This is a genomic window from Archangium sp. (assembly GCF_045802675.1).
Lineage (GTDB): Bacteria > Myxococcota > Myxococcia > Myxococcales > Myxococcaceae > Archangium.
Genome location: NZ_JBJMQO010000129.1, coordinates 111,652 through 203,579, shown reverse-complemented (window position 1 = coordinate 203,579; position 91,928 = coordinate 111,652). Strand labels below are relative to the sequence as shown.

Annotated in this window: 80 protein-coding genes; 39 read left to right on the top strand and 41 right to left on the bottom strand. The window is 70.9% G+C overall.

The window, feature by feature from the left end; all coding sequences use genetic code 11:
• From ACJ8AN_RS36285 to ACJ8AN_RS36250, 8 genes are all read right to left on the bottom strand, one after another.
• Positions 1-612 (bottom strand): cache domain-containing protein (locus ACJ8AN_RS36285; RefSeq protein WP_407760163.1); only part of this gene is annotated, 612 nt, incomplete at its 3' end.
• A gap of 81 nt (positions 613-693) precedes the next feature.
• Positions 694-990 carry a hypothetical protein gene (locus ACJ8AN_RS36280; protein ID WP_407760162.1) on the bottom strand — a complete coding sequence of 99 codons (297 nt, stop codon included), beginning with the start codon at positions 988-990 and terminating at the stop codon, positions 694-696.
• Between the two features lie 341 nt (positions 991-1,331).
• Positions 1,332-1,961 (bottom strand): hypothetical protein, encoded by a 630-nt coding sequence (locus ACJ8AN_RS36275; RefSeq protein ID WP_407760161.1) that lies wholly within the window; start codon positions 1,959-1,961, stop codon positions 1,332-1,334.
• Positions 1,962-1,973: 12 nt separating this feature from the next.
• On the bottom strand, positions 1,974-3,650 hold the full coding sequence (locus tag ACJ8AN_RS36270) for a hypothetical protein (RefSeq protein WP_407760160.1): 1,677 nt from the start codon (positions 3,648-3,650) through the stop codon (positions 1,974-1,976).
• A 231-nt stretch (positions 3,651-3,881) separates the two neighbouring features.
• Positions 3,882-5,420, bottom strand: a complete 1,539-nt coding sequence (locus ACJ8AN_RS36265; protein WP_407760159.1) for a response regulator — start codon at positions 5,418-5,420, stop codon at positions 3,882-3,884.
• Positions 5,413-7,449, bottom strand: coding sequence for an ATP-binding protein (locus tag ACJ8AN_RS36260; RefSeq protein ID WP_407760158.1), 2,037 nt, complete (start codon positions 7,447-7,449; stop codon positions 5,413-5,415). The genes ACJ8AN_RS36265 and ACJ8AN_RS36260 overlap by 8 nt, the downstream gene beginning before the upstream one ends.
• A complete protein-coding gene (locus tag ACJ8AN_RS36255; RefSeq protein ID WP_407760157.1) occupies positions 7,446-8,165 on the bottom strand; it encodes a hypothetical protein in 720 nt (239 codons plus the stop codon). Before ACJ8AN_RS36255 ends, ACJ8AN_RS36260 begins: the two co-directional genes overlap by 4 nt.
• Before the next feature lie 2 nt (positions 8,166-8,167).
• The gene (locus tag ACJ8AN_RS36250) at positions 8,168-8,821 is read right to left on the bottom strand and encodes a B12-binding domain-containing protein (protein WP_407760156.1); all 654 of its coding nucleotides are present in this window, start codon (positions 8,819-8,821) and stop codon (positions 8,168-8,170) included.
• Positions 8,822-9,083: 262 nt separating this feature from the next.
• Between ACJ8AN_RS36250 and ACJ8AN_RS36245 the strand changes: the two genes are divergently transcribed.
• Together ACJ8AN_RS36245 and ACJ8AN_RS36240 are read left to right on the top strand one after the other, a co-directional pair.
• The gene (locus tag ACJ8AN_RS36245; RefSeq protein ID WP_407760155.1) at positions 9,084-9,875 is read left to right on the top strand and encodes an ActD-like protein; all 792 of its coding nucleotides are present in this window, start codon (positions 9,084-9,086) and stop codon (positions 9,873-9,875) included.
• Positions 9,872-12,253: a caspase family protein gene (locus tag ACJ8AN_RS36240; protein ID WP_407760154.1), complete on the top strand. Its 2,382-nt coding sequence runs from the start codon at positions 9,872-9,874 to the stop codon at positions 12,251-12,253. Before ACJ8AN_RS36245 ends, ACJ8AN_RS36240 begins: the two co-directional genes overlap by 4 nt.
• Before the next feature lie 67 nt (positions 12,254-12,320).
• On the opposite strand, the gene ACJ8AN_RS36235 is transcribed toward ACJ8AN_RS36240, so the two are convergent.
• Positions 12,321-12,695 (bottom strand): VOC family protein, encoded by a 375-nt coding sequence (locus ACJ8AN_RS36235; RefSeq protein ID WP_407760153.1) that lies wholly within the window; start codon positions 12,693-12,695, stop codon positions 12,321-12,323.
• 235 nt (positions 12,696-12,930) lie between these two features.
• Here ACJ8AN_RS36235 and ACJ8AN_RS36230 point away from each other — a divergent pair, with 235 nt between their 5' ends.
• The gene (locus tag ACJ8AN_RS36230) at positions 12,931-13,446 is read left to right on the top strand and encodes a DUF1993 family protein (protein ID WP_407760152.1); all 516 of its coding nucleotides are present in this window, start codon (positions 12,931-12,933) and stop codon (positions 13,444-13,446) included.
• Positions 13,447-13,531: 85 nt separating this feature from the next.
• On the opposite strand, the gene ACJ8AN_RS36225 is transcribed toward ACJ8AN_RS36230, so the two are convergent.
• Positions 13,532-14,386, bottom strand: coding sequence for an alpha/beta fold hydrolase (locus tag ACJ8AN_RS36225; protein ID WP_407760151.1), 855 nt, complete (start codon positions 14,384-14,386; stop codon positions 13,532-13,534).
• Positions 14,387-14,567: 181 nt separating this feature from the next.
• On the opposite strand from ACJ8AN_RS36225, the gene ACJ8AN_RS36220 reads away from it, so the two are divergent.
• Genes ACJ8AN_RS36220 through ACJ8AN_RS36210 form a run of 3 tightly spaced genes read left to right on the top strand, consistent with a single transcriptional unit; the run spans position 14,568 to position 17,861 of the window.
• Positions 14,568-16,337 (top strand): M48 family metalloprotease, encoded by a 1,770-nt coding sequence (locus tag ACJ8AN_RS36220; RefSeq protein WP_407760150.1) that lies wholly within the window; start codon positions 14,568-14,570, stop codon positions 16,335-16,337.
• Between the two features lie 3 nt (positions 16,338-16,340).
• A complete protein-coding gene (locus ACJ8AN_RS36215; RefSeq protein ID WP_407760149.1) occupies positions 16,341-16,736 on the top strand; it encodes a hypothetical protein in 396 nt (131 codons plus the stop codon).
• Between the two features lie 21 nt (positions 16,737-16,757).
• A complete protein-coding gene (locus ACJ8AN_RS36210) occupies positions 16,758-17,861 on the top strand; it encodes a tetratricopeptide repeat protein (RefSeq protein ID WP_407760148.1) in 1,104 nt (367 codons plus the stop codon).
• A gap of 56 nt (positions 17,862-17,917) precedes the next feature.
• Here ACJ8AN_RS36210 and ACJ8AN_RS36205 read toward each other — a convergent pair whose 3' ends face one another.
• From ACJ8AN_RS36205 to msrB, 5 genes are all read right to left on the bottom strand, one after another.
• On the bottom strand, positions 17,918-19,246 hold the full coding sequence (locus ACJ8AN_RS36205) for a di-heme oxidoredictase family protein (RefSeq protein ID WP_407760147.1): 1,329 nt from the start codon (positions 19,244-19,246) through the stop codon (positions 17,918-17,920).
• Between the two features lie 14 nt (positions 19,247-19,260).
• On the bottom strand, positions 19,261-20,259 hold the full coding sequence (locus ACJ8AN_RS36200; RefSeq protein WP_407760146.1) for a hypothetical protein: 999 nt from the start codon (positions 20,257-20,259) through the stop codon (positions 19,261-19,263).
• Between the two features lie 138 nt (positions 20,260-20,397).
• On the bottom strand, positions 20,398-22,275 hold the full coding sequence (locus ACJ8AN_RS36195; RefSeq protein WP_407760145.1) for an ATP-binding protein: 1,878 nt from the start codon (positions 22,273-22,275) through the stop codon (positions 20,398-20,400).
• 81 nt (positions 22,276-22,356) lie between these two features.
• Positions 22,357-22,857, bottom strand: coding sequence for a hypothetical protein (locus ACJ8AN_RS36190; protein WP_407760144.1), 501 nt, complete (start codon positions 22,855-22,857; stop codon positions 22,357-22,359).
• A 106-nt stretch (positions 22,858-22,963) separates the two neighbouring features.
• On the bottom strand, positions 22,964-23,401 hold the full coding sequence (gene msrB / locus ACJ8AN_RS36185) for a peptide-methionine (R)-S-oxide reductase MsrB (RefSeq protein ID WP_407760143.1): 438 nt from the start codon (positions 23,399-23,401) through the stop codon (positions 22,964-22,966).
• 273 nt (positions 23,402-23,674) lie between these two features.
• Here msrB and dnaN point away from each other — a divergent pair, with 273 nt between their 5' ends.
• From dnaN to ACJ8AN_RS36170, 3 genes are all read left to right on the top strand, one after another.
• Entirely contained in the window at positions 23,675-24,781 is a 1,107-nt protein-coding gene (dnaN, locus tag ACJ8AN_RS36180) for a DNA polymerase III subunit beta (RefSeq protein ID WP_407760142.1), read from the top strand.
• Positions 24,782-24,815: 34 nt separating this feature from the next.
• A complete protein-coding gene (locus ACJ8AN_RS36175; protein ID WP_407760141.1) occupies positions 24,816-25,955 on the top strand; it encodes an acyltransferase family protein in 1,140 nt (379 codons plus the stop codon).
• 83 nt (positions 25,956-26,038) lie between these two features.
• Positions 26,039-29,176 carry an ATP-binding protein gene (locus ACJ8AN_RS36170; RefSeq protein WP_407760140.1) on the top strand — a complete coding sequence of 1,046 codons (3,138 nt, stop codon included), beginning with the start codon at positions 26,039-26,041 and terminating at the stop codon, positions 29,174-29,176.
• Between the two features lie 11 nt (positions 29,177-29,187).
• Here ACJ8AN_RS36170 and ACJ8AN_RS36165 read toward each other — a convergent pair whose 3' ends face one another.
• From ACJ8AN_RS36165 to ACJ8AN_RS36115, 11 genes are all read right to left on the bottom strand, one after another.
• Positions 29,188-30,159 carry an ADYC domain-containing protein gene (locus ACJ8AN_RS36165; RefSeq protein WP_407760139.1) on the bottom strand — a complete coding sequence of 324 codons (972 nt, stop codon included), beginning with the start codon at positions 30,157-30,159 and terminating at the stop codon, positions 29,188-29,190.
• Positions 30,160-30,304: 145 nt separating this feature from the next.
• Positions 30,305-34,120: a protein kinase domain-containing protein gene (locus ACJ8AN_RS36160; protein WP_407760138.1), complete on the bottom strand. Its 3,816-nt coding sequence runs from the start codon at positions 34,118-34,120 to the stop codon at positions 30,305-30,307.
• The gene (locus ACJ8AN_RS36155) at positions 34,117-34,575 is read right to left on the bottom strand and encodes a response regulator (protein ID WP_407760137.1); all 459 of its coding nucleotides are present in this window, start codon (positions 34,573-34,575) and stop codon (positions 34,117-34,119) included. The genes ACJ8AN_RS36160 and ACJ8AN_RS36155 overlap by 4 nt, the downstream gene beginning before the upstream one ends.
• A 122-nt stretch (positions 34,576-34,697) precedes the next feature.
• Positions 34,698-35,504, bottom strand: coding sequence for a hypothetical protein (locus ACJ8AN_RS36150; RefSeq protein WP_407760136.1), 807 nt, complete (start codon positions 35,502-35,504; stop codon positions 34,698-34,700).
• Positions 35,505-35,577: 73 nt separating this feature from the next.
• On the bottom strand, positions 35,578-36,321 hold the full coding sequence (locus ACJ8AN_RS36145; RefSeq protein ID WP_407760135.1) for a hypothetical protein: 744 nt from the start codon (positions 36,319-36,321) through the stop codon (positions 35,578-35,580).
• A 5-nt stretch (positions 36,322-36,326) separates the two neighbouring features.
• Complete coding sequence (locus ACJ8AN_RS36140; RefSeq protein ID WP_407760134.1) at positions 36,327-37,391, bottom strand: cysteine synthase A; 1,065 nt, start codon at positions 37,389-37,391, stop codon at positions 36,327-36,329.
• 44 nt (positions 37,392-37,435) lie between these two features.
• Positions 37,436-38,167 carry a QsdR family transcriptional regulator gene (locus ACJ8AN_RS36135; protein ID WP_407760133.1) on the bottom strand — a complete coding sequence of 244 codons (732 nt, stop codon included), beginning with the start codon at positions 38,165-38,167 and terminating at the stop codon, positions 37,436-37,438.
• Entirely contained in the window at positions 38,164-39,015 is an 852-nt protein-coding gene (locus tag ACJ8AN_RS36130; protein ID WP_407760132.1) for an SDR family NAD(P)-dependent oxidoreductase, read from the bottom strand. Before ACJ8AN_RS36130 ends, ACJ8AN_RS36135 begins: the two co-directional genes overlap by 4 nt.
• 254 nt (positions 39,016-39,269) lie before the next feature.
• The gene (locus tag ACJ8AN_RS36125) at positions 39,270-40,841 is read right to left on the bottom strand and encodes an aromatic amino acid hydroxylase (RefSeq protein ID WP_407760131.1); all 1,572 of its coding nucleotides are present in this window, start codon (positions 40,839-40,841) and stop codon (positions 39,270-39,272) included.
• Between the two features lie 79 nt (positions 40,842-40,920).
• Entirely contained in the window at positions 40,921-41,850 is a 930-nt protein-coding gene (locus ACJ8AN_RS36120; protein WP_407760130.1) for a LysR substrate-binding domain-containing protein, read from the bottom strand.
• Positions 41,850-42,401 carry a Uma2 family endonuclease gene (locus ACJ8AN_RS36115; protein ID WP_407760129.1) on the bottom strand — a complete coding sequence of 184 codons (552 nt, stop codon included), beginning with the start codon at positions 42,399-42,401 and terminating at the stop codon, positions 41,850-41,852. The genes ACJ8AN_RS36120 and ACJ8AN_RS36115 overlap by 1 nt, the downstream gene beginning before the upstream one ends.
• 221 nt (positions 42,402-42,622) lie before the next feature.
• Between ACJ8AN_RS36115 and ACJ8AN_RS36110 the strand changes: the two genes are divergently transcribed.
• Entirely contained in the window at positions 42,623-43,840 is a 1,218-nt protein-coding gene (locus tag ACJ8AN_RS36110) for a hypothetical protein (RefSeq protein ID WP_407760128.1), read from the top strand.
• Between the two features lie 47 nt (positions 43,841-43,887).
• Entirely contained in the window at positions 43,888-45,036 is a 1,149-nt protein-coding gene (recF, locus tag ACJ8AN_RS36105) for a DNA replication/repair protein RecF (protein ID WP_407760127.1), read from the top strand.
• A gap of 20 nt (positions 45,037-45,056) precedes the next feature.
• On the opposite strand, the gene ACJ8AN_RS36100 is transcribed toward recF, so the two are convergent.
• From ACJ8AN_RS36100 to ACJ8AN_RS36090, 3 genes are read right to left on the bottom strand one after another with little or no spacing between them, the layout of a single operon-like run.
• Positions 45,057-45,791 carry a hypothetical protein gene (locus ACJ8AN_RS36100; protein ID WP_407760126.1) on the bottom strand — a complete coding sequence of 245 codons (735 nt, stop codon included), beginning with the start codon at positions 45,789-45,791 and terminating at the stop codon, positions 45,057-45,059.
• Between the two features lie 3 nt (positions 45,792-45,794).
• Positions 45,795-47,363: an AAA family ATPase gene (locus tag ACJ8AN_RS36095; RefSeq protein WP_407760125.1), complete on the bottom strand. Its 1,569-nt coding sequence runs from the start codon at positions 47,361-47,363 to the stop codon at positions 45,795-45,797.
• A gap of 53 nt (positions 47,364-47,416) precedes the next feature.
• Complete coding sequence (locus ACJ8AN_RS36090; RefSeq protein WP_407760124.1) at positions 47,417-47,713, bottom strand: YiaA/YiaB family inner membrane protein; 297 nt, start codon at positions 47,711-47,713, stop codon at positions 47,417-47,419.
• Here ACJ8AN_RS36090 and ACJ8AN_RS36085 point away from each other — a divergent pair.
• Both ACJ8AN_RS36085 and ACJ8AN_RS36080 read left to right on the top strand, forming a co-directional pair.
• On the top strand, positions 47,712-48,710 hold the full coding sequence (locus tag ACJ8AN_RS36085) for a LysR family transcriptional regulator (protein ID WP_407760123.1): 999 nt from the start codon (positions 47,712-47,714) through the stop codon (positions 48,708-48,710). The two genes, ACJ8AN_RS36090 and ACJ8AN_RS36085, sit on opposite strands and share 2 nt — an antisense overlap.
• A gap of 136 nt (positions 48,711-48,846) precedes the next feature.
• Entirely contained in the window at positions 48,847-49,206 is a 360-nt protein-coding gene (locus ACJ8AN_RS36080) for a hypothetical protein (RefSeq protein WP_407760122.1), read from the top strand.
• Between the two features lie 75 nt (positions 49,207-49,281).
• Here the strand turns inward: ACJ8AN_RS36080 and ACJ8AN_RS36075 are convergent, their stop codons facing one another.
• A complete protein-coding gene (locus tag ACJ8AN_RS36075) occupies positions 49,282-49,653 on the bottom strand; it encodes a hypothetical protein (RefSeq protein ID WP_407760121.1) in 372 nt (123 codons plus the stop codon).
• 197 nt (positions 49,654-49,850) lie between these two features.
• On the opposite strand from ACJ8AN_RS36075, the gene ACJ8AN_RS36070 reads away from it, so the two are divergent.
• The 4 genes from ACJ8AN_RS36070 to ACJ8AN_RS36055 all read left to right on the top strand — a co-directional run bounded on the left by ACJ8AN_RS36070 (position 49,851) and on the right by ACJ8AN_RS36055 (position 53,275).
• Positions 49,851-50,366: a hypothetical protein gene (locus tag ACJ8AN_RS36070; protein ID WP_407760120.1), complete on the top strand. Its 516-nt coding sequence runs from the start codon at positions 49,851-49,853 to the stop codon at positions 50,364-50,366.
• A gap of 98 nt (positions 50,367-50,464) precedes the next feature.
• Positions 50,465-51,208, top strand: coding sequence for an MlaE family ABC transporter permease (locus ACJ8AN_RS36065; protein WP_407760165.1), 744 nt, complete (start codon positions 50,465-50,467; stop codon positions 51,206-51,208).
• A gap of 1 nt (position 51,209) precedes the next feature.
• Positions 51,210-52,031 (top strand): ABC transporter ATP-binding protein, encoded by an 822-nt coding sequence (locus ACJ8AN_RS36060; RefSeq protein WP_407760119.1) that lies wholly within the window; start codon positions 51,210-51,212, stop codon positions 52,029-52,031.
• Positions 52,028-53,275, top strand: a complete 1,248-nt coding sequence (locus ACJ8AN_RS36055; protein ID WP_407760118.1) for an MlaD family protein — start codon at positions 52,028-52,030, stop codon at positions 53,273-53,275. Before ACJ8AN_RS36060 ends, ACJ8AN_RS36055 begins: the two co-directional genes overlap by 4 nt.
• Before the next feature lie 10 nt (positions 53,276-53,285).
• Here the strand turns inward: ACJ8AN_RS36055 and ACJ8AN_RS36050 are convergent, their stop codons facing one another.
• From ACJ8AN_RS36050 to ACJ8AN_RS36040, 3 genes are all read right to left on the bottom strand, one after another.
• Positions 53,286-53,543: a hypothetical protein gene (locus ACJ8AN_RS36050; protein ID WP_407760117.1), complete on the bottom strand. Its 258-nt coding sequence runs from the start codon at positions 53,541-53,543 to the stop codon at positions 53,286-53,288.
• Positions 53,544-53,614: 71 nt separating this feature from the next.
• Positions 53,615-53,935 carry a hypothetical protein gene (locus ACJ8AN_RS36045; RefSeq protein WP_407760116.1) on the bottom strand — a complete coding sequence of 107 codons (321 nt, stop codon included), beginning with the start codon at positions 53,933-53,935 and terminating at the stop codon, positions 53,615-53,617.
• 114 nt (positions 53,936-54,049) lie between these two features.
• On the bottom strand, positions 54,050-54,556 hold the full coding sequence (locus tag ACJ8AN_RS36040) for a hypothetical protein (RefSeq protein WP_407760115.1): 507 nt from the start codon (positions 54,554-54,556) through the stop codon (positions 54,050-54,052).
• Between the two features lie 32 nt (positions 54,557-54,588).
• Between ACJ8AN_RS36040 and ACJ8AN_RS36035 the strand changes: the two genes are divergently transcribed.
• From ACJ8AN_RS36035 to ACJ8AN_RS36025, 3 genes are all read left to right on the top strand, one after another.
• Positions 54,589-55,359, top strand: coding sequence for an SDR family NAD(P)-dependent oxidoreductase (locus tag ACJ8AN_RS36035; RefSeq protein WP_407760114.1), 771 nt, complete (start codon positions 54,589-54,591; stop codon positions 55,357-55,359).
• Positions 55,360-55,389: 30 nt separating this feature from the next.
• The gene (locus ACJ8AN_RS36030; RefSeq protein ID WP_407760113.1) at positions 55,390-55,920 is read left to right on the top strand and encodes a hypothetical protein; all 531 of its coding nucleotides are present in this window, start codon (positions 55,390-55,392) and stop codon (positions 55,918-55,920) included.
• 161 nt (positions 55,921-56,081) lie between these two features.
• Positions 56,082-56,504 carry a hypothetical protein gene (locus ACJ8AN_RS36025; protein WP_407760112.1) on the top strand — a complete coding sequence of 141 codons (423 nt, stop codon included), beginning with the start codon at positions 56,082-56,084 and terminating at the stop codon, positions 56,502-56,504.
• A gap of 18 nt (positions 56,505-56,522) precedes the next feature.
• Here ACJ8AN_RS36025 and ACJ8AN_RS36020 read toward each other — a convergent pair whose 3' ends face one another.
• The 3 genes from ACJ8AN_RS36020 to ACJ8AN_RS36010 are packed head-to-tail and all read right to left on the bottom strand — an operon-like array spanning position 56,523 to position 59,869.
• Entirely contained in the window at positions 56,523-57,269 is a 747-nt protein-coding gene (locus ACJ8AN_RS36020; protein ID WP_407760111.1) for a double-CXXCG motif protein, read from the bottom strand.
• A 23-nt stretch (positions 57,270-57,292) separates the two neighbouring features.
• Positions 57,293-58,015, bottom strand: a complete 723-nt coding sequence (locus ACJ8AN_RS36015) for a TIGR02269 family lipoprotein (protein WP_407760110.1) — start codon at positions 58,013-58,015, stop codon at positions 57,293-57,295.
• 45 nt (positions 58,016-58,060) lie between these two features.
• Complete coding sequence (locus tag ACJ8AN_RS36010; protein WP_407760109.1) at positions 58,061-59,869, bottom strand: glycoside hydrolase family 15 protein; 1,809 nt, start codon at positions 59,867-59,869, stop codon at positions 58,061-58,063.
• Positions 59,870-60,097: 228 nt separating this feature from the next.
• Between ACJ8AN_RS36010 and gnd the strand changes: the two genes are divergently transcribed.
• The 5 genes from gnd to ACJ8AN_RS35985 all read left to right on the top strand — a co-directional run bounded on the left by gnd (position 60,098) and on the right by ACJ8AN_RS35985 (position 67,998).
• Positions 60,098-61,123 carry a phosphogluconate dehydrogenase (NAD(+)-dependent, decarboxylating) gene (gnd, locus tag ACJ8AN_RS36005; protein ID WP_407760108.1) on the top strand — a complete coding sequence of 342 codons (1,026 nt, stop codon included), beginning with the start codon at positions 60,098-60,100 and terminating at the stop codon, positions 61,121-61,123.
• Positions 61,124-61,126: 3 nt separating this feature from the next.
• Positions 61,127-62,563 carry a glucose-6-phosphate dehydrogenase gene (gene zwf, locus ACJ8AN_RS36000; RefSeq protein WP_407760107.1) on the top strand — a complete coding sequence of 479 codons (1,437 nt, stop codon included), beginning with the start codon at positions 61,127-61,129 and terminating at the stop codon, positions 62,561-62,563.
• A gap of 422 nt (positions 62,564-62,985) precedes the next feature.
• Positions 62,986-63,582, top strand: coding sequence for an HdeD family acid-resistance protein (locus tag ACJ8AN_RS35995; protein WP_407760106.1), 597 nt, complete (start codon positions 62,986-62,988; stop codon positions 63,580-63,582).
• A 123-nt stretch (positions 63,583-63,705) separates the two neighbouring features.
• Entirely contained in the window at positions 63,706-64,455 is a 750-nt protein-coding gene (locus ACJ8AN_RS35990) for an SAM-dependent methyltransferase (RefSeq protein WP_407760105.1), read from the top strand.
• A gap of 408 nt (positions 64,456-64,863) precedes the next feature.
• The gene (locus ACJ8AN_RS35985) at positions 64,864-67,998 is read left to right on the top strand and encodes an ATP-binding protein (protein WP_407760104.1); all 3,135 of its coding nucleotides are present in this window, start codon (positions 64,864-64,866) and stop codon (positions 67,996-67,998) included.
• Positions 67,999-68,014: 16 nt separating this feature from the next.
• On the opposite strand, the gene ACJ8AN_RS35980 is transcribed toward ACJ8AN_RS35985, so the two are convergent.
• On the bottom strand, positions 68,015-70,738 hold the full coding sequence (locus ACJ8AN_RS35980; protein ID WP_407760103.1) for an ERAP1-like C-terminal domain-containing protein: 2,724 nt from the start codon (positions 70,736-70,738) through the stop codon (positions 68,015-68,017).
• Between the two features lie 383 nt (positions 70,739-71,121).
• Positions 71,122-72,138: a ChaN family lipoprotein gene (locus ACJ8AN_RS35975; RefSeq protein ID WP_407760102.1), complete on the bottom strand. Its 1,017-nt coding sequence runs from the start codon at positions 72,136-72,138 to the stop codon at positions 71,122-71,124.
• 157 nt (positions 72,139-72,295) lie between these two features.
• On the opposite strand from ACJ8AN_RS35975, the gene ACJ8AN_RS35970 reads away from it, so the two are divergent.
• The 7 genes from ACJ8AN_RS35970 (at position 72,296) to ACJ8AN_RS35940 (ending at position 79,092) form a co-directional block, all read left to right on the top strand.
• Complete coding sequence (locus tag ACJ8AN_RS35970; RefSeq protein WP_407760101.1) at positions 72,296-73,465, top strand: pyridoxal-phosphate-dependent aminotransferase family protein; 1,170 nt, start codon at positions 72,296-72,298, stop codon at positions 73,463-73,465.
• Between the two features lie 55 nt (positions 73,466-73,520).
• Positions 73,521-74,249, top strand: coding sequence for a TIGR02269 family lipoprotein (locus ACJ8AN_RS35965; protein ID WP_407760100.1), 729 nt, complete (start codon positions 73,521-73,523; stop codon positions 74,247-74,249).
• 25 nt (positions 74,250-74,274) lie between these two features.
• A complete protein-coding gene (locus tag ACJ8AN_RS35960; protein WP_407760099.1) occupies positions 74,275-74,991 on the top strand; it encodes a double-CXXCG motif protein in 717 nt (238 codons plus the stop codon).
• A gap of 216 nt (positions 74,992-75,207) precedes the next feature.
• Positions 75,208-76,632 (top strand): sensor histidine kinase, encoded by a 1,425-nt coding sequence (locus ACJ8AN_RS35955; protein WP_407760098.1) that lies wholly within the window; start codon positions 75,208-75,210, stop codon positions 76,630-76,632.
• Positions 76,629-77,081, top strand: a complete 453-nt coding sequence (locus tag ACJ8AN_RS35950; RefSeq protein ID WP_407760097.1) for a response regulator — start codon at positions 76,629-76,631, stop codon at positions 77,079-77,081. Before ACJ8AN_RS35955 ends, ACJ8AN_RS35950 begins: the two co-directional genes overlap by 4 nt.
• Positions 77,078-78,724 (top strand): ATP-binding protein, encoded by a 1,647-nt coding sequence (locus ACJ8AN_RS35945; RefSeq protein WP_407760096.1) that lies wholly within the window; start codon positions 77,078-77,080, stop codon positions 78,722-78,724. The genes ACJ8AN_RS35950 and ACJ8AN_RS35945 overlap by 4 nt, the downstream gene beginning before the upstream one ends.
• The gene (locus ACJ8AN_RS35940) at positions 78,721-79,092 is read left to right on the top strand and encodes a response regulator (protein WP_407760095.1); all 372 of its coding nucleotides are present in this window, start codon (positions 78,721-78,723) and stop codon (positions 79,090-79,092) included. Before ACJ8AN_RS35945 ends, ACJ8AN_RS35940 begins: the two co-directional genes overlap by 4 nt.
• A gap of 12 nt (positions 79,093-79,104) precedes the next feature.
• Here ACJ8AN_RS35940 and ACJ8AN_RS35935 read toward each other — a convergent pair whose 3' ends face one another.
• Positions 79,105-79,860: a GNAT family N-acetyltransferase gene (locus ACJ8AN_RS35935; RefSeq protein ID WP_407760094.1), complete on the bottom strand. Its 756-nt coding sequence runs from the start codon at positions 79,858-79,860 to the stop codon at positions 79,105-79,107.
• A gap of 99 nt (positions 79,861-79,959) precedes the next feature.
• On the opposite strand from ACJ8AN_RS35935, the gene ACJ8AN_RS35930 reads away from it, so the two are divergent.
• From ACJ8AN_RS35930 to ACJ8AN_RS35915, 4 genes are all read left to right on the top strand, one after another.
• The gene (locus ACJ8AN_RS35930) at positions 79,960-80,418 is read left to right on the top strand and encodes a hypothetical protein (protein ID WP_407760093.1); all 459 of its coding nucleotides are present in this window, start codon (positions 79,960-79,962) and stop codon (positions 80,416-80,418) included.
• Between the two features lie 126 nt (positions 80,419-80,544).
• Entirely contained in the window at positions 80,545-82,998 is a 2,454-nt protein-coding gene (gene gyrB / locus ACJ8AN_RS35925) for a DNA topoisomerase (ATP-hydrolyzing) subunit B (RefSeq protein ID WP_407760092.1), read from the top strand.
• Positions 82,999-83,084: 86 nt separating this feature from the next.
• Positions 83,085-84,149 carry an AAA family ATPase gene (locus ACJ8AN_RS35920; RefSeq protein ID WP_407760091.1) on the top strand — a complete coding sequence of 355 codons (1,065 nt, stop codon included), beginning with the start codon at positions 83,085-83,087 and terminating at the stop codon, positions 84,147-84,149.
• Positions 84,146-84,745: a hypothetical protein gene (locus ACJ8AN_RS35915; RefSeq protein WP_407760090.1), complete on the top strand. Its 600-nt coding sequence runs from the start codon at positions 84,146-84,148 to the stop codon at positions 84,743-84,745. Before ACJ8AN_RS35920 ends, ACJ8AN_RS35915 begins: the two co-directional genes overlap by 4 nt.
• Here the strand turns inward: ACJ8AN_RS35915 and ACJ8AN_RS35910 are convergent.
• Positions 84,729-85,271: a hypothetical protein gene (locus ACJ8AN_RS35910; protein WP_407760089.1), complete on the bottom strand. Its 543-nt coding sequence runs from the start codon at positions 85,269-85,271 to the stop codon at positions 84,729-84,731. The genes ACJ8AN_RS35915 and ACJ8AN_RS35910 overlap by 17 nt on opposite strands.
• Positions 85,272-85,425: 154 nt before the next feature.
• Between ACJ8AN_RS35910 and ACJ8AN_RS35905 the strand changes: the two genes are divergently transcribed.
• Entirely contained in the window at positions 85,426-86,433 is a 1,008-nt protein-coding gene (locus ACJ8AN_RS35905; protein ID WP_407760088.1) for an NAD(P)-dependent alcohol dehydrogenase, read from the top strand.
• Between the two features lie 371 nt (positions 86,434-86,804).
• Here ACJ8AN_RS35905 and ACJ8AN_RS35900 read toward each other — a convergent pair whose 3' ends face one another.
• Positions 86,805-89,471, bottom strand: a complete 2,667-nt coding sequence (locus ACJ8AN_RS35900; RefSeq protein ID WP_407760087.1) for a protein kinase domain-containing protein — start codon at positions 89,469-89,471, stop codon at positions 86,805-86,807.
• Between the two features lie 169 nt (positions 89,472-89,640).
• Between ACJ8AN_RS35900 and ACJ8AN_RS35895 the strand changes: the two genes are divergently transcribed.
• Both ACJ8AN_RS35895 and ACJ8AN_RS35890 read left to right on the top strand, forming a co-directional pair.
• Entirely contained in the window at positions 89,641-90,792 is a 1,152-nt protein-coding gene (locus ACJ8AN_RS35895) for a hypothetical protein (RefSeq protein WP_407760086.1), read from the top strand.
• A 65-nt stretch (positions 90,793-90,857) separates the two neighbouring features.
• Complete coding sequence (locus tag ACJ8AN_RS35890; RefSeq protein WP_407760085.1) at positions 90,858-91,904, top strand: metallophosphoesterase family protein; 1,047 nt, start codon at positions 90,858-90,860, stop codon at positions 91,902-91,904.
• The last annotated feature ends 24 nt before the right edge of the window (positions 91,905-91,928 follow it).

Genomic DNA, 91,928 nt, shown 5'->3' with positions numbered 1-91,928 from the left:
CACCCCCGCCAGCAGCGCCACCCACAGCTTGCGCTGCACCGCCGCCACCTCCTCCTCGATGTCCTCCACGTACACGCCCGTGCCCAGCACCCAGCCCCAGGGCGCGAAGAGCTTCACGTAGGACACCTTCGGAATGGGCTCGGGCGCGTGCGGGCGCGTGGCCAGGTACTCCACCGCGCCCTCGCCCCGCTGGCGCGCCAGCTCGACAATGTCCACGAACACCCGCTTGCCCGTCGCGTCCTGGTACCCCTTCATGTCCTCGCCGATGCGCCCCGGCAGGTAGGGGTGCATCACCAGGCGCGTGTCCAGGTCGTTGAGCCAGTAGTACTCGCTCCGGGAGTAGCGCAGGCCCTCCAGCAGCTTCGCGGCCGCCTGGTGCGCCTGCTCGGGGGTGAGCTCGCCCGCGCGCACCCGCGCCTCGTAGGACTCGAGGATTCCATGGCCCGCCTCCACCAGCTGGCGCACCGCGCGGATGCGGTCCTCGCGCAATTGCTGGCGGATGGCCGGCAACACGTACCACTGCTGCAACAAGAGCAGCGGCAGCACGGCGATCAGCAGTGCCACGTAGAACTTCGTCAGCAGGCTGCGCCGTCGTCCAAACCCGAACGCCATCACCGCCCAGCCTAGGTCAAACCCGGGCGGATGTTCAGGAACCCACGCTCCGCACGTGCATTCCCCCGGCTGGCCGCGGGCTCAGCACCGGGGCAGGGTGGCGTCGGGCGGGCAGTTCCACTCGGCGTGGCAACACTCGCCGCCCTCGCGGGCGCAGGGCAGCTGGCACGTCTCCACCCAGTCGCACGGGTGGTGGTCCGAGCCCGAGGCCTGGGGCGTGGCGTCGTCCAGGTGCCGCTCCGGCGCCCCGCAGTCCCTCGCGCCCGGCTCGCACAGGGCCCCCGGCCGTGCCTTCTCGCTGGAGAGCGACGCCACCACTCCCACCGGTGCCCCGGTGAGCATGCCCGCCACCACCAGACTGACCATCGTCGCCTTCACGACCACACCCCCGCGCTGATCGCGCTTCCGCGGCCTCTGATGTGTCCATGGCGCGGCGCGGTGCGAAGGGGCCTGACCGGGGAATTCACGATCTCGTCGCCGAACAGGCGAAGCGGCTGTCCGGCCGGTGGCACTCACCCGGGCCGCCAGGGTGGGGCGGGCGGCGGCGGGGGTGGGGCGGCGGTGCAGGGCGAGCACCTGGCGTGGGCACCGGGCACTCCCCCTCCCGCGAGGCGCCACAGGATTTCCCGGTGCAGGTGAGCATCCGGAAGAGCTCGTCCGCCATGCGCCGGCCATGCCGCGCCAGGTTCGGCTCCGTGCCGGAGAGAATCTCGCCTGCCTCAATAGACGATGCCGTCGAACTGCTCGATGACGGCCCGGAGTTCTTCCTCGGTGGTCTCGCGGCGTTTGGCGACGGTCGGGGCGTAGAACGTGACGGCCCTCGTGGAGGGAGGATCCCTGTAGCGCCCCTCCACATAGACTGGGCGAAAGCCTCCCGGCCACTGGACGCTGTTGAGCTCGCGGCTTCTGCGGATGGGGTCCAGGATGGTGAAGCAGGGCCACCTGGGAAAGCGAAGGGTGGCGGGGTCACACCCCATGATGCGGCAGCCATCCAGACGGGCCTCGGTGAAGTCGCAGTCCTCGATGGAGCCCAGTTGGTACTCCGGGTCGCTGCCGTACTCGGGCCAGTAGCCGAAATCGCATCCCCACAGCCGCCCCTTGAACCGGCAGCCCTTGAGCGAAGCACCTATCCATTGCTGGTAGTTCTTCAGCTCCTGCTTCACCTCGAAGGTGCAGTCGATGAAGCGGACACCGTGGATGAACAACTGCCGGGCGGGCACCTTCAGCACGAGGGTGCAGTTCTTCAGTGTCAGGTTGTGGCCCAGGAAGTACATGGAGCCCTTGTCCGTCAGCTCCAGCCGCTCGTTTTCGAGTTGCTGGTCTTCGTAGAAGACCTTCTTGGCGAGCATCCGTCGGTCCTTTCAGAAGGTGAGCATGCGGAAGAACTCGCCCGCCATGCGCCGACCATGACGTGCCAGGTTCGACTCCGTTCCGGAGAGAATCTCGTACTTGTAGCCGGTTGCCGGGTCAATCACGTCGACGCCCTTGTTCAGGTTGAAGTCGTAGAGATGCTTGAATTGTTGGCTCACCCTTTGTTGCACGAAGCGCCCCCGGGCCTCGCGCTCCAACAGGCGCGCCAGCCAATACTCGCCCTCATCCAGAGCCTTCTGGATGGCTTCCGTCTCCTGCTTCGAGAGCCTATCGGGCCCCCACTCCTCAGCGGCCCGGGTGACGGCCTCCTGGAGCGTGTCCCCGACCTTGTCCTCGGCGGGGATGTCCGCGAGCGATTGGCCCCGGCGCAGATGCCAGCGCTGGTGGTCGCTGAGCTCCACCTGCTGGTTGCCGCCCCGGTGGCGGAGGACGGTGCGGGCCGTGCGGCCTCCCGGAGCCTGTGCCGTTGCACCGCCCGTCTTCTTGAGCATCACCACGGCCAGGGGGCCCTGGGGAGATGTCGCCACCGTCTCCGCCGCCGCCACCGCCCGGGCCAACGCTGGCTCCTGCGCCAGGGCCGTCTCCTCCACCACCTCGGGCGCCAGCGCCGCGGCTCCACCCTGCGCCTCCCACTGCAGCTCGGCGAGGCGGAAACCCGGCAGCGACTTCACCTTCGCCGCCACCTCGCCCAACGTACGCCCGGCCAGTGTTGAGACGGCCAGAATCATGGCGCGCGCCGCGTCATCGCCCAGCACCCGGCCAAACTCCTCGCCCGCCGTGCGCAGCTCCTCGAAGGTGGTGGCCTCTCCGGCCGCAATCACCAGGCGGGCCCAGCCGTCCATCAATCCATACACCGTCTCCAATCCCAGCCAGCTCATCAGAATGACTGTCAGGCTGGCGGCCACCAGCTTCGTCGTCGGCTCGGGTACCACCCACAGCATGCAGTACAAGGCCACCGTCCAGACGACCATGGACACGAGCGCCTGTGCGTTGAGCTGGCGGCCCAGCGCTGCCTGCGTCTCCTCCAGCACCCGGCCAAAGGCCAGGGCCAGGGCAAAGGTGCGCCGATCATCCGTGCGCAGGGAGGGCCCATCGTCCAGCAAACCCAGACAGTCGCTCCCGCCCTGGGGCTCGCACCAGTGCAGGTATTGCTGCTCGAGCGTTTCCTCCGCCTCGGGGGTGAGGACTACCGGGCCCGTCTGTCGCTCGGGCACCAGCGTGTAGCCCCGGCCCGCGTACGTCTCCAGGTTCCACTCGCCCGCGCTCTCCACCGTCTCCACCACCGGCGCCTGCCGCTGGCTCAGACGCAGCAGCTCCATCGCGGCCTGGCGTGGCGTGCGGCGTCCCAGGCGCACGTCCTGGCTGAGTCGTTGGAAGGACCGCTGGAACTCCGCCGTGCGGATGGGCACTGGCCGGGTGGCGACCCCCTGGGGCTCCACGAAGCCCACCTCGTACATGGTGGCCGCCCCGAGGCCCGGCTCCCCCGTGCGCTCCCGGGGCGCCGGTGGCGGCGTGAGTGAGGCGTAGCGGTAGCCCGCCGTGAGGCTGCCCCACGGAGCCCTCGTGGCACAGGCCGCCTGGGTGAAGAAGAAGAGCAGCACCCAGGCGCCCAGCGGATGGCGCCACCGTGCCCAGAAGAGGCGTACGCGGGGAAGGCAGGGGGGCACGACGCACCTCCAGCGGCCAGCCGGAACGAAAACGGGATTTCGAAAATGTACAGGAATCGCTCGGGGGGGCCCAAACGTCAGGTAGGCCCGCCATCAGGGGACCCATCAGGCAACGCGAGAGTGCACGAGCACCAGGGCAGGTGCTACGTACCCTTCTTCAGCGCGTAGTCGGCGCCCCCGCAATTGCTCGAGCAGTAAGTGGCGCGGGGCTCCTCGCTCGGGGCCCCGGGCTCACAGCTCCGACAGGAGGCGGCTGAGCTCGTCTGGCTTCACCGGCTTGACGAGGTGCAGGTCGAAGCCCGCCTGGCGCGCGCGGCCCGGGTCCTCCGAGCCGTCGTGGCCCGTGAGCGCCACCAGCCGGATGCCGTGGCCCATCCTCGCCCGCAGCTGCTCGGCCACGCGGTAGCCGTCGAGCCCCGGCAGCCCGAGGTCCACCAGCGCCAGCTCCGGCGTGCGCTGCACCGCCAGCTCCAGCCCGCGCAGCCCGTCCGCCGCCACCTCCACCTTGTGGCCCCACGTCTCCAGCAGCACCTGGAGCGCCTGCCGCGCGTCCGCGTTGTCCTCCACCAGCAGGATGTGCCGCCGCCGCTTCACCAGCTCCGGCAGCACCACGTCCTGCTCGGACTCGGGCACCTGCGGCAGCAGCGGCAGCCACACCACGAACTCGCTGCCCCGGCCCGGGCCGTCGCTGTGCGCCTCCACCCGGCCCTCGTGCATCTCCACCAGGTTGCGCACCAGCGTCAGGCCAATCCCCAGGCCCCCGCGCGCGCGCTCCAGCGACTCGTCCGCCTGCGCGAACAGGTCGAACACCGAGGGCAGCACCTCCGCCCGGATGCCGATGCCCGTGTCCTTCACCCGCACCACCGCCCCCGGCCGGCCGTCGTCCGCCGGGTGGGGCTCCACGCGCACCCAGATGGATCCGTCCGCGTCCGTGTACTTCATCGCGTTGTCCAGCAGGTTGGTGAAGACCTGCTCCAGCCGTGTCGTGTCCGCCTCCATCCACAGCGGCAGCGGCGTCAGGCGCGACTCCAGCTTCAGCCCGCGGCTCTGCGCCTGCGGACGCAGCGCCGTCAGCACCTGCTCCACCACGCCCCGCACGTCCACCCGCCCCTGGCGCAGGCTCACCTTGCCGCGCGTGAGCCGGCTCACGTCCAGCAGGTCATCCACCAGCCGCGCCAGGTGGTTCGTCTGGCGCTGGATGATGGCCACCATCTTCCCGTCCTTGGGGTCCACCGACGCGCGGCGCTCGAGGATGCCCACCGCGGTGGTGATGGCGGCCAGGGGGTTGCGCAGCTCGTGGGCGAGCATCGCCAGGAACAAGTCCTTGCGCCGGTCCGCTTCCGTGAGCTGCTCGGCACGGCGGCGCAGCTCCTGCTCGGCGCGGCGCATGCGCAGGAGCGAGCGCACCGTGGCGATGAGCTCCTCGCGCTCGAAGGGCTCGGTGAGGTAGGCGTCCGCGCCGCCCTCCAGGCCGCGCACCTTCTTGTCCGGCGTCACGTAGGTGGCCGAGGTGTGCATCACCGCGATGGAGGCCGTCTCCGGCCGGGCGCGCAATCGCTTGCAGACCTCGTAGCCGTTGAGGTCCGGCAGCTTCACGTCGAGCACCACCACGTCGGGCCGCGCCTGCTCGGCCAGCCGCAGCGCCTCGTGGCCCGTGGAGGCCTCCAGCACCTGGTAGCCCGCCAGCTTCAGCGTGCGCGTGGTGAGGTAGCGCGTGGCCTCGTCGTCGTTGACGTTGAGGATGGTCGCGGAAACGGTGAGCTCAGCCACGGCGGCCCTCCACCTTGTCGGTGCCAATGCCCGTCTTGTGCAGGGCGTCGCGGATGCGGGTGATGGCGACCTCGCGGCTGAGCGTGTGCTTGGCCAGGATGGTCGCGGTCTCCTTCGCCAGGCGCTGGCGCTCCTCGTCCTGGAGCTGGCGCGAGGTGTGGAGGATGACGGGGATGTCGCGCGTGCGCGGATCCGCCTTGAGCGCGTCCAGCACGTCGAAGGCCGTCATGTCCGGCAGGACGAAGTCCAGGAAGATGAGGTCCGGCGCCGTGTCGCGCGCCAGGCGGAGGCCGTCGGGCCCGTTGGCCGCCTCCTCCAGCACGTAGGGCGTGTCCCGGAGCAGCTGGCGCAGCAGGTAGCGGTGCACGTCGTCGTCGTCGATGATGAGCAGCTTCTGCACCGGGCCGGCGCGCGCCATGGAGGCGAGCTTGCGCAAGAGCTGATCCTCGGCCACCGGCTTGAGCCAGAACTCGTCGGCGCCCAGGGCGCGCGCCTTCTGCTCGCGGTCCATGAGCGTCACCACCATGATGGGGATGTCGCGCGTGGCCTCGTTCGTCTTGAGCTCGGAGAGGAAGCTCCAGCTCGTCTCGCCTTCCAGCATGACGTCCATCACCACCGCGGCCGGACGCACCCGCTGCAGGGTGCGCCGCGCCTCGTCCACCGTGCGCACCGGCAGCACCTGGAAGCCCGAGCGCGACAGGTACTTCTCGTAGAGGAAGAGCGTCTGCCGGTCGTCCTCGAGCACCAGCACCGGCGCGCGGCCCGGCTCCAGGTGCTGGCTGCGCGCGCTGAGGTCCACCATCTCCCGCACCTCGGGGTGCACCCGGGGAAGGGAGAACGTGAAGGTGGAGCCCCGGCCCGGCACGCTGTGCACCGTGAGGCCGCCGCCGAGGAACTCCGCCAGCCGCCGCGACAGTGCCAGCCCCAGGCCCGTGCCCTTCACCTTCTTCTGAAGCGGGCTCTCCACCTGGGTGAACTCCTCGAAGATGCGCTCGTGGTGCTCCGGGGGGATGCCGATGCCCGTGTCGCGCACCCGGAAGCACACCGTGCCCTCGGGGCCGTGCCCGGCGGACACCACCACCTCGCCCTTCTCGGTGAACTTCAGCGCGTTGGACACCAGGTTGCGCAGCACCTGGCTCACCTTGGCCTCGTCCGTCTCCAGCGAGAGGTCCGCCGGCGGCTCCTCGAAGCGCAGCTCCACCTGCGAGTCCGCCGTCACCAGCGGCCGCATCATCCCGCGCAGCGCTCCCAGGATGTCCGGGGCGCCAAAGCGCGTGGGCCGCAGCGTCGTCTTGCCGGACTCCATCTTGGACAGGTCGAGCAGGTCGTTCACCAGCTCGAAGAGCGCCTCGGCCGAGGTGCGCACGAACTGCACCTGCTTCTGCTGCTCGCTGGAGAGGGGGCCGTTGGCGGGGTTGAGCAGCAGCCGGGCCAGGCCGAGGATGGAGTGCAGGGGCGTGCGGAACTCGTGGCTCACGTTGGCCACCACGCGGCTCTTGATTTCCGCCGCGCGCACCAGGCTCTCCGTCTTCTCGTCCAGCTCGGCGTGCAGGGTGATCACGCCGCGGTTGGACTCCTCCAGCTCGCGGTTGAGGCGCAGGAGCTCGTCCGCGCGGCGCTTGAGCTCGCGCTGGTGACGCTCCGCCTCGCGGTGCATGGCGGCCAGCTCGCTCATCGTCTCGCTCACCTGCGAGAGCGACTCGGCGTAGTCCGCGGGCACGAGGCTGCCCACCAGGGCCACGCTCCCCTCGAGCGGGGCGCCCCGGAAGGCGAAGGTGCGCGGTATGCCGCCCACGCACAGGATGACCTCCCAGCGCTCCACCCGCTCGTCGCGCGCCAGGGCGATGAGCCGGTCCACCTTGTCCTCGGTGCCCTGGGCCGCCAGCGCTCGCAGCGCCTGCCCCGGTACCGCCTCCAGCATCCGCCCCGCCCGGTCATCCGCCCAGGTGAGCGTGCCAGACGCATCGCATACCAGCGCCACCTCGCGGCTCAGGAAGTGCCACAGGGACGCCGGTACGGGCGTCGTCATGACTGCTCCTTTTCCAGGGCGGTGAGCCCTGTGGCCACCGTCACGCGGGGCAGCTCCGACACGGAGGGGTTGCGCGCCAGGGCCGCTTCCAGCGCCCGCAGCAGCCCGCGGTAGCTGTACCGCGAGTCGCGCTTCGGCCAGAAGCCCGCGTACCAGCGCGCCTGCTCCGGGAAGAGCCCCGGCCGCTTCGCCCCCAGCGCGTCCATCAAGTAGGACAGTTGCAACAGCAACTCGTCTTTCAGTCGGATTTCCTGCCCAGGCGTGGGGGCGCCCTCGCGCTCGGACAGCTCGCGCAGGGCCTCGCGCACCAGCTCGCTCTGGAGGGCGTGCACGGCGCGCGCGGGCTCGTCGGGCCATTGCAGGGCGGCCTCGGCCGCGCGCAGGTACTCGAGCGCCAGGGGCGGCTGGGTGAGGCCCTCGCGCACCAGCGCGTCGTACAGCCCCTGGAAGTGCGCGGCGATGTGGCGCGAGCTCATGCCTCGCGGCACCAGCAGCCCCTGCAGCCAGCGCGCGTAGCGCTCCATCACGCCCGCGTCCTTCGCGTCCAGCGCCTGCACCAGGTAGCGCACGTGGAAGACGGCGTCCTCGCCGCCGAAGCGCCGCGCCCGCTCCTCGCCATAGCGGGCGAACCAGAAGGGATCGTCGTAGAGGTGCGCGACGGACGCCTCGGCCAGGCGCTGGGTGCGGCCCTCCACCTCTCTCGCCAGGGACCGCATGCCTAGACCTCGAACATCCTGCAGGCCGCCGCCACCAGCTCGCGCGCGTCCTTGCCGAAGAAGGGGACTCCCAGATCCGCCTCCAGCCCGGGCATCCAGGTGAAGGCCAACCCCCCTACGACCATGGGCAGCAGCGGCAACGTCTCGCGCACCGCCACCACCGCCTTGCGCAACGCGGGCACGTGGTACGTCATGGTGACCGAGAGCGCCAGCAAATCAGGCCTCGTCCCCACCACCTCGCGCACCAGGTGTTCGGTGGGCACGTTGGCCCCGAGGAAGCGCACGTCGAAGCCCGCCATCTCCAGGAAGTCGCTGGCCATGCGCGCCCCCAGCTCGTGCAGCTCCCCCTCCACGCACGAGAGCAGCACCGTGCGTCCGTTGGGCGGGTCTCTCTGCAGGTGCCGGTAGAGGTGCGAGAGGGCGAGCTGGGAGATGGCCGTGGCCAGGTGCTCCTGCGCCACCGAGATGTGGTTCTCCTGCCACAGCCGGCCGATCTCCCACTGCGCCTTCTGGATGACCTCCAGGTGCAGGGAGGGAACGGGAACGCCGCGCAGCAGGCCCTCGTCCACGAGGAGGCGGAGGGCCTCGCGGCGGTTACCCGCGAGCTGGGCGGAGAGGTACGAGTCGCGGAGCGCGACGAGGGTGTCTGTGTTCACGGGGAAGCGGGCAAGGCGCTGGGGGGGCGGCGCGGGTGGGCAGGCTATCCGGGTCGTCCTCTCCATAGAAGTGGAAGCCTGGGAGCGCCATGTGAACTCAACACCGCATCGGGCCGGAGTAGGCCCGGCGGGTGTGAATCCCCACTCGGAGTCCGGGCGCGCAGGGACGAAAGAAGGGGCAGCCGGTAAAAACGACCGGGTGCGGGAATGGGCGGTGACAGTCCGGCGCGGGGCCGGTGTTCCCTTCCGCGTAGGAGGCCTCATGCGTTTCCCCTCTCGCATCCCCCACTGGCTTCTCGAGCGCATCGCCCTGGGTGAGCTGCCCGCCGCGGAGCTCGCCTCGGCTCGGACCCGCCTCCTCCAGGAGCCGGACGGCGCGGCCCGGCTCGCCGCGCTCGAGGCCGACACCGCCGCCACCCTCGCGCGGCACCCGTCGGCCGGAGTGGCTCGCGAGGTGGCTTCGCGACTGCGCGTCCGGCGCGCGCGGGGGGAGCGTGCGGCCCGGCGCTTTCTTCCCGCCTTCGCCCTCGTTCCGGCGCTCGCGGCCGCGGCCCTCGTCCTCGTGGCGCGGCCCCGGGTGGAGACGCCGGTGGGCGTGGCGCCGGAGGGCGAGGTGACGCGCGTGAAGGGCCTCTCGCCCCACCTCACCGTGCACCGCCAGCACGCCGAGGCCGCCGAGGCGCTCGTGGACGGAGCGCTCGCGGCCCCCGGGGACGTGGTGCAACTGGCGTACGTGGCCGCGGGGCGGGCCCACGGCGTCATCCTCTCGGTGGACGGGCGCGGCACCGTGACGCTGCATGCCCCCGAGGCGGGTGCCACCTCGGTGCCGCTCGCGCCCTCGGGCACCCACGCGCTGCCCGGCGCCTACGCCCTGGACGACGCCCCCGGCTTCGAGCGCTTCTTCCTCGTCACCGCGGAGGCCCCCTTCGCCCTGGAGGAGGTGCTCGCCGCCGCCCGCTCGCTCGCCGCCAGGCCCCAGGCTCGCACCTCGCCACTGCCCCTGCCTTCGCGGTACACGCAGACGTCCTTCACGCTGGAGAAGTCCTCGCCATGAGAGCCACGTTCGTCCTCCTCGGCCTCCTGCTCGCCGCGCCCGCCCTGGCGCAGACGGGCACGGTGCGGCGGCTCGCGCTCCTCGTGGGCGTCAACGATGGCGGCCCCGAGCGCGTGCGTCTGCGCTACGCCGTGTCGGACGCGAAGTCCTTCGACAAGGTGCTCGGCGAGCTGGGGGGCGTGGCGGCCAATGACAGGCGCCTGCTGGTGGACGCGGGGCGCGCGGAGCTGATGGGGGCGCTCGGGGAATTGCGCCAGCGCACCGAGGCGGCCCGCGCTTCCGGGGCCTCGCGCGTGGAGGTGCTGCTCTACTACTCGGGGCACTCGGACGAGGAGGGTCTGCTCCTCAAGGGCGAGCGCCTGGACTACGGCGAGCTGCGCCGCGCCCTCAACGCGCTGCCCGCGGACGTGCGCATCGCCGTGCTGGACAGCTGCGCCTCGGGCGCCTTCGCGCGCACCAAGGGCGGCACCCGCCGGCCCGCCTTCCTCGTGGACACGGGCAACAAGGTGCGCGGCCACGCCATCCTCACGTCCTCCAGTGAGGACGAGGCCTCGCAGGAGAGCGACAGGCTGGGCGGCTCGTACTTCACCCACCACCTGCTCTCGGGGCTACGCGGCGCGGCGGACGCCACGCACGATGGGCGCGTCACCCTCAACGAGGCCTACCAGTTCGCCTTCCACGAGACGCTGGCCCGCACCGAGAAGACGCGCGGCGGCGCGCAGCACCCCGCGTATGACATTGAATTGGCGGGCTCGGGCGACTTGGTGATGACGGACCTGCGGGCCACGTCGGCGGGGCTCTACCTCACCGACGCGCTGGAGGGCCGGCTCTTCGTGCGCGACGAGGCGGGCACGCTGGTGGTGGAGCTGCAGAAGCAGCCGGGCCGGCCCACGGAGCTGGGACTGGCGCCCGGGCGCTACCACGTGCGGCGCGAGCTGGAGAGCGGGGCCTCGGAGGCGGCCTTCTCGCTGGTGGAGGGACAGCGCACGCCGCTGGTGCCCGCGGACTTCCGGGCGCTCGCGCTGGAGGCCACGGTGTCGCGCGGCGGTGGGCCCGAGGGAGTGGAGTCCGAGGCCGCCGGGCCCGAGTTGCTGGCCTCGGCCGATGAGCTGGCGGTGGCGGCACTGGCGGGGGCGCCAGGCGTCGAGGCCATGAGGGCTCCGCTGGGGGCGCCGTCAGTGTCGGCGGTCGCGGTGGGTGGGCGGCGCGAGCGGGTGCTGGTGCCGCTGTCGGTGGGGCTGATTCCGCCGCTGAGCACGAATGCGATGCGGGCGCCGGGGCAGGTGGTGGAGAACCAGTTCGCGTTCGGCGGGGTGAACGGGGGCGCGGCGGTGCGGGGCGCGGCGGTGTCGCTGCTGGCCAACTGGTACGACGAGGAGGCGCACGGCCTGCTGTTGTCGCTGGGCACCAACGTGGTGCGCGGGGAGGGGAGCGGGCTGCTGGCCTCGCTGGGCGGCAACGTCACCAGCGGAGGCATGGAAGGGCTGCAAGTGGCGATGGGGGGGAACGTGGCGGGCGGGGACGTGAAGGTGGGGCAGCTCGCGATGGGCGCCAACGTGGCGGCGGGCTCGGTGTGGGGCGTGCAGCTGGCGGTGGGCGGCAACGTGACGGCGGGGAGCCTCTCGGGCATCCAGGGCTCCACGGGCCTCAACGTGACGCGAGGCGATGTCGCGGGCCTCCAGGGGGCCATGGGCGGCAACGTGGCGGGCGGCTCGGTGCGGGGCGTGCAGGGGGCGCTGGGCTTCAACCGCGCGAGCGACGTGACGGGCCTGCAGGTGTCCCTGCTCAACGTGGGCGGCGACGTGACGGGCCTGCAGTTCGGCCTCATCAACGTGGCGCACGTGGTGACGGGCATGCAGGTGGGCCTGGTGAACGTCTCCGAGGAGGTGAAGGGCCTGCCGCTCGGGCTGCTCACCTTCGAGAAGAAGGGCCAATTCCACGTGGAGGCCTGGTCGAGCGATATCCAGCTCACCAACCTCGGCGTGAAGTTCGGCGGCAAGTACATGTACACGACGCTCTTGGGAGGGATTGGCCCGGATGACCGGTTGCAACGCTTCAGCCTGGGCCTGGGGCTGGGGCTGCACCTGCCGGTGTGGGGCGAGCGGATGTGGCTGGACGGGGACGTGGTGGGCAGCGCGGTGAATCGCGTGAGGGACCCGTTCGGCGGCAGCGCCAACCTGTTGGCGCAGGGGCGGCTGATGCTCGGGGTGCAGCTCTTCGAGCGCTTCGCCCTCTTCGGCGGGCCCACCTACAACGTCTACTTCGCCTGGCGCGAGGAGGACCGCTTCAAGCTCACCACCCTGCCGGTGCGCGAGCGGGCCACCACGCAGGGCGCGATGCAGTACTGGCCCGGCGTGCAGCTCGGCGTGAGGATTTGACCCGTGCTTTCAGGGACGTCGCCGCTGGCGCTCGCGAAGTAGCCGAGCGCGCGAGGGCTCGAGGCGTTCAGCTTGCCTCGCCATCAGGACTGGCGAGAACGACGACATAGCCGTCCAGGTCCTCGAGCCAGATCTCCCGGTGTTGCGGAGCGGGGTTGACGTGCGGCTCTTCAATCACCCGCGCGCCCAGACGTCTCACGCGTTCGACGGCGGCATCGAAGTCGTCGATCTCGAACCAAAGAAGGACGCCATGGCCGTGCGGTGCCCGATCGGCGCCCATCAAATTGGGGTGCTCCTCGGCATCCCAGAGATGCAGTTGGAGGACGAGGGTCTCTCCACTCCACAGGCGGTCATAGAAGAGCCGGTGGGGATGGTCCGGGTCGCCCCCGTGCAACTGCAGCAGCGTCTGGTACCACGCGCTGCTGGCCTTCACATCCTTCACCGCAATCAGCGGCTGAGGCCTGACCGTGAGTCGACTGGGTGGACGCATCGAGAGCTCGGGAGGAGAGAAACGCGCGACGTGGCGTTCTCCGCCGACCCTAGCATACAAACGGCTGTGAACCCGGCCTGGTCCGGCGTGACGGCCCGCGCGCGGTCTCTCCACCTCATACGCCTCGTTGCGCGGTGTCCGGTCCGCGCGTATGGAGTGGAGCGCAGGCCCGCTTGGAGAGCTCCCCATGACGATATCGATGTATCAGGCGTCCGTCCCTGTCTTCTCCCATGTGCTGGAGAGTCTGTCGGCGATCCTCGACAAGGCGTCGGCGTACGCCGAGGCGAAGAAGATCGAGCCCTCCGCGCTCATCCAGTCCCGGCTGAAGCCCGACATGCAGCCGTTCTCGTTCCAGATCAAAATGGCGGCCTTCGCGGCGCACAACACCGTAGCGCGGCTGGCGGGACTCCAAGAGATCGGCGTTCAGGACAACGACACCACCTTTCCCGAGCTCAAGGCACGCATCGACAAGACGCTGGCCTTCCTGAAGACGGTGAAGCCAGAGCAACTGGAGGGGAGCGAGGAGCGCACCATTCAGTTGAAGATGGGCCCCCGTGAGGTGGCCTTCAAGGGGCAGGCCTACCTGCTGCACTTCGCGCAGCTCAACTTCTTCTTCCACGTCACCACGGCCTACGCCCTGTTGCGCCATAACGGCCTGGACCTTGGCAAGCGCGACTTCATCGGCCAGGTCATCACCGGATAAGCGTTGGCGGTGTCCCCAAAGGAGGAGGCGGGCTGGAAGTCGCACGACTGGGAGCCGCTGGCGAAGTATCTCGCGGGCTGAGCCCTCAGCCGGTGGTCAGGGCCCCGCTCGCATCCGTGGTGAGTCCCGGAGGCAGGGCGTCTTCCAACTCCAGGCGGGTTTCCACCTCGGCGAGGAAGTCGTCCAGCGCGGTGTTGAAGGCCTCGGGGGCATCCATCATGAGCCAATGGCTCACATTCTGGAGCACCTCCACCCGAATGCTCCGCACGCGCCGGTGCAGGGCGGTGTCCCCGAGCCAGTCGAGCGTCGATTCCGCCGAGAGGCTCAGCACGGCGCCTGGGTAGCGCGAGAGCAATTCCTCCGGCGCGTAGTCGAGCAGGCTCCACATCGCGGAGACCGCCACCTCGCGCGGCGTCGCGAACAGCGAGTCGAGCACCGCCTGGCGTGTCTGGGGCCTCGCTCCGCGCAGCATCGGCTCGAACACCTCGAGCCGCGCCGACTCATAGTTCTCCGGACTCATCCGCTCGCGCATGGCGTCGAGCACCTCGGGAGGCTGTCCCCTGGGGCTCGGGCCCGGGTCACCGAGCACCAGCCCCGCCACCCGTCCGGGGTGCCGTGTCGCGTACTCGAGCACCACCGCGCAGCCGAAGCTGTGCCCCACCAGCACGAAGCGCTCGAGGCCCAGCGCGTCCGCCACCGCGCCCACGTCGTCCGCGAAGTCCCGGAAGTGGTAGCGGCCCGAGGCGTCCAGGTCCGACTCGCCCATGCCCCGCAGGTCGAAGGACACACTGCGCCGCGCCAGGTGCGCCTGCTGCGCCGCCCACTGCGTCCGGTTGCCGCTGCTGCCGTGCACGAAGAGGACGGGGAGCCCACCCCTGCCCGCCATGGTAACGGCCAGCCGGCCAGCCGCTCCCTGAATCATCCGCGTCGAGAAGCTCATGGGGGGAAGGTAGTCATCCGCCCGGGTGCGGGGATCAGGGGTGGCCCTCCCCGGCCAGGGGTCCTCCGCCGAGCCCTCCCTCGTGACGGGGGCCAGGAGGTCTGCGCTATGCTGCCGTCCGGCCATGCGCCAGGCCGGCCCATTCCACGCCGGCCGTTCCTCACACCCAGGGGGGTACCCGTTGAGAGGCAAGACTCTACTCGCGTCCTTCGTCACGCTGATGTTCATGGGCGGCTTCGTCTTCACGACGTTCGTCGCCGCCGCTCTCGCCTCGCGGCAGGACTCGGCCCCGATGGCCCTGCTGCTGGCCACCGGGTTCACGGTGGCTTGGGCCTTCCTCTCCTGGCTCGTCTCCCCGTGGATCATGGACCTGTCGCAGCGCTGGCTGTACTCGGCCAAGAACATGACGCTCGATGAGCTGCGCGCCGAGCGCCCCGCCGTGGCGGACTTCGTCGAGCGCGTGTGCCAGAAGCACGGCATCCGCACGCCGCGCCTCAAGTTCATCGACGACCTGACGCCGCAGGCCTACTGCTACGGCAGCCATGGCAACAACGCGCGCCTCGTCACCACCCGGGGCCTGCTGCACTACCTGGATGACGAGGAGCTGAAGGCCGTCTACGGCCACGAGCTGGGCCACATCATCCACCGCGACTTCATCGTGATGACGCTGGCGGCCACGCTGCTCAACATCCTGTGGACCCTCTACGTGGTGGCCAAGAACATCCGCGGCAAGAACAACTCGCGGCCCGCCATGCCGCTGGCGCTCGTGGCGCTGCTGTTCTGGTGGGTGTCCCAGTACCTGCTCATGTACCTGTCGCGCACCCGCGAGTATTACGCGGACGAGTTCGCCGCCGAGGAGACGGGCAACCCCAACGCCCTATCCCTGGCGCTGGTGAAGATCGCCTACGGCATCTCCCGGCTGGAGAAGACGCCCTTCACGGAGAAGTTCCTCGGGGGCACGCGCGCCCTGGGCATCGCGGACCCCAAGTCCGCCGCCAGCACGGGCTTCGCCTTCCACGTCGCCAACAGCGCGCCGGCCACCCCCGCCCCCGCCTACGCCGCCCAGGGCTCGGCGGCCGTGGCGCTCCCCATGCCGGACCTGGACGCCGCCTCCTCGAGCGTCGCCGTCTCGCTCGAGGGCGTGCGGCGCATCGAGAAGGTGATGCTCTTCGACCTGTACAACCCGTGGGCCACGGTGAACGAGCTGAGCTCCACCCACCCGCTGACGGGCAAGCGCATCCGCGCGCTCGGCGAGCAGGCCTCGCACCAGGGCCAGCGTCCGCTGCTGTCGCTCGACAAGGTGGACATGTACGGCCGCGAGCTGGACATGCAGCGCATGTACGGCACCTTCTTCCTGGAGCTGGCCGTGTACTTCGCGCCGCAGTTGCTCGGCGTGCTCTTCCCGCTGGCCGCCCTGGCGAGCCTCATCCTGGGCCACGCGGGGCTCAGTGGTGCGCTGCTCGCGCTGACCGTGTTTGGCATTGGCCTGGGAATGACCCTCAAGGGCTTCTACAGCTTCGGCGCCACGGGCGAGGCCCAGGCCTCGACGGTGCTGGAGCTGATGAGCGACCCGTACGCCTCGCCCCTCAAGGGCCGGCCGGTGATGCTCGAGGGCACGGTGGTGGGCCGCTCCGACGCGGGCAACAAGCTCGACGAGGACATGACGCTGGAGGACAACGGCGGAGGTCTCATCCGGCTCAACTACGAGTCGCCGTTCGGGCCGCTGGGCAACTGGTGGTTCGCCGCGCGGCGCGTGGGCAAGCTGAGCCAGCAGCGCGTGCACGTGGTGGGTTGGTTCCGCCGCGGCGTGTCCCAGCAGGTCGACCTGAAGCGCGTCCGCACCGAGGCGGGTGAGGACATCTCCTCCTGGACCGGCCTGTGGGGCCGGGCGGGCGGCGTGGTGGTGCTGCTGGTGGGCCTGGTCATCGGCGTGCTCGCGCTCGCGTCGTAGGCCATGCGCCTCTTCTCGCTGTTGGGATTGTTGGGCGGCCTGTTCCTCGTGGGATGGGTCGCCCTCGCTGTCTTCTTCTGGCGCCGCGAGAAGGCGGCCAGCCGGCGCCACAAGGAGCAGCTGCGGCTGCTCGGCTCGGAGGAGATTCTCTCCCGCGCGATGAACTGGGGCTCCATGAGCCGCCACGCGGACGTCCCCGCCGTACGCCAGTTCCGCTCCCTGCTCGAGCAGCACCGCTACGCCGAGCTGCTCGAGGGCTGGCGCGCCCTCACCTCGTCCCTGTTCGCCCTGGAGGAGCACGTCTCGGCCGGAAGCTCCCTGCTCTACGACAGCGACCTCTTCCGCGACCTGCACGACTACGTCGAGGTCCTCCACGAGCGCCAGCAGCGCGGGGAGTGAGTCGCGTTAGGGTGCGAGCGCATGCTCTCCTCGCGCCCGCTCCTCGCGTCCCTCGCGCTGCTGTGTCTCGCGGCGTGTGCCTCCGCTCCCTCCGCTTCCGTCGCTTCCGTCACGCCGCCGCCCGCGCCCGTCCATGCCTCCGTGCCGCCCTGCTCGGGGTGGCGCGCGTGTCTCGCGGCGTGCTCCTCCGGTGGTGCCCGCGCGTGCACGCTGTCGGCGGATGGGGTGCGCCATGGCTCGGGCATCGCGAGGGATGTGCCCCGCGCCGCGCGGCTCTACCGTCAGGCCTGTGAGGCTCGCGATGGGCTCGGGTGTGCCGGGCTGGGCTGGGTGTCCCAGGGGCCCGAGGCGGAGGACGCCTTCCGCCGCGCGCGTCCGTTGCTCGAGGCCGCCTGCGCGCTCGACGATGCCGAGGCGTGTGTCTCCGCGGGCTCCCTGCTCCTGGAGGGCCGGGGCGGCACCGTGGAGGCCCGTGAAGGAGAAGCGCGGCTGCGCCGGGGGCTGGAGCTCCTCTCCGCCTCGTGCCAGTCCGGAGTGGGGGCCGCGCGTGTCCGGGCCGCTTCCCTCTTCGAGGCCGGGCCCGTGCCCGTGCGGGATGACTCGCGCGCGCTCGTGTCCCTGCGGCGGGCCTGTGACGCCGGAGTGCCCGGGGGGTGCTCCGCGCTCGCGCTGCGCTACCTGACGGGCCGGGGCGTGGAGCCGGACAGGGCCCGTGCGCTCGCCCTCTATGGCCAGGTGGCCGAGCACTACCGCGCCTCGTGCGAGGCCGGTGAGCCCTCCGCGTGCGCCGAGCTCGGACAGGCCCTCGCATTGGGGCAGGGCGGCCCCGCGAACCCGGCGCGGGCGCTCGGCTTCCTGCGCAAGGCGTGTGAGGGGGGAGAGGCCTCTTCGTGTCTGCGAGGCGCCGGGCTGCTGCGCCAGGGCGCCGAGGGCCTTCCCGTGGATTCCGCGGGGGCCGCGTCGCTCGAGTCCCGGGCCGAGTCGCTGCTCGACGAGAGCTGCCGCGCGGGCAGTGGTGTGGATTGTCTCGCGCTCGCCGAGCGGGTACCCCCCGAGCGGGCCCGGGTGCTGAGGGCCCGGGCATGTGAGTTGGGGCACTCGCGCGCGTGCGAGGCGAATCGCTGAGCGGCGGGTCCGCGTCTCTGTTCTCCTCGGGACGCGGACCCTCGGGGGTGTTTCGTCTACAGGCTGTCCAGGAACGCCTGGAGCTGGCGCTTCTCCTCGGCCGACAGTCTCACGTACGCGTCGCGCGACCACTGGCCCTCGCCCCCGTGCATGAGGATGGAGTCCTCCACGGTGTCCGCCGAGCCGTCGTGCAGGTAGCGCTGCTTGTGCCGCAGGCCCCACAGCGGTGTCGTGCGCCACATCCTCCCCGACGACCTCCCCATCGGCCGCACGTCCTCCAGCCCCGGCCCCATGTCGTGCGTGAGCAGGTCGCTGTAGGGCTTCAGCGTCTTGTCACTCAGCGCCTCCACCCGCTGCACCGTCCCGTCCGGCCACGGTGCGTAGTAGTCCTTCACCGTCCTCAGCTCCTCCCGGTGACAGTCGGCGCAGCCCGCCTTGTGGAAGACGGCCTCGCCCCGGAGCACCTCGGGGGTGAGGGGCCCTCGCTCCGGTGCCGCCAGGAAGGCCTGGAAGTAGTAGAGCGACAGCGACAGCTGGCTGTTCACGTCATTGGGCTGGTGATTGATGCGGCACTCGGGCGGCGGCTGCGCCCCGTTCGGCGTGTTCTCCCGGGGCCAGAAGGGCGAGGTGACACCCAGCTCGGTGTTGAAGGGCTCGTTGGTGAACTGGAAGAGCGTCGGCACCTGCGCCTTCCACCCGAAGCGCCCCACGCGCGCCGCGCCAATGGGCTGCACGCGCCCGCCGTCCAGGTTGAAGGCCCGCAGCTTCCCCAGGCCCTCCAGCTCCGTGCCCCAGTTGGCCACACCGAAGACGCCCGGGGACTTCCACTTCTGCGCTCCCTCCCAGGTGCGGAGGTCCGCGTCGCTCACCGCGTCCAGCAGCCCGAAGCCGAACACCGGCGGCGTGTGCCGCAAGCTCGTGCCCACCCCGGGCTGGTTCAGCGGAATCACATCCGGCTCGAGCTGGCACGCCGAGCCGCCCGGCAGGTGTTTGATGGACTTGTGCTGCTGCACCGGGCCGCCAAGCTCGAGCGCCTGGAAGAACTGGTCCCCGCTGCGGAGGGTGTAGTGAGTCACGTTCTCGGACGTGTCCGGGTGGCCGCCTCCCGTCGCGGGCGAGATGTGGCACGTGACGCACGCCTGCGCGCGGAACAGGGGGCCCAGGCCCTCGGCGGGGAGGAAGTCGTGCTCGAAGAGCGCCTTGCCCTCCTGGAACTTCAGCAGCTCGTCCGGAGTCAGCCCCGGCAGCGGGGCTCCCGCGGGCGCGGTGACGCGGGACGGGGCGAGCAGCGCCTCGGAGGTGTCCTCCTGGGCGAGCGCCGGAGTGGCCAGGGCGAGCACGACGGCGGACAGCAGCGCGGAGCGCGAGGAAGTCGGAAGCTTCATGGTCGGGTCCTCGCTCACTGCGCGGCGCAGCGGTTGTAGTAGGCCGGCGTGTAGCCCGGCTGGATGCGCGTGGCGCACGTCTGCTTCAAGGACAGCGTGCCGTTGAAGGGATTGGTCTCGTAGCCCCTGGGCTTGGCGTTGGGGTACCCGCCGCTCCAGCCAATCATCGGGTTGTCCCGGCTCAGCAGGTACGCGGGCTTGGGGTCCGGCTCCAGGCTGGTGGCGACCACCATGCCGTACCCGCTCCAGATGCTCTGCAGTACCTGGTCGAAGCTCATCGCCAGCGACACGGGCAGCCCGCCGTTCGTGTAGTAGGGCCCGTACTCGTCCGGCTTGCACAGGCTGTAGGGCACGTACGAGAAGTAGACGCCTCCCTTTCCCTGCTCATCGAGCATCTGATCGTAGCGGAACACGAAGCGCGCGCTCGCCGTGCCGTCCGGCCTGCCCTCGAAGAGCGGCGTGCTCGTCATGTGCATGGTGGCGATGGGCACCGGGATGCTATTGGGCGGCGGCCCGCCGGGGATGTCGTACTCGCTGCCGATGAGCCGCAGCGTGGTGGCGTCGTAATAGAACGTGGTGTCGAAGTTCAGCATCCGCCCCACGAACCAGAACTGCCACTTGCCGTCGTGCACCTCGAGGGGGAAGCGGTTGTAGGGCGTGGAGACGTCCACCGGGCGCGTGAAGGACATGCGGTAGGGCAACCCGTCGAACTCCGCCTCCAGCACCACCTCGTTGCGGCGCTTGGAGTACGTGATGCGCGCCTTCGCCTTCGCCTCGGGCCGGCACATCTCCGGCTCCTCGAGGAGGACCTCGGTGGGCGCCGCGCCGCCGGTAACCATCAGAATCTCGAAGCCGCCCTCGTCGGGGGGCGCGTAGACGTAGCGCTGCTCGATGGTGGAGATGCCCGTGGGTGTGCGGGGCACGAGCGGCGCGGGCGTGGTGGCCAGTGCCAGGACTCCCCAGAGCGCTCCCACGATGGACAGACCGCGGACGGCGGTGACGACGATGGACATCCAGACCCCCCTCTAGGGTTCTTGAAACTTCATAGGACCTAACAGGAGGGTCTGACGCGCTTCAAGGCGCGGCGAGTCACATGCCCCGCTCGGGCGCCGGGGCTCTGGATGCATTCATTGTCACGCCAAGGGCCGGGCTCAGACGAGCGGGCCCTGCGCGGGCGCCGCGGGGAGCACGAGCGTGACGGTGGTGCCCACGCCCTCGTCGCTGTGCAGGGAGATGGAGCCGCCATGGTCCTCGATGACGCGGTGGCAGATGGCCAGCGACAGGCCCTTGCCCGTCCACTGCTGCTTGGTGGTGAAGAAGGGGTTGAAGATGCGCTCGAGGTGCTCGCGGGGAATGCCCCGGCCCGAGTCCCGCAGCTCCACCCGCACCAGCTGAGCGTCCACCACGTGCGTGGCGAGAGAGAGCGTGCGCTCGGGCCTGTCCCTCAGCGCATTGAGGGCATTGGCCAGCAGCCGGCCGAAGACGTCGCCCAGCGCCTGCGTGTCGCCGAGCACCTTCACCTCGCCGGGGTGGAAGCGGCAGTCCACGCGCACCCCGTCGCGCGACAGCTCCGCGCCGCGCGACTCCAGCAGGCGATGCAACATCTTGTGGAGGTCCAGCGGGGCGCGTCCCGGTTGCTGGCGCTCGGAGAGCAGCTGCAGCTCGCGCACGATGGTGGCGATGCGCTGCGCCTGCTGGTGCACGGTGGAGAGCATCCGGCGCGAGGGGTCATCCTCGGGCAGGTCGAGCAGCATCAGCTGCACGTTGCCGAGGATGGCGGCGAGCGGGTTGTTCATCTCGTGCGCCATGCCGGCCGCCAGGTCTCCCATGGCCGCCAGGCGTTGGCCGCGCGAGAGCTGCGCCTGGGTTTGTTTGAGCTCGCGGGTGCGCTCCTCCACCTGGGCGGCGAGTTGCTCGTTGAAGCCCAGCAGCTCGCGGTGGGCCGCTTCCAGCGCGTGCCCCATGTCGTTGAAGGCGCGCGCCAGGTCCCCCAGCTCGTCCCGGCGCTCGAGGGTGAGCCGATGGCCGAGCTCGCCCCGGGCCAGTGCGCGTGCGCCCCCGGCCAGGTGGGCGATGGGGCGGGCGAGGGCCCGGGCCAGCAGCGGTGCCAGCACCAGCACGCACACCAGCGTGAGGCCCAGCACCTCGAAGGTGCTCCGCGTCAGCGCATGCAGCGGGGCGAGCGCGGCCTCGCGCGGGCGGGCCACCACCGCCACCCAGCCCAGCTCCGGCACCGGGCTGTAGGCCGCCAGCCACGCGTGCCCGTTCTCCTCGTAGTGCCCCAGTCCCGGGTGGCGCGCGCCCCGGGCGGCGGGCAGCTTCGTGGAGAAGTCCTCCGAGGTGGGCGCGTGCGTCGCGTCCCCGTCCAGCAGCAGCCGTGCCTGCCCATCCAGCAGGAAGACGCGCTCGTCGCGCTCGCCCCGGGAGGCCAGGCGTTGGGAGAGCTCCTCCAGGCCCAGCTCGGCGGCGAGCCCCCCGCCCCGTCCTCCGGGCGCGAGCGCCGCCACCACCACGGCGGGCCGCTGGCGCACGGCGGTGAGGTAGGGCGCGGACACGGCGTACGCGCGGCCCTCGGGCACCTGGGAGAGCAGCTGCGTGGCCCGGTGGTGGAAGTCCGCCACCTCCTCGGCGCCGACGGTGTCGTGGCGGCGGAATTGCGGCTCCTGCCGCGCGAAGGCCTCCGGGTCGTCCACGAAGACGGAGGCCGTCAGGCGGGCCTGGGCGTCGAAGAGGCCCACCTGGGCGATTCTGTCCCGGCGCAGGAAGACGCGGGTGAGGAACTCCTGCGCCTCGGCGGGCCCGAGCGTGCCGGGGTCCTGGTGCAGGAGCGCGCCCTCGAGCTCCGTGGCGAGGGAGAGGACGTGGGTGGCGGCGTTCTCCGCCTCGGCGAGCGCGGTGCGCCGGTGCTGTTCCGCCACCGCCTGCGCCAGGGCCCGCTCCGCGCCCCGCCAGGCCAGCAGGCCCGTGGCCAGCGTGGGCACCGCGGCGATGGCGACGAGCAGCAGCAGCAGCCGGGAGCGGATTCTCATGGAGACGAGCTTAGTCTCCGAGGAGCCACGGCAGGGCCAGCACGAATCGGGACGCGCTCCCCCGGTGTAGGTGGGGCGGGACTACTTGCCCTCGACGACCTTGCTGACGCGCAGGAGGGTGGCGGCGCCGGCGGGGCCCGCGTTGGGCACGGTCTCCACGGTGGCCTCGACCTTGATGCCGGGGTGGAAGTGGGTGCCTTCCAGGATGGCGACGCGCTTCTCATCCGAGAGGCCGAGCGCCGACATGTCCACGTCGGTGACCTTCATGCCCTCGTCGTCGGGCTTGTCCGCGCGGGTGGCGATGAAGGCGGGGCAGGGGGCGGCCATGCAGCGCACGCCGCTGTCGCGCACGAAGTAGACGGCGGGCCCACGCGGGGCGGGGGCGGCGGTGCCACCGGACTCGGCCGGGGCGGTGGCGCCGCCAGACGTGGGGAGGGGCTTGTCGGCGGGAGGAGTGTCCATCTGGGCGGAGGGGGTGCCACCGGACTCGGCGGGGCGGGCTTCGGGGTTGGTGCGGCTGCTGCAGCCGGCGAGCAGGCCGAGCGCGACAAGGGCGGAGAGGAGGGGCCGACGCAGGGTCATGGTTTCGAGCTCCGGGAAGGGATGCGGCAGTCTCGCCGCCTCCCGGGGGTGTTACCACTTCCCGACGCGCCGCGGCCCCGGTTATTCGGGGGCCCGGCGCACCGGCTCATTCGTAGGCCGGAGCGGAGAGGCCATCGGCGAGCAGCTGCTCCTGGGGCTCGAAGACGAGGGCGGCCGAGTTGATGCAGTAGCGCAGCCCGGTGGGGCCGGGTCCGTCGTCGAAGACGTGGCCCAGGTGGGCGCCGCAGCGGTTGCAGACAACCTCCGTGCGGGCGTGGAGGAAGGTGCGATCGTCATGGTGGTTGACGTGGCTGGGGGTGATGGGGCCCCAGAAGCTGGGCCAGCCGGTGCCCGAGTCGAACTTCGCCTTCGAGGAGAAGAGGGTGCAACCGCAGCCGGCGCACGAGTAGACGCCCTGGCCGTGGTGGTCCCAGAAGGCGCCGCTGAAGGGGGTTTCGGTGCCCTTCTGACGCATCACCCGGTACTGCTCCGGGCTGAGCTGCTCCCGCCACTCGTCGTCGGTCTTGTAGACCCTGTCGTGCATGGCGCCGCCTCCTGTCTCGACCCTCCCTAGTAATGGGGGCGGGGGTCGCGGGAAGCAGCGAGCGGCTGGTGGGTCGGTAGGAGAAGGTGCGACCCGGAGCGCTGGAGCCAGGGAGGGGGTGCAAGTCCTCGGCTCCCCGTATGCTGAACGGCTCAGCATGACCGCAAACGTCAGGTTCGTTGACGGCTCCGCCCCCCCGGGCTACATCCGACTCGGGCGGTTGCACTGCCGCCGTTCTTTCCTGTCCCCCTGGTTGTTCAAGGACCCCCCGAGATGGAATTCCGCATCGCCGCCGACGAGCTGAAGAAGGCCCTCTACCGCGCCCAGGGCATCGTGGAGCGCAAGACGACGATGCCCATCCTCGCCAACGTGCTCGTCACGGCGCACAAGACGGGGGTGACCGTCACGGCGTTCGACCTGGAGATCGGCATCGTCTCCGAGCACCCCGCCGAGGTCATCAAGCCCGGCGCCGTCACGCTCAGCGCCAAGTACGTCTTCGACATCGTCCAGAACCTCCCGGACGCCCACGTCACGCTCAAGAAGCTGGCGAACAACTACGTCGAAATCTCCAGCGGCTCGGCGCACTTCAAGATCGTCGGCACCGCGCCCGAGGAGTACCCGAAGCTGCCCCGCGAGGAGAACGCCCCGCTGGTGCAGGTGATGGGCAACACGCTCCTGGAGATGATCAAGAAGACGCAGTTCGCCATCTCCACGGACGAGACGCGCTACATCCTCAACGGCGTCTATTTCGAGCCGCAGGCGGGTGGCAAGGTGCGCATGGTGGCCACGGACGGCCACCGGCTCTCGCTCATCGAGCGCGAGCTGCAGGGCGACTTCAAGCTCAAGGGGGGCGTCATCATCCCGCGCAAGGGCCTGCTGGAGCTCAAGCGGCTGCTGGACGAGGCGCCGGACGCGGAGTGCCACCTGGGGTTCGCGGAGAACTCGGCGCTCTTCAAGAAGACGGGCCTCACCATGGTGATGCGGCTCATCGACGGCCAGTTCCCCGAGTACCAGCGCGTCATCCCCAAGGAGGGCGAGAAGGCGGTGCTGGTGCCCAAGACGCGGCTGCTCGAGGGCCTCAAGCGCATTGCCCTCTTGAGCGCGGACAAGAGCTACGCGGTGCGCGTCGGCCTGGCGGAGAACCAGCTGCTCATCACCGCCAACAACCCGGACCTGGGCGAGGCCAAGGACGCGCTGGACATCGCCTACCGGGGCACGGCCATCACCATCGGCTTCAACGCGCGCTACCTCATCGACGTGCTCACGGTGACGGACACCGACGAGGTGGCCTTCGAGCTGGGTGACGAGCACAGCCCGGGCGTGCTGCACGCGCCGGGGGACCGCAGCTTCACGGCCGTGGTCATGCCCATGCGCGTCTGAGCCCTTTTACGTCCCCGTCCGAAGTCCTCGCGGCATGACTCCCCCGGAAGCACCTGGTGACACGCGGCCCGCCCCGGCGCCGAGCCCTCGCAACCTGGGCTTGGACCGAGCGCGGGCCGTTGCCGTCATCGCCATGGTGATGGGCCACACGCTGGACGCGGTGCTGTCGGACGCGGCGCGCGATGGTGTGGGCATGCTGGCGTACTGGTCCATGCGGGCCGTGACGGCGCCGCTGTTCCTCTTCGTGGCCGGGTGGGCCTTCTCCACCACGGTGCAGCGCACGGGCGCGCATGGCCCGGGCGTGCTGCGCCGCTACCTCCCCCGCGTGGGGCTGCTGCTCTTCTGGGGCTACCTGTTACGTTGGCCTGGTTGGGGCCTGCCCGCCTTCTTCGCCGGGGACGTGGCGGTGTGGCGGCACTTCCTCTCCTTCGATGCCCTGCATGGCGTCGCGGGCTCGCTGCTGCTGGGCGCGGGCGTGCTCTCGGTGCTGCGTGGGCGGGCGGCGCGGATGGCGGCGCTGGCCTCGCTGGCGGTGCTCTTCCCCTGCGTGAGCCCCGGGCTGCGCGCGTCGGCGGAAGCGGGCGGGTGGCCGCTCGCGCTGGAGCTGGCGCTGGTGGGCAAGGCCTCCAACTTCCCGCTCTTCCCCTGGGCAGCGTACTTCTTCGTGGGCGGCCTCACCGGGCTGGGGCTCGCCGGGGTGAAGCGCGTGCCGCACTGGCTGTGCCTCATGGGGCCCGCCTGCGTGCTGCTCGCGCTCATGGCGCTGTGGGGAGGGGACCCGAAGGTGAGTGACCCCACCCTGGTGGCCTGGCGCGTGGGGCTGCTGGCCGTGGTGGCGGGGCTCGCCATGCTGCTGCCCTCGCGGTGGGATGGGCTGCTCGGCCCGGTGGGACGCGCCTCGCTCTGGGTCTACGTGGTGCACCTGCCCCTGGCCTACGGCTGGTCCACCTTCGCGGGTCTGGGCGGCCGGCTGGGGCACTCGCAGGACGTGCTGCCCTCGCTCGGGTTGGCACTGTCCGTCCTCACGGTGTCGCTGTCGCTCGCACTGCCCGCGAAGAAGCTCCACGGCCGCTGGCGCGGGCGTGGGACGGGGGCCTCCCCTCTCCGGGGTGCACCGGGGGAAGAATCCTCCGCCGGGGCGGCGCTCGTCCCCGAGCCGCCCGTCTCGGGCTGAGGGGCCCGCGCGCCTTCGTGCTAGGCTGTGACCTCCCGGGTCAACGCCGTGGTGCCCCCCTTCGGAGGAGACCCCCAGGAGTCATGCCGCCGCTTCGCCTCGCCCTGTTGCTGGCCGTGGTCCTCGCCTCGTGGGCGGGCAATGAGGCGCGTGGGGCCGAGCCCCCGGGACGCCTCGCCTTCCGCAGCTACGGCGCGGACGTCGGGCTCGAGAACCACGACATGTCCTGCATCTTCCAGGACGGGGAAGGGTTCGTGTGGGCGTGCGCCGGGGACGCGGTGTACCGCTTCGACGGGGAGCGCTTCGAGCGCTTCGGGCTGGAGGCCGGACTGCCGTCGGCCGTCGTGCGGGACGTGACGCTCGATGCCGGAGGCGGGCTGCTCCTGGTGACGCAAGGGGGCGTGGTGCGCTGGGACGGCAGCCGCTTCGTCCCCGTGCCGATGAATGGGGTGGCCTCGGCCGTGTCCAGGCTCCGGCTGGGCCCGGGCAAGCGGATGCTCGTGGGCACCGAGGAGGGGCTGTTCGCGGAGCAGGAGTCGGAGCCGGGGCGTTTCGCGCGGGTGCCCGGGTGGCCGGGCGGCCCCGTCGAGGGGCTGTGGGTGGAGGCCTCGGGGGCGCTCCAGGTCCTCTCCGACGGGCGCCTGCTGAGCCGCGACCTCCAGGGGCGCTGGCAGATTCGCGAGGTGCCGGGCGAGCCGGGCCGTCCCCTCCTCGCCATCGTGAGGGATGGGCAGGGCCGGCTGTGGCTGGGCGGAGATGGGCGGCTGGCCGTGCAGACGCGCGAGGGCGCACCGCTCGAGGACCGCTCCGCCTTCGTCCGGGGGATGCTGGGCGCGGGGCGCCGCCTGCGCGTGGGACAGCGGGGGCAACTGCTGCTGCCCAACTACAAGGGCCTGCTCGTGGTGGAGGGCGAGCGCGTGGAGTCCGTGCGGCTGGGCCTCTCGGAGCGCTCGGCACGGATGTGGGACGTGCTGGAGGACGCGAAGGGGACGCTCTGGGTGGCGAGCCTCGGCGTGCACCGCTCCGTGGGCCGCGGGCTGTGGACCGCTCACGACGCGGGCACCGGGCTGCCCTCGAGCATGCCCTGGGGCATGGCCCGCGGGCCCGACGGGACGCTCTGGGTGGGGACCGATTCGGGGCTCGCGCGCGCCACGGCCGAGGGGTGGGAAGCCATTGCCGGGTTGAGCGGCTACTCGCTCAAGGCCGTGGCGGTGGCGCGGGACGGCGCGGTGTGGACGGGAGGCAACCCGCTGGGGCTGCACCGCTACGAGCCCTGGAGCGGACGGCTGCGCACGTTCGATGAGTCCTCCGGTTACCCGGCGCGCTACACGTACCGCATGGTGTGGGAGCCCGACGGCACCCTGTGGGCGGCCACCTCCTCGGGGTTGATTCGCGGCACGCTCATCGGCGAGGAGTGGTCCTTCCAGGTGGTGATACCCAGCCCGCGCGTCATCTTCTTCGGCGTGGCGAGGGATCCGGACGGGCGGCTGTGGGCCGCGGGGGACGGGTTGCACGTGCGCGAGGGCGGCGTGTTCCGGCGCCTGGGCACCGCGGACGGGCTGCGCATCGACCGGGTGCGCTACCTGGTGGCCCGGCGCGATGGCCGCATCTGCGTGTCCTATGCGGAGCCCATCGGCCTGAGCTGTTTCCGCTACCGGGACGGGCGCCTCGTCGACGCCATGCACCTGGACCGGGACTCGGGGCTGCACAACGGCATGGTGTACATGCTCGGCGAGGACGCCCAGGGCCGGCTGTGGGTGGGGACGGGGGCCGGGGTGCACATCGTGCGCGAGGACGGGGTGCTCGAGCACTTCGGCGCGAGCGGGGGACTTCCCGCCGATGACTGCACGGGCAACTCCTTCCTGGCGGACGCGGACGGCGTGGTGTGGGTGGGCACGGCGATGGGGCTCGGCCGCTTCGACGGCGCGCGCTACAGCGGCCCGGCCGAGCCTCCGCGCGTGGTGCCGTTGGAGACCCGGCTCGGCACGCGCACCTTCCCCCGGCCGCCGCTGGAGGGCCTGGAGGCCGAGCACGACGAGGCGACGCTGGAACTGCGGCTGGCGGACCTGGGTGTCTTCGACGAGCGGCGCGTGGAGCACCAGGTGCGCATGGCGGGGCTGGACGACTGGCACGCGGCCTCGGGCCGGCTGGTGCGCTACAGCTCGCTCCCCGCGGGGAGCTACCGCCTGGAGGTGCGCGCGCGCGATGGGCGGGGGCCGTGGGGGCCCGTGGCGGGCTTCTCCCTGACGGTGCACCCCGCGTGGTGGGCGTCCTGGTGGGCGCGGCTGCTGGGCGTGCTGCTGTTGGGGGCGGCGGTGGCGGGCGTGGTGCGCTGGCGCGGGCTCGCCCTGCACCTCAAGAACACCGAGCTGGAGCGCCTGGTGGAGGCCCGCACCGCGGAGCTCGAGCGGGCGCGCGAGAAGGTGATTCAAGCCGAGAAGCTCTCCGCCATGGGGCAGCTGCTGGCGAGGCTCTCGCACGAAATCAACAACCCGCTCACCGCCATCCACAACAACCTGCCGCCGGTGGGCGAGTACTTCGCGCAGCTGGCCGAGGTGCTGCGGCTGTGCCGGGCGCGGCTGGAGGCGCACCCCGAGGACGCGAGCGCGGTGGAGCGGGTGTGGAAGGAGCTGGACGTGGACTTCGTGCTCCAGGACACGCCCGAGGCGCTGGAGGCCATGCGCTACGCCACCGAGCGCATCCGCTCCATCCAGGAGGACCTGCGCGCCTTCCTGCGCGGCGAGCGTCCGCGCCTGGAGCCCAACGACATCAACCAGACGGTGCAGGAGACGCTCGAGGTGGCGCGGCGCTCGCTGCCCCGGAGCGCGCGGCTGGAGGTACGGCTGGGCGAGGTGCCGCTCTTCCCCTTCCACAAGGGACAGCTGGGCCAGGTGTTGATGAACCTGGTGCGCAACGCCTTCGACGCGATGGGGAACGAGGGCGAGGTGCACGTGAGCACCTGCGTGAGCGGCGGCCAGGTCGAGCTGGTGGTGGCCGATGACGGCCCGGGGATTCCCCCGGAGCTGCGCGCGCGCGTCTTCGAGCCCTTCTTCTCCACCAAGGACGTGGGCAAGGGCTCCGGGCTGGGCCTGGCCATCTGCCGGCAGATCATCACGGAGAACCACGGGGGCACGCTCGAGCTGGACGGCACGGTGGCGCGGGGCGCCTGCTTCCGGGTGAGGCTGCCGCTCGTGCGGACGGAAGAGCAGTCCGCGGCCTGAGAACGGGCGCGCTACAGGCCCAGGTCGATGCCCAGCGTGCCGGGCGTCTCGTCGCGCAGCAGCACCCCGCGGCTGGTGCTCAGCTGCTGGCCGCACAGCAGCTCCACCCGCGAGTCGAAGCAGGGCAGGCTCGAGTGCGTGCGGTTGAGCGCGTAGAAGCAGCGGGCGCCATTCATGTCCCACTCGGCCTCGAAGACCCAGTCGGCCGCGTCCTGCTGGAGGCCGAGCTCGTCGTAGAAATTGATGCGGTTGCCCGTCTTCGTGTAGCTCTGCCCCGTGCCGCAGTAGTCGGCGCGCACCATCCGCGTGCAGGCCTGGTGGTAGGGCGCGAGCGGGAAGCCGTTGTAGCTGGCCCACGGCCGGTAGCCCCACAGCGCGCACTTGGCGATGGCGCCTCCCATGCACGCGAAGGTGAAGCGCGTGGGGTCCTCCGTCTTCGAGCCGCCTCCGGCCACGCCCTGGTGGTAGTCCCAGTAGCCGTCCACCGGCAGGGCCTGCGCCGGGGCACCGTTGGCATCGCGGCACACCGGCTGCCACGTGCCGTCCGCGGTGCGGTACTCCAGGCCGTAGAGGCTCACATCCGCGTTGGGCGCCGGGGCCGGATTCATGCCGGTGATGCGCACCGGCACCGTGCCGCCACTCCCGAGGTTGCCCTGGAACTGGACGCCCACGAACTCCGCGCCGAGGTAGAGGGTGCTGCCCTTGTAACCGTAGAAGGTGGTGCCTCGCAGCCACGCGTCGTCGAGCAGCGCGCCGCCCCTGATGGCCGGGTTGAAGCTCACGCTCACGATGACCTGCGACAGGTCCGTGCCGTTGAGATCCTTGCCGTTGAGGTCCTTGCCGTTGAGATCCTTGCCGTTCTCCGCCTCCAGCGAGGCCTTCTGGAAGGCGCGGGGGGCGAGCTCTTCAGCGGGGAGGGGGCTGTCGCAGGCGGAGAGGACCAGGGCTCCGGCGAGCCAGAAGCAGGGCGGGCACGAACGCATGGGGCGGGGCTCCCAAGGGGGGGATGGGGCCGTCTGGGGGAGTTGACGGCTGGGAGCGCACTGGATCGCGAAAGCGATGGGTCCGGTACCCGAGGACGGGGGCGGTGTTGGCGGGCGGACGCTGGCGAGGTCCGCCGCCGGGGACTCACGGCGCGGAGGGTGCGTCAGCGCACAGTCGCAGGCCGACGGTGAGATCCCGGAAGCCAGGCTCGGGCGTCTCGCGGTTGGGGATGCGGGCGGTGCTGGAGCCGAAGTAGTAGCCGCCGCCGCGAGCCACCGGCCGCTCGGGCTGGAGCACGGAGTCCACCCACTCGAAGACGTTGCCCGCCATGTCGTCCAGGCCGAAGGGACTGCGCGACTCGGGGTGGCTGCCTACCTCGTCCGGGCCGAAGCTGGCGCCCTGCTTGCCGTACGTCGCGTCGTGGTTGGCCTGGTGGGGCAGCAGCACGTCACCGTGGGGGAACTCGCGCTCGTCCGCGCCCCGGGCGGCGCGCTCCCACTCCCACTCCGTGCACAGCCTCGCTCCGGGGACACGGCCGGTGCGCGCCAGCCACGCCGCATAGGCCCGGGCATCCTCGTAGTCGATGGCGCTCACCGGCATGAGCCACCAGTCCTGCTCCACCTCCCGCGGGCGCGCGGCATAGCGGATGGGCTCGCCCGCGCTCGCCTCGTACACCACCGTGTTGGGCCGGAAGCGCAGGTGCCAGAGCCCGTCCTCGCGTTGCTTCAGCTCCACCGTGGCGCTCACCGTGGACACCGAGGTGCCATGGGGCGCGCGGCGCGCCCGCTCCTCGGGAGGCAGCGACTCCAGCCAGCGCACGTATTCGCCGTACGTCACCTCGGTGCGCGAGATGAGGTAGGCGCCCGTCTCCACCTCGTGCAGCGGCGCCGTGTCGAAGAACTCGCGGATGTCCTCGCCGGCGGCGGTGCCGAAGAGGAAGGTGCCGCGCGGCACGTAGACGAAACCCTCGGGGACGCGCGCCGCCTCGGGCAGGCTCAGCTCCAGGGTGCGCTCGGCGCCGGGCTCGGCTCGCAGCACGTGGCGCACCGGGGCGCGTCCGGGGGCGCTCAGCTCCAACAACCACGTGCCGCGCTCCAGCGCGAGTCCCCCCAGCGGTGTGGTACCCGGCTGGCGCGGCTCGGAGAGCACCCGCCGTCCATCGCTCGCGGGCTCGTAGCGCGCCAGGGTCACCGTGGCCCCGGTGGGCCGGGTCCGCAGGTTCAGCCGGAGGGGCGACGCCCAACGCGCCATCCGCTCGCCGGTGGTGTCGTAGAGGTGCACGCGCCGCAGCAGCTCGTCGCGCTCCGCGGGGCGGAAGGTGCGCTCGGCGAGCCCGGCGCGCTCGAGGAGCACCTCGGCGAAGGCCCCGCGCACCGGCTCGCGGCCCGGGTCGAGCACCAGCGTCTCCTCCATGGCCTCGCTGGCGCGGGAGTAGGCCTGCTCCGTCTCGGCCTGGAGCCGGAGCGCCTCCGCCCAGCGGGGCCGGGCCTCGTCGCGCTTGCCCGCGTCGAAGAGGGCGAAGGCCTCCGCCCGTGTCTGCTCCAGCGCACGGAGCTGCCCCCGGGCGGCCACCAGGAGGCCGCGCGCGTGGATGAGCTGCACGGTGACGCGGCGCTCCAGGCCATACCCGGCGGAGACGCGCAGGCCGGCGTACACGAGCACCAGCGAGGCGATGAAGCCCAGGGCGAGCACGCGCGCGAGCAGCCGGCCCCGGCGCACGCCCTGGCGCGAGGCCTCGAGGAAGGCGGTCTCGCGCGGGGAGAGGCTCTCCCCGGAGAGGGCGCGGACCTCGGCCAGGTGCCGGGTGCCCCACAAGGCCTCGCGCGGACGGCCCATCCGCTCCCACTCGGCGGCGGCCCGCTCCAGCCGCGCGTGCAGCTGGCGGGCCTCGTTGGCCTCGGCCAACCACTGGGCGAGCGTGGCCCAGCCGGTGAGCAGCGCCTCGTGGGCGATGTCGAAGCTGGCGCCCTCCTCGGCATGGCGGGCCACCACGAGGCGCGCGTGGATGAGGGCCTCGAGCGCGGCGCGCGAGGCGGGGTCCTGGCCGAGCAGCTCGGCCTCGGAGCGGCGGGCGCGCGTGCCGTCCACCGTGACGAGCCGCATGAGCAGCCGCCGTGCCGCCACCTGCTGGTCTGGCGGCAGTTGGGCGATGACGCCGTCGGCGTACCGGGCGAGCGCGCCACTCACGCCCCCGAGTGCCTCCAGCGCCGCGGCGGGGATGATGCCGCGCTCGCGCTCGCGCGCCTCCCACAGCTCGGCGAGGGTGAATTGCAGCAGCGGCAGGCTGCCCTCGGCGCGCAGGGTGGACTCCACCAGCGTGTCCACGAGGGCCTCGGACTCGAAGCGCGCGCCCTTGGCACGGGCGGGGCCCGTCACCACCTCGCGCACCTCGGCGCGGCCCAGGGGGCGCAGGAGGTAGAGCGCGCGTGCGAGCGCCTCGCCCAGGCCGGGCAGCGCGCCGAGCCGGGTGAGGAAGTCGCTGCGCGCCGTGGCCAGCAGCCGCACGCCCGCCACGCCCGAGGCGAGCTGTCCCAGCACCTCCGCGAGCAGCGCCGCCTCCGTGGGCTCGCTCAGGGTGACGAGCTCCTCCAGTTGGTCCACGTGGAGCAGCACGCCGCGGCGGGCGCCCTCGCCCAGGGCGGCGCGCAGGGCGCGGACCAGGGTGGTGGGCTCGGTGCGGGCGAGCTGCTCGAGGCGGGCCTCCTCCAGCGGGACATGGGCGGCGAGCGCGGCGGCGAGACTGGCCACGGGCCGGCGGCCGGGCACCAGGCGCGCCACGCCCCAGGAGAGGCCATCCTCCAGCGCGCCCTCGCGCACCCCGGGCAGCACGCCAGCGAGGCACAGCGAGGACTTGCCCACGCCCGAGTCACCGGTGACGAGGACGAAGGGGGAGGAGCGCAGCCGCTCCAGCACGGCGCGCACCTCGTGCCGGCGGCCGAAGAAGAGGGCGCGGTGCTCCTGCTGGAAGGCATTGAGGCCGCGGTAGGGATTGCCCTCGGGGAGGGGCGCGGCGCTGTCGCCGGCCCGCAGGTCCTCCAGCGCCTCGAGCAGCGCCTCGGCGGAGGCGAAGCGCTCGGTGGGCTCGCGGCGCAGGCAGCGGTCCACCACCGCGGCCAGGCGGGGCTCCACGCCCGGGGCGGCCTCGAGCAGCGGGCGCGCGTCCTGTGCCTGGGTGGCCCGGGGCAGCTCGCGCAGGGGGACGTGACGGAAGGGGCCGAGGCCCGCGGCGAGCTCGTAGAGCACCACGCCCAGCGAGTACAGGTCCGAGCGCACCGACGCCGGCTCTCCCCGCCAGGTCTCGGGGGACATGAAGTAGGGGGTGCCCACGAGGGTGCTGTGGGTGAGGGACGGCAGCTCGAGGCCGGGAGGGGCGCCGTCCTCGCCGGAGAGCGCCTCGGGCGCGGCGTCCGGGGGGGCCGCGTCCGGCGCGGCGCCCGGGGGCTCCGGGGCACCATCGAGCAGCTTGGCGAGGCCGAAGTCGAGCAGCTTCACCTCGCCGGACTCGGAGAGGAGGGCGTTGGCGGGCTTGAGGTCGCGGTGCAGGACGTTGCGGCGGTGGGCGGCGGCGAGCCCCCGGGCCAGACCGATGCCGAGGTCCAACACGCGCTCGGAGGGCTGGGGCCTGGGGAGCTGGTCGAGCGGGGTGCCGCGGACGTACTCGGAGACGAGGTAGGGCTGCCCCTCGAACTGGCCGGCGCGGTAGAGGGTGGCGACGTTGGGGTGCTGGATGCGGGCGGCGGCGCGCGCCTCTATGAGGAAGCGGGCGAGGGCCTCGGACTCATCGAGCCCGGGGATGAACTTCACCGCGACGGAGCGCTCGAGCAGGGTGTCGTGGGCGAGGTAGACGCGCCCGGTGCGGCCGCGCCCGAGGGGACGCAGGAGCCGGTATTCGTCGAACTCCTCGGGGGGCTGCCAGCCGTGGCTGGGGGAGCCCTGGGAAGGAGGAGGGGCGGCGCTCACCGGGACCGGGGCTTGCTGCCGGTTTTCTGGAGCAGGGCGCGGATCTGCTCGGCGACGGTGTCGGGGAGGGCGGGCTTGGCGATGAAGACATCGCAGCCGGCTTGCTGGGCGCGTTGGGTATGGGCGGGGAGGACGTGGCCGGTGAGCGCCATCACGGCGATGTCCGCGGTGCGATCGTCCTGCTTGAGCAGCTCGGTGGCCTCCCAGCCGCTGAGCACGGGCAGGGAGAGGTCCATGAGGATGACGTCGGGATGGGTTTCGCGAGCGAGCTGGAGGGCTTCCTGTCCATCCCTGGCCGTCTGCACCTGGTAGCCGAGGAACTCGAGGTACTCGGCGTACATCTCCCGGGCATCGTCGTAGTCATCGACCACGAGCACCTTGCAATCACCCGGAGAGGGCTCCGCCTCGGGGGTGGCGGGAGCTTCGGGCGGGGGCTGCTTTCGGGCGGCGTCCATGGTTCCTGGGGCGAGGAGACCCTTCCATTGTGGCTTCAATGAAGAGACGGGGCAAATGCCCGGGAGTCGAAGGTGACCCGTTCTGTCCGTCACGGTCGGATGGACCCGGAGTCGAAGCGCAGCTACTGCACGTTGAGCTGCCTGTCCCACTGGTACATCTCTCGGAGCACCTCCCCGGGATAGACCCCGGAAATGCGCTCGAACTCCTGGGTATCCAGCGTGGCGAGGTGCTCGCGCCAGGCGGAGAGATCCATTACCACTTCGGTGTGGTTGAGCTTCCTCCTGTCGGCGAACGAGAGGATACGGGGCAACTGACGGAGGAGGGCCTCGATACATTCCTCGCGTGTCGCTCGCGCCATGCGCTCCGAGGCCACCTGGAAACGAGAGCGGATGGAGTCCCGGTCCTCGGGACACCAGGCGGTCATGGCCCAACCGCATGCGGCGGTCATGAGTTCCTCCAGGTTCATGAACGTATTGAGCTTCTTGTGGAGGTAACGCCCGTGCTGGAGTGAATCCCAGGAGCGGAGCACGGCCTGGAGTCGCAGTGCGGTGCGCTCAGCGCTCTCCGGGGCGATGCCAGAAAGCGCGAAGTACAGAGCACCCCACGGCGTTTCACGAAAAGTCTTCTCGTACAGCTCATCAAGGTAGCGGTAGTTTTTCTTGTCCGCTTCGACAAAGCTCATCGCTGCCTCCCCGAGCATGTACAACCGCCAGGCGGGGGCATCGTTCTCGAAGTCGACGACGTTGTGTGTGAACACCACATCACCGGGTGCAACCGACAGCAACTCACGAGGCTGGGGGATGGCTGCGCTGAGTTGATATTCCTTCGCACAACGGCGTCCCTCCGCCTTCACCCTTCTCTCGATGGTCTTGTAGGTGCCATGAAGGAAGGACGGCAACTGGAGCGTGTTTGTCTGGAGGGGATCCATGGTGGGGATGCTCTGTCGGGTCACATACCCGATGCCTTGGGGAGCGGTAACGGGGGCACGCCAGTCGAGGGCTTCAAAGGAAAGGGGAGGACCTTACCTCCCGGTTGAGTCGCACCGCGCTCACCGGGCATCGCGGTGGAGAGTCGAAGCGCTCCTGGCTGCGCGTCCAACGATACTGGGTGACACCGGGGGTTTTGGTACACCACTCCAGCCGCCAGATGTATTGCCCCTGGGAGAACTGGATCAGGGTCTCCCCCTCGAATCCTCTACCGGCTGAAAATACATCTCTAGGCTGTAGGGTCCGGTTCAGTGCGAGCAGATAGGTCTTCACCTCCTGGAGGCCTTCCTGGAGCCCTTTTTCATGGTAGGGTTTGATTTCGAAGAGTTCTCGTGTGCTGACATCGGTGATGTCCGGGCGCATCCTGCCTTCTTTTTCGGACAGCGCTGACCAATTGCCGATTCGACGATCCCGAAGGATGCTGCTGATAGAGGACGTATTGTAATAAACGTCGTTCGTGGGGTGCCTCGTGCCGTAGATGTATGCGATGAGTACATGTGAGGCATTGCCGAGAAAGAGTTCGAAGGGCTGCTGGGAGTCGGGCTTCCGGCCGGGCACCTTGTAGCCCTGGAGGGCCTGGGCGGAGAGGTGCTCGCAGATGGGAGAGCGGCTGCCCGGGACCGTGCCGTTCGTCGGCGGCGGGGGCGCGGAAGGCTCCGCGGAGGCGAGTCCCGCCAGGGCCGTGACGAGCACGAGCCCCACCAGACGGTCAATGTCCCTGGCACCCGTCCATCGCCAGAGCTGAGCCCGCGCGTTCATCCCGCTCAAGACGCCTTGGTGAGGAGCACCTCGCTCAGGAGCGCGCGGGCCGAGGGGGCCTCGGGGTCGCGCTCGAGCCAGCGCGGCACGGGCAGTCCCTTGGAGCGCAGGAAGGCGGGGTTGAAGAGCTTGCTCGTGTAGCGGTTGCCCGAGTCGCACAGCACGGTGACGAGGGTGTGTCCCGGCCCGAGCTTCCTCGCGAGCCGGATGGCCCCGGCGACGTTGATGGCGCTGGAGCCCCCGAGGCACAGGCCCTCGTGCTCGAGCAGGTCGAAGAGGAGGGGCAGGGCCTCGGCGTCGGGAATCTGGAAGGCCTCGTCCACGGGCGCGCCCTCGAGGTTCGCGGTGATGCGGCCCTGGCCGATGCCCTCGGTGATGGAGGAGCCCTCGGACTTGAGCTCGCCGTGGGCGTACCAGTGGTACAGCGCGGCGCCGTGGGGGTCGGCCAGGCCGATGACGACCTTGGGGTTGCGCGCCTTGAGGGCCAGGCCCACGCCCGCGAGCGTGCCACCCGAGCCCACCGCGCAGATGAAGCCATCCACGCGGCCCTGCGTCTGCTCCCAGATTTCCGGGCCCGTCGTCTCCAGGTGGGCCCGGCGGTTGGCCACGTTGTCGAACTGGTTGGCCCAGATGGCGCCGTGGGGCTCGCGGGCGTTGAGCGCCTCGGCGAGCCGGCCCGACACCTTCACGTAGTTGTTGGGCTCCTTGTAGGGGACGGCGGGGACCTCGAGCAGCTCGGCGCCCATGAGGCGCAGCGTGTCCTTCTTCTCCTGGCTCTGGGTCTCGGGAATGACGATGACGGTGCGGTAGCCCAGCGCGTTGCCCACCAGCGCGAGCCCGATGCCGGTGTTGCCGGCGGTGCCCTCGACGATGACGCCGCCGGGGCGCAGGCGGCCGCTGGAGATGGCGTCGCGCAGGATGAAGAGGGCGGCGCGGTCCTTCACGGACTGGCCGGGGTTGAGGAACTCGGCCTTGCCGAGGATGGTGCAGCCCGTGAGCTCCGAGGCGCGCCGGAGCTGAATGAGGGGCGTGTTGCCGATGGCCGCGATGACGTCGGTATGGATGGGCATGGAGGACTCGCGGTGGGGACCGTAACGCCCGGGCCCGCGCGGGCTCAAGGCACGCCCGGTGTTCCCGGGCGATTCAAGCAATGGGCTCGAATGCTGGACTGCTCGGCCGTGAGCAGGATGCGGATGGCGGTGATGGCGGAGCGCACGTCCGGAGGCTCTCCGGTGATGGCGTCGCGGTACAGGAAGGACTCGCCGATGCGGACGATGACGTAGGCCAGTGCATCCAGGTCCATCGCCGGCCGGATGTGGCCCTCGCGCACGCCGTCCTCCAGCGCCGAGCGGACGCTCGCGGCGCAGCGCTGCTCCACCGTGCTGCTCTTGGACATCAGCACGCGCATCGCGTACTCGGCGTCCTGCTGCACGAAGCGCCGCAGCGGCGCGTTCTCCACGAGCAGGTGGAGCAACCGCTGGGTGATGTCCGCGATGAACGCGGGCCCCTGGCCTCGAGACTGGCTCCGGGCGAGCGCGAGTGCCTCCTCGAATTGACGTGAGATGACCTCGCCATAGAGCAGCTCGCGGCTGCCCACCCAGCGGAACACCGTGGCCCGGCTGACGCCCAGCTCCTGTGCCATGCGCCCGATGTCGAAGCGTTCCCCCTTCGTCCACCAGTCCAGCGCGAGCGCGAAGAGCTCCTGCGGCGTGGCGCGCGTGGGCGCCTCGAGTCTCCGCGCGAGCGGCGTGACGGGGGCGCTCTGGGGTGAGCGCCTCGCCGGACGGGCCGGGCGTTGCGGCCGTCGAGGCGGGGCGGGGCGGCTGGAGGTGCGGGAGCGCTTCATGGCGTAGGAGCCGGCATCATCATCTTCCGCCGTCTGCGCAGCGCGCCCGCCACGAGGATGCGCTGGTAGAGGCTGGGCATCGCGCGCTGCATGAGGTCGATGAGGACGGCGTCGGCGCCGATGAGCTTGCGCGGCCGGTTGCCGAGGATGGCGGAGTAGATGTTGGCGGCGGCGCGCTCGGGGGTGGTGGCGAGGAACTTCTCGAAGTCCGCGGCCGACTTCTCGTCCACCCAGCCCTTGCGGTTCACCATGCGCGCGCTCCGGGCGATGTTGGTCTTGATGCCGCCGGGGTGCACACAGGTGACGCCGATGGGGAGCCCCTCGACCACCATCTCCTGGCGCAGCGACTCGGTGAAGCCCTTCACCGCGAACTTGGCGGCATTGTAGGCGGCCTGCGTCGGCACGCCGATGAGCCCGAAGACGCTCGAGATGTTGACGATGTGGCCCTCACCCGCCGCCTTGAGGTGGGGGAGGAAGGCCTTGGTGCCGTGCACCACGCCCCAGAAGTTGATGTTCATGAGCCACTCGAAGTCCTCGTACCGGGTGTCTTCGATGGTGGCGCCCAGGGCGACGCCCGCGTTGTTGATGATGATGTGGACGGCGCCGAAATCCCGCGCCACCTCATCGGCCCAGGCGTGCACCGCCTCGCGCTTCGCGACATCCACGCGCGCCGTCCGCACCTGGACGCCATGCGCCCGGCACTTCCCGGCCGTCTCCGCGAGCCCCTGCTCGTTCACGTCGGAGAGCGCGAGGTTGCACCCGTTGCGCGCGAGCAGCTCCGCCGTCGCGCGGCCGATTCCCGAACCCGCGCCCGTGATGGCCGCGACCTTTCCCTTCACCGATTTCATGGGCTGACTCCGATCCGGCTGACGTTGTGCGGCAGTTGCAACTCGTGGTTTCGGAACTCCTGATGGAACGGCCGGCCATGATGGCGCTGGATGCGTCGAATCGCAAATGTGACGCATCCGTGAGGCAGGGGGACGGGTTGTCGCACGGCGGGTCCGGGCGGGAGTCGCGAGGCGTGAATGCGACAAGGGCCTGAATCCCGCATGGGGACCCAGGCCCTCGTGGCCTCAGGGAGAGGCGGCTCCCGCTCGGGGGCCTAGGCGCGCGCCTTCTTCAGCTCGCCGACCTCGAGCTTGAGGAGCCAGTCGTCCGGGAAGTCGGTGGCGGCGTGGGCGATCTGCTCCAGGCGCCTGGCGTCCAGCTTGTTCGACTCACGCATGGCGCGCACCTCGCGGTAGAGCGCCGCGAGCGACGGGTGCAGGGCCGTGGCCTTGTTCGCCCGGGCCTTCGCCTCGCCCTCGCCCTCGGAGAAGGCGGTGAGCTCCCCGAACCAGCGGTCCCACGCACCGGGGTCCGCCGGCCCACCGGCCACGCTCGGCAGGCCCGCGCTGAGGAAGAGCTGCGCCACGCTCGGCAGCTCCACCGGGCGGCCATCCAGCTCGCCGCGCAGGTTGAGCACCTCGCCCCCGCCCACCGCGAAGCCCCGCAGCTTCAGCCCGCTGGCGAGCTCCAGCTTGAAGTGGCCCCGCTCCGGCAGCTCCCCAGCGCCAAAGGCCACCAGCGCCAGGCCCGGCCACGGCTTGCTTCCGCCCTTGCCCTCGCGCGACACCATCACCGGGCCCTCCAGGCGCACCAGCGCGCTCGAGAGGCCCTCGGCCACGGGACGCACGCCCGGCAGCGCCTCCACCATGCGGGCGGTGATTTCGCGGCCATCCGACAGCACCAGGTGGTTCACCGTGCGCGCCTGGATGGCCTCCTTCAGGCCGTAGTCGCCGCCGCGCTTCCACGCGAGCGTGGCCTCGAACCCGGCCAGCACCTCGAAGAGGTGCTCGAAGTCCCGCGCCACGAAGAGCTGGGGCTGCATGCGGGTGATGTCGTACTCGGTGTCCGCGCACTGGAGGCTCAGCGGCAGCTTCTTCACCGCGTCGGTGAGGCAGTGCTTCGCCTCGCCAATGCTCGAGAGCAGGCCGGCGCCGTAGAGGCGCGGGTTGTCCACGTTGCCGATGAGCCCGTACTCGGCCGTCCACCAGTAGAGGCGCGAGGCGCGGGTGCTCTCACTCACGTAGCGGCGGCTCTGGGTGGCGGCCTCGAGGCGGGCCTGGGCGTGGTTGACCTCCTCCTGCGTCGCGGTGGGGTCCTCCTTCACCACGCTGAGGTTGCGGATGGCCTGGAAGACGGCCTCGTCCTCCACGGTGGCGATGGCCTTGAAGCCCACCAGCCCGCAGCGCTTGAGGTACTCGGCATAGCGCGCGTTGGCGATGATGGGGGCGTGGCCCGCGCTCTCGTGGACGATGTCCGGAGCCGGCGTGTACTGGATGTGCTCGTGGGTGCGGATGTCCGCGGCGATGGCGAGCACCCCGAGCGCTTGCAACTCGGTGAACACCGCGGGCGGGATGAAGCCGCGCACGCTCACGGCGGCCCAGCCCAGCTTCGCCAGCTTCTCGTTCATCTCGTCCAGGCTGGGGATGCGCTCCATGCCAATGCCCGTGGCCTCGAGGCCCTCGAGGTACACGGGGTGCGCCTTGTCGCCCAGGTGACTGCGCAGCTGGCGCAGGATGTGGCGCCACACCGCCTGGTCCCTCGGCGTGTAGGCGTCGTAGTCCTGGCTCACGACGTAGCGACGCAGATGGGCAGGTAGACGGGCGATGGTCCGTTCGGTGGGCGTCATCGTTTCTTCTCCGTTCCTTTGGAGTCTAGGGACGGAGCTTCGTGACGGAAATCCGATAAAAACCGACGCCTTGGTCGTTTTATCGCCGTTTGCGCGGTGTCAGTCTTTGACGCAATCCGCCAAGCACCAGCTGTGCGGCCTCGGAGCCGGGGCCGCCCGCCGGACGCAGGGCCACCACTTCGACGGACTGGGGTGCTTCCTCGCGCAGGGCCCAGACGCAGAGGTCCTCGGGGAAGGAGCGCAGCAGCCGCAGGTCCGGGGCGATGGCGCAGGCGCGGTAGGCGCGCAGCAGGTCGAACAGGTGCAGGAAGCTCTGCACGCGCGACACCTCGCGTACGGTGACGTCGTGGGCGGCGAAGCGGGCGCTGTTGGCGCCCCCGTAGGGGTCATCGCGCTGCCAGTCCACGAAGGGCTGGCCCTCGAGGTCCTCCACGTCGAGCGCGCGGCGTGAGGCATGGCGCGAGGCCAGCTCGCTCGTGGGGCCGGCGAGTACCACCATGGGCAGGTGCAGGAGGGACTCGGCCTCCACGCCGCGGTGGGGCGGCAGCGGGGTGAAGTCCACGGCGAGGTCGAGCTGGCGCGTCTGTACCTGGCGCACGAGCTCGAAGGTGCCGCCGAAGCTGACCTCGAGCTTGATGCCGCCCTGGGCGACGTCGCCGGCGATGCCCGCGAGCAGGAAGTTGGAGAGGGTGGGGTTGAGGCCCAGGCGCAGGCTGGCCTCGGCGCTGGCGAGGTCGCGCAGGCGCTTGAGGCCGAGCTGGTGCAGGGGCGTCTGGGTGCCCTCGTAGAGCTTCTCGCCGCGGGCGGTGAGGTGGAGGCGGCGGCCGGGGCCGCGCTCGAGCAGGGGCTGGCCATCGGCGAGCGCGTCCTCGAGGGCGCGGAGGTGCTCGCTGACGACGGAGCGGGCCACGCCGAGGTGCTCGGCGGCGCCTTCGAGACTGCCGGACTCGACGGCGGCCGCGAAGGACTCGAGCCAGACGAGGTGCCGGGGGAGCTTGCGCGGGGGCATCAGTCCTCCCAGAGGGCGTTCAGCTCCAGTTCGAGAGCCTCGAAGGGTTCGGCGCGCACCCGGACGTCGCCCACGTGCGTCGCGAGCAGCGCGTAGTGCGCGCCTTCCAGGCGGAACACCTCCAACGTGCGGAGCTCCGGGTCGATGAGCCACACATGGTGCACTCCCTCTCGCGCGTAGATGGGGAGCTTGCGCGCACGGTCACGCGCTTCCGTGGAGGGAGAGAGGATCTCGCAGACCCAGTCGGGCGCAAGCGTCAGGGCGGCGCCTTGGGGCTTCTCCGGGAGCCGTTCGCGGCGCCAGCCTCCGAAGTCCGGGACCAGGACGTCACCTTGCAAGTGCAGCTCCGGCTCGAAGAGGATTCGCCATCCTCCAGGTCCGCCCTTGCCTCGATGAAAGGGTCCGAGCAACTCCGAGGCGAGCTGCGTCGTGAGCAGGGTGTGGGGCATGGCCGGCCGGGGGCTCGCGTAGAGCTCGCCAGCGATGATCTCTCCCACCATGTTTGGGGGGAGCGCCTCCAGGTCTGCGTAGGTTGCGGGTCGCTTTCCCATCCCCATCTCATCCACGTCCATCCGAGCGACAGGTTCCATGTCTGGAGCTTGTCGTCGGAGTCCGACATCTCGCCTGCTCGGCCTCAATCGGGCGCGTTCTCTTCTTCCCATGCACCCGCCCCCAGGTCGAGTGCCACCCGGGTGCCACCGTTCACTGGTCTGGCCCTGGTGCCGCCGGGGGCCTGCCTCTCCGCCCGGGGCTCCCTATAGTGGGTGGGACCGTGGCCACCTCACCGGACAACCTGCGGGCGCGGCTCGAGGACCGCGCGGATCTGCTCGAAGCCACGCGCCTGCGGTACCGGGCGCTGGACAAGATGCTGCGCGCCTTCTTCTGGAAGGACCGGGTGCGCGCCAACCTCGAACTGTTGCGCGAGGTGGCTCAAGCCCAGCCCCAGGTGGACGCCACGTTGGAGGCCGTGGCCCGGCGCGCGGAGGCCGAGGGCTGGCCGAAGGACTCGGCGCCCCGGGTGCTGCTGCGCGAGGTGGAGCGCCTGCGCGAGGCCGTCGCGGGAGCGGTGGAGCGGCGGCTCATCGCGAAGGAGAAGCCCGCACAGCTTCGCGAGGCCCTGCTGCTGCTGGAGGAGGAGGTGCTGGACGCGGGGCCGCTGCTGGGGCGGCGCCTGTGGGCCCAGGCGGTGGAGATTCTGCCGCGCAACCTCCCGGAGCTGCGGGCCGCATGCGTGGCGGCCGAGGTCTTCGAGCGCGTCTTCAAGCGTCCGGCCCCGCCTCGCGCGCTGCCCTTCGACGCGGCCGAGGCGGATGAGGTCCGGCGGGCCCTGCCCCTGGCCGAGACGGCGCTGGCCTCGCTCTGGGCGCGGCTGGAGCGCTTCGACGCCACGGGCCGGGTGAGGGCCTTCCTGGAGAAGCGGGCGAGGAGCGCGCCAGTCCGTCCGCCGCGCAGTGGGCCGGAGCTGCTGCTGCACGCGGCCTTCTGGCACGACCTGGCGCGGGCCCGGCTGAAGGCGCTGCTGGAGTCGCGCCTGTCGCCCGTGGTGGCGCGCGAGGAGGAGTGGCCGGAGCTGTTGGGCTGGCTGGTGGCGCGGGAGGCCTCGGCGGAGGCGCGGCTGGGGGCCTCGGAGGTGCTGAGCGAGGGGCGGGCCGGGCTGCTGGAGGTGGCGGCGGAGCTGGCGGCGCTCTCGCACGCGCGTCCCGCGGGCCCGTGGAACGAGGAAGCCGCCTGGGTGCGGCTGTGGACGGCGGCGCAGCGGGCGAGGGCCGAGACGGGCCCGGACGTGGAGCAGCTGCGCGACTCGCTGCGCCTCTTCATCCGCCTGCGCGGCCAGGGGCAGACGCCCGCGAGGCTCTTCTCCCCGGCCGCGGAGCCGCTCTCCCGGCTCCCCTCCGGGCACGTGGGCGATGCGCCGGACGACCTGGCGGGGCTGGTGCAGCGGGCTCGGGAAGCAGCCGGGCGGCCCCGGGTGGGGCGGGTGTTGGGGTAGGCCTTTAACCTGGACGCTCGCATCATCGGATGGGAGAAAGGCCTCCCGTGCGCCTGCTGGCACTCCAAGTCCAGGACTTCCGCAACCTCGGCCAGGTCTCCCTGGTGCCGAGCCCGCACGCGACCATCGCCGTGGGGCAGAACGGCCAGGGCAAGACGAACCTCCTGGAGGGGCTCTACTTCCTGGCGACGCTCAAGCCGCTGCGCGCCGGCCGCCTGTCGGAGCTCGTGCGCTGGGGGGCGTCCTCGGCGCGGGTGACGGGCCGCTTCCTGCTCAAGGGCGCCGAGCGCGAAATCTCCGTCGAGGTGGCCGGGGGCGTGCGGCAGGCCTTCGTGGACGGCAAGAAGGCCTCCAGCCTGGAGGACTACTTCGGGGGCGTGTCGGTGGTGGCCTTCACGCCGGACGACCTCGAGGTGGTGAAGGGCGGGCCGGACGCGCGGCGGGCCTTCCTGGACCGGGCGGTGTTCAACCGCTTCCCCGCCTTCCTGCGCGAGAGCCGCGAGTACGGGCGGGCGTTGAAGAACCGCAACCGGCTGCTCAAGGCGGGCCCGGTGGAGCCGGCGTACCTGGAGGCCTACGACGAGACGCTCGCGAAGACGGGAGCGCGGGTGTACGCGCGGCGGCGGGCGCTGATGGCGGAGCTGGCGCCGAGGGCCCAGGCGACGTTCGCGTCCATCGGCCGCACGCCGGAGCCGGCGGTGTATGGCTACCACCCGGCGCACCTGGGCGACGTGGACTTCGCGGCGGCGGACGAGGTCACGCTGGCGGTGGCGCTGCGCGAGGCCCTGGCGACGCGCTCGCGCAGGGACCTGGACCGGGGCTTCACGTCGGTGGGTCCGCACGTGGACGACGTGGCGGTGACGCTGGGTGGCCGCAGCGCCCGGGCGTACGCGAGCCAGGGACAGCAGCGCGCGCTGGTGCTGGGGTGGAAGATCGCGGAGATCGAGAACCTCGAGGCGGCGATGGGCTTTTTGCCGCTGCTGCTGCTCGACGACGTGTCGAGCGAGCTGGACCCCGAGCGCAACGCGTACCTGATGAACTACCTGGCGGCGAGCGGGGCGCAGGTGTTCCTGACGACGACGGACGCGGGGCTGGTGCGCGCGGCGGCGGCGGAGGACTCGCTGTGGCTGGGCGTGCGCACCGGAGAGGTCACCAGCGCGCCTCGGGCCGAGCAACCGGCGAGCGGGCCGGCGTAGCCATTGCCGGCCAGTCGAAGCTACCAGCGGGAGCTTCCGCCGCGTCCCGCCGTCCAGAACGAGGTGGGCACGAAGCACACGCAGAGGAAGGCCCCCAGGTACAGCCCGAGCGTCTGGAGTGGCGCGTTGCCGAAGCGCACGAGCAGGACGGACAGGGCGATGCTCCCCGCCAGCGTGGTCCAGCGCGCGAGCGGATGGGGGAGGAGGCGCAGCAGCCCCGCGCCGAGCGACGGGGTGAAGAGGGGCCCCACCCGGCTGACGAACGAGCGCTCCTCCTCGAGTGCCTCGCGGAGCTGCTCCTGGTACCGCTGCTTCTCGGCGAACGGCCCGGCGGTGGCCTCCTGGCGCGCGTGTTGGACGACCTGCATCTGCTCGCGCATCTGGGCCTCGGCCTGCTGCCGGGTACGCGCGAGCTCCGCGTCATAGGCGAGCTGCTCGGGGGACTGGAGGTCCGCGCCGCACGTGGTGCACGCCTGGGCGAAGCGTCCGTTCTCCGTCTGGCATCGCACGCAGCGCGGGAAGTGTTGCCCCGGCGCGGACGTGTCATCGAGCGCCAGCGGCGTCTGGCCATGCAGCTTGAAGCGCTCGACATGGGCCTCGGGCACGGCCACCGGGGCGGGGGCCTCGTCGCGGGGCCCGGCCACGGACTCGAAGCGGCCGCCGTCCTGCAGCTTCACCTGTCCCCCGGCGGGCGTCTTGTCGCCGCGCGAGCGCTCGAGGTGCATGAAGCGGGAGAACTTGTTCTGGGAGGACATCGTCTACTCCTTGCGCGAGCCGCTGCCGGACGACGAGGCCGGACGGGTGCGCCCTCGGGCCCACTCGCGCAGCTGGCGAATCTCATCGCGCATCGTGACGGCGATGGGGAACGTTTCCTGGATGGCCCGCGAGAGGTGGCGCTGCTCCAGCTCCACGCCCTCGCCGAAGGCCTCGTAGAGCGCGGCGATGACGACCTGCTCTATCTCCGCGCCGCTGAAGTCCGTGGCCAGCCCGGCGAGCGCGCCCAGGTCGAACGTGGCGGGGTCTCTCTTCCGACGCTGCAGGTGGATGCGGAAGATGTCGCGGCGCTCGGCGGCCTCGGGCAGGTCGATGAAGAAGATTTCGTCGAAGCGGCCCTTGCGCAGCAGCTCGGGCGGCAGGCCCTCGATCCGGTTCGCGGTGGCCACGACGAACACGGGGGCCGTCTTCTCCTGGAGCCAGGTGAGCAGCGTGCCGAAGACGCGCGCGGTGACGCCGCCGTCGGTCTGCCCCGAGGAGGCCACGCCGGACAGGCCCTTCTCAATCTCATCCACCCAGAGCACCACGGGGGCGATGCTCTCGGCGACGCGGATGGCCTTGCGCAGGTTCTCCTCGGAGGAGCCCACCAGCCCGCTGAAGATGCGGCCCATGTCCAGCCGCAGCAGGGGCAGGTTCCAGTGCGCGGCGATGGCCTTGGAGGTGAGGCTCTTGCCGCAGCCCTGCACGCCGAGCATCAGCAGACCCCGCGGCTCGGGCAGGCCGAACTGGCGGGCGCGCTCGCCGAAGGCCGAGGTGCGCTGGTCGAGCCATTGCTTGAGGTTCTGCAGGCCGCCCACGCCGCCCAGGTCCTGCTCCGGCGGGTAGTACTCGAGCAGCCCGCTCTTGCGGATGACCTGGCGCTTCTCGTCCTGCACCCGGCGGATGTCCGTGGCGTCCAGCTTGCCGTCGTGGGCAATCGCCTTGGCGAAGGCGTTCTCCGCCTCGGAGAGCGTGAGGCCCTGGGCGGCCTGGATGAGCTGGGCGGCGTCCTCGCGCGACAGCTCGATGGTGGCCTTGTTGCCCCGGCGCACCACCGCGACGATTTCCTTGAGCAGGTTCATCAGCTCGTGGAAGCCGGGCAGCGGCACGTCGAGCACCGACACCTCCTTCTCCAGCTCGGTGGGGATGGCGAGCGTGGGCGACAGGAGGATGACGGTGGTGAAGGTGCTCTTGAGCGAGTGGGCGAGCTCACGCAGGGCGCGCACCACGGGCTTCTCGTCGAGGTAGGGATGGAAGTCCTTGAGCACGACGAGCGAGGGCTCGGAGAGCTTCTCGATGGCGGCGAGGGCCTCGAGCGGGCCGCGGGTGTCCTCGGGGAGGGCGGGGCCTCGGGAGCCGCCCGGGTAGCGCAGGCCCCGGCTGACGGACCAGGTGAGCAGTCCCTTGCCGTGGGCGCGCGCCATGTCCGCGAGCAGGGAGTCCACGCGGTGCTCCTCCCACGACACGAGGTAGAGCAGCGGGTAGCGGGCGCGGATGAGGATGTCGAGCTCCTCGAGCCAGGGGGCGGAGGAGGCTGGAGACCCGGGACGGGGGAGCGCGGGGCTGGACGCCATGCCCCTGGGTATACCAGCCCGCGAGCGGCTCGCGCACCAGGGGGGCGGGCGAGCTACTTGAGGGCGACGGGGTCCACCTCGGCGAGCAGCTTGGTGACGCGGGCCTCGTCGATGCGGGCGGTGATGCGCTCCTGCTCGTGCTGGTCGCGCACCGTCTTGGAGAGGCTGAAGGTGGAGCCGATGCTGAAGAGCAGCCCCATGCCCAGGAAGGCCTTCTGCCAGCCGTCCACGGGCAGGTGGTAGATGCCGAGCGCCGTCACGCCGACGGCCAGAGCGAAGGACAGCCACGACTGGATGACCCAGGCGCCACTGTGGGTCGGCTGCACGGCGGTGGTGTTGGAGCGGGACATGGTGCACCTCGTTCGAGAGAGCGCTCCGCAGTGGAAGCGCGTGGACGGGACACAACATGCACCCGTTGCTCGCAAACCGCATGGAACTAACGACTCGGGCTTCGATAAGCTGGAGTGCATGATTCAGCTCCAGCGCCTCGAGGGCTTCTACTGGGTCGCGCGATGCGAGGGGTACGCGCGAGCGGCCCGTGCCTTCCCGTACCCCATCACCCAGCCCGGGGTGCACCAGCAGGTGAAGCGGCTCGAGTCCGAGCTGGGCGTGCGTCTCTTCGAGCGGGTGGGCAAGGACCGGGTGGTGCTCACGCCGCAGGGCCGCGCGCTCTACGAGTACGTGGCGCCCTTCTACGAGGGCCTGTCCACGCTGGAGCGCTCGCTGCGGACGGGGACGGTGGGAGGGCGGCTGCGCATCCACGCCTCGGGGCACACGCTGCGCCACCTGCTGCCCCCGTGGTTGCGGCGGTTGCAGGGACAGCGGCCGGACATCGAGGTGGCGCTCTTCGAGGCGAAGGTGCCCGCGGTGGCGCTGGTGCGCTCGGGCGAGGCCGATCTACTCGTGGACCACCTGCCCGAGGTGCCCTCGGACTTCGAGGCGCAGCAGGTGGGCAAGACGCGCGCCTTCCTCGTGTTCCCCTCCAACCATCGGCTCGCGCGCAAGGGCCCGGTGAGCCCCGAGCCCTTCCGGGACGAGCCCTTCATCACCTACAGCTCGGACCCGCAGTTGAGGGATTTGCAGCTCGCGGCGCTCGCGCACTTCGGCGTGGTGCCGCAGCGCATGTACGCGGCGGACTCATCGGAGACGATTCTCGGCTTCGTCGCGGCGGGGCTCGGCTATTCGCTGCTGGCGTCGCTGCTGCCGCGAGGGCCGAAGGTGCCCGGCGTGGTAGCGCAACCGCTCACCGAGCCGGCCCGCGAGTTCCCCATCTACGCCGCCTGGCGCAAGGGCAGGCAGCGCAACCCGCTCATCGACGCGCTGCTGGGGCTCGCGCCGAAGCCGTGAGGGAGTGCCTCGCTTCAGGAGGGATGTTTTCACCCAGGGTCGCTGCGCGTCGGCCACGACGCGGCATGTCAGGGCCCGGTGCTACGTGGGGTCCATGCCTGCCGGGACCGCGTGTCCCATTCCCTGGAGGAGTTCCGTGAAGAAGATGTCGATGCTGCTGGCCGCGCTCTGTCTGGCCTCTGCGCCCGCTCTGGCCGCCGACTACAAGTGCAATGGCAACCGGGTGGAGAAGAGCGGCAGCACCCACTACACCGTGCGCACCTCGGGCGCGGACATCACCATCGAGAAGGGTGGCAGCACCCGCGGCAAGGCCGTCAAGCGCGGCAGCGTCTACGCCGTCGAGGTGGGCGGCAGCACCCAGGCCACCATCGAGAACGGCCGCATCTACAAGGGCGGCTCCACCTGGTCCTCCGTCAGCGAGGCCCAGCGCGTCTACGACTGCCCTGATCTCGTCGCCGCCACCCTCTGGGTGCTCGACCAGCAGGGCCAGCTGTAACGCCTCGCGCCCGCTCGCCCGCCGCTCACCGGCCCGCCGTGGAGGACTCCCCGGCGGGCCGTCGTGTCTCCGCGCTCAGCGCCGGCGCAGGCGGAAGCGCCGCGCGTGGTGCGTGCCCGGCCCGGCGGCCTCCTGGGGCACGTGCTGGAAGAAGGGGAAGCGGAACTCCGCCCACAGCACCAGGTACGCCACGCCAAACACCGCCGTGGCCACCTCCCAGTACCAGGACAGCCCGAACGCCAGACTCACCAGCGCCGCCACCACGCACACCACCCCCACGCCCAGGGCCACCTCCCGGCGCCTCGGGCTCTCCGACATCGCGAAGCCCATGGAGACGAGCGACAGGGCCAATAGCAGCCACGCCAGCCCGAATGCTTCCCGGGCGTACAGGAGGGCAATCGACAGCAGGAACAATCCCAATCCGAACAGCCCCAACCCACCGTCCATGAGGTGCCTCCTCCAGGTTTCTTCCAAGTGGCAAGGGTTCAGGCCCTAACATCCGCATCTGTCCACCACTGGAGGAACGCTCGGTAGGGCATGCGCCCGGCACGCCCGGCCGCTCCTCGCGGGGCACGGAATTCAACCTTTCCTCCCCCCACGACTCACGGGCTCTTGCATGGGTGCCTACCCTCGCGGCGATGGGGATGGGAGCCAGTCGTCGTCAGGTTTTCGCGCTGTTCCTGCTGCTCGCGCCCGCCGTGGGCTGCCACCGGGGCGTGCGCTTCGAAAATCACGTGCTCAGCAAGCCCGGCGTGAGCTACCGCGTCGGCGAGCTGCCGCCTTCCTGGGAGCGGGTGAAGCTCTCGCAGAACGACCTCGCCTGGTACCTGGAGGACACCGGCCACGCGCTGTCGGTGAACTCGGACTGCCAGGAGCACGAGGACGCGCCGCTGGACGTGCTCACCCGCCACCTGCTCCTGGGCTTCACCGAGCGGCTGGAGGTGGCGCAAGAGAAGGTGGTGGTGGACGAGCGTGAGGCCCTGCGCTCGCGCTACCGGGCCAAGCTGGACGGGGTGCCCGTGGAGCTGCTGTTCCTCGTGTTGAAGAAGGACCACTGCGTCTACGACTTCACCTACGTGGCGCCGCTGGGGCGCTTCGAGGACCGGGTCCGGGACTTCGAGGCGCTGGTGCATGGCTTCCGCTCGGAGCGTGCGTCATGACCACGAGGGCCGAGGTACACCCTCCCCACTCCCGCCGGCCGGTGGAGTCCTCGCGGGCGGGAGCCATCAACACCGAGGACGGCTCGCTGCGCCAGCGCATGGAGGCGCGGCTGGTGCGGCTGGGCGAGCTGATGGTGATGGCGGGCAAGGTGGCCAGGCGCGCGGTGACGCCGCCCTTCGCCCCCTCCGCGCTCGTCTACCAGGTGGAGGCGCTGGGCGTGCGCTCGCTGCCCATCGCCCTGCTCACGGCCACCTTCGCGGGGCTCGTCATCGCCCTGCAGTTCGGCTACTTCCTGGGCCGCTTCGGCGTGCAGTACACCGTGGGCCGGGTGGTGGTGCTCACCCTCTTCCGCGAGCTGTCCCCGGTGCTCATCGCCCTCACCGTGGGGGCGCGCGTGGGCTCGGGCATCGCCGCCGAGCTGGGCTCCATGACGGTCACCGAGCAGGTGGATGCCATCCGCGCGCTCGGGGCGGACCCGCTGCGCAAGCTGGTGGTGCCCCGGGTGCTCGCCTGCTTCATCCTCATGCCCGCGCTCACCGTGCTCGCGGACGCCATCGGCATGGTGGCCGGCGCGGTCATCGTGAACGTGCAGTACAGCATCAGCCACACCCAGTTCTTCCAGGGCGCGCTGGACACCGTGGTGATGAGCGACTTCCTCTCCGGCGTCTTCAAGGGCCTCGTCTTCGGGGGCATCGTCGGCCTGGTGGGGTGCTTCCGCGGCCTCATCGTCGAGGGGGGCACCGAGGGCGTGGGCCACGCCACCACCCAGACGGTGGCCATCACCTCCGTCTCCGTGCTCCTGGCCGACTTCTTCATCACCAAGCTCACCCTCTGGCTCTGAGATGCTCTTCCGCCGTCCCACGCCCCGCCTGCGCTTCCGCCCGCCCACGCCCGGCGAGGAGCTCATCCGCTTCGAGCACCTGCAGAAGTCCTTCGGTCCCAAGCGCGTCTACGACGACCTGCTGCTCTCGGTGTTCGCGGGCGAGACGCTCACCGTGATGGGCGGCTCGGGCACGGGCAAGAGCGTGCTGCTCAAGTGCCTCATCGGCTTGATGCGGCCGGACGCGGGCCGCATCCTCTTCGAGGGGCAGGACCTCACGGGCTTCCGCGAGGAGGACTACATCGACGTGCGCCGGCACGTGGCCATGGTGTTCCAGGGCTCGGCGCTGTTCGACTCGCTCACGGTGGGGGAGAACATCGCCTATCCGCTGCGCGAGCACTTCCCGGACATGCCGCCCGCGGAGCTGCAGGCGCGGGTGGCCGAGAAGCTGCGGCTGGTGGACCTGCCGGGCATCGAGGACATGAAGCCGGCGGACCTGTCCGGCGGCATGAAGCGGCGCGTGGGCCTGGCGAGGGCCATCGCCACCGACCCGGAGGTCATCCTCTGGGACGAGCCCACCACGGGGTTGGACCCAGTCACGACCGAGAACATCAACCAGATGATTCGTTCCATGCAAAAGAAACTCGGATGCACCTCCATCGTGGTGACGCATGACATGATGAGTGCCTTCACCGTGTCCGACCGGATCGCCATGCTGGCCAACCGCCGCATCGTCCAGGTGGGGACGCCGGCGGAGATGAGGCTCTCCACGCTGCCGGAGGTGCGGGCCTTCCTGGACGCCCGGCGCGGGGAATTCGCGGCGCGGGAGGGGGTGTCGCCATGAGTCTCTTCGGCAACACGACGGGCGAGCGGCGGATGGCGGTGCGGGTGGGGCTCTTCGTGGCCGCGGCGCTCACCCTGGCGGGCGTCATCGTCTTCCTCATCGGCGAGGAGTCGCGCCTCTTCGAGAAGGAGGTGACGTACCACACCTACTTCGAGAACGTGCAGGGCCTGGCCGAGCAGTCCCCGGTGTGGCTGGGCGGCATGGAGGTGGGCAAGGTGGCCGGGGTGAACTTCCCGTCCAAGCCCGGCGAGAAGCGCCTGGAGGTCCAGCTCAAGCTCAACTCCGAGTACGCCAAGCGGGTGCGGACGGACTCGGTGGCGCGGCTGTCCAGCCTGGGCGTGCTGGGGGACATGGCGGTGGATATTTCCCTCGGCTCGCTGGACCAGCCCCAGGTGCCCCCGGGCGGGGAGATTCCGAGCGCGGCCGGCGGGGACCTGTCCTCGCTGATGCGCGGCGCGGCGCAGGTGATGGAGGACTCGGTGGCGGTGAGCCGCACGGTGCGCAAGGCGGTGGAGGCGTACGCCAATCCCCAGGTGGCCGAGGACATGGCCGCCAGCGCGCACAGCCTGCGGATGCTGCTCGCCGAGGTGGAAAAGGGCGATGGGGCCCTGCACGCGCTCATCTATGACAAGCAGACGGGCCGCGAGGTGCGCCAGTTGATGGCCAATGCCTCGCGCACGGCGGCGCGGATGGACGGCGCCCTGGGGCATGTGGAGGCGCTGCTCGGCGAGGTGCGCCACGGCAAGGGCCCGGCGCACGCGCTCTTCTACGATCCCGAGGGCGCCAAGGCCTTGTCCGAGCTGGGTGACGCGGCGGGGCAGCTCGCCGGGCTGCTCGAGGACGCGAAGAAGAACCCGGACAGCGCGGTGCACCAGCTGGTGTATGGGAATGCGGGCAACATGATGGCGGACCTGGGCAGCGCCGCGGCGGACATCAAGCAGATTACGTCCATGGTGGCGCGCGGCGAGGGCTCGCTGGGCGGCATCCTCAAGGACCCGACCGTGTACGAGGACTTGCGCGAGGTGGTGGGCAACGTGCGGCGCAACAAGGTGCTGCGTGCGTTGGTGCGCTTCGCCATCGACAACAACGACAACGTCCAGTACGTGGGCCGCCCGCTGGAGCCCCCGAAGGACAGCGAGGGGACGCGCGGAATCGGCGGCGCCGGAGACACCTCCGGAGAGCCGCGCCAGGACGTGCCCGTGCTGCCGCCTCCGCCGCCGGTGCCCGCGGGCCACGGCCCCTGAGGGGCCGGGCTCAGGCGGCCGGGCGTTGCTCGCCGGAGGGCAGGCGGGCGTTCTCGGCCGCCAGGCGGTCCGCCGTCGGGCTGAAGGCCATCGCCCGGGCCGCCCGGTAGAGCAGCAGGGTGGTCGTCACGATGGAGCCCACGAGGCCGAGGTACCCGAAGAGCACCACGCCGCGCTGGAGGTCGACCACCAGGGCGGCGATGGTCGCGGCGAAGCTCAGGGTGTAGAGCGCCAGGAGCTTGTTGCTGAAAGCAGTTGGGGGATTCATCGCGAGTAGTCTCCGTGTGAGGGCCTGCAACTCACAGAGGGCGCGACTCGCGATTGTGACGGGACTCTTCCCTACCAGGACACGAGGAAGGAAACGACGAGCGCGGCCGCGGCCATGATGCCGATGACGGTGAGCGCCGCGGGACTGCCCTGGAACATGGCGCCGACGCTCCCATCCGCCTCGTGGTTGCCCCGAGGCGCCCGTTCGACGACCGCCCGGTCGATGAGGATCACGCTGAGGCTGGCCGCGAGCCAGAGGCCAAGAGCCAGCCAGGACACGGAGCGCAGCATGTAGCCGAGCCCGAGTGACCCGGCGGCAAGGACATACGCGATGGCGTACGCCACGACCGTCCGCGAGGTGAAGTAGGTGGTGCGAGGGGTTCCGCTGGCCATGACGCGCGCTCCATCCCCCTCTCCGCCGCGAAACGTGAGGCGTCACCCGAAGCCAGGCAATCCCACGGAGGAACCGGCGAGGCGGGCGCTCCCTCGCCAGCCTCCCATCAGGCGTCAGCGGGTGAAGCGCTCGAGGGTCCCGTTGGCATCCCCCACCATCAGCACCTCCCCCGTGTGGAGCAGCGTGGCCGTTTCCTCGCTGCGGTGCTGGAGCATCTGCGGCGCGGGGAGCCACGCGTTCGTTGAAGGCTCGTACACCGCCGCGTTGCCAGCGGCGTCGGTGACCAGGACCTCGCCCGAGTAGAGCATCGTCGCGGAGAAGAGGGGCGTCAGGTTGAAGGGGAAGGAAGGACCCAGCGACCAGGTCCCGCTGTACGGCTCGTAGAGCTCCACCGTGTTGTCGCCGCCAATGCCTCCGACGATCATCACCGTGCCAGAGTAGAGCCGGAGGGAGAAGTGGCCGTGGCGGGCCCGGGCCAGATGGCCGGCCGGCGACCAGCTGTTCGTGGCGGGATCATAGAGACTCGCCTCGGAGGAGGTGTCGGCCGGGTAGGTGGCGCCGAACCACAGGTAGCCGCCCGTCACCAGCTGTATGGGATTGCCCGCATGCAGCGGCTCCACGCGCGGCACCGCCTCGGGGTAGAAAGCGCCGCATGGAATTGGAGCTCCGAGGCAAGGCGGCATTGGTGACGGGCAGCAGCCGGGGGATTGGCCGGGCCATCGCGGCGGCGCTGGCGCGCGAGGGCGTGCGGGTGTGTTTGAGCGCGCGGGGCGCGGAGGCGCTGGAGGCGGCGGCCACGGAGCTGCGCGCGGCGGGTGCCGAGGCCGTCACGGTGGCGGGAGACGTGGCCACCCCCGAGGGCGCGGCGGCGGCGGTGGACGCGGCGGTGCGGGCCTTCGGCGCGTTGGACATTCTCGTCAACAACGTGGGCGGCAGCGGGGGCGCGGGCTCGTTCGAGGCGGCCTCGGCCGCGCAGTGGAGGGACGTGGTGGACCGCAACCTCATGGCCGCCGTGTGGTGCGGGCAGCACGCGGTGGAGCGGATGAAGGCCGCGGGCGGCGGGTGCATCGTGCACATCAACTCCATCTACGGCCGCGAGTACGGCACCAGCGCGCCCTATACGGCGGCCAAGGCGGGCCTCACCGCGCTCACCAAGGAGATGGCCATCGACCTGGCGCGCCACCGCATCCGCGTCAACGGCGTGGCCCCGGGCTCCATCCTCTTCCCCGGGGGCAGCTGGGACCGGCGGCGGCAGGCGGCCCCGGAGAAGGTGGAGAAGCTGGTGCGCGAGGAATTGCCCTGGGGGCGCTTCGGCACCCCCGAGGAGGTGGCCGACGTGGTCGTCTTCCTGTGCTCGGAGCGGGCGCGCTGGGTGACGGGGGCCACCGTGCCGGTGGATGGGGGACAGGGCCGCGCCTTCTGACGCGGGCGGGCAAGCGTGTAGAGTGCGCGCGTGCTGAAGCTCTACAAGAAGGATGGCGACACCCTGCGCTACTGGGAGGCCTGGGTGCACGAGGACAAGCTCACCGTGCATTGGGGCGTCGTCGGCGAGCAGGGCGAGGAGAAGCACCTGCCCCTCCCCGCGGACGAGGATCCGGACATGGCGCTCGCCCAGGCCGCCGAGCCCCTGGTGGACCAGGGCTACGACGAGCCGGAGCCGGACATGATGACGCCGCTCGTCATCCAATACCCGTTGCAGGGCAAGGGCACGGGCCAGGACTTCTCCAAGCGCAACGACGTGGAGGAGCTCGTCACGAGCATGCTCGGCTGGACGGGCAATGGCGAGGTGGAGGGCGCGGAGACTCAGCCCGGCCGCATGAACGTCTTCTGCTGGGTGCTGGTGCCGGACATCGCCGTGCGCACGCTCGTCGAGGCGCTCGACGAGGACGACCTGCTGGAGGGCGCCGTCCTCGCCGTGGTGCGCGAGGACGAGCCGCCCCGTGTGCTCTGGCCCGAGGACTACTCCGGCCCCTTCCGCGTCTGACGTCGGACGGAGGGTGGATGGCCCGCGGGGCGCACCCGGGGCAGACTGCGGCTCGTGTCCACGCGTCTGCCCTGCGTCCTGCTCCTGCTCACCCCGGCCGTGGCGCTGGCCGGCATCGCCCGTGGCCCGCGCGCTGGAGTGCCTCGCTGCTGGCGCTCCTCGTGCTGCTCTTCTGCGCGACGATGGCCACGGTGGGCATCGGCCACCACGTGGGCTGGCTGGTGTCGGGCCGCGCGCCGGTGGTGGAGAGCTCGTGGCGCTTCATGCGGGAGCTGCGAGAGCCCGCGGAGCTGTGCGAGCGGGCCCTGGTGCTGTCCAGGTCGGGCGTGAAGGAGGCGCAGGTGGCGCGGGCGCTGCTGAGCGGCGAGGACACGCGGGACAAGGCCGAGCGGCTGTATGTCATTCCCTGGCGTGAGCCCGGAGGCGAGGTGGGTTTCCTCGTCTTCCCGCACGACCCCGCCGTGCGCGAGAAGTCGGGAGGCCTGCGCTGTCGAAGCGGGCGGGAGCAGGATGAGCCCGTCGCGGCGGCGGAGCTGTCCCGGCTCCTGTCGGAGGGGCAGGTGGCGGCGGGCACGGCCCCGTGAGGGCCCATGCCGGCTCGTTCACTCCACCGAGGAGGCTCTGTTCTTGGTCTTGGAGACGGGCACGGGATTGAAGACGACGCCATCCAGGCCCAGCCGCTTGCAGGCGTCGGCGAAGCGCTCGGTGCAGACGATCATGGTGGACATGTCCTCCATGCGGAACACGTCCACGTGACCGGGAATCGTGGCGGCGTCCAGCAATGGGTTATCAGGCTTGCTGATGTCAAAACGGCCACAGCGTGGGCAGGGGGGGGCTTGGTTCGGAGGCAGGCAGTCCGGGTGCAGACGGCCCGCGGAGAGGAGCTCCAACTCGAGCAGCTCGGGCGCGTTCCGTTGGCGGAAGCGGAGCTGGGTGGGGCAGCCCTTGAGTCCGCGCAATCCCTCGGCCTGGAGCTTCTCCAGAGCTTCGCGCTGTACCAGCAACCACCAGGGGTAGGGAGATGAGAGTTGCCCGAAGCGGCCTTGTGCCCTACCCACGAGCGGGCCCAGGGATACTCCTGGGTCTAGCTGGGCCCCTGGGGGGCACAAGGGGCGAGCCAGCTCCCGCATTCTCTCGAACTCCTCGATCGGCTCGGCCGAGGGATCCGCGAAGTTGGCGAGTGTGGCCACGGGAGTCAGATCCACCGAGGGGTACGATCTGGAGACGTCTCCCCAGGTGGACTTGCAGACAGGGCAGGTAGCGACCCCCGGAAGTCCCCATTTGCGTCCTTCCTGAATGAAGCCCGTGTACTCCGAAGGATCGTCCCCTCGGATGATGAAGTAGCGCATGCGTGGTTTCCTGGTCGCCTTCCTCAGTCGCAATAGTAAGGCACGAACGGAAGCTCATGGAGCCGAAACCGGGACATGAGTTCGAACGCGAATTGCCACATTTGCTCCGCATTGGCGTTGGGTTTCTTGTCTCGGAACTGCCGCCACTCCTCGTTCCACCGCCCCCCACTGGGTCCACCACTGTGCAGCCAGCGGTGATAGCTCCTGGGAAGACGAAGAGTGTATGCGTGGATATTGAGATTCTGACCCTTGAACCAGAGGGCCAGTTCCTGCGGGAAGATGTGGTGCTTCTCGATGGGCTCCCACGAGCGGATGCACGGAGGACGGAGCACCTTCGGCGCGTGCTGTTCCCGGGCGTTCCAGTTGTTCCAGGGGATTTCGAAAACGGGCTCCGCGCCCATCGGGGCCGCGAGGGGCCGTCCCCACCACCGGCTGGGGTTGCTTCCCGGCCCGGGGAGGGGACTGACCATCGTCTCCGGGACCGTCTCCACGGGCGGAAGCGTTATCTGCGCGAGCATCCCCGGGTGGGGCTCTTCCACCTCCACCAGGTCCGCGCAGCGCCAGACGGCACAGCGCTCCACGTCACACTTCGGCACCACGCAGCTCGGGTCCGCGCGGGCTTCTTCCCACGTGCGCACGGCCTCGGGTGCTTCGTCGCACTCACGGACGGCGGCCGATGACGTGACGCACGCGCTGAGCAGCACGCACAGGAGCGCGAGTCCTCTTCTGAGGGCCAGGACGTTCATCCGGCGCATCCTACCGGTGGACGCCGCCGGGCCCTCGCCGCACCGTCACGACTTCCCGTTGGACTGCTGCCGGTGGAGGGCCGGGCTCGTGAGGTGCTCGGTGAGGTTGAAGGCCGTGTTGATCAGTCCCACGTGCGAGAACGCCTGCGGGAAGTTGCCGAGCTGGCGCTTCGCCACGGGATCATACTCCTCGGCGAGCAGCCCCACGTCGTTGCGCAACTCCAGCATCCTCTGGAAGAGGGCCTTCGCCTCGTCCACGCGGCCCTGCAGGACGTAGTTGTCCGCGAGCCAGAAGGTGCATGCGAGGAAGGCGCCTTCACCCGGTGGCAGCCCATCCTTGCCCTCATGGGTGTGGTAGCGGCGCACGAGGCCATCCTTCATCAATTCCCGCTCGATGGCGTGCACGGTGCCCACCACCCGTGGATCCGTGGGCGGCAGGAAGCCCACCATCGGCATCAACAGCAGGCTCGCATCCAGGCTCGCGGAGCCATACGCCTGCGTGAATGCGCCGAGCCGTGAGTCATAGGCACGCTCACAGATTTCCCGGTGGATGTCGTCGCGGATGGCCTGCCAGCGCTTCAGTGGCCCCGGCTTTCCGAAGTGCTCCACCGTCCGCACCGCCCGATCAAACGCCACCCACGCCATCATCTTCGAGTGCGTGAAGTGCTGCCGCGGGCCGCGCACCTCCCACAACCCTTCGTCGGGCTGCTTCCACCCGGACTCGAGGAAGTCCATCAGCGCCAGCGTCATGCTCCACGCGCGACGCTCGGCGGGAATCCCGGCGCGGCGTGCCTGGTGCAACGCATCCAGCAGCTCGCCGAAGACGTCGAGCTGGAACTGATGGACGGCGGCGTTGCCCGTGCGCACTGGATGCGAGCGCTCATACCCGGGCAGCCAGTCCAGGGTGAGCTCGGAGAGGCGCCGCTCGCCGGCAACGCCATACATGATTTGAATCTTCGCCGGGTCCCCCGCCACCGAGCGCAGCAGCCAATCGCGCCAGGCCTCGGCCTCCTCCTTGAAGCCGCCGAGCAGCAGCGCATACAGGGTGAAGGTGGCGTCCCGCAGCCAGCAGAAGCGGTAGTCCCAGTTGCGCACGCCTCCGAGCCGCTCGGGCAACGAGGTGGTGGCCGCCGCCACGATGCCTCCCGTTGGCGCGTAGGTGAGGGCCTTGAGCGCCATCAGCGAGGTGAGGACGGGCTCGCGAAAGGGGCCCTGGTAGGTGCAGCGGCTGGACCACTCGCGCCACCAGGACTCGGTGTCCACCACGGCCAGCAGCCCGTCCAGGGGCGGCGGCGCGGGCTCGTTGGAGGGGTGCCAGCGCAGGACGAAGGGGAGGTGCTGGCCCTCGGAGACGGTGAATCGCGCCCGCGTGGTGAGGTGTTGGCCGTGCGTCTCCACGGGCGTGTAGAGGCTGAGCGCGTCCGGCCCGGCCACCGCGCGCAGCTCCGCGCCATCCTTGGTGACCCAGGGCACCACCGAGCCGTAGTCGAAGCGGATGATGAGCTCCAGGTCCATGGTCACCTGGCCCTTCACGCCCTCCACCACGCGGATGAGGTCCGGCGTCCGGTCTCTCGGGGGCATGCAGTCCACCACCCGCACCACGCCCTCGGAGGTGGTGAACTCCGTCTCCAGCACGAGGCTGTCCGCGCGGTAGCGGCGCCTCACCCGGGGCGGTGCGTCTCCCGCCGGCGCGAGCAGCCAGCGGCCGTGCTCCGGTTCTCCGAGCATCGCCGCGAAGCACGCGCCCGAGTCGAAGCGCGGCAGGCATAGCCAATCGATGGAGCCGTCCCTGCACACCAGCGCGGCCGTCTGGGTATCTCCGATGAGGGCGTAGTCCTCGATGGGGCGGGACATGACTCTTTCAAGCTGGGTCGCCCGACAGGCGGGGACAAGCGGGCGAGCCGGGGCCGCTCGGCTGCCCCGTCCCACGTCGGGGGCACGCGGGCCTCGGCATGTCTCCCGTACGCCTCGTGCTGCCGTGCCGCTCGCCCGGTGCACAGGTTGAGAACGGCTTCCCGGGTGCCCTTCGGGCTCTCGGGGGGAGCGCCGGGCGGACCGCGGGACCGAGGAGGAATGAGGGGCATGGAGCTGGGAATGATTGGCCTGGGCCGGATGGGGGCCGCCATGGTGCGCCGGCTGCTCAAGGCGGGACATCGCTGTGTCGTCACCGACGTGCGCCGCGCGGCGATCGAGGAGCTCCAGGAGGACGGGGCGGTGGGCGCCTTCTCGCTCGAGGAGCTGGTGGGCCAGCTCGAGGCCCCGCGCGCGGTGTGGCTGATGCTGCCCGCGGCGGTGGTGGACGGCACGCTCGAGAAGCTGGTGCCGCTGCTCCAGGCCGGGGACACCGTCATCGACGGAGGCAACTCGTACTACCACGACGACCTGCGGCGCGCGTCGCAGCTACGCCAGCGGGGCCTGCACTACGTGGACGTGGGGGTGAGCGGCGGGGTGTGGGGGCTGGAGCGGGGCTACTGCTTGATGATTGGCGGCGAGCGCGAGGCGGTGCGGCGGCTCGAGCCCGTCTTCGTCTCGCTGGCTCCCGGGCTCCAGGCCGCGGCGGAGCGCACCCCCGGGCGCCAGGGCCCGCCGTCTCCCGCGGAGCAGGGCTGGTTGCACTGCGGGCCCAACGGGGCGGGCCACTTCGTGAAGATGGTGCACAACGGCATCGAGTACGGCCTCATGGCCGCCTACGCCGAGGGCTTCAACATCCTGCGCCACGCCGACGTGGGCAAGCACCGGCACGAGACGGACGCGGAGACGACGCCGCTGCGCAACCCCGAGGACTACCAATACGAGCTCGACCTGCCCGAGGTCGCCGAGCTGTGGCGGCGCGGGAGCGTCATCGGCTCGTGGCTGTTGGACCTCACGGCGCAGGCGCTGCGCGGCAGCCCGGAGCTGGGCGAGTTCTCCGGCCAGGTCTCCGACTCGGGCGAGGGCCGGTGGACGCAGGCGGCGGCCATCGACGAGGGCGTGCCCACGCCGGTGCTCGGCAGCGCGCTCAACCAGCGCTTCAGCAGCCGGGGCGAGAGCGACTTCGCCGACAAGCTGCTGTCCGCCATGCGCTTCCAGTTCGGCGGCCACCGGGAGAAGAAGAAGGGAGGCGGGTGAGCCATGGGGAAGGCCTTCGTTTCGGATGCGCTCGTCTTCTTCGGGGCCACGGGAGACCTGGCGTACAAGCAGATATTCCCCGCGCTTCAGGCGCTGGTGATGCGGCAGCGCCTGTCCATTCCCATCATTGGCGTGGCCAAGGCGGGCTGGGGCCTGGAGCAATTGCGCGAGCGGGCGCGCCAGAGCATCCAGGCCCATGGCGGGTACGACGCGGAGGACTTCGGCCGCCTCTGCCAGTTGCTGCGCTACGTGGACGGGGACTACCGCGACCCGAATACCTTCGCCCGGGTCCGTCAGGAGTTGGGTGGGGCCTCCCGCCCGCTGCACTACCTGGCCATTCCTCCGAGTCTCTTCGGCACGGTGGTGGAGGGGCTGGCGCGTGCCAGTTGCCTGAAGCAGGCGCGGGTGGTGGTGGAGAAGCCCTTCGGGAGGGACCTGGCCTCGGCGCGCGCGCTCAACGAGACGCTGCACCGCTTCCTGCCCGAGTCCGCCATCTTCCGCATCGACCACTTCCTCGGAAAGGAGCCGGTGCAGAACCTGCTCTTCTTCCGCTTCGCCAATGTCTTCCTCGAGCCCATCTGGAACCGGCAGAACGTGCGCGGCGTGCAGGTGACGCTGGCCGAGAAATTCGGAGTGCAGGGGCGCGGCGCCTTCTACGAGGAGGTGGGTGCCCTGCGCGACGTGCTGCAGAACCACCTGCTGCAAATCGTGGGGCTGCTCACCATGGACGCGCCCTTCTGCTTGGACCCCGAGAACCTGCGCGATGAGAAGGCCCGCATCTTCAAGGCCATGCGCTCGCTCGAGCCGGGCGGCGTGGTGCGGGGCCAGTTCCGCGGCTACCGGCAGGAGCGCGGCGTGTCCCCCACCTCCCAGGTGGAGACGTTCGCCGCGGTGCGGATGTTCATCGACTCGTGGCGCTGGGCGGATGTGCCCTTCTTCATCCGCACGGGCAAGTGTCTGCCCACCGATGTCACCGAGGTCTTCGTGGAGCTCCACCATCCGCCCCGGCCCATCTTCGAGGAGTCCGCCATGGCCTCGCCCAACTCCGTGCGCTTCCGGCTGGGGCCGGACGTGCGCATCTCCATCGGCGCCCGGGCCAAGCGGCCCGGGGGGCTCATGCTCGGCGACGACGTGGACCTCGTGGCCATCCAGCGCGCCGCGGGGGTGATGAAGCCCTATGAGCGGCTGCTCGGCGATGCGATGCATGGGGATGTCTCGCTCTTCGCGCGTCAGGAGAGCGTGGAGGAGGCGTGGCGGGTGGTGGACCCCGTCGCGGGCAACGTCACTCCGCTGTACGAGTACGAGCCCGGGACCTGGGGCCCGTCCGAGGCCGATGCCCTCATCGCCCCGTATGGGGCCTGGCGCCCGGTGCGGAGTCCCTCGGGTGGAGTGGAGGCTCCCCGTGACACCCACCCCGAGGAGGCGCCGGCCGTCCATTAGCTAGCGCCCGCTCCCAGGCCCGGTCATGTCCCTCCCGAAGGTCATCTCCTCCGTGCGCCACCCGGCCCTCGCGCTGTGGCAGTCCAGCCTCCACCGGGTGATTTCCCAGAGGGCGGGCGCCCGGGAGCCGGCTGGACTGGACGCCTCCAGGGAGCACCCGGTGATGAAGGACGCGAGCGTCGCCGCGCAGGAGCAGGCGGGCTCACACGACGGGGAGGCAACCGTCCCCGCCCGGGGCTGGTGCCGGCGTGCCCCCACCGGGGCCGCCCCTCCACCAGGAAGTCCTCACCCTCCCGTGCTAGCCCTCCCTCCATCCAGCGGAGCCTCCCTGTCCGCCAGGGATGGGGCCCTCGCTTGTCGCGCCTCTTGAACACTCCCAGGTTCGTGGTGATGCAACACGGCGCCGACTGGCGAGGTCCGTCATGCCCATCACCCGCTCCCCCATCGATTCCACCCGCGACGACCCCTGGGGTCTGAACACCCCGAGTACCTCCAGCCTTTGGAGAGGGCCCTTCGTGATGGGGCTGTTGATTGCCCTGCTCGGCGTCCTGGCGCTGGCCTCGGTGCCCATCACCAGCCTGGCCACGGTCCTCTTCTACGGGGCGCTGCTGGTGGTGGGTGGCATCTTCGAGGTGGTGCACGCCTTCCGCGTCCGGACGACAGGCCCCTTCCTGATGTTCCTCCTGGGAGGCTTGCTCTCCATCGTCGTGGGCGCGCTGGTGTTGATGCGCCCGGGCGTCGGCCTGGTGTCGCTGACGCTGCTGATGGCCGGGTTCTTCTTCGCCCGAGGCCTCTTCCGGGGCATCACCGCGGTGATGGACCGCTACTCCGGTTGGGGCTGGGACCTCGTCTACGGCCTGGTGTCCCTGGCCCTGGGCATCATCATCTTCGCGCAGCTGCCCTATTCCACGATGTGGGCGCTGGGCCTCGTGGTGGGCGTGGAGATCCTCAGCCGCGGCATCTCCATCATGGCCGTCGCGCTCATGGCCCGGAGCGCGATGCGCCGGGCCCACGTTTGAGGCCCCGGGTGCGCTCCGCCTCACTCACCCCCGCGGCGAAGAAAAAATCATCCGGACTGTTCCCTCGCTCCACCGGGTCCACTTCGGCCGTGGCGCGGGGTGGACCTGACGTACGCTGCGGCCATGCTCGGTGACGCCTTCCTGATGTTGCATACGGACCTGCCTCGCGAGGGGCCTGGGAGCGACGACTGCACCCGCGAGGCGCTCCGCCGCCTGCGCCCGCTGCTCCCCGCTTCCCCCCGGGTGCTGGACCTGGGGAGTGGCCCTGGACGCCAGAGCCTGGTGCTGGCGCGGGAGCTCGGCGTGCCCATCACCGCCGTGGACTCGAGCGCGCGCTTCCTCGAGAAGCTGGAGTCCGAGGCCGCCACCCAGGGGCTCGGGCACCTCGTGCGCACGCGGTGCGCGGACTTCGGCGCGCTCGACGACGCACCGGGCAGCGTGGACCTCATCTGGTCCGAGGGCGCCATCTACTTCCTGGGCTTCGGCGAGGGCCTGCGCAAGTGGCACCCGCTGCTGAGCGCCGGGGGACTGCTGGCCGCCTCCGAGGCCACGTGGCTCACGGACTCGCCGCCGCTCGAGGCCGCCGACTTCTGGCGCGAGTCCTACCCGCGCATGGGCAACCTCACCACCAACAGCGCCAAGGCGCGCGAGGCCGGCTTCGAGGTGCTGGACACCTTCGTGCTGCCGGCCTCGGCCTGGTGGGACGAGTACTACCGCCCGCTGCGCGCGCGCATGGCCTCGCTCCAGGAGCGGGCCCGGGGAGAGCTGGATCTCGCCACCGCCATCGAGGAGACGGAGCGGGAGATCTCCCTCTTCGAACGCCACGGCACGTCCTACGGCTATGTCTTCTACCTGCTGCGCGCCCGGAGCTGAGGGCGGGCGGAGGGCTCGGAGGCAGGGGCCGCGGTCCGGCGCGCGCTCGTCGGCGCGGCCGCGGCTGCCACGGGACCCGGAGGTCAACGGCTCGAGTCAGAGGTGGACTCCGAGTTGAAATCACCGTTGCACTTGCAATCACGATACACGGTTCTGGACGGCTTCCACCGGTGTGGCCGCCCGTGAACGGTTGTCGAGTGGCCTGGGCGACAGCACGCGCTGGAGCCGTCTGGAATTGGACGATGGGGGGTTGCAGGTGCGCGCGGGTAGGTGTCGGCTCGCGGCTCCTCTGGGGGCGGCTCCGTGTAGTGGTGCACGGATGCGGATCAGGCAGGGCGGCGGTTTCCGGCCTCACGGGTCATCATGATCGCAGGCGAGGGAGAGCGGGTGATGGGGAGAGTCCTGCGAATGTTCTCACCAGTCAGCACCACCGAGGGCACCAGCGGCCTCGAGGGGGGCCCACGGCGTCGAATCTCCTCCGCCGCGGCACCCACGGGGACGGTGACGCTCGTCTTCACGGACGTGCAGGGCTCCACGCGGCTGTGGGAGCGCTGCAGCGCGGGGATGCGCGAGGCGCTGGCGGTGCATGACCGGCTGCTGCGCGCGCTGCTGGCGGAGCATGACGGCTACGAGGTGAAGACGCAGGGGGACTCCTTCATGGTGGCCTTCGCGTCGGCGGTGGAGGCCGTGCGCTGGTGCCTGGCGGCGCAGCGGGAGTTGCTGGACGCGCCCTGGCCGGAGGAGCTCCTGGCCGAGCCGGACGCGGAGGAGGTGCGCGCTCCGGGCGGGTGGGTGTACCGGGGCCTGCGGGTACGCATGGGGGTGCACCTGGGCGAGCCCGAGTGCCGCGTGGACGAGCGCACGGGCCAGGCGGACTACTACGGCCGGATGGTGAACGTGACGGCGCGCGTGGCGTCGGCGGGCCACGGCGGACAGGTGCTGGTGAGCGGGGCGGCCTGGGCGCGCGTGGAGGGCGAGCGCGAGGCGTTGGGCCGGCCCGTGGTGCGCGAGCTGGGCGAGTATCACCTCGAGGGAATCGAGGAGCCCCTCACGCTCAGGGAGGTGCTGCCCGCCTCGCTGGGGGAGCGGCGCTTCGAGGCGCTCCGGGTGCAGCGGGTGAGGCGGGGCCATGTCCCGCCCGAGCCGGGCGAGCTCGTCGGGCGGCAGGAGGAGCTGGAGGCGCTGCGGCGCGGCTTCGCCGAGGGCGCGCGGCTCATCACCCTGCTGGGGCCGGGCGGCATGGGCAAGAGCCGGCTGGCCACGCGCTTCGGCCACCAGGCGCTGGAGGCGTGCTCGTGGGAGGGCGGGGTGTGGATGTGCGAGCTGCCGGATGCGTCGACGGCGGATGACATCTGCCACGCCGTGGGCCAGGCGCTGGGCGTCGCCCTCAACCGCAACGGAGAGGACAGCGAGCCGGCGGAGCGGCTGGGCCGCGTGCTGGCCGGGCGCGGGGACGTGCTCGTCATCCTCGACAACGTGGAGCAGGTCATCCAGTTCATGCCGGCCACGCTGGGCCGCTGGCGAGCGCTGGCGCCCCGGGCCCGCTTCCTCGTCACCTCGCGCGAGGCGCTGCTGCTGCCGGCCGAGCACGTCATCGACCTGGAGCCGCTGGTGGTGCCCGAGGAGGGCGAGGTGCGCCCGGAGCGGGTGCTGCGCTGCGACGCGGTGCACCTGTTCGTCCAGCGCACGCGCGCGGTGCGGGGCGGCTTCGAGCTGACGGAGGCCGAGGCCCCATTGGTGGCGGACATCGTGCGCAAGCTGGACGGCATTCCCCTGGCCATCGAGCTGGCGGCGGCGCGCACCAACCTGCTGGGCGTGGCGCAAATCCAGGAGCGGCTCTCCCGGCGCTTCGAGCTGCTGCGCGGAGGGCGGCGCGACGGCTCGGCGCGGCAGAGCACGCTGTGGGGCGCCATCGACTGGTCGTGGAACCTGCTGGAGCCCGCGGAGCGCGCGGCGCTGGCGCAGTGCTCGGTGTTCCGCGGCGGCTTCTCCCTGGAGGCCGCCGAGGCCGTGCTCATGTTCCCGCCCGGCGGGCCGGACGTGATGGAAATCATCCACTCGCTGCGCTCCAAGTCGCTGCTGCGGGCCTACGCGCCGGACGGGCTGCCCGGGGAGCTGCGCCTGGGCATATACGAGAGCATCCGGCAGTACGCCTCCTCGCGGCTGGCGGAGCGGGGCGAGGGGGCGATATTGGCGGCCCGTCACGCGGGCTGCTACCTGGCGCTGGCCCGCAGGCTGAGCGCGCGGATGCGGGGCGAGGGCGGAGAGCTGGCCTTCCGCCGCCTGGCGCTGGAGCGCGAGAACCTGCTGGCGGCGTGCGACAACGCGCTGGCGGTGGTGCCCGCGAACGAGGGCTCGCTGGAGCGGGCGTTGGGCGCGCTGGTGGCGCTGGAGCCGGACGTGAATGCCCGGGGCCCGGTGGGCATGACGCTGTCGCGGTTGGACCGGGCGCTGGAGCTGTCGGCCACCGTGGACGTGGAGCCGCTGCTGCGCGCCGAGGCGCTCGCGATGCGGGGCCGTACGCACCATGGCGCGGGCCAGCTCGCCTCGGCCTGGCGGGACCTGGAGGCGGCGCGGACGGCCTTCAGCGAGCTGGGCGCGGTGGACCGGGAGAAGCGCGTGCGGGTGGACCTGGGCATCGTGGCCCGCGACGAGGGCGATATGGCCACGGCCTGGGAGCTGGTGCAGCAGGCGAAGGAGCTGCCCTCGCTCGGAGACCGGTGGCTGGACGCGTACGCGCTGGGCAACCTGGGGATTCTGGAGCTGGGGCGGCACGGGGCCGGGGCGGCACTGCCCCACCTGCGCGTCGCGCTGGAGCTGTTCCGCGCCGTGGGCGACGTGGCCTTCGAGGTGGGCTTCCTCACCAACTACGCCATGGCGATTGGCGAGAGCGGGGGGACGGCCGAGGCGGTGGGGCTGCTGGAGGAGGCGCTGGAGAAGGCCTCGCGCGTGGGAGACCGGGCGGGCAAGGCGCTGGCGCGGGTGAACCTGGGCTGCTTCCTGCTCGACGCGGGCCGCGCCGCCGAGGCGCGCGAGCACCTGGAGGCCACCGTGCACATGGGCCGGCAGCTCGGCATGCGGATTCTCGAGGGCGTCGCGCGCGGAGAGCTCGGCCGGGCCCTGGTGGCGCTCGGGGCGCTGGAGGCCGCGCGCACCTGCCTGACGCAGGCCATCTCCATCCTGGAGCGGGTGTCGCGCTGGCACGCGCTGCGCTTCACCGCGCACCTGGCCTCGGTACAGGCGGCGCTCGGCGATTTCATCTCCGCCCGCGAGGGCTTCGCCTCGCTGGAGGTGACGCCCGAGCTCACGGGCGACACCGTGCTGCGCGAGCTGTCCTCGCTGCTGCGCGCCTCGCTGGACCTGGCCGAGGCCGAGCGGGCCGCGCCGGGCGGTGAGGCGCGGCAGCGGGCGTTCGCGGAGGCCCGGCGGCGCGTGGAGCGGGCGCGGGCGGCTCCGGCGGAGGCGGCCTCGTCCGACCTGCGCGAGGCGCTCCGGGTGCTCGGCCGCCGGGTGCTGGCCGTGGGGGACACCGCCCAGGCGTGACGGTGTCCCCGCGGGCTCAGTGCGCCGTCGTCTTGTTCACGGCCTTGCCGCGGGTGCGGAGGAACTCCCTCACGCCCGGCTGGTTGCGGCGCTCCGCGTCGATGCACAGCTGGATGGATTCGAGCGCGCGGGTGAGCGAGCGCGGTCCACCCTCGATTTTCGTAACGCGGGGGGTGAGCAGGGCCTCGGCCTCGGCGCGGCTCCGCTCGTCGCAGAGGCTCCCCACCGACTCGATGAGCCAGTTGACCTCGTCGGAGCGCAGCTTGCCCGCGAGCGCATCGAAGTTCCGCTGGTAGAAGTCCCACGCCTGCGCGCGTGACGAGGGGGTGTAGAAGGCGTTGAGGAGGATGGCGCGCGACTCGCGCACGTCGAACTCGTCCCCGGCCACCAGCGCGAGCGCCTCCTTCAAGAGCGCCGGGTCGCGGAAGAGGCCCAGGAGACCCATCAGCCGGGAGCGCTCGTTGCGGTCCTGCGCCGCGCGGGTCTGGGCGAGCATCGTGTCGAAGAGGGAGCGGTCGCCATTGCGCGCCGCTACGTACAGGGCCATTCCGGCCGCCTCGGGGTGCACGGACTTGCGGTCCGCGAGCCACGCCCGGGCCAGCCGGTCCGCCTCCTGGCTCAGGACCTTGTCTCCCGCGGGAGCCGCGCGCCCGACGAGCACATTGCGCAGCGGCTTCACGTCATCGCCCTCGCCCGGCTTGGGCGTCCAGCCCAGGGCGCGGGCGCGAGGACCGTACAGCTCGACGAGCCACGCGCGGTAGCGCTGGTGGTCCGCCTCGGGGAGCAGCTCGGTGTGGACGCCGGAGAGCAGCTGCGCGCCGCGCTGGACGACGATGCGGTTGGGGTCCGAGGCGGTGGCGGGGACGAGCTTGAGGGCCTCGCCGAGCGGCACGTCGCCCCGGTCCACGCCGGCCTTCACGTCGGCGAGGAAGGCGAGCCGCTCCGGGGTGGACAGTGTCCCCGGAGGCGCCGAGAGCAGCTGGGAGATCTGCTCGTGCGAGTAGCCCCCGCGGTAGTAGCCGGTGCCGCCCGCGTTGAGGAGCAGCCACGTGGGGCAACCCTGGAAGGGCAGCTCCAGCTCTCCGGTGGCGCTGGAGAGCAGCGTGCAGGCGCGCGTGGAGTCCTTGCCCTTGCCGGCGCGTACGCACACGGGGATGTCCCACGTCTTCGCGGTGGTGCCGGTGGAGCCCGCGGGCAGGAAGCGCTCCTGCGCGAGCTTCAGCCTCGGGGCCGCGCCCGCCTTGCACTGCAATTCGGCGGAGACGCGGGGCACGCCCGGCTGGTCGATGTAGCCGCGGAAGACGCGGGCCGCGTCGGGCCCGAGCGACTCGCTGATGGTGACGAGCAGATCCTCCGAGGTGGCCACCTGCCAGGCGTGCTTGCGCACGTGGGTGCGGAGCATGTCGCGCACGCGCTCGTGGCCGAGCCAGCCCTCGAACATGCTGAGCAGCGAGGCGCCCTTGGCGTAGGTGGTGCCGTTGTCGAACGAGCCGATGATGTCGTCGTTGGTGGTGATGGGCTTGCGCACGGGCGGCGTGGTGGTGAGCGAGTCCGTCTCCATCGCGAAGGCGGCCGAGTTGGCCTGGCCATCCAGGGCGAAATCCCAGGCGGGGTCGAAGGCGTTGGTGACCTTCTGGTCGAGCCACGAGGTGAGGGACTCGTTGAGCCAGACATCGTCCCACCACCGGCAGGTGACGACATCGCCGAACCAGTAGTGGCCCAGCTCGTGGATGGCGATGTTCGTGTAGCTCTTGCGGCGCTGCAGCGTCTCCTCGCCGGGGCGGATGAGGGTGAGGGGCTGGCCGAGCGCGACGATGCCGGGGTGCTCCATGGTGCCCCAGTAGCGGGGGACCACGGCCACGTCGAGCTTCTCGTACGGGTACGTCTGGTCGAAGAAGTCCTCGAGCAGGGTGATGATGCGCGGGGTGACGCTGGCGGCGTAGGCCGTCTCGGCGCCGCGGCCGTGGGGGACGATGAAGCGCAGCGGCACGTGGGCGCGGCCGATGGGGCCCCCGTCCACGAGGTCGAAGGGGCCCACCACGAAGGCCACGAGGTAGCTCGGCATGGGGCGGCTCTCGGCGAAGGTGACGCGCTTGAGGCCCCCGGGCAGCGGCTCCTCGGAGACGACGGCGTGGTTGGCGAGCGCCACGTGCTCCTGCTTCACCGTGAAGCGCAGGCGCCAGGGCACCTTGAAGCCCGGCTCGTCGAAGCACGGGAAGGCGCGCCGCGCGTCGATGGGCTCGAAGAAGGTGTAGAGATAGGACTCGCCGCCTTCCTCCACCGCGTAGAGGCCCTGGCTGCGCTCACGGTCCGCGCGGCCGGTGAAGGTGAGGGAGAGCTGCGCCGGGCCCACGCCGAGCGTCTCGGGCAGCAGCACGCCCAGGCGGCCCTCGTCGGCGGTGACGGCCCTGGCCTCCAGGGTGCGGCCACCGGTGAGGACGCGGGCCTGCGTCACCTGGAGGTCCTGCGCGTGCAGCCACACCTGGTGCACGGGCTCGCGCACGTCCAGGTCGATGGTGACGGTGCCGGAGTAGGTGGGCTCGGCGGGGAGCAGCGTCAGGTCCAGCGCGTAGCGCACCGGCCGCACCGAGTCGGGCAGGCGCAGCCGTGGGGGCTGGGGCTCGGGCCACTGCGGAGCGGCGGCCACGGGCACGGGCGCCGCGGAAGCCGGTGGGGCCTCGGGCGCATGGGCACAGTGGAGGGAGACGAGGGCGAGGAGGGAAACGAGGAGCCAGCGCATGGCGCGCGAGGCTACCCGCCCGGGCGGATTTGGAGAAATCCGCGCGCTACCTCCCGGTGTGGAATCGGGAGGGCCGGGATCGAACCGGCGACATCGAGATGAATGGGCTTGTAGGGCCTCTTCGGCCGGACGCGAATGCTGTCAGAGAGGGATTGAAACGCCCGAGTGGGGAAGCCGTCGAAATGCTCGAGTTAGAGTCGAGTGCCTTTACCATTTGGCTATCCCGGCGCATGGTGCCGGGAGTTGGATTCGAACCAACAGAGGTGCGTGTATGACCTCTCCTGACGGGCGCTTCAAAGTTTTCGCGGGGGCTCGGGCGAATCCGCCGTCGTCGCTCCCGCCTACACTTGAAGAGACGCGGCACGCCCGCCGGGCCTGACACGCTATTTCCCGGGGGATTTTCCCAGCGCGGGAGCCCTCTGCTCCTGGAACATGGCGCACGGGTCCTCCCGCTCCTCCGCGGGGGTGAACCAGACGAAGTCATACGGGAGCTTTCCGGCACTGTCCGAGGGCGCGTAGTCGAGCGGCTCGCGGGAATCGGAGGAGACCTCGAGGAAGGCGAGGCTGCGCACCGGGAGCTCGGGGGCGCGTCGGGTGAGCTGCGCGGGAACGCCCCGGTCGGTGCGCGCGTGGCCGGCGCCGGTGATGAGAATGGCTCCGTCCGGTGAGGCGGTGGCGAGCAGCCGGTCCGCCATCTGCGCATCGCGTGCCCGCTGGGCGAGCACCATGGGATCGAGCATGGACTCGGGCAGTTGGCCGCAGTGGGACTCGAGCATCTCCGCGCGCATGGCCCGGGCGGTATCCTCCGGCAGCGGCACCTCGAGCCCGAGCCGGGTGAAGGTCTCCGGAGGGAGGGCCTCGGGGCCACGGGTGACGAGCTGCTTCACCTGGGCGCTCGGGAGGTTGGCGCCGACGATGCGCAGGCCGCGCTCGAGGCCCACGGCGAAGATGGGACGGTAGAGGGACCAGTCGGGCCAGCCGCTCTTCTCCCAGGCGACCGCTTGCGCGAGGGCATCCGGATCGCCGGGCGCGCGAGCGAGCGCCGCGTCGACGGCGGATTGCTGCTCCACGTCGAGCATCTCGAAGGCGAGCACGGGCTCGCGGCCGGAGCCGGTGAGGGCGCGCACCACCTCGGCCTGGAGCAGGTGGTGGTCGGGGTTGTCGTGCCGCTCGCCGAGGAGCACGAAGCGCGCCCGGGAGAGCTCCGCCAGCAGTGCTGGCTCGTCCACCCAGACGTCCCGCCGCACGTCCCAGATTTTCCCCACGAGCGGATGGTCGCGGTTCAGCGCACTGCGCCATGTGTCCGCGTGGGACTCGGGGGCGCGATTCGCGGAGGACGCAGCACAGCCACAGGCCAGCAGGAGGGCGACACAGAGCCGGAGGGGAGTCGAGGTGCGCATGGGGCGCAGTCAGCCACTTCGCTCGGGGAGGGGCCACGGCCGGTGCGTCCGGAGCGCCCGGCGTTGTCGTTTTCCGACATCCACCCAATCCGCCATGGAGTCGCGAGTCGGGCTACGGTACGCCCTCCCCAACGTCAACGAAGAGAGAGGAATCCCCATGAGCGAGCGAGACCTGCTGATGATTCCCGGCCCGGTGGAGTTCGATCCGGAGGTGCTGCGGGCGCTGAGCATGAAGACGGCCAGCCACGTGGCCCCCGAGTTCATCACCGTGTTCGGCCGGGCGCTGAAGCGGCTGCGCGAGGTGTGTCTGGCGCCCTCGGCACAGCCCTTCGTGGTGGCTGGCAGCGGCACGCTGGCCATGGAGCTGGCGGTGGCCAACCTGGTGGAGCAGGGCGAGCGCGCCCTGGTGGTGAACACCGGGTATTTCAGTGACCGGATGGCCACGATTCTCGAGCGCCATGGGGCGGAGGTGGTGCAGGCGAAGTGCGCGCCGGGCGAGGCGCCGGACGTGGCGGAGGTGGAGCGGCTGCTGGCGGGGAGCCGCTTCAAGCTGATGACGGTGACGCACGTGGACACGAGCACCGGAGTGCTGGCGCCGGTGGAGGCGCTGGTGCGGGCCGCGGGCCGGCAGGGCGTGCTGTCGGTGGTGGACGGGGTGTGCGCCACCGCGGGCGAGGCGTTCCACCAGGACGCGTGGGGCGCGGACGTGTACCTCACCGCGAGCCAGAAGGCGATTGGAGTGCCCCCGGGGCTGGCGCTGCTCACGGTGAGCCCGCGAGCCATGGCCGCGTGGCGCGCTCGCAAGACGCCGGTGCGCTCGTTCTACGCGGACTTCGCCGAGTGGCTTCCCATCATGGAGGCCTACGAGGGAGGCAAGCCGGCCTACTTCGCCACGCCGCCGGTGAATCTGGTGTACGCGCTGGACGTGAGCCTGGGGCAGATTCTGCGCGAGGGGATGGAGGCGCGCTTCGTGCGTCATCGCCGCATGGCGCACGCCTTCCGCGCAGCGTGGCGGGCGATGGGGCTGAAGATGCTGCCCGTGAGCGAGTCCCTGGCGGCGCACACGCTGAGCGCCGTGTACTACCCGGAGGGCGTGGACGCTGGGATGGTGGGGCGGGCGCGTGAGCAGGGCGTGGTGCTGGCGGGAGGACTGCATCCGCAACTCAAGACGCGCTACTTCCGCGTGGGACACATGAACGTGGTGGGCCCGAGCGATGTGCTGGCCACGGTGGGCGCGGTGGAGCGGGCGCTCGCGGCGGCGGGGCACCGGGCCGAGCCGGGCAGTGCCGTGGCCGCCGCACAGGTGGAGCTGCTCGCGGCGCGCTGAGACGTAGCGGCACGGAGGCGGTGACGCCAGGCGGACCGGTAGTAGCGTGGGAAGGATGAGCTCCCCACGCTCCTGGAGCTGGCTGTCACTGCTGTGCGTGCTGTTGACGGCATGCGCCACCACTGCGCCCACGGTGCATGCCGTGGGCGAGGAGGGCGAACCGTTGGCGCCCGTGGCCTCCTCGTGGGAGGAGGCCCGAGCGGACCCGAGCTGTGTGGTGCCGCTGTGCGGCGAGACGGGTTGCGCCGTCTGGCGGTGCCGGGACGTGGTGGAGGAGGAAGAGGCTCCGCGCGTACTGCTGGCGCAGGCCGTGGTGGAGCCGATGTTCGAGGCGCCGGTGATGGAGCCGCCGATGCTCCGCTCCCCCGGCAGTCCGAGCCGCTGGTGGGGACGCCCGCTGGCGGTGCCAGGAGGTGCGGAGCCCGTCTTCGAAATCCCCTGGCACAACTGGGACGTCCGTGGGCAGTACGCGCCCAGGGTGCTCCGGCCCCCATGCGTCCACTCATGGGAGCCGCTGGAGAAACATCACATCTTCCCGCGGGAGTTGGCCGCGTGGTTCAAGCTCAAGCCCATCGACATCCATGCCTTCACCGTTCGTGTGCCCAGGAGCTTCCACCGGTGGCTGCACAGTGGGGGGCCCAGCGGGGGACGATGGAACGAGGCCTGGCGACAGTTCAGAGACAGCAATCAGGGTGCCCGTACTGAAGAGATCTGGCGTTTCGCGGGAGAGCTCATGTTGAGATTCAACGTCAATGGCCCACTCGTGCGGTATTACTGCGACTGAATGAGCACGGTGAAGGGCCCCACGGATGCGCTACTTCAACATCAGGGAAGACAGGTCGTCGGGTTACACGGGAGAGGTTTCTGCCACGCACAAATGGGGGCTTCCGGGCATCCTCAATTGCCCTGGTTGCAAGGGCTCCGGGGGTGATGACTCCAAGGCCTACCCCTCGGTGGATTTGACCTCGGTCGCCTCCCTGGCCGACTTCGAGGAGGCCCGGGCCGAGCCCTTCGAGGAGTATGAAAGGCTGTGCGAGATAGTGCGTCCCCTGCTCCCTCCAAGAGCCGTATTGGAGCCGGGCGTGGCATTGGGTCCACTGGTGGGCAGGGCGCAGGGCCGTTTCGGGCCTCTGGTGTGCCCGTATCCCTGGTGGCTGCTGGTGCAGCGTGAGGCGTTCGAGAAACTCCAGGCCGAGGGACTACGAGGTCTCGAGGGGTGCCCCACTCAGCTTCGCTTCCGTCAGCGCAACGCGCCCGAGTTGCTCGAGCCAGAGATGCTTCCGGTAGGTCGTCTACACCCGGACTGCCTGCCTTCCAACCGCGCACCGCCCTGTCCGAGGTGTGGGTACCACGGCCTCACGCGTCCCAAGAACATGCTGCTGGACCTATCCACGGTGGACAGCGCACTGGACCTGTTCCGGTTGGAGGACTTCTCCACTACGATCGTCTGCACCGAGCGCGTCTACGACGCTTGCCAGCGTCTGGGATTGGATGGTGTGAGCTTCATTCCCCTGCGCACGGCTTGAACCAACGCGTCAGGCCCTCAGGGAAACGTGATGTTCTCGAGGAGCAGGGGCACATTGCCGAGAGTCATTCCACCGCCGCGTCCTGTCGCCTCTCGTTCCGTCCCGTTCCAGGCAAGCCGCCTCGCCCGCTCGTTTCCGTGGCCGGTGGCATGGGTTGAAGGGTCTCCTCCGGCCCCCAACCTTCTCGGGGACGTGTCCGCCCCTTCCGCTCGCTCGATGCCCCTGTCCGAACCGCGACGCTTCCGCCGCCTGCTGTTGAGGGCCCTCCTGTTGCCGTTGACGCTGCTGCTGCTGCTCGCGGCCGTCCTCCTGTGGGAGGTGGGCTCGCTGCTGCAGGCGCAGGAGCGGGCGCGGCGCTCCCAGGTGACGCTCACCCAGGTGGAGCGGGTGCGCCAGTTGCTCATCGACCGGGAGACGGGCATGCGCGGCTATCTCCTCACGGGCAATCCAGCCTTCCTGGAGCCCTACCAGGCCGCCGGACAACGGCTCCCCCAGGCGGTCGGGGAGCTGGAGAGCGGCGTGGCGGGCGAGCCCGTGCAGGAGTCGTCGCTGGAGGAGCTGCGCGAGCGCTGGCGGGACTGGGAGCAGCTCGCCACGAGGCAGCTCGAGCTCTTCCGCAAGGACGAGGACTGGCAGTCCCTGATGCGCTCGGGAGCGGGCAAGGCCCGGATGGACGCCATCCGGGCGACCCTGGATTCCATCATCGCGGAGGAGTACCGGCGCGCCACCCTTCGGGGGCTCGAGGCCGAGCGGGCGGGCCACATGGTGCTCGGGCTCGGGGTGGCGTGGGCGCTCCTCGTGGGCGTGTTGCTGGCGTGGTTCAGCCGGCGCCAGCTGCTCGCCCTGGCCCGGGACTATGAGTCGAGCCTCGCCCAGGTGCGGGCCCAGGCGGAGGCCCTGCGCGCCAGCGAGGCGCGCCTGGAGGCCCGCGTCGCCCAGCGCACCACCGAGCTCTCCTCCGCCAACCGCGAGCTGGAGTCCTTCAGCTACTCCGTCTCCCATGACCTGCGCGCGCCGCTGCGTGCCATCGACGGCTTCGCCCAGGCGCTGCGCGAGGACGAGGGCGAGCGCCTGTCTCCCGGCGGCCTCCAGCTCCTCGGGCGCCTGCAGGCGGCCGCCACGCGCATGGGCCAGCTCATCGATGATTTGCTACAGCTCTCGCGCGTCACCCGCGCCGACCTCGAGCGCGAGCCGGTGGACCTCGGCGCGTTGGCTGCCTCCGTGGCCGAGCAGCTGCGCCAGCAGGAGCCCGGGCGCGAGGTGACGTTCGCGTTGCAGCCCGGGCTCGTGGTGCAGGGGGACGCGCGGCTGCTCCGGGTGCTGATGGAGAACCTGCTGGGCAACGCGTGGAAGTTCACCAGCAAGCGCTCCGGGGCCCGCATCGAGTTCTTCGCGGAGACGGTGGCCGGGGTGCCTCACTACGCTGTGCGCGACAACGGGGTGGGGTTCGACATGGCGTACGCGGGCAAGCTCTTCAGCCCCTTCCAGCGGCTGCACAAGGCCACCGAGTATCCGGGCACGGGCATCGGCCTGGCCACGGTGCAGCGCATCGTGCAGCGGCACGGCGGGCACATCGAGGCGCAGGCCATGCCGGGCGAGGGCGCCCTCTTCCGTTTCACCCTTCAGGAGGCGCTCCCATGAGCAGCCCACGCACCATCCTCCTCGTGGAGGACAACCCGGACGATGTGGACCTCACCCGGCGGGCCTTCCAGCGCGCGGGCGTCACCCAGCCCCTGGAGGTGGTGGAGGACGGGGTGGAGGCGCTCGACTACCTCTTCGCGCGCGGGGCGTACTCGGGCCGGGCGGGCCAGCCGCTGCCGGCGCTGGTGCTGCTGGACCTCAAGCTGCCGCGCCTGGATGGGCACGAGGTGCTGCGCCAGCTTCGCGCCAACATGCTCACCCGCTTCCTGCCCGTGGTCGTCCTCACCTCGTCGGACGAGCAGAAGGACCTGGTGGAGAGCTACAGCCAGGGGTGCAACAGCTACGTGCGCAAGCCGGTGAGCTACAACGAGTTCGTCGAGGCGGCGCGCCAGCTCGGTCTGTACTGGCTGATGCTCAACCTCGCGCCGCAGCCGGGAGTGCGGGGATGACGAGGCCCCTGCGCGTCCTGCTGGTGGAGGACAATCCGGACGACGCGGAGCTCATCGAGCGCGAGCTGCGCCGGGGCGGCTTCGAGACGCACTTCCAGCGGGTGCAGACGGCCGAGGAGCTGCGGGCCGCCCTGGCGCATGAGCCCTGGGACCTCATCCTCTCGGACTACGCCCTGCCCGGCTTCGATGCGCCCGGGGCGCTCGAGGTGCTGAAGGAGAGCGGCCTGGACATTCCCTTCATCGTCGTCTCCGGCAGCGTGGGCGAGCACGAGGGCGTGGAGGTGATGAAGGCCGGGGCGCGCGACTACTTCCCCAAGTCGCGGCTCACCCGGTTGCCGGCCGCGGTGGCGCGCGAGCTGGAGGAGGCGCGCATCCGCCACGAGCGCTCCCGGGCCGAGTGGGACCGGGCCCTGCTGTCGCGCGCCGGGGAGCAGCTGGCGCGCTCGTTGGATTTGCAGGAGACCTCGGACCAGGTGGTGCGCCTGGCGGTGCCGGAGCTGGCGGACTGGTGCGCCCTCTACACCTCCGAGGACGGGAAGACGCTCCGGGTGACGGCGCTGGCGCACGAGGAGCCCGCGACGGTGGCACTCGGCCTGGAGACGGACCGGCTCTTCCCGTTGGACCCGGAGGCCCACTCGGGCCCCGTGTGGGTGTGGCGCCGCGGCGAGCCCCAGCTGCTCCCGGACGTGACGCCCGCGCGGCTGGAGGCGCTGGCGCGCTCGCCGGAGCACCTGCGCCGGATGCTGGGCCTGGGGCTGCGCTCCGTCATCCACGTGCCCCTGCAGGGGCGCACGGGCAGCCTGGGCGTGATGACGCTGGGCACCACGGGGAGCCGGCCGCGCTTCGGTGCGCAGGACCTGTCGGTGGCGCAGGAGCTGGCGCGGCGCTCGGCGCTGGCGCTGGAGAACGCGCGCCTCTACCACGAGTCCCAGGAGGCCATCCGCTTGCGCGACGATTTCCTCTCGGTGGCGGCGCACGAGCTGCGCACCCCGCTCACCACGCTGGGGCTGCAGCTGGGCACGCTGGTGCAGCGGGTGCGGCGCGAGTCCTCGGCGGACCTGGCGGCGCGGTTGGAGCGGGGGCTGCGCCAGGTGCGGCGCCTGGGCACGCTGGTGGAGACGCTGCTGGACGTGTCGCGCCTGTCCACCGGGGAGCTGCCCCTGTCGCTGGAGCCGGTGGACCTGGGCGAGCTGGTGGGCGAGGTGCTGGAGCGCTTCGAGGCGGAAGCGCAGGCGGTGGGCTGCGCGTTGAAGCTGGAGGCGGCGCCGGGCCTGGTGGGGCAGTGGGATCGGATGCGGGTGGAGCAGGTGGTGTCGGGACTGGTGGCCAATGCGCTCAAGTTCGGCGCGCGCCAGCCGGTGGACGTGCGGGTGGGGCCGGACGGGGAGGGGGTGCGGATGGTGGTGGAGGACCGGGGCATCGGCATTCCGGAGGACCAACTGGAGCGCATCTTCGAGCGCTTCGGCCGGGCGGTGTCCTCGCGCTCCTACGGAGGGCTGGGGCTGGGGCTGTACCTGGCGCGCCGGGCGGCCGAGGCACATGGGGGCCGCGTCTGGGCCGAGCAGCGTCCGGGCGGAGGGGCCCGCTTCACCCTGGAGTTGCCGCTGCGCGCCGCCCCCGCGGCGGTGGAGGAGCCCGCATGACGCGCCCGCTGCTGGTGGTGGATGACGACACGGATTTGCGCGAGGCGCTCGAGGAGGTGCTGCGCGACGCGGGCTTCACCGTGTTGGCGGCGAGCAACGGGCGCGAGGCGCTGGAGGTGCTCGCGCGCGCCCTGCCGCTGCCCGGCCTGGTGCTGCTGGACATGATGATGCCGGTGCTCGACGGCCTGGGCTTCGCGAAGGAGATGCTCGCGGTGCCCGAGTGGAAGCACATCCCCATCGTCATCTTCTCCGCCTCGGCGGGCAACGCGGCCATGGCCCAGGAGGCGGGGGCGAGTGCCTACCTGCGCAAGCCGGTGGACGTGGAGGTGCTGGTGGACACGGTGGGCCAGCACCTGCTGCGCGAGTGAGGGCCCGGCCGGCTAGCGCACCCAGCTCGTCCATCCACCGAGGTCCCGGTAGCCCAGCCGCTGGTAGAGGGGATGGCCCATGGGCGAGGCCTGGAGGACGGCGACGGTGCGGCCCCGGGCGAGCGCGTCGGCGTGCAGGGCCTGCATCACCAGGGCGCCCAGGCCCCGGCGGCGCGCGCCGGGGTGGGTGGCCACGAGGTAGATGCCCGCGGTGTCGCCCTGCTCCACGCAGACGCCCCCGGCGAGTGCCCGGCCCGCCTCGCGCACCAGCACGACGTGCACCTGGGCGGAGGGCAGCGGTGGGGTGCGCCACGTTTCCAGGTGGGCGACGGAGTCCTGGCCGTAGAAGAGCGCGTTGAGCGTCAGCACCGCGTCCAGGTCATCGGGGTGCTCGAGGGTGAGGCCCGCGGGCAACTGGGGCGGCGGATGCGCCAGGGCGAGGCCCATGGCGGGCAGGCAGTCGCCGGGGCGGTACCCGGCCCGGGTGAGCACGGCCTCGGCGGTGGCGTCTCCCGGGTACACGGGCACGCGCCAGGTCCGGACGCCCAGCTCGTGATACCAGGCCTCCAGGGGCTCGAGCGCCCCGGCGAGTGCCCGGGCCTCCTCGTAGAGGATCTGCTGCTGGAAGAGGTTGCCGCCGAGCTCTGGCAGCGCGAAGGCGCGCACCCCCGGCAGCTCCCTCATCCGCAACCGCCCCTGGCGGGCCTGCAGCAGCCGGAAGGTGAGGAGGTTGGCGCGCAGGCGCGCGGTGAGTTCAGCGTCCGTCATGGGCTCCAGGGTAGGCGCTTCCAGACGCTCGCGGGTGGACAGCGCGCATGCGGAAAAGTCCCGGCTGGCCCTCCAGGAGGGTAGGGTACGGCTGCTCGTATGGAGCCCCGCTTCTTCGCCTTCGATCCGCGTCCGATACGCCGCGCCCTCTTCGTGGGGGCGTGCGTGCTCGCCATCCTCAGTGCCCGGGCGCTGGCGGAGGCCCGGAACGTGGGCCACTCGCCCCTGGTCATGGCCCGGGTGGGTCTCACCGCGGGGTTGATGCTCGCCTTCGTCTTCGCCTGGCACCGGCTGCGGCCGCGCCCCGGCTGGGGCGTTACCCTGAGTACACGGGGCGTCCAGGTGGCACGGCCCTTCACCGGCGGCCAGCTGCAGCTGTCCTGGGGGCAGCTCGACTCCGTGCGCCGGCTCGGCCGCCAGCAAGACGTGCTCGGCCTCTTCCTGGACGAGGGCGGCCGGGTACTGGTGACGCGACACCTTTTCGCCTCGCGCTCGGTGTTCGGCGAGCTGGCAGCCGCCCTGGAAGAAAGGAAGCCCGCCCCGCGTTATGACGCATAGCGTCGCGTTGAGGCATTTCGTGAATCTTTTCGCTGCCTTGCGTGTTCTCAACAGTCTTGTCCGGTGTGTCTCGAAGTGGTAGGCACAACCGGTTCTGCCAAGCGTCTTCCCAAGGATTTTTCGAGCATGGAAAACATCCCCGCCCCCGGCGCCGCCGCGGCGCCGTCGCCCGCGGAGTACGACACCGGTGCCATCACCAAACTGGAGGGCCTGGAGGCCGTCCGGAAGCGCCCGGGCATGTACATCGGCGACACCATGACGTACGGGCTGCACAAGCTCGTCTACGAGGTGGTGGACAACTCCGTCGATGAGGCCCTGGCGGGCCACTGCACGGACATCGAGGTGGTCATCCACGTGGATGGCTCTCTCAGCGTGCAGGACAACGGCCGAGGTATCCCCGTGGGTCCGCATCCGGACCCCAAGTTCAAGGGCAAGGACACGCTCGAGGTGGTGCTCACCGAGCTGCATGCCGGCAGCAAGTTCGGCAACGGCGCCTACAAGGTGTCCGGCGGCCTGCACGGCGTGGGCGTCACCTGCGTGAACTTCCTGTCCGAGTGGTTCAAGGTCCGCGTGCAGCGCCAGGGCAAGGTGTACGAGCAGTCGTACGCGCGGGGCGTGCCCGATGGGCACCCGGTGGCCGTCGGTGAGACGGACAAGCGCGGCACGCTCATCTGGTTCAAGCCGGACAACACCGTGATGGAGACGGCGGACTTCAACTTCGAGACGCTCAGCCAGCGCATGCGCGAGCTCGCGTTCCTCAACGCCGGCCTGCGCATCATCATCCGCGACATGCGGGTGGGCAAGGAGCACGACTTCAAGTTCGACGGCGGCATCGTCTCCTTCGTCGAGTACATCAACAAGGCGAAGGAGGCGCTCAACGACAAGCCCATCCACTTCCGTACGGAGAAGGAGGGGGTGGCGCTGGAGATCGCCCTGCAGTGGAACGATGGCTACGACGAGCGCATCTACACGTTCGCCAACAACATCAACACCCACGAGGGTGGCAGCCACCTGTCTGGCTTCAAGTCGGCGCTCACGCGCACGCTCAACAGCTACGCCGAGAAGAGCGGGCAGTGGAAGGATTTGAAGGAGACGCCCACGGGCGAGGACGCGCGCGAGGGACTCTCGGCCGTCATCTCGGTGAAGCTCTCCAACCCCCAGTTCGAGGGGCAGACGAAGACGAAGCTGGGCAACAGCGAGGTGAAGGGCCTGGTCGAGCAGATGGTGAACGACCAGCTGGCCACGTTCCTCGAGGAGAACCCGATCGTCAGCAAGAAGATCGTCGCGAAGATTGGCGATGCCACGCGGGCGCGCATCGCCGCTCGCAAGGCGCGCGAGACGGTGCGGCGCAAGGGCGTGCTGGACGGTGGCTCGCTGCCGGGCAAGCTCGCCGACTGCCAGAGCCGCGATCCGAGCGAGAGCGAGCTCTACATCGTCGAGGGTGATTCGGCAGGTGGCTCGGCCAAGCAGGGGCGCGACCGGCGCAACCAGGCCATCCTCCCGCTGCGCGGCAAGATTCTGAACGTCGAGAAGGCGCGCTTCGAGAAGATGCTCACGAGCGCCGAAATCGTGACGCTGATCACGGCGCTGGGCACGGGGATTGGCCGAGAGGACTACGACCCGGAGAAGGCGCGCTACCACCGCATCATCCTGATGACGGACGCCGACGTGGACGGCAGCCACATCCGCACGCTGCTGCTCACGTTCTTCTACCGGCAGATGCCGGAGCTCATCCAGAGGGGCTACCTCTACATCGCGCAGCCGCCGCTCTACAAAGTCACGCGCAACAAGAAGGACATGTACGTGAAGGACGAGCGCGGGCTGAACGACTACCTGTTGCGGATCGCCGCGGAGCACTCGCGGGTGGTGACGCCGAACGGGGAGCTGGGCGGCACGGAGCTGCGCGCGCTGCTCGAGAAGGTGATTACGTACGAGGAGCGGCTGGAGAAGCTGGCGGCGCGGCGGGACGCCCGGGTGGTGGACGCGCTGGTGCAGGCGGCCCGGGTGGACGCGAACACGCTGACGGACGAGGCGGCGCTGCGCGAGCAGATGGACAAGGTGGTGGCGTACCTGAAGGTGCGCATGCCGGACACGCTGGGCCGCTTCGAGGTCTCCTATCCGGTGGATCCCGAGCACCACACGCGCAAGCTGGTGGTGAAGACGGACATCAACGGTGGGATGCGCCAGTCGGTGTTCGACCACGGCTTCCTGTCGTCGCCCGAGTATCTGGAGCTGGTGGGCCTGCGGGACGTGTTCGGCGCGCTGGGCAAGGCGCCGTACACGGTGAAGGTGGGGGATGGGGACGTGCAGGCGCTGTCGGTGCAGGAGGTGCTGGCGGCGGTGCGCAAGGACGCGCAGAAGGGCCTGGGCCTGCAGCGCTACAAGGGTCTGGGCGAGATGAACCCGGAGCAGTTGTGGGACACCACGATGAATCCGGTCACCCGCACGCTGCTGCAGGTGCGCGTGGAGGACGCGGTGGAGAGCGACGAGATCTTCTCGCTGCTGATGGGCGAGGCGGTCGAGCCGCGGCGCGAGTTCATCGAGCGCAACGCGCTGGACGTGCAGAACCTGGACATCTGAGCCCGAGGGCCCTCACACTGTGAATCCCTCTCCCTCTGGGAGAGGGCCAGGGTGAGGGTCTTTTCATTTCCAGGGAGGGGCGTGGCTTGATCGAAGAGATCGCCGTCAAGAACTTCAAGACCCTCCGGGACGTGACAATCCCGCTGGCGCCCGGCATCACCGTGATGGTGGGGGCGAACAACAGCGGGAAGTCCAACGCGCTCGCGGTGCTGAAGCTGCTGCGTGAGAGTACCCAGCATGAGGACCCACGGCTTGCAGTGGATGCGCTTGGCGGATTCGAGTCGCTCCTGTCGAGAAGAACGAAGGTGCCACTTTCTTCCAAAGTGCCACTTTCCTCCAAGGTGACAATTCCCTCTATTGAGGTGACCGTCAAAGCCGCGATGGGGGGCAAGCACACGCATTACAAGCTCAAGCTTCCGTCGGTGATTCCCCTGAAGAGGGAGAAGGTCCGAGAGTCCAACGGTGATGCGTTGCCGACGTGGGAGCAGTTGCAGCTCGTCGCAGTCTTGGCGGGAGCGGCGGTTCATGACCTCTCAGTATCCGCACTGCGCGCACCGGCATTCGTGCAGCAAGGCGCGACGCTGGGACCGGATGGCCGAGACATCGCAGCGGTCCTCGACAATCTCGCTGGTGAAAACCCCTCTCTGCGGGATTCGATTGACGAGATGGTTCGAGGCTCGGCGCGTGAAGTGAAGAGAATCCTGACGCGCTCCGGGGCAGAACCAGGCACCAAGGTGCTGGGGGTCGAGGAGAAGGATGGGCGTGTCTATGGCGCGGAGGACATGTCGGACGGCTTGCTGCTCTTCATCGGTCTGGCTGTGGCTGCGCAACTAAAGCAGGGCCAAGGCGGCATTCTCGCCATCGAGGAACCCGAAAGAGGCATCCACCCTCGTCGTCTTCGTGACCTGGTGGATCTCCTGCTTCGTCTCACGAAGTCGGGCACTCAGGTGGTGTTGACGACGCACTCGCCCACGCTGCTGGACGAGTTTCGCGACACGCCCGAGAGCGTGCTCATCTTCGACCGGGACGATGCTGGCACTCACGTCACCCGGCTCTCGGATCGCAAGGAGTGGGCGGAGGAACTCCAGAAGGGGATGCCACTCGGGGACCTCTGGTACTCGGGTGTGCTGGGGGGCGTGCCGGGCCGATGAAGCTCGCGTTCTGCGTCGAGGACGATACGGACGAGGAGGTCTTCCGGGTTCTGCTCTCCAGGGCATGGAAGACGGAAGTCGTACCCGACGAGCAGCCTCTGCGCTTTCCTCGTGGGGGCTGGGCCAAGGCGCTCCAACTCGCGCCCATCATCGCCAAGGCGGCACACCGTAGAGGTCTCGATGGGGCCGTCTTCGCCATCGACAACGATGGTGCAGCGCCAACGCACCTGCCGTCACATCAGGACGCGATTCCCGGCTGCCGACTGTGTGAGCTTCGCAAAGCTGCGCGGATTCAAGAGCCACTGTCCTGGGATCGTCCTGGTCTGCCGCCTCTGCGCTATGTCTTCGCAGTCCCCGTGCAGGCGCTCGAGACATGGCTGCTGCTCGCACGGGGACACGACTTCAAGGGTCAAGCCGAGTATCTCGGAGATGAGCCGAATGGCAGGAGGAAGCTCAAGAAGTGGCTCTACGGCGATGAAACTCCCGACCGGGAGACCATGCGGCGTGCCGCGCTTCCCATTGCCGAAACGCTCGACATTGAGGCTCTGGCGAAGGTGAGTCCCAGCTTCGAGGCCTTTCTCAGCCAGCTTCGATGAGCTGCGCGAGCGCTTCATCCATGATGCCGCCCGCCTCTTCGAGCGAGTAGCCACGTTCCGCGAAGAGATCGAGCAGGAGCGCATCCACCTCCTGGCGCAGTTGGCGCATGGCGAGGCGGGTCGTGATGCTCTCGTTCATCTGTGGGGGAGCTTTGGCGACGGCCTGTGCCGCGAGAGGGGCTCCCATCAACCGCGAGACACGCAGCAGCGCCTCGCGAGCGTGGGTCCTGCCCAGCATCTGCGCCACCGCCTCCATCGTCCGGTGCAGGCGGAACTCGCAGCGCAGCACCTCGTCCTCGCGCGAGGCGAGCTTCTGCCGGGTCTCGCTCAGGAGCCGCTCCACGGCCAGCTCTCCGGCGGGCACCTCCACCGTCGTCAATGTTCCCAGGCGTGCGAGCAGGAAGCGGTAGCGCGGAGGCTGCTTTCCCTCCGCCGGAACGAAGGACACTTTCTGCACCTGGTTGCCGGCGGACAGGTGGGACTTGAGGAGGCGGAAGAACGCGTCCCCCTGCACTTCCGATCGCACCTGTTCGAGATACTCGGCGAGTCCCATCGTCCGGAGTATGGCCACGTTGCTGGCGGGCTGCACGGCCCACATTCCCCTGAGCAGACGCAATCCCGGTGTTATGGGGAGGCCCTCGCCTCCGCGCCCCGACGCGGAGCCCTGCCGAGGAGCCCTCATGTCCACCTTCCATGGTTATGCCGCCCCCGCCGCGGGCAAGTCGCTCGAGCCCTACTCCTTCGAGCCCAGGCCGCTCGGCGCCGGTGACGTGGAGATCGCCATCTCCCACTGCGGCCTGTGCCACAGCGATCTGCACCTGGTGAACGACGACTGGAAGATGAGCAAGTACCCGCTCGTCCCCGGCCACGAAATCGTCGGCACCGTGGCGCAGGTGGGCTCCGCGGTGAATGGCCTGGCGCCGGGGCAGCGCGTGGGGGTGGGCTGGCAGTCCGGCAGCTGCGGCACCTGCGAGTGGTGCGAGCGTGGCGAGGAGAACCTCTGTGCCGCCTCGCAGGCCACCTGCATGCCGGGCCCCGGCGGCTTCGCGGACCGCATCCGCGTGAGCGCCCGCTTCGCCATCCCCGTCCCCGAGGCCCTGTCCTCACGCGACGCCGCGCCGCTGCTGTGCGGCGGCATCACCGTCTACACGCCCCTGCGCGAGGCCGGCATCGGCGCGCACTCGCGCGTGGGCATCATCGGCGTGGGTGGCCTGGGCCACCTCGCCCTCCAGTTCGCCCGCGTCATGGGCGCCGAGGTGACGGCCTTCTCCACCTCGCCGGACAAGGAGGCCGAGGCGCGCGCCATGGGCGCCCACCGCTTCGTCGCCACCCGCGAGCGCTCGGCCCTCAAGGCGGTGCGGGGCTCCTTCGACTTCATCCTCTCCACCGTGGCCGCGGATCTGCCGTGGCTCGACTACGTGGCGGCCCTGCGTCCGCGCGGCACCCTGTGCTTCGTGGGCGTGCCGCCCTCGGCCGTGGCGCTGCCCGCCTTCGCGCTCATCTCCCAGAACAAGAAGCTGGCCGGCAGCAACACGGGCAGCCCGGCGCTGATCCGCGAGATGCTCGAGGTGGCGGCCCGCAACAACGTCCACGCGCGCACCGAGGCCTTCCCCCTGGCGCACGTCAACGCGGCGATCGGCCGCGTGGCCCGCAACCAGGTGCGCTACCGCGCCGTGCTGGAGATGTAAGCCAACGTGCCCCTGGCGGGCCGTCCCCGGAGCGAGCGGGCTTCCGGCGGTGCGGCCCGGGCGATACCAGACCCCAAAAAGACCCGTGGGCCCGGTGCCGAAATCGGCTCCGCGCCCACGTGCCTTTCCCGTCCTTGTTGAGCCGGGTCGCGGAACGGCTGCGACCCCCGTGAGCCCTTACGGAAGGAACCTGTTGTAACCCTGGGAACCCACCCCACGTGGGCTCCGATGAAAACCATGGTACGCATCGCCTCCGACATGGGAGGGGAAGCGCGTGATGCCTGGTTGGGGGGTACGAATGGCTTGGACGGAGGAGGCTGTTGGCGCCTGACCGTCCGCTCCCTCTTCCTACCCCAGGAAATGTTTCCAGGTCAACGAGAAGCGCCGCGCAGGGCCGCCGCCCGATCCCTCCGCGACATCTCCGTGACGTCCACCAGGTCCACCTCGAGGGCGCCGGCGTTATCCTCCACCTTGACGTCCGGGAAGGCGCAGCGCAGGGTGTCCGCGCCCGTGAGCTGGTAGCGCTTGCCCGCCTCCAGGAGGCGGTGGTTGCGTCGGCCGGACTTCTGGCTGCTCTCCGCGCACAGCACCCGACGTGTACGGCCGTTGGCGCCCGGGCGCAGCTCGGGGAAGTCGTCGCGCACGGTGAGCAGGTAGGTGGCCTCCGGGTGCAGCCCGCGCAGCAGGAGCTGGTGCTCGGGCGCGAGCACCAGCGCGTCCGTTGTGGCGTCGAAGGTGAGCTGGCGCGGGGCCACCCACTTGGACTGGCGCAGCGTCACCCGCACCGTGCCGCTGTTGTCCGCGCGATCATCGTCCAGCATGAAGACGTACAGTCGGCGCGCGCCCTTGATGGTGCGCGACGCCGGGCCGAGCAGCCCGAAGGAGTCCTCCGCGGACAGGTTCTCCCCCTCGGCGAAGTAGGCCAGGGTGTTGGAGCCGCCCCGGCCCTCTCCTCCCAGCGAGGCGCTGCCGCTGGTGTTGATGGCGTAGCTCGCGCCGGGGTTGAGCTCGATGGAGGCGGGGCCGTACTTCGCCACCGGGAAGGCGTTGTAGCGGGCGCGCAGGACGAACAGCCGCGTGGGGTAGTCCACCACGTTGAAGGAGGGGTCCTTCTCCGGAGCGCTGTCCGTGCTCCCGGCCACCGCGGTGCCCGCGTCCGTGGCGGTGCCCGCGTCCGCCGCGGCCTCGGGCTGGGCGGCGGCCGTGGGCGGGGTGCCCGGCGCCGGCTCCATGCGCTCGAGCTCCGCCGAGGGGAAGAGCTCGTTCTCGACGGTGAGGGTGAAGCGCTTGATCCACGGCTTGTAGCCGTCCAGGGTGAGGACGAGCGTGTTGGCCTGATCCAACGGGACGTTCGGGATGACGAGCGGCGTTTTGTCGGGCAGTTCCTTCCCGTTGAGCTTCACCGAGGCGCCCGCCGGCTTGGAGGCGACCCACAGGGAGGTCGACGGCACGCCCTCGCTCTTCCCGGAGCGGAAGTAGTGGATGGCGCCGAACGCCACGGCGAGCACGAAGAGGGGCACGCTGAGGAGCATCACCAGCCGTTGGCGGCGCTCGGAGCGCTCCGCCTCCTCACGCGCCCGGGCCTCGCGAATGGGGCGCAGGTGGTCCACCACCCCGCCGCGGGGCGGGTTGACGGCGGGCAGCTCCACGGGGGTGTCGTGGGGGCCCTCGGCGGCGCTGCGCGTGGCGGTGGAGGGGCCCGACACGGAGGTGGAAGGCTCGGCCCCGGACGTGGGAGGCGCCGCGGCGGTGGCGGAGGCCTGGGAGCGCACGATGCCCGTGCTCGACGTCACCCGGCGCACGGAGCCGGTGCTGCTGCGCATGCCCGAGTTGCTGGCGGGCCGTCCGCTGGCGCTGGGCAGCTTGCGGCCCCCGTCACTGCCGGGCCGGGACTGCACGGCGCGCATGCCGGAGCCGGTGCTGGGACGGGTGTTGCCTGGGCCCGTGCCCGGAGGCGGACGGGACTGCACTCCGGTGGGGATGCCCTCGGGGGACTGCCACGCGGCGAGCTGCTCCAGGAAGGCGGGCGTCACCTCCACCCGGCGTCCCTCGGCGGTGAGCTCCTCGGTGAAGAGGTGGCCGAGGAACTGGGACAGCATGGCGGGGGAGAAGCGCGGGAAGGCCGAGTAGAGCTGCTCGCGCAGCGCCTCGGAGAAGGCCTGCGCGGTGGGGTAGCGCTCCTCCCGGTCCAGCGCCATGGCGGTGTACATCACCGACTCGAGCTCGGGGCTGATGGCGGGGTTGAGCGAGGAGGGCGGGGCGTAGTCGCCCGCGAGGATGCGCGGCAGCACGGTGACGAGCTCGCCCTCGTAGGGGCGCCGGCCGCACAGCATCTCGTAGAGCACCACGCCCACGGCGAAGGTGTCCGAGCGCGCGTCCAGGTCCTGCCGGCCCATGGCCTGCTCGGTGGAGAAGTACGGGTACTTGCCCTTGAGGGTGCCGGGCGAGGTGCGCGACTCCACGGCGCTGGTGGCCTTGGCGATGCCGAAGTCGATGACCTTGACCTGGCCCTCGTAGGAGAGGAGCACGTTGTCCGGAGACACGTCGCGGTGGACGAGCCCCATGGGCTTGCCGTCCGCGCCCAGGTGCCGGTGCGCGTGGTCCAGCCCGTCGCACATCTGCGTGGCGATGAAGAGCGCCAGGGGCAGGGGGACGCCCGGCATGCCGCTCTTCAGCGCGCGGCGCAGCAGCTTGGACAGCGGCTGGCCGTGCACGAACTCCATGGCCAGGAAGTAGCTGCCGTCGATCTCTCCGAAGTCGAAGACCTGGGCGATGTTGCTGTGGTTGAGGCCCGCGACCAGGCGCGCCTCGCCGACGAACATCTCCACGAAGTCGGGGTCATCGGCGAAGTGCGGGAGGATCTGCTTGATGACGACCGGTTTGGTCACCCCCGCCGCGCCCTTCATCAGCGCACGGTAGGTGACCGCCATGCCGCCCGCGGCGATCTTGGCGACCAGTTCGTACTTTCCAAACTCCCGGGCTTCGGTGGGGGCCACGATGCGTGTCGCGTTGGAGGGGGGGATGAGTCGAGGGAGCATACCCCGCTTCACTTCAAAGTCCCGAAGGGGGTACCCCGGTGGAGTCCGTGCCTGATTCCCTGGGCGGGCCTGCGAATCCGCCAGCCAACGTTTTATCCTGGAATCGGGCCGGGTTGGGAGCCCCGAGGGGCGGAAGGGCCGGACCCCCCGTGAAGAAGGGATGGGAACGATGGTGAGACAGTGGGTGGTGCTCGCCCTGGTGCTGCTGTGGCCGGGTGGGGGACGGGCCCAGATGGCCGGGGCCCCGGCGGTGGCACCCGGGGATGTGCCTGTTGCCCTGGAGGCAACAACCCCGGCGCTGGTTCCGCCGCCAGCGACGATGCCCGGCGCCCGGCCGTCCTTCGCGGTGCTGCCCGCGGCCGTGTCGGTGGTGCCCGGCTTCTTCCTGCACGGGCTGGGGTCGCTCGTGGCGGGGGATACCGGGACGGCGAAGCGGCTCTTCCTGCTGGAGGGCGCGGGGCTGGGGCTGCTGGCCGTGGGCGGCGTGCCCATCGCGCTGTCGGGGGCCTCGCGCCGGGTGATCGGCCCGCTGTACGCGGTGACGCTGGCGGGCGTGGGGCTCTTCTCCGTCTCCACGCTGGCCAACCTCTACGGGGCAGTGTCGCCCGCCCTGACCCCCGGCGAGGTGCCCCAGCGCCTGCCGCCGCTCGAGCTGGAGGTGGGCTACCAGCACGTGGCGGACCCGGCCTTCAGCTACCGGCACTTCGTCTCGGTGGGCGCGCTGGCGCGGCTGGAGCGGTTGAGCCTGGCGGCCGGCGCGAAGCTGTCGCCGGACGATGGCAACCTGCGCGTGCGCGTGGGTGGGGGCTGGCGGTTGATGGGTGCACCCGAGGCCTCGCGCGGGGGCGCGGACGGCACGGCGGTGGACCTGGAGGCCGCGGCGCTCATGCACCGCTACCCCACCGAGGGCTTCACCCTGGGCGGGGGGGAGCTCTTCCTGCGGGGCCGCTATGACCTGGCGCGCTTCAGCCCGAGGACGGCCGGCTCCTTCGCGGAGATGGGCGTGGGCTTCGCCATGCAGCGCTACGGCTACACGGGCCCGGTGGACGACATTCTCTTCGAGCAGCTCCTCTTCACCTTCGGCTATGGCGTGTACCTGGGCCGCGGCGGGCCCTTCCGGGGCGAGGCGATGCTCTATTACGACCACCGCAAGGACGACTTCCCCGGTGGCATCAAGGCGGGCGGAGGCGTGCCGGGGTACCTCGGACTGCGCGGGCGCGTGCTCCTCACCGAGCGGTGGGGCGTGTCCGCGGACCTGCAGCTGGGCTCGGCATGGGTGGGCCGGGTGTCGCTCGTCTACGCATTGGGAGGTGCGCCGTGAGGAGCACGCGGAAGAACCTTCGGCTGGGCGCTGTCGCACTTTCTCTGCTGGCGGGCGGGTGCAGCATGCGGCCCTCCGAGGAGCGCGCGCTCAAGGATTTGGAGGTGGGGCGCGTGGAGGCCAGCGGCGTGGCCTTCACGGTGGAGGACGGGCTGGCGGTGGTGCGCAAGGTGGAGTCGGGCACGCTGACGCTGTGGGGCTCGGCGCCGGCCTTCCACGTGCGCGCGGTGTCCTCGGCCGGCGCCAACGAGTCGTGGACGGTGGTGGTGCGCAACGCCATGCCGGACGCGGAGCTCTCGGTCACGGTGGGCGGCGAGCCGCTGCTGGTGGACGCGTTCCCCGGGCCGCTGCCCACGGTGAAGACGTGGAAGGTCCAGGTGCCGGCGGGCGCGGAGGCGCGGCTCACGGTGGCGCCGCCGCTGTGGGACCAGCCCAGGCCCTTCCGCTTCGCGGCGCTGGCGGACGTGCAGGAGGCGCTGCCCCGGGTGGGGGACATCTACCGGCGCATCAACGCGGACCCCACGCTGCGCTTCATCTTCTTCTCGGGGGACCTGACGCAGCAGGGCACCGTGGAGCAGCTCGAGGAGTTCCAGTCGCGCCTGCAGGAGTCGGCCATCCCGCTCTTCGCCACGCTGGGCAACCACGAGCTGTACAACCCGGATCCGCGCTTCCACGCGTACTTCGGCCGCGGCAACCTGCACTTCACCTTCCAGGGCGTGCACTTCACGATGATCGACTCGGGCGACGGCGCGCTGGACCCGAGGGCCGAGCAGGCGCTGGACGGCTGGCTGGAGTCGGCGCGCGACTCGGTGCACATCCTGGGCACGCACATTCCGCTGGTGGACCCCATCGGGGTGCGCAACGGCGCCTTCGCGAGCCGCAACGAGGCGGCGGCCCTGCTGGCGAAGCTGGCGCGCGGCGGGTTGGATCTCACGCTCTACGGCCACGTGCACTCGTACTATGCGTTCTCCAACGCGGGGATACCGGCGTTCATCTCGGGCGGGGGCGGCGCCATCCCCGAGCAGTTCGACGGCGTGGGCCGGCACTTCCTCGCGGTGGAGGTGGACCCGGCCGCGGGCGTGCGCACCGTGTCGCTGGTGCGCGTGGACTGAAGCGCTCCCGAGGTGCCCCGGGCC

What these genes read in the sequence shown, in the direction of transcription:
- ACJ8AN_RS36275 (WP_407760161.1), bottom strand. Translation starts at nt 1,961, where the DNA reads ATGCTCGCCAAGAAGGTCTTCTACGAAGACCAGCAACTCGAAAACGAG.
- ACJ8AN_RS36260 (WP_407760158.1), bottom strand. Translation starts at nt 7,449, where the DNA reads ATGACGACGCCCGTACCGGCGTCCCTGTGGCACTTCCTGAGCCGCGAG.
- ACJ8AN_RS36255 (WP_407760157.1), bottom strand. Translation starts at nt 8,165, where the DNA reads ATGCGGTCCCTGGCGAGAGAGGTGGAGGGCCGCACCCAGCGCCTGGCC.
- ACJ8AN_RS36245 (WP_407760155.1), top strand. Translation starts at nt 9,084, where the DNA reads ATGCGTTTCCCCTCTCGCATCCCCCACTGGCTTCTCGAGCGCATCGCC.
- ACJ8AN_RS36240 (WP_407760154.1), top strand. Translation starts at nt 9,872, where the DNA reads ATGAGAGCCACGTTCGTCCTCCTCGGCCTCCTGCTCGCCGCGCCCGCC.
- ACJ8AN_RS36230 (WP_407760152.1), top strand. Translation starts at nt 12,931, where the DNA reads ATGACGATATCGATGTATCAGGCGTCCGTCCCTGTCTTCTCCCATGTG.
- ACJ8AN_RS36225 (WP_407760151.1), bottom strand. Translation starts at nt 14,386, where the DNA reads ATGAGCTTCTCGACGCGGATGATTCAGGGAGCGGCTGGCCGGCTGGCC.
- ACJ8AN_RS36215 (WP_407760149.1), top strand. Translation starts at nt 16,341, where the DNA reads ATGCGCCTCTTCTCGCTGTTGGGATTGTTGGGCGGCCTGTTCCTCGTG.
- ACJ8AN_RS36210 (WP_407760148.1), top strand. Translation starts at nt 16,758, where the DNA reads ATGCTCTCCTCGCGCCCGCTCCTCGCGTCCCTCGCGCTGCTGTGTCTC.
- ACJ8AN_RS36205 (WP_407760147.1), bottom strand. Translation starts at nt 19,246, where the DNA reads ATGAAGCTTCCGACTTCCTCGCGCTCCGCGCTGCTGTCCGCCGTCGTG.
- ACJ8AN_RS36200 (WP_407760146.1), bottom strand. Translation starts at nt 20,259, where the DNA reads ATGTCCATCGTCGTCACCGCCGTCCGCGGTCTGTCCATCGTGGGAGCG.
- ACJ8AN_RS36195 (WP_407760145.1), bottom strand. Translation starts at nt 22,275, where the DNA reads ATGAGAATCCGCTCCCGGCTGCTGCTGCTGCTCGTCGCCATCGCCGCG.
- ACJ8AN_RS36190 (WP_407760144.1), bottom strand. Translation starts at nt 22,857, where the DNA reads ATGACCCTGCGTCGGCCCCTCCTCTCCGCCCTTGTCGCGCTCGGCCTG.
- msrB (WP_407760143.1), bottom strand. Translation starts at nt 23,401, where the DNA reads ATGCACGACAGGGTCTACAAGACCGACGACGAGTGGCGGGAGCAGCTC.
- dnaN (WP_407760142.1), top strand. Translation starts at nt 23,675, where the DNA reads ATGGAATTCCGCATCGCCGCCGACGAGCTGAAGAAGGCCCTCTACCGC.
- ACJ8AN_RS36175 (WP_407760141.1), top strand. Translation starts at nt 24,816, where the DNA reads ATGACTCCCCCGGAAGCACCTGGTGACACGCGGCCCGCCCCGGCGCCG.
- ACJ8AN_RS36170 (WP_407760140.1), top strand. Translation starts at nt 26,039, where the DNA reads ATGCCGCCGCTTCGCCTCGCCCTGTTGCTGGCCGTGGTCCTCGCCTCG.
- ACJ8AN_RS36165 (WP_407760139.1), bottom strand. Translation starts at nt 30,159, where the DNA reads ATGCGTTCGTGCCCGCCCTGCTTCTGGCTCGCCGGAGCCCTGGTCCTC.
- ACJ8AN_RS36155 (WP_407760137.1), bottom strand. Translation starts at nt 34,575, where the DNA reads ATGGACGCCGCCCGAAAGCAGCCCCCGCCCGAAGCTCCCGCCACCCCC.
- ACJ8AN_RS36150 (WP_407760136.1), bottom strand. Translation starts at nt 35,504, where the DNA reads ATGGATCCCCTCCAGACAAACACGCTCCAGTTGCCGTCCTTCCTTCAT.
- ACJ8AN_RS36145 (WP_407760135.1), bottom strand. Translation starts at nt 36,321, where the DNA reads ATGAACGCGCGGGCTCAGCTCTGGCGATGGACGGGTGCCAGGGACATT.
- ACJ8AN_RS36140 (WP_407760134.1), bottom strand. Translation starts at nt 37,391, where the DNA reads ATGCCCATCCATACCGACGTCATCGCGGCCATCGGCAACACGCCCCTC.
- ACJ8AN_RS36135 (WP_407760133.1), bottom strand. Translation starts at nt 38,167, where the DNA reads ATGAAGCGCTCCCGCACCTCCAGCCGCCCCGCCCCGCCTCGACGGCCG.
- ACJ8AN_RS36130 (WP_407760132.1), bottom strand. Translation starts at nt 39,015, where the DNA reads ATGAAATCGGTGAAGGGAAAGGTCGCGGCCATCACGGGCGCGGGTTCG.
- ACJ8AN_RS36125 (WP_407760131.1), bottom strand. Translation starts at nt 40,841, where the DNA reads ATGACGCCCACCGAACGGACCATCGCCCGTCTACCTGCCCATCTGCGT.
- ACJ8AN_RS36120 (WP_407760130.1), bottom strand. Translation starts at nt 41,850, where the DNA reads ATGCCCCCGCGCAAGCTCCCCCGGCACCTCGTCTGGCTCGAGTCCTTC.
- ACJ8AN_RS36115 (WP_407760129.1), bottom strand. Translation starts at nt 42,401, where the DNA reads ATGGGAAAGCGACCCGCAACCTACGCAGACCTGGAGGCGCTCCCCCCA.
- ACJ8AN_RS36100 (WP_407760126.1), bottom strand. Translation starts at nt 45,791, where the DNA reads ATGTCCTCCCAGAACAAGTTCTCCCGCTTCATGCACCTCGAGCGCTCG.
- ACJ8AN_RS36095 (WP_407760125.1), bottom strand. Translation starts at nt 47,363, where the DNA reads ATGGCGTCCAGCCCCGCGCTCCCCCGTCCCGGGTCTCCAGCCTCCTCC.
- ACJ8AN_RS36085 (WP_407760123.1), top strand. Translation starts at nt 47,712, where the DNA reads ATGGTGCACCTCGTTCGAGAGAGCGCTCCGCAGTGGAAGCGCGTGGAC.
- ACJ8AN_RS36090 (WP_407760124.1), bottom strand. Translation starts at nt 47,713, where the DNA reads ATGTCCCGCTCCAACACCACCGCCGTGCAGCCGACCCACAGTGGCGCC.
- ACJ8AN_RS36075 (WP_407760121.1), bottom strand. Translation starts at nt 49,653, where the DNA reads ATGGACGGTGGGTTGGGGCTGTTCGGATTGGGATTGTTCCTGCTGTCG.
- ACJ8AN_RS36070 (WP_407760120.1), top strand. Translation starts at nt 49,851, where the DNA reads ATGGGAGCCAGTCGTCGTCAGGTTTTCGCGCTGTTCCTGCTGCTCGCG.
- ACJ8AN_RS36065 (WP_407760165.1), top strand. Translation starts at nt 50,465, where the DNA reads ATGGAGGCGCGGCTGGTGCGGCTGGGCGAGCTGATGGTGATGGCGGGC.
- ACJ8AN_RS36060 (WP_407760119.1), top strand. Translation starts at nt 51,210, where the DNA reads ATGCTCTTCCGCCGTCCCACGCCCCGCCTGCGCTTCCGCCCGCCCACG.
- ACJ8AN_RS36055 (WP_407760118.1), top strand. Translation starts at nt 52,028, where the DNA reads ATGAGTCTCTTCGGCAACACGACGGGCGAGCGGCGGATGGCGGTGCGG.
- ACJ8AN_RS36050 (WP_407760117.1), bottom strand. Translation starts at nt 53,543, where the DNA reads ATGAATCCCCCAACTGCTTTCAGCAACAAGCTCCTGGCGCTCTACACC.
- ACJ8AN_RS36045 (WP_407760116.1), bottom strand. Translation starts at nt 53,935, where the DNA reads ATGGCCAGCGGAACCCCTCGCACCACCTACTTCACCTCGCGGACGGTC.
- ACJ8AN_RS36035 (WP_407760114.1), top strand. Translation starts at nt 54,589, where the DNA reads ATGGAATTGGAGCTCCGAGGCAAGGCGGCATTGGTGACGGGCAGCAGC.
- ACJ8AN_RS36020 (WP_407760111.1), bottom strand. Translation starts at nt 57,269, where the DNA reads ATGCGCTACTTCATCATCCGAGGGGACGATCCTTCGGAGTACACGGGC.
- ACJ8AN_RS36015 (WP_407760110.1), bottom strand. Translation starts at nt 58,015, where the DNA reads ATGAACGTCCTGGCCCTCAGAAGAGGACTCGCGCTCCTGTGCGTGCTG.
- ACJ8AN_RS36010 (WP_407760109.1), bottom strand. Translation starts at nt 59,869, where the DNA reads ATGTCCCGCCCCATCGAGGACTACGCCCTCATCGGAGATACCCAGACG.
- gnd (WP_407760108.1), top strand. Translation starts at nt 60,098, where the DNA reads ATGGAGCTGGGAATGATTGGCCTGGGCCGGATGGGGGCCGCCATGGTG.
- zwf (WP_407760107.1), top strand. Translation starts at nt 61,127, where the DNA reads ATGGGGAAGGCCTTCGTTTCGGATGCGCTCGTCTTCTTCGGGGCCACG.
- ACJ8AN_RS35995 (WP_407760106.1), top strand. Translation starts at nt 62,986, where the DNA reads ATGCCCATCACCCGCTCCCCCATCGATTCCACCCGCGACGACCCCTGG.
- ACJ8AN_RS35990 (WP_407760105.1), top strand. Translation starts at nt 63,706, where the DNA reads ATGCTCGGTGACGCCTTCCTGATGTTGCATACGGACCTGCCTCGCGAG.
- ACJ8AN_RS35985 (WP_407760104.1), top strand. Translation starts at nt 64,864, where the DNA reads ATGTTCTCACCAGTCAGCACCACCGAGGGCACCAGCGGCCTCGAGGGG.
- ACJ8AN_RS35980 (WP_407760103.1), bottom strand. Translation starts at nt 70,738, where the DNA reads ATGCGCTGGCTCCTCGTTTCCCTCCTCGCCCTCGTCTCCCTCCACTGT.
- ACJ8AN_RS35975 (WP_407760102.1), bottom strand. Translation starts at nt 72,138, where the DNA reads ATGCGCACCTCGACTCCCCTCCGGCTCTGTGTCGCCCTCCTGCTGGCC.
- ACJ8AN_RS35970 (WP_407760101.1), top strand. Translation starts at nt 72,296, where the DNA reads ATGAGCGAGCGAGACCTGCTGATGATTCCCGGCCCGGTGGAGTTCGAT.
- ACJ8AN_RS35965 (WP_407760100.1), top strand. Translation starts at nt 73,521, where the DNA reads ATGAGCTCCCCACGCTCCTGGAGCTGGCTGTCACTGCTGTGCGTGCTG.
- ACJ8AN_RS35960 (WP_407760099.1), top strand. Translation starts at nt 74,275, where the DNA reads ATGCGCTACTTCAACATCAGGGAAGACAGGTCGTCGGGTTACACGGGA.
- ACJ8AN_RS35955 (WP_407760098.1), top strand. Translation starts at nt 75,208, where the DNA reads ATGCCCCTGTCCGAACCGCGACGCTTCCGCCGCCTGCTGTTGAGGGCC.
- ACJ8AN_RS35950 (WP_407760097.1), top strand. Translation starts at nt 76,629, where the DNA reads ATGAGCAGCCCACGCACCATCCTCCTCGTGGAGGACAACCCGGACGAT.
- ACJ8AN_RS35945 (WP_407760096.1), top strand. Translation starts at nt 77,078, where the DNA reads ATGACGAGGCCCCTGCGCGTCCTGCTGGTGGAGGACAATCCGGACGAC.
- ACJ8AN_RS35940 (WP_407760095.1), top strand. Translation starts at nt 78,721, where the DNA reads ATGACGCGCCCGCTGCTGGTGGTGGATGACGACACGGATTTGCGCGAG.
- ACJ8AN_RS35935 (WP_407760094.1), bottom strand. Translation starts at nt 79,860, where the DNA reads ATGACGGACGCTGAACTCACCGCGCGCCTGCGCGCCAACCTCCTCACC.
- ACJ8AN_RS35930 (WP_407760093.1), top strand. Translation starts at nt 79,960, where the DNA reads ATGGAGCCCCGCTTCTTCGCCTTCGATCCGCGTCCGATACGCCGCGCC.
- gyrB (WP_407760092.1), top strand. Translation starts at nt 80,545, where the DNA reads ATGGAAAACATCCCCGCCCCCGGCGCCGCCGCGGCGCCGTCGCCCGCG.
- ACJ8AN_RS35915 (WP_407760090.1), top strand. Translation starts at nt 84,146, where the DNA reads ATGAAGCTCGCGTTCTGCGTCGAGGACGATACGGACGAGGAGGTCTTC.
- ACJ8AN_RS35905 (WP_407760088.1), top strand. Translation starts at nt 85,426, where the DNA reads ATGTCCACCTTCCATGGTTATGCCGCCCCCGCCGCGGGCAAGTCGCTC.
- ACJ8AN_RS35900 (WP_407760087.1), bottom strand. Translation starts at nt 89,471, where the DNA reads ATGCTCCCTCGACTCATCCCCCCCTCCAACGCGACACGCATCGTGGCC.
- ACJ8AN_RS35895 (WP_407760086.1), top strand. Translation starts at nt 89,641, where the DNA reads ATGGTGAGACAGTGGGTGGTGCTCGCCCTGGTGCTGCTGTGGCCGGGT.
- ACJ8AN_RS35890 (WP_407760085.1), top strand. Translation starts at nt 90,858, where the DNA reads ATGCGGCCCTCCGAGGAGCGCGCGCTCAAGGATTTGGAGGTGGGGCGC.